This window comes from Acidobacterium sp. S8 (genome assembly GCF_009765985.1).
Classification (GTDB): Bacteria; Acidobacteriota; Terriglobia; order Terriglobales; family Acidobacteriaceae; genus Alloacidobacterium.
The window spans coordinates 1-115343 of the sequence record NZ_LMUM01000011.1 but is presented as its reverse complement, the minus strand read 5'-3'; the positions used below and the strand labels follow the sequence as shown (position 1 = coordinate 115343).

The following is a 115343-nucleotide window of genomic DNA, read 5'->3' as shown; positions in this document are numbered from 1 at the left end:
CCGCGCTGTTGGACTTGCATCTGCGATCGCAAGCACGCGGGAATCTTCTAGGCTGGCAAGATTCCTTACGATATTCGGCCCCCAGTAGCCGTAACCTATAACACCGAAGTTCACGATGATCTACCGTTCTTCCAAAATTTTTAAAACTGTTGAGTATCTACTACTCGAAATCAGATGGGCCCTTGAACGAATAACTATGTGTTCGCCAAAATGACTTAGTCCTTCTAGTAAGCCCCTTTTAGGACTGCACCAGGCGTGCGCACCAGAATTTTGATATCCAGCCAGGGGGACCATGCCTTGGCGTACTGCAGATCGAGGCGAACCATTTCATCAAACTTGATGCGGTTTCTGCCATTCACCTGCCACAGTCCTGTAATGCCGGGCTTTACTTCAAGCACGCGGCGGCGATGCCATGTCTGGTAGGAAGCAACTTCGTATGGAATTGCGGGGCGGGGACCGACCAGGGACATGTCACCTGCGAGTACATTCAGAAATTGTGGAAGCTCATCAAGGCTGCTTCTGCGCAGAAACTTTCCGACCGAGGTGATTCTCTTATCGTTCGTGATCTTGTATACCTTTTCCCCTTTTCCGTGTAGGGGTTCAGCCGCATCACCCACAATCATCTTCGTCATGTATTCCTTGTGCGCGGTGTGGTCATTGTTGATATACATCGAACGGAATTTTAGAAAGGTAAAGCATTTTCCGTGTTGACCAACACGTTGTTGCCGGAAGAACACGGGCCCTCTCGAAGAAAGCTTCACCGCAAGGGCAATGGCGAGTAACACCGGAAGGCACACGATCAAAGTCAGCAGGCTGCCCGCGATGTCCATCAGACGCTTTATATTCAGCAAAGCCCGCTTGCGCTGATCGTGCTGCGAAAGGTCGGGATACAAAGCGTCATTACTTGGCCTCCCAGACATATCCTCATCCCATTCTTCAGGGAAAAAATGGAAGGAAATGCTCACCTGGTTGAACTGCTCAAACGTCAGCTTATCCCTTAGCGCAATGCTTACCCGGGTGAGAATCGTATTGAGGATCGAGGCTTTGTCGTCGATCACCAGTCCTGTGAAGATAGCTCCCACAATGGTCTGGTCCTGATACCAACCGATCACATCGGTCTCTCGCGTAGCTGCCTGCAATGCTACCAGCATGGTATCGAGTGCCTTTTGCATGCGGGTGGATTCATGGCGGTTCCCACCATCCAGAAGCATCAGCAGGAAGGGTTTGCCGGAACGCTCCGTTCGCTTGCGCTCAATTGCGATCATGCGGCGAAATGCGTCCTGATTCAGAGCTGAGCGATCGATGGGCGGCTCAGCCGACGACGTGCGTGCTTTTGTTTCCTCGATTGAACTCAGTAATGTCACTGAACCTTCTCCTTGCCTCAGTTGTGATCGCCGAATAGGCCGGGGCCGGGCCTTAAACGGCTCGATGGCTATGAAAGAAGTGGCGGGGAGGAAAAACCGGCTACGTTGAATGGTCGAGAAATGTGTGGATCGGTGTTCTGTCGAACCCGAGTAGCTTGGATGGATTGACGCAGCCGTTGTCTAACTTTGGGAGGGGGTGATAAGAGCGGCGGAGATGTATGCTACCGGTGAGCAGACGCATCCACTGGCGGCGAGCCATATCCATAGTAGTAATCGCTGTGCGATGAGCTACGGGAAGAATTCAATAGCGTTCCGATAAGTTTATGTTGATCGAGTGCTTCGATCCCTTTTATGAGTTGCTTCTTTTGCGTGGTCCCTTGGCGTGTTACCAGAAGAACTCCATCCGCTATCCGCGACCACACACTCGTGTCCGCTAAAGGCAGGACCGGTGGCGAGTCGATGACAACCCAATCAAACATCGAATTTAGCCGCTCCATCAGAGCGGTAAGCTTGGATGATTGCAGCAACTCCAACGGGTTAGTAGAAGGTGTTCCCGCCGGCAGATACCACAAATCCAGTTTTTCCAGGTGGTAAATGTTTCCCAGAGAATTGTGCTCTTCCTGCAGCCACTCGCAGATTCCAGGTGTCGGCTTGGTCCCGAACAACTGCGCTAAAGAAGGACGCCGCAAATCCCCATCAATTAGTAGAACTTTCTGGTTCTTCTTCCGGGCGAGCATAAATGCCAGGTTGGCAGCGACCATGCTCTTGCCTTCATGGGGAACCGTGCTGGTGATCAAAACCTTCTTGAGCGTGCGCTCCCGCTGTAGATGCCGAAGCCGAACGCCGAGGAAACGAAATTTTTCCGCCGCGAGGCTTCCGTTGTCGGTGAGCGACACCAGCTGGCTCTGAGGAGTGATTGACACTTCAAGAGCCGGAAACTGCGAGAAGATATCAGGAGTCTCATCCAGCAGCGCTACGGCACTCCGCTCCTCAACAGCAATCGAGGGCTGCGTTTTCTTCTCCACTTCCCATGCTGAGACAGACTGGCGCTCGACGACCTGCAACAGGTCTGCGGCCGCAGACAGTGTGGACGCGCCGCTGCCAGCCCGCTCCATTTCCGATTTTTGTAGTGCGTCAAATATACGGCTCATTTTCGCTCGCTGGTACGTACTTCCGGTGTATTCGTATCTGATTCGTGTAACGTGTAAAGGTCCAGAAGAGCGTTGATAGCTCTCTGTATATCAACCTCGCTATGCCCGTCCGTCTTGTGACCGGCATTCGGCCGAACCACACCCAGGCACAGATCGGTGGCTACATCCTCAATGACGTCCGGGGAAATACTCCGCATTTCTCTCGCATACCCGGTAATCAGTGCATTCTCACAGATCGTGTTAATCAGTCGTGGAAAGCCACGCGAGTGATGGTAGATAGCAGTAATGGCTGTTGGCGAGAAGATCGTGCTGGCCTGGTCGTCGGCTCCCGCAATTCGCAGACGCCGTTCGATGTAACCTCTCGCTTCGCTTTCACTCAGAGGATCGAGCCGTGCCCGAATCGCAATTCTCTGCTTCAGCTGGCGTAATCCGGTGGAATCCAGTTTTTCGTCCAGCTCCGGCTGCCCTACCAGCACAATCTGCAGCAACTTATCTTCCGCTGTTTCCAGATTCGTCAGCAGTCGGACCTCTTCGAGTATTTCTGCGGAAAGATGATGCGCCTCATCCACAATCAGAACCGTGCTTAGCTTCTTCTGTCCGCGCGCAATCAAAAACTGGCTCAGATCAAACAGCATCTCACTCTTGTTTTTGCCTGAAGAAGGAAGTCCGAAATCAGCAAGGATGTACTGCAGGAATTCTGTTGGAGATAGAAGGCTATTGAACAGATACGCGTACGCTACATCTTTGCTTTGTTGCAGTAGCTGCAGCAGGCACCGAAGCAATAAAGTCTTTCCCGTGCCCACTTCGCCCGTTACAACCACAAAGCCTTTATGCCGGCGCACTCCATAATAGAGGGCTGCGAGCGCCTCATCATGTCGACGCGTGGAAAAGAGAAACCTCGGGTCGGGAGTCAGCTCGAACGGGTTTCGGGTCAGATTGAAAAAAGTTTTATACATTGGCAGAACACTACAGATCAGCTGTGAAGATAGTTAAATGCGGATCCGGCAAGAATCACCACGAAGACAAGCCCCGCCGTACCCCACCCTATTACCGCCCGCGTTTTGCTCTTCCGCTCATCGCCTGGACTGGCAATTTCCGGAATTTCAGATATGACCGCCGTGGGCAGCAGGTTCTTGATTTCTTTTTCGCTGTAGATGCGATCGTCAATAAATTCAAGGCCGCCTGCGACGATCAGCCCGAACATCATACCTGCGCCGACTCCCATTACGCAGAACTTCAGGCGGTTTGGGAAATCAGGCTTTAGCGGCAGACTCGGAGGATCGAGCACTCTGAAGCGCTCTCCTTGCTCGAGCTGCTCCATGCTGGTCGCCATCTGCGACTCATTCTTCTTTTTCAACAACTCGTCGTAGTTGGCTTTTGATTGGTCATATCCACGCGTCAGATCCGCCATTTGCTGCTCGCGAATCGGTTCTTGATTCAACCGAACCTGGTAGTCGCCTATCTTATTCTTCAGATCTACGACCGCCCTTTCACGGTTTCCAATTTCCATCTGGTTTGCGTGCAGTTGTCCCTGCATCTGGAGGAGTGCCGGGTTCTGCGTTGCGTCGGCCAAATCATGAGCTCCCGCTCCGCCATCTGCCTGAGGGGCCGTACTTTGCTTATGCAACTCAGCAATGAGATCAGCTCTGACCTTTTCCGTCTTTGCGATCTGCACTTTCAGGTTCCGAATATCCGGATACTGATCGGTATAGTGAGCACTCAGATCTGCAAGTTGGGCCCTCAGTCGATCGAGCTCAGCTTCGATAACTGGTAGCCTCGTCGGACTTCCATCTCCAGCCTTGCCTCCGCCTTGCAGCGTGCGGTATTGGCTGATCAGGCTCTGTAGATAAATGCGCTGCTGTTGAGCAGTGCCAAGCGCCTCCTGCTCATTTCCAAGCTGCGCCTGCAATCCGCTCAGAATCTGCAGATTTGCCGCCTGCTGGCCAGGTAATTCTCCTACATGCTGTCCTTTGTACTGTCGAATCTCTTCTTCCTGTTGTGCAAGAGCCACCCGGGCCTGGTCTAACTGGCTTTCCAGAAAATTTGTCGTGCCTTCCGATTCGTGCTGCCGAACTGCCAGGTTCGCGTTGATATACAGGTCGCTCAGCTCTCCCGTTACCTGCTGCGCGATTCTCCCATTGCGCGCCGTATAAGAAATCTTGAACGCCGTTATCTGGTTGTCCTGCGCGTCACGCACCAACTCGATATCAATATCCTTCCGCATCCGGTTAACCTTGTCATCCGGAGACATCTTCTTGCGGCCCGTGCTGTACAGGTCCAGTCGGTCGATGATCAGCAGCAGCCGCGTACGGCTCAAGATCTGTTGCGAGATACTCGCCAGCCGGTCCTGCAGATCTTCGCCCACATTCGGCTTCACATATTCCTTCGGCATCGTTGGTGGTTCCACCAGAATCAGCGTGCTCGACTTATATGTCGATGGCAAAACCCATCCGATGCACCACACCGCAAGCCATGCCATCAGCAGCGGCAGAAGGAAAAACATGTGGCGTCGACGCGCGATATCCACATATTTCTGCAGATCAAACGGTTGTGTTTTCGGCTCTTCGGAGACTTCCATGGTTATCTACCCAACGGCTTTGTGAATTGATAGGACAATGAAAAGTAAACGTGGCTTACATCAGGTGTGTTGGCGATATAAGCGATGCTGTCGTAGCTCTGATGCAGACGCGTGTACCCAAGTTCCATGCGGAACTTTTCACCAAGTGGATGTTGCGCGCTTATCGTGCCTGTAAGTGTATGCCCACTCGGATTCGAGCTCTCGACCGCTTTGCTTATATTGCTCGTATTCATGTAACTCCCGCTTGCGGCAAAAGTCCACGTCCGCGATAGCTGCCAGCGGGCCGCCAGATTTGCACTGTCTGCGTGGTAGGCTCCCATCAGCCCCCCGCCTGCAGTTGTCACGTGCGTATATCCTGCGGCTAGACTCGTATGGCGCGTCTGCCAGCCCAGGCTCGTCAATACGGCCGGCGACCAGGACTTCTCGTCAGGCAGCGGTGCTTGAGTGATATCTGAATGTTGCGGTCCACCCGAGACCGACAGCGAAACGCTCCGATTGAAGTACGTCGTAAAAAAGAACAGCATCGACTGCGTTTGTGTCGTGCCCTCCACTGTTGTATTAACGCCATTTAAAGAGACAGGTGAAGAAGCAACAATATTTGAATATTGATACGTCGCCCCGAGATATTGTCCCGTTGACAAACGGCGAGAATAAAAGGCCGACCCCGACTTCCAATCGGAATCAGAAAATCCCGGAAGCTGGCTTGAATCGCCATAGCGCAGAATTGAGAAGATTCCCGATCCGCCGAGCATCTCATTTCTCGAATACTGGTAAGTAAGCTGGGCGCTCGTCACATTTGTAAGCTGATCTCCAACCGGGGCCACAATGGCAGACTGTGGCGTTTGTGCCGAGCCCGAAACACCAGAAGGATCGATCCCGTAGCTGAAGGCGTTGGAGCTTTTCCTGAATTCCTCGTGCACACTGCCCGTGATGTGTGGACTGAACCGATACTGCATGTTCGCAGCGAGGTCTTGGTCCGCCTGGTTCAGTTCGCTTGTTTTGTTATAAAAAGTAAATCCGGGGCTGTAAGTAAATGCCTGGTGCAGCCGCGAAGTTGTTTGATCCAGCGAGATCGTAGGCCGAATCGAGGAGGCCATATCACCCACCGGTTTTTCGCTGGCGCCCACCGCTACGTTGCTGACATAACCGCTGGTTACAGTTAGCCCTGCGTTCAGATAATTAGAGCGTGTTTCCGCGCCAACTTCTGTCGGATAACTATCGTCGCTGACCGGAGGAGGAGTCTGCATGCTTGCGTCGCCTGCCGCAGCTCCCGTAGCGCTCGGCGCAACTTGAGATTGCACTGGAATCGCCGCGAGTAAAAACAGGCTTAAATAGATTCGTGAAAACATAAGCTCAACCCTCACGGCACGATAATGGTGTCACCCGCCTTCAGCTTCACGTTCTGCTCAAGATTCTTACCCTTGATCACATCGTTGTAGTTGAAAGCCAGATGCTCCTCACCAGAGCCACCCCCTTGGCGCAGAACGTAGACACCTTTTTTCTTGGCAAAGTCGCGGAAGCCGCCGGCCGTCGCAATCGCATCCAGAATCGTCGATCCATTTGTCAGCGGATATGCTCCCGGCTTTACTACCTGTCCCAGGATGTTGAACTTTTCGCTGTTGATCTGCTGCACCATGACGGTGACTTCGGGGACCGCAATGTAAGCTTTAAGCTTGCCGGCGATCTCAGTCTCCAGCTGCAGCGGGGTTCGGCCAGTAGCCTGCACCTCGCCTACAAGCGGCAGAGAAATCTTTCCATCCGAACGCACCGGAATGGAGCGCGAAATATCCGGCTCCTTCCACACGTTGATCGACAAAACGTCGTCGTTGCCGATGATGAAGGTGTTATCGTGCGGTTGATTCGCGGCCGACGCCATCGGCTGCGCAACTCCGGCAGCCGTTGCGTTCAACTGTTTATCGCTCTGATTCGGAGCTGGCGTCTGCGCCAGCAGCGCAGCAGCGAGAAGTATGAATCCGAAGCTGATTGCGATCGAACGGTGAAAAGCTCTGTTTCTCATAACGGAAATCCTGTCGATGATCCGGAAAGCGTGCCTGTATTTCCGTGACCCTGGTTATTCCTTCCTGTCATCGCCGCGGAATCCAAGCCCGATCCCCCTGCTGCTCCGGAGCCCTGGACGGCCCAGAAGTGTAGAGGAGTCGGTTGCTCGCATCTGGTACTGCTCGATCTTGTACAAGAGTGTCCGATAGCTAACCTTGAGTAGCCGGGCGGCGGCCTTTCGGTTCCATCCCGTCTTCTCCAGCGCTGCGGCGATTGCGTTTTTCTCGGCCTCGAGCTTGATGCCCTGAACCAGAGACTTCAATGAATCCGAACCGTTTCCGTTCTCGCGGAGGTGTGCATCCCGCGACGACGAATTCGTGTGGCCATTTGTACCGTTGTGGCTCTTTCCATTGCCATCGGCATGAAGATTTTCAAACGCCAGTTCCGTATCGCCCGCAACCATATAGCGCTTGACGAAATTCTCCAGTTCGCGGAGATTCCCGGGCCATGCATAGGTCTGGCAGGCATCAAGAATGGCTGGCGCAAAATCCCGCGGAGCCACTCCGTAGTGCCGGGCAAGATGATGCATAAAATGGCGAGACAACAGCGTAAGCTCGTCGCGCCGGTCGCGCAGCGGCGGCACATGAATCGTGTAAGCGCTCAGTCTGTAGTAAAGATCCTCACGGAGTCTCTTTTCGGAAATGGCGCGTTCGATATTTACCGTGCTTGAGGCCATGATGCGAATATCCACGTCGATTTGCGTGTGGCTTCCCGGCCGCGTAAACCGCTTCTGCGTCAGCACCTGTAACAGGTTTGCCTGCAACTCCATCGGCATTTCTGTAATTTCGTTCAGCAGAATCGCGCCCTTTTCGCAAAGCTCGAGCTTGCCCGTCTTGCTTACGCCGTCCCGCTGATATCCGAAAAGCTCGCGCTCCAGAAGTTCGCCGGGTAATGCTGCGCAATTTACCTTTGCAAATTCGAAGGCGGACCGTACTGATAGTTTATGGATCAGCCGGCCTGTCGTCTCTTTGCCGCTGCCGCTCTCACCCAGAATCAAAACCGGCACGTTCGCACCAGCCAGCAGAGCGGCCTGCGCGCGCAGCTTCCGCATCACCGGGCTGATTCCGATAAAGAAATTGTCTTCGCCCACGAGTTCTACATCATCGCTAGTGATATCGGGCTCGAAATCTTCACGCGATTGAGAAAGATGGTGCCAGATCGTCATTTCCAACTGTCGTTCATCGAAAGGGCGGATCAGATAGTCCCATGCGCCCATACGGATGGCTTCCTGTTTCCGGCTGTCGTCTTCCGGATGGCCGATCAGGATCACCGGCAGTTCCGGCCGTAGCCGTCGCAGCCAGCGCAGAATATGCAGTCCGTCTTCATCCCCGGGAGGCAAATCAAGCAGGAGCAGGTCGGGCGCTGTTGCCGATTGCACCCGCTCCATCGCTTCCCATACGCTCGCGGCATTTTCAAAATGCCAGCAGTTCGATTCGCCGAGAAGCCCGAGTGGACGTAGAACGGCCGAGTCGTGACTCACGACAAGAAGCCGTGCTGCGTCGATAGTTTTTTTCACAAATAGGCCCTGACTGTTAGAAGTAATCAATGGATTGAAAGAAGTTTTAGATTGGTTCGACGTCGTAACCGTCGATTTGGACGGCGAGGGATCTCTGCATCGCATCCACAGAAATGATCAGCTTGCGATCACCCTTGCGCGATACGAGTATGCCTTCCATGCCATTCAGGGCGCCGCTGTGGATACGCACACGCTGGCCCACTTCGAGATAAGGATGATCTGAATAAGGTACCTGCCCATTCACCACGATCCGAACAGCGTCAATCTGTTCGTCTGGAATCGGCGATCCTCCGATTGCATTCCCCACAAAACCTAATACGCTGTCCACCCGCAGCACCCGTTGGCGCTCTTCATTGCTGGGCATCAGCTTTACAAATAGATAACAACTGAATAAGGGAAGCTCTACGGCCTTCTTGCGGTCGCGCCATCGATGCACTTCAGTGACGGTCGGCAAAAAAGTATGTACACCCTTCTCTTCTAGCCGTTGGGCCACGACCTTCTCGTGTCGCGCTCGCGTCATCACCGCGTACCAGTTGTCGATATCTTTGCCGACTGCGGCAGCCGAATCTGGAAACCCCCACACCTGCTGATTGGTGCTCATCTGTTTTCCCTCTCTTGGCTGTTCCCAGTAAAAAATTTATCTACAACGAACAATGCGGCTTGCCAATGTCGGATCGCCGCCGATCTGTACTGTTTTCGATCAGCGCGGCTACATATGCGTAGCTTCGCCCTCTGAGTCACATCTTGATGACTCTTAACTTCAGCATTGCTTGATAGTGCGACCAGGACCCGTGTTCGTTGCTCGCCAGGGCTGACCTAAATTCGATCAGCAATCAGTACTTTCGGCGCAGACATACAGCTTCGCCCTCTGAGTCACATCTTCATGACCCTTATAACTTCGGCAAAACGACGCAATCCTGAATAGCTCAGTATGCGTGATTTTCGAATGCAGCCAGTGGACATACCATCGCCGCAACAGATCCAGCAAGAAGTACGGGGGAACTCGGGCAGGGGGTAGGCAGCTGTTTGCACAGCCAGTGCCCTAAGTGAGACCCAGCTTACAAGTGGGTGCAAAAGGCTGCAAGAGGCATATCATCTCAGTGGCCGCATGTCTCCACTTGAATAGAAACTTTTAGCTTGTCTCTGGAGGAATATGACTTAGAGACGATATTCTCATCAATCGCATCGCCGAAATCATTATCAACACGGCTGCCGCGAACCTATAGACGTATGAAAACAATGTTTTTCTACGCATCATGCTCAATTTTTCATACAATTTTACGTTCTGGAAATCCGTGTATTTGCCGCAAAATATATAGACTTACCTCTTGCCACATGTGATGATGAATGCATCATGCAGCTTTTTGACACATCCGCAATCATTCGTCTTGATTGCACGATCTGGTGGAGGGTGGAAACATTCGTCTCCCATGAGTTGTATGATGCAACCTCAGTTTGATCCCGGCATCACCCAACTCCCCCGCGAATCTGTCTGAAGTGGTATCGAGGTTTCATGAGTAGAATCACGTCCGCAAGGACTGCAGAGATATCGATCCGGGTTTTCGTAGCCGACGACACTCGGCTGCACACTCAGCTCCTCGCCGACGCGCTCAGACGCGACGGCGATCTGGAAGTGATCAGCACCGATGCGCAGGAACTTGTCTCGCGGATTGATTTACCGGGCGCCGATGTTCTCCTTGTCAGTTCCGACCTGAACGGCCAGCCCGACAGCGGTTTCGAGATTCTGAGGCAACTGCACTCCTCGCACCCGAATCTTCGCGCTGTCCTTTTGCTGGACACTTCCCGCTCCGAATCCGTCCTCGGCGCCTTTCGCGCTGGAGCTCGCGGCGTTCTCAGCCGGCAGGATTCGATCGAAACCCTCAGCAAATGCATCAGGCGAGTCCACCAGGGCCAGATATGGGCGAACAGCGAACAGATGGGCCTCGTCGTCGAAGCTCTGGCTACCTCTCCCAATCCCTCAGCCGCGCTCGCCCAGAGCATTGACCAGCTCTCGAAACGCGAGATGGAAGTTGTCACCTGTGTCGCCCAGGGCTTAACCAATCGCGAAATCGCAAAGCAGCTCACTCTAAGCGAACACACCGTCAAGAACTACCTCTTCCGCGTCTACGACAAGCTCGGCGTCTCCAGCCGCGTGGAACTGTTGTTTATGACGCTCAGCCGCACCAGTCCTTCTGAGCCTGCCCCCACAGACGCGGGTAAGGATCTGCAGAACGCCTCCATCCTCGTCGGATACGAACGCGCTGCCGAGCAGGGCGTGCCCGCCGCGCAGCTTGAGCTCGCCCGCTACTACTGGACCCGCCGCACTGACGCAAAAGACCTCATCCAGGCTTATAAGTGGTATCTCATCGCAGGCCATCAGATTTCCCGCACCAGCAAGAGCGTAGGCAAAGCGCTTACCATGGAGCAGCTCCTCGAAGCAGAGCAGCTGGCCACCGAATGGCTCAAGAAGAGCCAGAAGGCTGGCCCGACGCCGCTCCGAAGCCCGAGCCAGCGGCCAAATGGCACCACCTTGCGCGCCGCTTCCGAATAAATCCTCCCTCTATTTGAGCCTGTTGCTGTTACAAACCTATGCCTAAGGCACCAAACACAATTGCCATCATTGGCGGCGGAATCGTCGGACTCGCAACCGGCCTTGAACTCACGCGCCGCTTTCCCGGCATCGCCCTCAGCATCATCGAAAAGGAAGCAGCCGTAGCGCGTCATCAGACCAGCCACAACAGCGGTGTTATCCACTCCGGCATCTACTACAAGCCCGGCAGCCTCAAAGCCCTTCTCTGCGTCGAGGGCGCAAAGGCGATGATCAATTTTTGCCAGCAGAACGAAATCCCCTATGAAATCTGCGGTAAAGTCATTGTCGCGACCAGCGATGACGAGCTGCCCCGTCTCAAGGAGCTTTACCTCCGCGGCCAAGGCAATGGCCTCGAAGGCCTCCGTATGCTCCACGCCGGCGAGATTCGCGAGATAGAGCCGCATGCTGCCGGAATTCAGGGTATCCACGTTCCCAGCACCGGCATCGTCGATTACTCCCGCGTCGCACAGAAATACGCCGAACTCATTACCGCCGCCGGTGGGACAATCCGCCTCTCGCACGAAGTCACCGGCCTCAAACGAAACGGCAGCAGCACCATCGTCGAAACTACACAAGGCCCGGTCGAAGCCGATCTCGTCATCAACTGCGCCGGTCTGCACAGCGATCGCATCAGCCGCCTAGCAAATGCCAAGCTCGATCTCGCCATCATCCCGTTTCGCGGCGAATACTACGACCTCGCCCCGGAAAAGCATCACTACGTCAAGGGCCTCATCTACCCGGTACCCGATCCGCGATTTCCCTTCCTCGGCGTGCACTTCACCCGGCGCATCGGAGGCGGCGTAGAAGCAGGTCCCAACGCCGTCCTCGCCCTCAAGCGCGAAGGCTATTCGAAGACATCCTTCCGGCCGCGCGACTTATTTGAGAGTGTCACTTTCCCCGGATTCTGGATCATGGCCGCAAAATACTGGCGCACGTCTGTCGGGGAATACAATCGCTCCTGGAGCAAGGCCGCCTTCGTCCGCGCACTGCAGCGTCTCATGCCGGAACTAACCGGAGACGACCTGGTACCCGGCGGCTCAGGTGTCCGCGCTCAGGCTCTCGATATCGACGGCAAATTGGTTGATGATTTTCGCTTCGCCTACACCGATGGCATCGTTCATGTCTGCAATGTCCCTTCGCCAGCAGCCACTGCCTCCTTGGCCATTGGACGCCACATCGTCGACACCATCGTCAGCACTTACGCAATCGACTAATGCTCAGAGCGGATATTTTCCCGCATCGAGCGCAGTTCGAGCCAGTTCGCGGCCAATCGCGATCGTATCCGCCGGCTCATGTTTCACCAGCCGCCGCAGAATCGCCAGCTGCGTCCGCAGCATATCGCCCTCGGCTACCGCAGCCAGTACCCGTCGTGCCGCCGGTTCAAGAATCGTCATTGCATGCGCGGCGTAGTATTGTGTCGCCGCAATCGCCGCAGCATGGCTGCCCATCTTACGCGCCCGCAAAATCGCCGACTCCACCGCGTAAATCTCCATCAGCATATCCGCCAGATCGGCCATAATTTCCTGCTGGTCCGCAAGCGAGTTCATGTACTTCTGGCTTGCAGCTCCCGCAGCCAGAAGTGTCAGCTTCTTCGCGTTCACAAGCATCGCAGCTTCACGCCCAAGCGCGTCCTCCGCCGCATCATCAAAATTTGGCGAAGGCGGCGACATCACTTCATCCATTAGCTGCTTGATCGCGGCCAGCAGCGGCACCTGTCCCGTCATCGCCCGCTTCATCAGAAAACCGGTAATAATAAGCCGGTTGATCTCGTTCGTTCCTTCAAAAATTCGATTGATGCGCGAGTCCCTGTACGCCCGCTCTGCCGGATATTCCTCCACATAGCCGTACCCCGCGTAGATCTGGACAACATGATCCACCACCGCATCCAGCATCTCCGATCCCCACACCTTCAGAATCGAGCACTCCACCGCGTATTCCTCAATGCGCTTCTGTATCTCACGCGAGTTGTGCGCCTCACCCTCCGGGATCGAAGCCAACGCAGCATCGATCATGCCCACCGTCCGGTATGTCATCGCCTCGCCCACAAAAATGCGCGCCGTCGAATCTGCAAGCTTCTGCTGAATCAGCCCAAACTCGCCAATCGACTTCCCAAAAGCCTTGCGCTCTTTCGCATACTTGATGCCGTTAGCCAGAGAAGTCCGAGCGCCGCCCACGCAGGCCGCTCCCAGCTTGAAGCGTCCAATGTTGAGAATGTTGAACGCAATGTGATGTCCCTTCCCTGCTTCGCCCAGCAGGTTTTCGACAGGCACCGTGCAGTCAGACAGAATTAGCGGACAGGTCGACGACCCGCGTATCCCCAGCTTGTGCTCCTCCGCGCCCACCGTCAGCCCCGGCGTATTGCGCTCAATCAAAAACGCCGACATCTTCGCACTCTTCGATTCAGGATCGTTGGGATCGGCAATCTTTGCGAATACCGTGTAAAGATCGGCAAAGCCCGCGTTCGTAATCCACATCTTCTCGCCGTTCAGAACATGGTGCTTGCCGTCTTCCGAGAGCACAGCACGCGTCCGAATATTCATCGCATCGGAACCGGACGACGCCTCCGACAGCGCGTAAGCCGCGATCCACTCGCCGCTCGCCAGCTTCGGAAGATACTTCTCCTTCTGCGCGTCCGTCCCATACCAGACAATAGGCAGCGTACCGATGCCGACATGTGCACTGAAGGCAACTGAAAAGCTGGCCAGCACCGACATCCGGTCCGCAATAATCGCCGACGTCACCTTATCCATCGCCAGCCCACCATACTCTTCCGGAACATCGACCGCCATCAATCCCAGGTCACCGGCTTTTTTCAGCAGGCCACGCGTCACATCAAAATGTTTCGCTTCAATCTCATCTGCGGCGGGAAGGACTTCATTCGCCGCAAATTGCGCCGCGGTTTCGGCAATCTGTCTCTGTTCGTCAGAAAAATCTTCAGGCGTAAAAACATCGGCTGGCTGGCGTTCTTCAATGAGGAAACTGCCGCCTGTAACAGCTTTGGCGAGAACGGTGGTGGTAGCAGTGGCCATGTGAGGATGCTCCTGTTGTTTCTGTTAGGTCAACGGAACATCCTACGCCAGTTTGATGAAGATTGCGTTGCGTATCGGCCAATGCCCGCAACGTCTTGCCCTCTTATAGGCAGATCACAAAATGTCCGCAACTCACGCGCTCTTACGCAAGCGCTCCGGCAACGCGCCGCAGCGCAAACTGCGCCATCAACCGCGAAACGCCGCTGAGAATCAGGTTCACGCCGACAATCGTCGCAATTGCCCAGGCTGAGCTCGAAGGCCAATGAGCAAGGACAAGAGACGCCAGGATGAAGGTGATAATGCCGTCGAAAAGCAGCCACGACGAACCGCCTACGCTCCGCATCGGGAAGTAACTGATGATCGCAAACACGCTTTCGATCAGGAAGATGAGGCCGAGCACCAGCGTGAATGACACCAGTCCCAGAACCGGATGCATGAAAAGCCAGACGCCGCCGACGATGTAAGCAATCCCGACCAGCGTCCGCCAGAGATAACCACCCAGGCTTCCGGCTACTGCGGCAGTCGTCAAATGAATGACACCCGAAATCATAATCAGGATGGAAATGACGATGGCCACACTGATTCCAGCCATGATTGGCAATGCAAGAGAGATAATGCCGCAAAGAATCAGAACTAGGGCCCAGACAATCGCCAGCCCGGTTCCACGTTTGAGAGTGTTGCTGAGTGTTTCTGCTGACATGCGACCTCCGTTGAGAGTGTGATCACAACAAGCCACTGCAACAACCGTAACTGTTCCCGGGTTATCGAAACATCATACGATCCGTCTTCCGTCTGGCGAAGCAAAATTCAGGCAGCTAGTTTCCCTTCATCTTTTCCTTCACTGACTTTGCCAGCTTCTCAATTTCCTCTGCCTTCTTGATTACTGAGACTGACATCTCATTTTTATTGCTTTTATCCACCTCGGTCTTCAACTCCTGCGCCAGTGAAAATAGCTTATCGGTATCCTTCACGATATCCTGCTGTCGAAGCTCATTTCGTCTTTGCGCCTGTTGCACCATGGCGCGGTGCGCCATCGGGTCTTGATCGTTTTCATCGCTGGAATTGGGAGCCTGTGCAGGCGAGCCCGGAATGCGTGGCGCCGGAACGGGCTGTGGCTGGACCTGGGCCTGCGTTGAGGAAAGGGCGCCACCGAAAATTATCACCACGGCAAGCAATCGGAGCCAGTACAGACTCGCATCGAAACATCGCATCAGATCATTATAGAAACAGTGGTTATGGTCATTATGTATATGCATTTTGCACTCTCGTTTCCCGCTCCCGGTGGACCTCTCTCCCGGCTCGACGCCAAGTTCTTCAACGACGTATTGGACTTCGCCTACCGGGTACTCCCGAAAATCGCCGTCACCGCTGTCTTTGCCTGGATCATGGTCCGCGTCCTCAAAGCCATTACACACCGCATCGTACGCGTCACCGAACGCCATTCCGCCAGCGGCGCGCGGCTCGCGCAGGTGCGGACGCTCACGTCCGTCATTCGCGCCACCGGCATCGGTTTCATCGTCTTCCTCGCCGCTCTCGAAGTGCTGCCGCTGCTCGGTTTTAAACTTGAGCCACTACTCGCCAGCGCCGGAGTCGCCGGCGTTGCCATCGGCCTTGCTGCGCAGACAATAGTAAAAGATTGCCTCAACGGCGTCCTCATTCTTGTCGAAGACCAGTACAACGTCGGCGACAAGGTCCGTCTCGCCGGCCTCACTGGTATTGTCGAATCGCTCTCTCTGCGTAAAACTACCGTGCGCGACGGCGACGGAACACTGTACGTCATACCCAATTCCCAGATCACCACCGTCGCCAATCTTACTCGCGACTACTCCGTCGCCACGATTAATGTCTCGGTCGATTTTTCCGCCAGCCCCGACGAAGTGCTCGCTCTGCTCAAGGAAGTAGCACTGGGCGTCCGCAATGATCCTGCCTACAAAGACGTCTTCATTAGTGATCCGGTTCTGCTTGGCGTTGATAACATCAAAGGCTCGCAGGTCATCTATCCCGTACAGCTCAAGACCAAGGCTGACCAGCAATGGGCCGCCATGCGCGAAACCCAGCGACGCATCCGCATCGCCCTCGCCGAACACGGAATGCTCCCCGGCGATCCTCTCCGCGTCTATGGCTCAAAAGGCCCCACCAGCCTGCAAATTACCGAAGCCGGATCCAAAGTCGTGGCCATCGACCCCACCACCGCCAAACCAAACGAGATCAACCCCTTTACCGGCGAAGGCATGTAATACTCTCGCGATCATCCCGGGCACGCAACCCATTGCGCGCTCAAGAACCGTCATTCTGAGCGGAGTGCGAAGCACGAAGTCGAAGGACCCGCACGGACAAGTCCGTGCGAAGCCTTGCACAGCAAGGCCTGCTTCTTTCAGTCCTGCAAGCTAGTGAAATCCTTAGCGGTACCGTCATTCCAGAAGGAAGCCGAATAATATTCGTTACAACGACCAATGAAAAGAGCATTACGCTTCAATTTGCCATCCTGGATAGAGATGCAAAAAAACGCGACTATTTACTTAGCGGTTTACATGCACCGATGTAAACCGCTGAAAATAAACAATCTCCGTCCAAGCAGAAGAAGGCTCAGACCCCGCTGAGCTCCCGCAACAATTCCTCAGCATTCCGGGTAGGAGGCTGGCAGCTATTGCCTTGGCAGACAACCGCGAAACTTCCCTGCTCTCGCAACATAGGTAACGCGGGCAGCGTCTCGGCCAGCACCGGAGGAAGATTCTCGGCCAGCACCTGTTCACGTCGCAAGGCAATGACGCTCTTGTTCACCGCGTAACGCGCCGTAGCCATGGCTGCCAATTGCGGAGCATGCTCGTCGCTCCCGATCACCACAACCTGCACCGGAGCCAGCAGCAGTCGCGCCAGTGCCAGCCCATACGTCCCGGCATACAGGCCGAAGTGCTCAACAATGCCGCCAAAATGCTCCAGCGTATCCTCAGCCTTCTCGCGAAAATCCTCCCGCCCGCTCAGCGCCTCCAGCCGCAGTAGTGCAGCCGCAGCTGACGGATTACCCGCCGGAGTCGGAGTATCCTGCAGCGGCTTGCGGCGCGCAACCAGAGCGCCAAGCACCTCGCCGGTCGGAGTCTCGGTATCGAAGAATCCGCCGCCAGTAGCATCGTAGAAACGAGCCACCATCGCATCGCCAAGCTCCATCGCGACGTTGTAGTAACGCATCTCCCCGGTAGCCTGCCATGCATCCACGCAGGCATGCACCAGAAACGCGTAGTCGTCCAGAACGCCGGCCACCCGTTGTCGCGCCTGCTGCTGATCCGAATAAGCAATCACATGCGCCAGTCCTACCTCAGTGCTCCAGCCTTCGCGGAGAATGCGATCCAGCGTCTTCAGCGCAAAATCCCGCGGAGCAGCCAATTGCAACACCTGAGACGCCTCTAAGTAGGCAGAAACGGCGAGTGCGTTCCAGCTCGTATAGATGGTCTTATCCACAAACGGAGTCGTTCTCAGCAACCGCGCCGCATACAATTTTTTCTTTGCCGACTCCAGATCACGCCGTACTTCATCTACGCTACGTGAGAGCCGCTGCGCAACCTCATCCACCGTGTATTTCACATGCAGCACATTCTTCTTCGGATTGTGGTGCATGTCGCCCATCTCGCCGATATCGAAAAACAATCCGGCGACAGCCATCTCGTTCTCCGTCAAAACAGCCGCAGCTTCTTCAAGTGTCCAAGTAAAGTAGTCCCCATCGTCATCCAGAGAAACATCGGCATCCTGCGAAGCATAGAAGCCGCCCAGCTCCCGATCCGTAAGCCACTCATCCATCCAGCGCACGATGTCCTTGGCAACGCGCGCAAACTCCGGATCGACGAACGACTGAAAGGCATGCACATAGTTCTTCAGCAGCTCCGCATTGTCATAAAGCATCTTCTCGAAATGCGGCACCACCCAGCGGTCATCCACCGAGTAGCGATGGAACCCGCCGCCGAGATGATCGTAGATCCCACCGGCGGCCATCTTGCTCAGAGTCACAGCGGCAGCCTGCTTCGCCGCTTCATTGCCAGTGCGGGAAGCGAGATCGATCAACAGATCGAGTGCCGCCGGATGCGGAAATTTTGGCTGGGTGCCAAATCCGCCATTCCTCGGGTCGAACTGGTTCACCGCGCTCGCCGCCAGCTTGTCGATCAATTCCAGCCCGAGCGAGCCGCCGCGCCCAGAGAAGCTTTCACCATGCTCGATCGCCGCCAGCACACTGCCAGCAGTTTCAAGCGCATCGCCACGCTTGCTCTTCCACACATCGGCCAGCGTACGCAGCACGCGCTCAAAGCCTGGTCTGCCATACCGGTCGTCTCGCGGAAAATATGTGCCGCCGAAGAACGGCCTGCCATCAGGAGTGAGAATCGCCGTCAGCGGCCATCCTCCCTGCCCACTCATCGCCTGCACCGCCGCCTGGTAGCGGCTGTCCACATCTGGCCGCTCATCGCGATCCACTTTTACGGCGACAAAGTGCTCGTTGATAACCTCGGCCAGCGAGGCATCCTCATATGATTCGCGGTCCATGACATGACACCAATGGCACCACACCGCGCCGATATCGAGAAGCACAGGCTTGTCTTCCTCCGCGGCCAGCGCGAAAGCCTCCGTCGACCACTCATGCCACCGCACCGGCTGGTGCATCGCAGAGCGCAGATAAGAAGATGCCGCATGTTCGAGCGAATTGTATGAACTCATCTCTCAAAGTCTATCGCCTGCCGGCATGCGGACGAAAACCGCCCACACCGTCACTTAGGATGGCGGAGTCAGCCTGCGCAGATACCGATACACCGTCACACCGGGAAAGATGACGGCAAAGCATACCCCGGCCCAGTAATTCATAGTGCCGGCCCCAGCATGATCGAAAGACAGCCAAAGATGAGAGATGTAACAGGCAGCCAGAACCCCGGCAACAATCGCCGCGGCAATGACCCAGCACCGATGCCGCAGCAGCCACTCCCGGGAACATAGAAGTGCGATAGGAGAAACAACACAAAGCCAGACGACAAGAACGCCGGCGAGCGTGAGCACGAGCCACAAGAAAAGCCCAAAACCAAGCGCAGCCAGAATCAGCTGAAGATCATGCCCGCTACTGCGAATCACCTGGATCACCTGGATCGGCGATGTCAGCAGGAAAGCCACCGCCCAGCCCAGCATAGTGGCCCGCGTCGCTTTGCCCCACTGCCGCCAGCGCGTCATGGTGTCACCTCACCAGGCGAATCGCAACTTGCTCATAGAGATCAATCGCATCCCAAAGCTCCTGCTTGGCAAGCTTTTCATGCGGCGTATGCGCTACGTGAATCGATCCCGGGCCCAGCAGCACAGGCTCGCCCCAGTTTATAAGCGCAGGAACATCGCTGGTAAACGCAGCTACCATTTTCGGCAACCCATCGATCTGCCTCATCTGGATGAATGGAATCTCCAGGGTAAAGTCGACTTCGGCCAAACCTTCGGCGGCATCCAGAATCGCCTTACGCGTCTCCTCTGACGGACCAACTAAACGGATCAGCAACTGTGCCTCCGCGTGGTCGGCGATGACATTCGTCGCCCGCCCTCCTTCGAGCAAGCCGATATTCAATGTACTCGGGCCTATATCTTTCACAACCGGCAGCGGAATATTCAGCAACCGGTTCAGCACCTCGACTAACTTATGCGTCGCACTCTCGCCAAGTTCGGGATATGCCGAATGCGCCATCTTGCCCTTCGCCTGAATCATCACCCGTAACGCGCCCTTGGAGGCGATCGCGAGCCGATTGTCCGTCGGCTCTCCATTGATCAGAAATCGGCTGCCCTTTGGTTGCTCATTCGCAATCTTTGCGCCGGCGGAATCACGCTCTTCACCGACAACAAAGAGCAGGCCGACTTTAACGCCGGCATCTCGAAGACGCTCAGCCGCCGCCACCTGGGCCGCGATAATGCCCTTCGCGTCGCACGCGCCGCGTCCATAGATGTAAGTCTCATCCTCGCTGCTTGGAATGAAAGGGGGAACCGTATCCAGATGCGTCGAGAAAACAACATCCGGCGTCTCGCCTGGCGATCCGGCATACACGTTAAAACGCTCAGTCGTTGACCGGCTTTCGGCGTGCTGTTTTACCGGCGTGAGTTCTACAGCGAAACCGCGCCCGGCCAGAAACTCCGCGAGAAATGTACCTACCGCGCCTTCGTTGTACGTAATCGATTCGATATCGATCAGGCGCCGCGTCAGTTGAATCGGATCGAGCGTCATTGTGTCTCAGGATACCCCAGAGCCCACGGGAACAGAACCGCTACAATGTTTAAGAACGATGTCTACGATTTCTTCCGGTTCCGCCGTGCTCCGCACCATCGAAGATCTGTATGGACCTGCAGGCAGGCTCGAAGCGATTCTCAATGCTGGCGCTGCCAATGCACCCTATGCCGCACTCGTATGCCACCCGCATCCGCTTGGCGGCGGCACCATGCACAACAAAGTCGTCTATCACGCCATGAAGGTCTTCCAGTCGCTCGGCCTCCCGGTATTGCGATTCAATTTTCGCGGCACTGGATTAAGCGAGGGTTCACACGATGACGGACGCGGCGAGCAGGAGGATGTGCGCGCAGCGCTCGACTGGCTCACGCGGGAATTTCAGCTCCCCATCCTGTCGGCAGGATTTTCCTTCGGAGCAGCCATGAGCCTGCGTGCTTGCTGTGGCGATGATCGCGTCAAAGGAATGATCGCGCTCGGATTGCCAGTCCACGCCGAAGGCCGCGATTATCACTACAAATTTCTCGCTTCCTGCCGGCAGCCAAAGCTTTTCATTAGCGGCACAAACGATCAGTTTGGGCCAAAGAAACAGTTGCAGGAGGTCCTGCATACAGCTGCTGAGCCAAAAGAAGTGGTATGGGTCGATGATGCGGAGCACTTCTTCATAGGTAAACTGGATCGCGTACAGTCTTCGATGCGCAACTGGCTGCAAACCCACTTCCATGTCCTCTGACGCGGCGACACAACTCGAACAACTGCACACGGCAGCGCAGGACATCTTTCACCATGCGCTCGACGCCTGCGATATCGGCAAAGCCTTTGATCGCCACCTTCATTTCGATGGCACCACTCTGATCCGACATCCCTCCACTGCGCTGAAACCAGTTTCCATTCCACTGGACCGGTACAAGAAGATCTTTGTGATCTCTTTCGGTAAAGCAGGCATGAGCATGCTCAACGCATTGCTCGAGCGTTTACCGAAAAAGCTTCACATACGTGGCGTTTGTTCCGCACCCACATCGCCCAAAAAGCGCAACTGGCGCATACGCTACTTTACCGGCGGCCACCCCTTACCGAACGAGGATTCATTTGCCGCCGCGGAAGCTACGTTGAAGTTGTTGAAACGCGCGCGCAAAGATACCTTTGTATTTTTTCTCATCAGCGGAGGCGGCTCCGCCATGATGGAGCTGCCGCGTAATCCGAAGATTTCGCTCGATGACACCATCGCATTTCACGAAACGCTCATCGCCTCGGGCGCGACCATTACTGAAATCAATACGGTGCGCAAATACTTCTCCGCCGTCAAAGGCGGCAGGCTTGCTCTGGCAGCGCCCGACGCGGAAAAGCTATCGCTGCTCCTCGCTGACGTTCCGCTTAAAGACCTCGGCGCCGTCGCGTCCTCTCCCACCTTGCCCGATCAATCTACGACGATGGATTGCGCCGAGATTCTCCAGCGTTATCATCTGCTGGAAAAATTTCCAGCCGCCGTGCGCGACTACTTTGAATCACTGTCTCCCGAGATATCTGCAGAAACACACAGCACAGGAGCGGACGCGGCATTCGCGCACTCGCAGTTTGACACTCTGCTTTCAAACCACGATTTCGTAAATGCAGCGCGGGACCGCGCCCGAGAACTCAGCTTCCGCGTCGTTATCGACAATACCTGCGACGACTGGGACTACGCCGACGCCTCCCGTTATCTGCTCAAACGCTTTCACGAGTTGCGCGCCGAGCATCCGCGCCTCTGCCTTTTATCGAGCGGCGAAGTGACGGTGCAACTCGGACCTCAGCCCGGCTGCGGTGGTCGCAACCAGCAGTTCGTACTCGCGTCAGCCTTCGATCTGGCAAAGTATGAAAATCAGCCTCTCGCCGTTTTCAGCGCCGGTTCGGATGGAATCGACGGCAACAGCCCGGCTGCCGGCGCCACTGCTGATACCACCACAATCGCACGCGCGCGCGCATACCATTTCGACCCCGAGTCAAATCTCGCCCGCTTTGATAGCTGCCCACTCTTCAGCGCTCTGGGCGACACAATCGTCACCGGCCCCACCGAGAACAACCTTCGCGACCTGCGAATTCTTCTCGCCGTTCGCTGAAGTTCATTTCTGATTTTCAAAACAATATCCCGTGCGTGAAATCTGCTCAAATTGCGGCCGCCAGAAACGGACTCGACGCATTGGAGAGTCTTTTGATAGGCTCTTAACTTACTCGAAAATGCAATTTAACTCGCACTGCTAACGCAAGTTACACGGAGAAATGATGGCACTCTTGGCGATCGGCTCGTTTGCAACAATTTTTATCGTAGGAATTCTCTGGGCGACCCGGCCGAATAAGGCCGAAGATCATTCTCACTGAAACCTAATAACGCTGTACGAGCTTCGGTCCCGATGGTTGACCGCAGCGGTTGAGCTTGTGCAGGAATTCATTGATCGCATCCGCAAAGGTAAGCGGCGCTTCGTCGTGTGGCAGGTGACCTACCCCCGGCAGGATAACCATTTCTGCGCCCAGCTTCTTTTCGAGCACGCGACCGGATTCCAACGTGACCGCCCTGTCCCGGGTGCCCCAAAGCAGTAACGCGGGTACCTTCTGCATCCCGTCCAGTGCGGCCGCCAGCGTTTTCATGTTTTCGAACCAGCCGTCGATCATGTTCATCACATGCTGGACGGTACCGGGAACCCGCAGCGAGTTCATGTAACGCTGCAGCACGTCATGGCGAACCAGTTGACTATTCCCGTACATCCGGCCGAGCGCCAGTTCTTGCAATTTTTCGGGCAGATACGGAACCTGCTGCGCGAACCAATGTCCCAGAGGCGACCGGTAAAAGTGGACTAACGGGTCGGAAGCGGTCGAAAAAGGGTTCGCAGGGGCATGGAGAAGCAGACTGCGTACCCGATGCGGATACCGCGCAGCCATCATCATAGCCACTGCCCCGCCGTGCGAGGTGCCGACAAAATCCGCCTTTTCAATGCCTGCTTTGCGGAGAAACTTCTCTACGCGGTCCACATGCGCCGTGAGGCTCGCATCCAGATCAGGAACACGCTCCGACTTTCCGATGCCCAAAGCGTCCGGCGCGTAAACAGTCGAATTTTCTGCCAATTTCGGGATACAAGGATACCAAGCCTCGGCCGATCCGAGCAGACCATGCAGCAGGATAAGCGCAGGACCATTTCCCGCCCGGAGGTAATACATCCGGTGGTCATCCACCGGCAAAGCCAATTCCTCAATGGTCGGGCTTTCGGCCAGCATCCATGTCGCCAAAGCCATCGTTTATCCTCTCTTAAATGCGCTCAAAATTCGCCAAATTCACACAATATTAAACAATTTTTAAGAAGAAAAGCTGGCCTAAATAGATGCTTCGGCAATTAAAAAGGCGCAATGACAACGTTTCCAGCCAAGCCTGAATAATACAATTTTCCATAGAAAGATATTGAAAAATTCATCTGCGCAGCGCTAACTCTCGTTACATGTGTAATTTCTGCCCACACGAAATTCTGTATCCTGCGCCGAATCAAAGGTATACTGGTCGTACAAGCGGCATGTCCTTCAACTGCCATCTTGGCAATGGATTTGCTTAGAAACTCAACGTACCCGTCTCATCCTCGCTGAACACACATGGAAAGGTCGCTGCAAACCCGGATTACAGTTCTACTGCTGGCCTTTTTCACTGTAGCCGCGGGTATTTTTGCCACCTTCAATTACATCCAGGAAAATAATTATCCCCTGCCCACCGACGGCGTCTGGTGGACGGAAGCCGACGGCGGATTGCAGGCCCAGCGAGTGCTGTCGAACAGCCCTGCAGAACGCGCCGGAATTAAGGCCGGAGATCTGCTCGTTCAGGCCAATGACCGGCCTCTTGCACGCTCCGCTTCCCTGGCTCGGCAAATGCTTCTCACTGGCGCCTACGGCACTATCCACTACACTGTGATCCGTTCCGGGGTAAAGCTGCCGGAAGTACCGCTGATTCTTGCGCCGCTCGACCGGAGTAACAACCAGGGGTTCCGCCTCATTGCGTTGGTCTATCTGGGCATAGGACTCTATGTCCTTTTCCGACGCTGGACGGCGCAGCATGCGACTCACTTTTACATTTTCTGCCTTGCTTCTTTCGTTCTATATGCCTTCAAGTACACGGGCAAGCTGAACGCGCTCGATCAGGTCATTTTCTGGGGAAACATCATCGCAGGCGCACTACAACCTGCGCTGTTCCTACACTTTGCCGAAGTTTTTTCTGAGCGCCGCCGCGTTCACCGCTGGCTCATTGTCTTCACCTATCTGCCTGGCTGCCTGGTCATTGCCCTGCAGCTTTTTGCCATGCAGTTCTGGTCGGCAACTGCGCTCTTGCAGCACCGCCTCGACCAGATTACGGTCGGCTACCAGGCCCTCTATTACGTTCTTTCGGCCATCCTCTTCTTCGTCCGCTATCGCCAGGAAGACCAGCCGTTGCGCCGTCAGCAGTTGAAATGGCTTACCCGGGGCACGCTGCTGGCCGTCACTCCGTTTACTGTCCTGTCAGCCATTCCTTATATGGCGGACTGGCAGGTTCCAGACCTGCTCACCAAGGTCGCGGTTTTAGCATTGGTTTTTCTGCCGCTGACATTCAGTTGGGCCATCATCCGCTACCGGCTGATGGACACAGACCTGATCTTCAAACGCGGCGTCTCCTACACGCTTGCGACTGCCACACTTGTTGCCTTCTATTTCGGCCTCGTTGCCCTCGCCGGAGAGGTCGTCCGCAAGCAGTTGCCCAGCGCCGGAACCTGGGGCCTCATTATAGCCATCATTATCACCGCGCAGCTCTTCGATCCTTTGAAGCGCGGTATTCAGGACCGTGTGGATCGACTCTTCGACCGCAAGCGCTACGATTACCGCGAAACGCTGATCGAATTTGGTAGAGGACTCAGCTCACAGACCGATCTGAGCGCGCTGCTCCGCTCGATTGTGGAACGGCTGCCGCATACGCTGCTCGTCTCGCGTGTGGCCGTTTTTCTGGCAGAACCAAACGGAGCCTACCACCTCGCGGCGGGTCATGGATTGCAGCCATCTGTTCTGGAAGGGAAAGAGCCGCTCAATCTTCGTTTTTTTGATTTCGACCAGCCCGGTGCCGGTTCGCATATCTTCCTTGAAAATCCGCAGCAGGCGCTCCACCTTACCGATACTGAACGCGGCACGACCGCGGCACTCGACCTCAACTATTACCTGCCTTGTAGACTGCAGGACCGGACAATTGCCGTCATCGGCCTCGGCCGCACCACTGATGGGGATTTCCTTTCGAGCGAAGATATGGAGTTGCTCGAATCGCTGGCATCCTACATCGGTATCGCTATCCAGAATGCCCGCCTTTATCAAAGCCTCGAACAAAAAATCTCTGAATATGAGCGCCTGAAGGAATTCAACGAGAACATCGTCGAATCCATCAACGTCGGCATCCTGGCCATTGATCTCGAGGATCGTATCGAAAGCTGGAACGCGCAGATGGAAGTCTTCTGCGCTCTGCCACGCCGGGAAGCATTAGGAAAGCATCTTTCCGAGATCTTTCCGCCATCCTTCATGCAGGAGTTTCAGCGCGTCAAGGATGAGCCGGGTGTGCATAATTTCTATAAATTCCGGCTGGAAATGCGCGAAGGCGAAGCCCGCACCGCCAATATTGCGGTAGCGCCTCTGATCTCGCGCCATTTCGTCACCGTGGGCCGTATCATTCTTCTCGACGACATCACCGAGCGCACGGAACTGGAGTCGCAGCTGAGCCAGGCCGAGAAGCTATCCTCGATCGGGTTGCTCGCCGCCGGAGTGGCGCACGAAGTCAATACACCGCTCGCAGTCATCTCCTCCTACACCCAGATGCTGACTAAGCAGCTGCGGGGAGACGAGCGCCTTTCGCCTCTGCTCGAAAAGATCACCACGCAGACATTCCGCGCCTCAGAGATCGTCAATAGTTTGCTCAATTTCTCGCGCACCAGCAGCACCGAGTTCCGCGAGACAGACCTGAACGCCATCATTCGCGAAACATTGTCGCTGCTTGAGCACCAGTTCAAGACGGCGCAAGTCAGCGCCATGATGGAACTTGCCCCGAACCTCCCGCCCATTCTCGGCAATGCAGGTAAGCTGCAACAGGTGTTCCTCAATTTATTCCTGAACGCCAAGGACGCGATGACTGGTGGCGGAACGCTGCACATCGCCACGGAAAGCAACGGCCATATAGCAGTCTCGATTACTGACAGCGGTTCCGGCATTACACCCGAGAACCTGCAGCGAATTTACGATCCTTTTTTCACCACAAAGAGCGCTCCCAAACAAGGCGAACGCCGCGGCACCGGCCTGGGTCTAGCTGTCACCTACGGCATTATCCAGGAACATGCCGGAAAGATTCACGTCGAAAGCCAGGTTGGCACCGGCACGACGTTCCTGCTTGAATTCCCCATGTTAAGGAAACCTGCGCATGTCTGAAGGCACACTAACAGCCCCACACTCTCTCGCATCTTCCCATTCAGAACCTGCGCACCGCATCCTGATCATTGATGATGAAGCGGCGATCCGTGAATCGCTGGAAACATTGCTCACGCTCGAAGGCTACACCATAGAAACTGCGCCTGAAGGCGACGCAGGCCTCGATCGCATCGATCACGCCAGCTATGATCTCGTACTTCTCGATCTCGCGCTCCCCGGCAAGAACGGTCTCGAGATTCTGCAACTCATACGCGAGCGCCATCCGGAGCTGCCGGTCATCATGATCACCGCCTATGGAACCGTGGATAACGTCGTCGAGGCGATCCGCACCGGCGCGCAGAATTTTGTTCAGAAGCCTTGGGATAACGAAAAGCTTCTCGCTGACATCCGTTCGGCTATTGCCCGCTATCACGCGGAAGAAGAAAATGTTCAGCTCAAGCGAGCACTCAAGCAGCGTTACAACTTTGAAAACATCGTAGGCAAGAGCGATCCCATGCTGCGCATCTTCGATCTGGTCGCGCAGGTCGCGCCCAGCCGCTCTACCATCCTCATTCAAGGCGAGAGCGGCACCGGCAAAGAACTGATCGCCAAGGCGCTACATGCAAACTCGCCGCGTCGCGACAAGCCCTTCGTACCGGTTAACACTGGCGCCATGCCCTCGGAGCTGCTCGAATCGACGCTCTTCGGCCACATCAAAGGCTCTTTTACCTCGGCCATTGCCACAAAGAAGGGGCTCTTCGAGGTCGCCAACGGCGGAACGCTCTTTCTCGATGAAATTGCCACCATGGGCATGGACACGCAGGCGAAGATTCTGCGTGTGCTGCAGGACCGCCGCTTCATGCAACTTGGCGGCACACAGGAGATCCAGGTCGATGTGCGCATCATCACCGCGACCAATGTCGACCTGCGCCAGGCTGTGCGCGAAGGCAAGTTTCGCGAGGATCTCTACTATCGTCTCAATGTCATCACCGTCGACCTGCCGCCGTTGCGCAACCGCCGCGAAGACATTCCTCTGCTGGCGACGCACTTCCTCAAGCGCTATTCGGACGAGAACAATTTGCCGCTCCGCTCGCTTTCACCTGACGCCATCCGCTCCCTCATCGATTACGACTGGCCGGGCAATGTGCGTGAGCTTGAAAATGTCATCGAGCGCGGCGTTGTTTTGTCTTCGAATCAAACCATCCACTCTGATCTGCTGCCAGGGCACCTTACGGGACGCAGCTACTCTTCGAGCCTGCTCGAGCACAATCCGAATGCATCGCTCTTCGACATCATCGAAGACATCGAGAAGCGTATCATCGTCGATAAGCTGGAACGCTGCAACTGGAACCAGACCGAGGCGGCGGAGCAATTCCGCATTCCGCTTTCCACCCTCAATCAGAAAATCAAACGCCTGAATATTGAAATCAAGAAGCGGGTGAAGGAATAAGAGTGCGGAGGCTAGCCTAAGCCCCGTATGGTACCCTCACTCTGTGAGCCGCAAGCCGCGCCCGCACATTTAAGCGAATAAATTGAACATGGCCATAGCTACTCTGGATCGAGCCGCAAAAAAAGGTGTCACCGCAGTGCAGGAATATGCACTGATCTCAGGCCGCGCTCTCAGTAATCTCTTTCGGCGCCCTTTTTATGGCGCCGATATCTTCACACAGGCCGACATCATTGGCGTTGGATCGATTCCCATCGTCATCCTCACCGGCTTCTTTACCGGTGGCGTGCTGGCTCTTCAATCTGCCTCCACACTCGCGCAATTCGGAGCGGCGGCAGTCACGGGGCAGCTAGTCAGCTTTTCGATGATTAAAGAGCTGGGGCCCGTTCTCACCAGTCTCATGGTCTCGGGTCGCAACGCTTCGGGCATGGCCAGCGAACTCGGCTCTATGATGGTGACAGAACAAATTGATGCCATGCGCGCTCTAGGCACCGATCCGCTCAAGAAGCTGGTCATGCCGCGCATCGTCGCCACTGTCGTCATGCTTTTTTTCCTGACCATTATTTCTGACGCGATCGGCATACTTGGCGGCGCGGCTGTATCCGTCTTTTTGTTGGGACAAGACAGCTCTCAATACTTCCACAACGCCTATCAATCGCTGCGTTACGCCGATCTGGTACAGGGCATGGTCAAGCCGCTCATCTTCGGACTCATTATCGCAACCATTGGCTGCTACTACGGCATGACAACGCGCGGCGGCACGCAGGGCGTGGGCCGTTCGACGACACAGGCTGTCGTTGTCTCTTCCGTCCTCATCATTGCTTCCGATTTCGTTATCAGCCGTTTCATGATTGGAATCTTCGGAAGGTAAGACTGCATATGAGCCAGGCTGCCGTTGCTCCGGAAATCCCCCAGCGCACCGATGATGAACCTGCTGTCGTGTTTGAGCATGTCTCGATCGGCTTTGAAGGCAAATCGGTACTCGATGACATCTCGTTCACCGTTAAACCGGGCGAGACGCGCGTTTTGCTTGGACCAGCCGGCGTCGGTAAAAGCGTGCTGCTCAAGATGGCCGATGGACTGATGCGCCCCGACACAGGCCGCATTACCGTTTTCGGCGAAGAGATCAGCAGCATGCCGGAACAGCAGCTTTTCGCGCTGCGCGGGCGTATCGGTATCGTCTTTCAGGAAGGCGCGCTCTTTGACTCGCTCACCGTCCGGGATAATGTCGCTTATCGCCTGATAGAGGAGCGCATACCGGAAGAAGAAATCAATCAGCGCGTGGTCGAGGCACTTCGCTTTGTCGAACTGGAACATACGCTCGATAAGTTTCCTTCCGAGCTTTCAGGAGGCATGCGGCGTCGCGTTGCCATTGCGCGCGCTATCGTCAGCCGTCCCGATCTGCTTCTCTACGACTCGCCCACCGGCGGCCTTGACCCTATCACCTCCACCACCATCATTGAGCTGGTCATTAAGCAGCGTGATGTGTACCACACCAGTTCCCTGCTGGTCACACATCGTCTACAGGACGCCTTCGTTCTGGCATCGCATCGCTTCAATCGTGAAGCAAATAAAATGGAGCCTCTGCCAGAAGGACAATCCGATCCACAGACAAGTTTTCTGGTCCTGAACGAAGGAAAGCTGGTCTTTGATGGATCGACGCACGAACTCGTGCATTCTGACGATCCCTTCTTGAAGGAATATCTTTCTTAGCCTGGCCAAACGAGCTACATACCAAGAGCTTTCTTCACGAGCCCAGGAAGCAGCCGAGCTGCCTGATCAGCGCTGCCGCAGCTTTCGGCGAGAGCATCGAAAAACTCAAATGAACTCAAAGCATGCAGGACGGCGACTCTTTGTGCTGTTTGCTCCGCGAAGTTCTCCCCGGTCTTCGAACTCCGAACACTAAGAATCCGGGTTGCTGCGCTAAGGCGTCTCTGATTGCGCGCCAGAAGTACGCTGCCGAATTCCGGATCGATGGCGGCAATTCCATGAATACGACGGAAAAGTAGCCTGTTCTTCGTCCAAAATGCACTGAAAACGCCGATAAATCCGTCGAGCATGGTGTCAGGATCAGGCTGCTGCATCACGTTGCGCATCTGCTCCATGCCGCTGCTAAAGGCGATCTGATCAAACAGCGCTTCGAGTACCCCTGTCTTCGATCCAAAGAGATTGTGAACAGTTTGCCTCGTGACGCCGCTTTCGCCCGCCAAAATCTCTAAAGTAAGCGCCAGAAATCCGTCTTTTTCCAGTAGCAAACGCGCAGCCGCCAATATCCTGGCCTTTTTTTTATCGGACAATTCCAGCCGTTTGCCCAGCGAGTAGGGCCGCTTGCATGGCAGTACTTTTGCCTTCTTCACAATCTGAATATTAGCGTTAAAGATTTAACTTTACAATTTGTAAAATTAAATATTATTCTGCCTGCATCGAGGGATTTGTAAATGCACTCAGGCTCCATTTCAGAACCCAAAGTCGGTATCTTTCCGCAGGCGCGTAGTTTCCCCGCCGCTATGCGAATTGGGTTCTGGATCTGTATTTTCATCGCGGTGGCTGTGGTTCTACGGCGCGTGGTAGCGCTTCTTCATCCGTCGCAGTCCGGGCCGCCACAAATGGCCGGCCTCGATGCAGCTTTCGCCTCGCATACCGCATTGACTCTGGCGCATATTCTGCCGGCTCTGGCATTTGTTCTGTTGCTCGCGCTCTCTTATTTTCCGCGTTTTGCCCATGCGACGTGGCTTATGCGCCTGCTCTTTCCTCTCGGCGTCATCGTCGGCATCACCGCTTATGCAATGAGCACTTACTCTGTAGGCGGCTGGATCGAGCGCTCTGCTGTTTTGTTCTTCAACACTCTTTTCCTTTTTGCGCTTATCCGCGCCTGGCTTTATTGGAGACAGGGTGAAGCGATCCTAAGGCAGCAATGGATGACGCGAGCTGTTGCAATTCTGCTCGGCATCGCGACGACAAGGCCTGTCATGGGAATCTTTTTTGCAACCAGCTCCCTCACCCATCTCACTCCGCGACATTTCTTTGGCATTGCTTTCTGGATCGGGTTCTCCATCAACACCATTGCGATTGAGCTTTGGTTGCGTTCGACGAACGGTCGGCCTTCACTCGAAACGATGGCCCACAAATAACAGCCGCTTGCAGTGTTAAGCCCTTCGAGATCAACGAGCCGAGAGGCGGTTTTGCTCAGCGTCTTGCCGCTCTGCTAGTCTGAATTGTTTGAGCCTCAGAACGGAGCAATCAGTCACAATGGCATTTAAGTTCAAGGGAGTCGACTTTATCGGCTTCGACGCACTTCTCAACGAAGACGAGCGCCTCTCGCGCGACACCGCCCGCCAGTTCATTGAAGATAATCTCATTCCCATCATCGAGGAATGCAACCGCGAAGGCCGTTTCCCACGCGAACTGGTTCCCCAGATGGGCGAACTTGGCTTCTTCGGCGCGAATCTGCACGGCTACGGTTGCGCCGGCATGTCGAACGTGGAATACGGTTTGGTGATGCAGGAGTTTGAACGCGGAGATTCCGGTGTACGCAGCTTCGTTAGCGTGCAGTCGGCCCTGGTCATGTATCCGATCTTCACATTCGGCTCAGACGAGCAAAAAGATTATTGGCTTCCGCTGCTGGCAAAAGGCGAAAAGCTCGGATGCTTTGGATTGACCGAGCCTGACTTCGGGTCGAATCCCGGCGGCATGCGCACCCGCGCCCGCAAAGTCGGCGACGAGTATGTTCTGAACGGCGAAAAGATGTGGATCACCTCGGGCACAATTTCCGATGTAGCGGTCATCTGGGCGAAAGTAGAAGACGAAGACGATCGCGTGCGCGGCTTCCTGGTCGAGACCGACCGTCCCGGCTTCTCGGCCTATGACGTGCATGGAAAGTGGTCTCTGCGCGCGTCGGTGACATCAGGGCTCTCGCTGCAGGACGTGCATGTTCCAGCGAAAAATCTTATGCCCGGCACCGGCGGCCTTAAGTCGCCGCTCATGTGCCTGAACCAGGCACGCTACGGCATCAGCTGGGGAGCGATCGGGGCTGCGATGTCCTGTTACGACACCGCACTCCAATATTCGTTGCTGCGTAAGCAGTTCCGCGACCAGCCCATCGCCAGCCATCAACTCGTTCAGGAAAAGCTGACATGGATGATTTCGGAGATCAGCAAGGCGCAGCTGCTGTCTCTACAAGTAGGGCGCATGAAAGATGAAGGCAAGGTCAGTTTCGAGCATATCTCCATGGCCAAACGCAACAATGTTTGGATGGCGCTCGAATGTGCACGCATGGCCCGCGATATTCTCGGCGGCAATGGCATCACCGACGATTACCCGATCATGCGCCACATGATGAATCTTGAGTCGGTAAAGACCTACGAGGGCACTCACGATATTCACACCCTCATCATCGGTCAGAGTGTGACCGGTATCCCGGCTTATTAATAGATTCGACTGAAAATAAAAAGCCGTCATTCTGAGCGCAGCGAAGAATCTCGTACACAGCCAATCCAGCTGTGATTCTCAGAATGACGGCGCATTCCTTTTATGCAAGATGCCCCATCTTGCCGTCGTTATAATCGCGCACAGCCTGCATAATCTCGTCGTATTCATCACGAACGGACCATAACTAGAGACAGGCTCGTTGATCGGTTCGCCGCTCAACACCAGAATCGTCGAATCTTCCTTCGCCTCCAGCACAATCCGATCGCCTTCCGGGCTAAGTGTGGCAATGCGCGCTTCGCCTTTGATCGAGGTAGCGTCGTTCAGCGTCACATCGCCCTTCAAAACAAAAATGGCACTGTTGTGCCCGTCGGGAATCTGCAACTCCACTTTGGTGCCCGCTGTCAGGCGTAGATCAAAGAGGTTCAGTTGCGTGTAAGTTGTCGCAGCCCCCTGCACGCCGCGCATCTCACCGGCAATCACTCTCGCATAGGAACCGTTGCCGAGATCAACCGTAGAAATCTGCTCCTTCGTGATTCCCTGGTAGCGAGGTGCCGACATCTTGATCTCTTTCGGCAGGTTTACCCAGAGCTGAATCATCTCGAAGGTTCCGCCATTCTTCGCAAATTCCTTCTCGTGCATCTCCTCATGCACGACACCGGACGCAGCTGTCATCCACTGCACATCACCGGGAAAGATGATGCCGGAGCTCCCGGCCGAATCGCGATGCGACACCGCTCCCTGGTAGGCGATCGTCACCGTTTCGAATCCGCGATGCGGATGCTCGCCAACTCCGTGGGACTTCTTCGATGGCTCAAAATACGATGGACCCGCGTAATCCAGCATTAGAAACGGATTAATCTCGGCATTCAAACCATTCGACGGAAACATATTGCGAACGGGAAAACCATCGCCAACCCAGTGATTCGATCCCGGTCCATAAACATTCAGTACTTTCTTTAAATCAGTCATTGTCTTTTCCCCTTTTTACTTCTTTCTGCCGTTCTTCACGGCCACATTTTTGTCTGCGCTTTCGAGTTGTGCGACGGCATGCAAACCAATGCGCCGCAACAGATCGATTGCCACCCGACGGTCTTCCTCTCCAATGCCAGCCACTGCCTCTTCCATCGCCTGCTTGTGATCTTCAAAGCTTTCCCGAATCAGCGCAGCACCCGCTCTCGTCAGCTTGATTACACGTACCCGGCGATCTCCTTTATCCCCCGTGCGCTCGATCAGATCACGGCGCTCTAGCCGGTCCAGTGCTGCCGTCATGGAACCGCTGGTGAGCATCACCTTTGCTCCAAGCTCTTTCACGGTCTGCGGTCCCTTGTGCATCAGCACTTCCAGCACTCCGAAGTCGCTCAAACCCAGGCCGAACTCAGAGATATGGCGGTGGGCATGCGCTTCTACAGACCGGAAAGCCTTCCAAAGCACCAGCCAGAGGTGAATTCCATCCGAATTGCGTTTTTCATCTGTTTTCATAAACCTTGATATAAAGATTCTTTAGATCGAGAAAAAATTCATCGCCACTTTCGCGGCCATCAAGCGATCCTCCTTCCTCCGCGCAACCCATTCACCGGCATGGGGTTCTAATGAGAAGCACCCACAAATTGAGTACTCCGTGCTGAATGCGCATTTTCCCAAACCGCAGAGACGACCCGAGCTTGATGCGCTCCGAGGCCTGTTCCTCGTCTGGATGACGTTGACGCATCTTCCCACCCGTTTTAGCGATTTTGTGAACCAGCCGATCGGTTTTGTCTCTTCTGCGGAAGGTTTTGTCTTTCTTTCCGCATTGCTCGTCAGCCGCGTCTACATCAGGCAGGCTGAGTCAGATGGTCTGGCGGTGCGCGCAAAGCTCTGGAAGCGATCGCTGCGGGTTTATGCCTATCACCTGTTGATGCTGGCTCTGGCTTTTACTGTGGCTGCCGCGTATGCCGTGACCACCCATCGGGCGGCGATCAACAATCTGCTGGATTTCTATCTCGCGCACCCGGTTGTGGCGATTGTGGGCTCGGTGCTGCTGCTCTATTGCCCGCCGTTGCTCGACATTCTGCCGATGTACGTCATCTTCCTCTTTTTCACGCCGATCGTTTTATCTTCAGCGGCGCGGCGGGGGTGGGGCAGAATCCTGGGCGTCAGCGGTGTTTTCTGGCTATTTGCGCAATTCGGCCTGCGGGACCTGGTGCATAACATCATCGTCCGCGTCACACATCTGCCTATCCCTCTTCAGGAAACCGGCGCCTTCAATCTTTTCGCATGGCAGGCTGTCTGGATCGTGGGCCTGTGGCTAGGCGCGAAATCCGCTCAGGACGACGTTCCCCTCAAGCGCATTCCCGGCTACGTTGTGGCCATTTGTGCGATGATCTGCCTGTTTTTTATCGGGATACGCCATGAGTGGCTGGGACCACACCTGACCCAGCAGGCGCTTGGCATGAAACTCGACAAGTGGCAGATTGGCCCGCTGCGGGTCATCAACCTGGTGACATTCACCATTGTTTTCTACTGGTTGCGGCGATACATTCTGCCCGTCGTTAATATCGAGCCGTTCCGCACGCTCGGAAAAGCGTCTTTACACGTCTTTTGCGCGCATGTTTTCTTCGTTTTCGTGGGATTAGCGCTACTTTACAACGAAGTTCCGCAGTTGCACGGCTGGCCGGCGATCAGCTTATTGATCGCAACCTTTGCCGGACTGGTACTTGTGGCTGTACGGGAGGTACGCAAGCAGCGGGCAGAACGCGCCAAGGCGGCAGCCGAACGAAAGACGATGCCCCCTCAGGCCCCCTCATCGATCCAGCTGCTTGCTGAGCCTGAACCACTGGTTCCTTTGCAGAAGCAGCCGTCGGAAGCCTGTCAATAAAAACCGGCCGTTAGACTGCGACCGTAAACGTGTCTTCGGTCCGCGTTACCGTGCGATATAGCGTGTCGCGCTCAAACGGTTCGCGTCCGGCTTCGCGGATGAGTCGCATGAGATCCTGCCGCCGCATGCCTTGTGGCGTTGTCGCGCCCGCATCGTGGTAGATCTTTTCCTCGATCACCGTTCCATCGATATCGTCCGCGCCAAAACGTAGCGAAATCTGCGCAATCTTCGCCGTCATCATTTGCCAATAAGCCTTGATGTGTGGGAAGTTGTCGAGCAGCAGACGGCTCACGGCAATCTGTTTGATATCGGTGAGACCGGTCGTGCGCGGCAGGTGCTCCAGCGGCGTGTTGTCCGGATGAAATGCCAAAGGAATGAAGGTCTGGAAGCCATGCGTCTCATCCTGCAACGCGCGCAGGCGCAGCAGGTGGTCCACGCGGTCTTCCTCGTTTTCAATGTGGCCGTAAAGCATCGTGGCATTCGACTTCAACCCGATCTGATGCGCAATCCGCGCCGTATCGAGCCATTCATCGCCATCGATCTTGTGATCGCAGATGATGTGCCTCACGCGGTCTGCAAAGATCTCTGCTCCACCGCCCGGCATCGAGTCAACACCCGCATCCCGCAGCTTCTCCAGGGTCTCCTTGATAGAAAGCTTGGCACGGCGGGCAAAGAAGGCGATCTCGACCATTGTGAACGCCTTGATATGCACCTGCGGGAATCGCTCCTTCAATCCACTCACAAGGTCGATAAAGTATTCGAGCGGGAGATCGGGATGCAGGCCACCGACAATGTGAAATTCAGTGACAGCCTCGCTGTAACCGGAAGCAGCCGTTTCGTACGCCTGTTCGAGCGCCATGGTGTACGAGCCCGGCGCATCCTTCTTGCGGCCAAAGGCACACAGACGGCAGGCAGCCACGCATACATTCGTGGGATTGATATGTCGGTTGACGTTGAAATATGCTATGTTGCCGTGCAGCTTTTCGCGTACGGAATTTGCCAGCCAACCCACAGCCAGAATATCCGGCGAGCGATACAAAGCCACACCATCATCAAAGCTCAGCCTTTCGCCGGAGAATACTTTCTCGGCAATCGGCTGAAGTCTTGCATCGTCGGTGGCAAATGGCCGCCGCTCCATTGGAAACGCCGTCTCTGCAGTCATCACTCTTATGATAATCCAATGCTTGCGTCAGGAGTTGTGATCCCGTCACAGATGCCCCGGCTTGGCGCAGCTTCGCGCGCTTTCATCGCAATCAGGCCTTGTGCCGTGAGGAGCCGTCATAGAATGATTCGCATGACCGCGAACCGATCGCTGCCCATAGATACCGTGCTGCCTCACGTCATGTATGCAGATATCACCGCGGCTATCGCGTGGCTCACTCGCGTATTTGGATTCAGAGAGCACTACCGATACGGCGAGCCGGTAAGCGGTGCCCAAGTGTATGCGGGAAAGGCCTGCCTCATGCTCAAACAGGCTGACAGCCACGGCACTCCGAAACAGCTTGGTTGTGGAACGCAATCGCTCACCATCTTTGTGGACGACGTGGATACGCATTTCGCAAGAGTGCAATCCACAGGTGCGAAAATCGTAGAAGACCTGCATGAGACTATTTATGGAGAACGTCAATACGGCGTCGAGGATCTTGACGGCCATCACTGGCTTTTTTCGCAACATGTTCGCGATTTGAGTCCGACTGAATGGGGAGCGACCATCGCCTGACGAAGCGCTGAATTTTCAGCTAGTCACATCGGCTAAACTTTCTCAAGCGCGCAAGTTTGCCGCACTGATACTATGCCTCAAGAAGAACAGTTCATAATTCAGTAGATTAAGGTTTCCCGATTGCTCCAGCGCACCCGATTGCTTTTTCTCCTGGGTCTCTGCTTCTTTTTCCTGCCTTTTTCGCGCGCATCCCAGCAGAGAGATGCGTCAAGCACCCTATTGTTTCCAGATACCACCACAGAGAGCCTCGATAAAGTAAAAATAACTCTGCCCTCGGGATTTGAAGGCCAGGTAAATCTGCTTTTGATCTCGTTTGAGCCTGAACAGAGCAATCAAATAGAAAGCTGGATGCCTGAGGCGCAGGCTCTTCAGCATATGAATTTTCAGTTCCGCTATTACAAGATGCCTGTCTCAAACCAGGAAAACATGATCTTTCGCTGGTGGGACAATTCCTCACTTCGCAGCGTTGAAACCGATCCAGAAACCTGGCATTGGATCGTTCCTCTTTACGTCAACAAACAGCAGTTTCGCCAATCGTTAGAGATTCAAGGTGAAAAGCAGGCGGTTGCCGTCCTCGTTGATAAGGGTGGACAGGTTTTGTGGAAGGCGTCCGGCTCGATCACGGACGACAAAAAAACCGCGTTGATCGCGGCAGTAGCTGCCGCTACTCTCCACTAAACAACTTTTCCATCACGACTGCATCGAGCTTGCCGTTGTAATAGCCAGGTATTCGACCGATTCGCTCATATCCCATAGCGCTGTAAAATTTCTGCGCTGCCTCATTATCAGTGGCCACTTCCAGATGTATGGAATCGACAGCTTCTTTGCGAAAATGCTCCTCGACGGCGCAAAAGAGAAGGCGGCCCGTTCCCTGCCTGCGCGCCTCCGGCAGCACATCGATCGTGATAATGTGCCCCGCCCGAGTGCCATCCTTCAGATAGGATTGGCCCGTGCAGAAACCGGCAATCCCTTCGGGGCCTTCAGCAACCGCAGTGAAGGCCTTGGGATGCCAGAGGTAATAGCGCAATTCGCTTTTAGAATAAGCGATGCCCAGTGGGAAACAGACCTGGTCGATCCTGTACAGAGTCTCCAGGTCTGTTGATTGAAACGTTCTCAGTTTGATCACAGTTCGCGGATGCTTATGGCTGCGCACCTTTGCCGCTGGCCGCAGTCGTTGCTGCAGCTTCTTCTGTTTGAGGCTGCACGACAACTCCATTGTAGAGAGAAGCGGCTACAAGACGACCATTCAACGACCGGACTGAACGTACTGTCCAGCCAGTATTCCACCATTTCCATGTCTTACTGCTCTCATCTATGGCGAAAATCAGCGTGGAACGCCAGGAGGTAACTATGATGCGTCCCATCTCCTGGTTATAGTGCAGACCATTGATATCGGCCAGAGGAAGAGTCGACAGCTGTTGCCAGCTTTGCCCCTGATCTTCGCTGTAGAACAGGCCTTCGCGCCCTCCAGCCCAGAGACTGCCTTTCGGCGCCGTCGTCACTGCCTGCACATAGGAGAGCTTCGATGGAAGCGTGATCTCGTGCCACGTCACACCGCTGTCATTCGAAACCATCAACTGCCGATGATTGGCCGCGACCACTACATTATCCTTGGCTGAAACGTAACGATAGTTGTCGCCCTTCAACACTGGCCCGGTCCAGACTGCCCCCTGATTTTCGCTCCGATACACTCCATCCGAGGCAGCAGCAAACCAGACTGAGCTGGCGGTGTTGATATCGCTCACGCGCGAGTCGATAGGGCTTCCCGGGTGAGCAACGTGTGTGACCGACTTCGTTTTCTTTCCGCGAGTAACTTTGTATGTGGCCTTTTCCGTATAAGTAACCAGGTTGCCGTCCTGCGTCCACGCCGCTCCATTCCAACGAAAGATACCGTGGCTCGTTCCTGCCAGCAGCGTGCCGTCGTCGCTCTGGGCAAGAGCAAAGACGTCGCGGCCCTCTAGTCCCTGGCTGCGCTGTTGCCACGTCTTTCCACTATCTTCGGTGGCAAAAACCCCGCCATATACTTTGTCGTTCACTACACCCGCATAGATCGTACCCGCGTGTTTTGCATCGGCCAGAATTGAGGCAACCTGGCGCTGTGAGAAGCCTCCATTGGACGCGGTAAATGTCGTGCCTCCGTCGTTGCTTTGCAGGACGCCGCTGCGATCCGTGGCCAGCAGTACATGTTGTGGATCTTTAGGGTTGACGTAGATGTCGTTAATGATAACGTCGGGCCCGGTGATTCGGGACCAGTTCACACCGTCATCCAAGGTACGGTAGAGGCCTTCTGTCGTTCCAGCGTAGACTATTTTCCGGTTGGATGGGTCCTGCATCAGTACGCGCGTGCGGCGCGCCGTCGAAGGAATTCCTTGCACCTTGCGATAAAGTTCTCCCGCATTTTCACTGCGGTAGATACCGGAGCATGCGCTTGTATAAACCACAGTTGGCCGGGTCGGGTCGATAATGATCGAAAAAACATCGGAATCGTCGATCAGTCCCTGCTTGATGGTGTGCCAACTGGCCCCCCCATCGTTCGTCTTCCAGGGAAGATGCCAGGTGCCGGCATAGATCACTTCGGGATGGTATGGGTCGATCGCAATCGACTCGACTTCATGAATTTCAGCGTTCTCCGGAGGGCTTATCTCCTTCCAGTGCAGCCCCTTATCTTCGCTCCGGTATACGCCTTTGAGTGTTCCGGCAACCAGAATCTTTGGATTCGACGACGATTGTGCCAGCGCGCGTACAGATTGCCCATCCATATCATGGCTTGCAGCCCAGCTCGTTCCACCGTCATGGCTGATGTAAATACCGCCTGCAGGCTTGTCGACCTGCCAGACACCGGCAAAAAGTGTCTTTGAATCTGCTGAGTCAGACAGAAGACTATCGACGACCAGATCATCAGCGTCGCCGAGCTTTGAGAGCCGCTTCCAATTATTGCCGCCGTCTGTGGACTGATAGATCCAACTCGTTAAAGTGCCCATGTAAAGATGTTGCGAATCAGCCGGATCGACGGCAAAACTTCGCGCATCTCCGCCATTTGGTCCTACCGGTATCCAGTTAAGGTTTTCACCAAAGGTATTGAGACCAGAGAACCCGGCAAAAATGCAAATTCCAAAGAGACCAACCTGCCGTAGCTTGCTTTTCATAATGTCCTGCTAACAATCTATTCGCTCGAACGGTTATTTCGCCAGCGTTTATCTCCTGTATTCGATGCAGACTAGCCCGAAAAGTAAAGGCCAGCCGGTTTCCCGGCTGGCCTTTCTGGAATACCACGCTTTCGTACTTGGTTTACTTCTTCTTCGCGTGGTGTTTGGTACCAAGCGCCTTGCGGGGCTGGGCCTTCACTGTGGACTCATCGACTGCAGTCGTGCCCTGCACGTCTGTGTCGAAGGTTGCGCCGGCCGGGACGAGGTAGTTTTCCACTTCCTTCGCGCCTGCGGTGCCTGTACGGACCTGGATACGGCTGGCATCAATGCCCTTCTCCTTAACCAGGTAGTCCTTCGTGTTGACTGCACGCTGTGCCGCCAGGTTCTCTGGTGTCGCTGCATGCTTCTTCTTGCCCTTCGGCGGTGCCTGTTCCTCTGCCGTCGAGTTGCCAACTACCACGACCGAGGCATCGGATGAGCGCTGCGCGTTGAGCGCTACATCATCGAGGCAGGCCTTGGCTTCGTTGTCAACGCGAGCTGGACGACGCTTGTCACGATCAAAGTTGATCGAGCAGAGCGTCTGCGTCTTCGGTGCCGGAGCTGCCGGAGCATTGATCGTTACCGAGCAAGTGCCGGAAGCAGTCTGGCCCTTATCGTCAGAGACGTTGGCCGTCACTGTGATCGTGCCTGCAGGCGCACCCGCCGTAGACAGTGTCGCAGTGTTGCCGGTGCCGCTGATGGAACCAGTAGATGCCGTGTAGCTATAGGTTAGCGGACGGTTCTGAGGGCTGACGCCAGTTGCGGTGATGGTGGAGCTGTCTCCGGGGTTCACGCTCGATGGATTGACCGAGCAGCTAACCGTTGGCGGCTCATATTGCTTGACTGTGAAGTTCGCTGTGCAATCTGCGAACTGGCCGACCTTCTGACCTTCGCTTACATGGCCAGTAACGGTATAGCTACCAGGCTGCAGACCAGTAGAGTCCACATTGGCCGTGGCCGTATCGCCCTTGACCGTCACACCCTGTCCGGACCAGCTGTAAGTAGCCGTCTTTTTGGGATTCAGGTTGGTAGCAGTGCCAGTAATGGTGATTGGGTCGCCAGGATATACCGTAGCCGGGTTAGCCGAGCAGGTGTACTGGACCGGCGGAGGCGGAATGATATTGCCGAATTTCCAAACAATACCGGTGCTGAGCCGCGCGCTGTCGACGTTGGCGCGACCACCACTTGTAGGTTGCGGGCCAAAGTTAGCGTGCCAATATTCGTAATCAGCCTGGAAAAGACGCAGAGCCAAATGATGATTCCAGAATGGCAGGTTGTAATCTAAGCCGCCGCCAACCGTAAGGGCTGGACCCCAGGTGGTGACATGGTAGGCATAAGGTTCAGCATTTGGGCCGCCAAGCTTCACCGCACCCGCAAGCGCGTGAACAAATGGTGTAATGCCCTCCGAGGTGGGATAACGGAAGATCGGTCCACCCTGAATCGTGTACGCCGAATCATTTCGGCCATCAGGATGTGCGCCAAACTCTACCTGACCACCAAAATAGCGGTTGAAGTAGTATGCGACGCTGCCAATGGCACCGAGATCTACCGAGGAGTACCGGTCGCTGAAAGTCGTTCCATCCGGTTGCGGCGTATTCACTGTTCCGTGAGGAGCAATGTAGGAATAGCCCGTAAATACGTCGATGCGGGACACTGGTTGCTGAGCCGGGGCAGCCGGCGCTGGAGTCGAACTCTGCCCGAAAAGACTCGAAGCTCCGAGTCCCACGGCACAACCAACTAGCAGAATTCGGCTCACGGAACTTAACGGACGAGATTGCATGCGTCTATCCTCCGAAACCATACTTTTTAAAAAGTCACGCTGAACCAAAAATCAGGCCTGACAAGCGTCCCGGAAAATTCAGAACCGCAATGCCAGTGACGAAACTGCGACGGTATTAAAAATTACCACACGTTTGTAACGTTAGAGCACAAATTCTTCAACAAGTTGCCTGAAAATAGGCCCTCTGCCGTATAAGCACCTTTCCAGTTACTAGAAGAAACCGGAATGATTCTTGACAGTACAGCCACTTGGTAGACCTGTTCCACACAATGCGTAGAATGATCTGCTCTTAATGCTGCTCGTGCAAATCTAAATTATTGAATCTTTTCAGTTATTGCAAGTTCAAAACGCGTTTTAGACTACCCCGCTCCCGCTGAATCTTCTCTTGCAGAAGAGTGATTGCGTAGATCAACTGCTCTGGACGTGGCGGGCATCCGGGCACGTACACGTCGACAGGAATAACCTGATTGACGCCCTGAACAAGGGCATAGTTGTTAAAGACACCGCCGGAAGTTGCGCAAGCTCCCATCGAGATTACCCATTTCGGCTCTGGCATTTGCTCGTAGAGGCGCTGGATTACGGGCGCCATCTTCTGCGACACGCGGCCTGCAATCACCATCAGATCGGATTGCCGTGGTGAGGGGCGAAAGACCTCCGCGCCAAATCGGGCAACATCGAAGCGGGAAGCTCCCATTGACATCATCTCGATAGCGCAGCACGCCAGGCCAAAAGTCATCGGCCACACAGAACTCTTGCGGATCCAGTTAATCGCGGCATCCAGCGAAGTGAGAAAAACGCCATCCGGCTGATCGTATCCGTAGCTGACTTCCTGCAGTTTTTCGCGGTTCTTCGCGCTGCTTTCCAACGATCCGAACAGATACCGGTCACGCGCCAATTCACTCATGTCTACTACTATACCTCCGCTTTCTCTTATTTACAGGAAACGGAGCCACTTTTTACCGTCTTGCTCCCTACGACGGCGCGAAAACCGCTTCTTCACAATTCGTTAAAAAATGCAGTTTGCGATTTTCATGAAATATGTAAAAGTAACTGCAACACATTCAGAAAAATTTCGTGGCACAGCGCGCTATCCACGTGCCTCGCTTTTGCTTATCGTTCGCACACAAAGGTTCTAATCTCCCGGTGCAATATCGGCGGGAACTGGTCTATTTCAAACAAGCCGGATGGAGTGATATGTACTCTCGCATTGTGAAGCTGCTTTTGGTATTGGCTTTATGTAGTGGCAGTCTTTTCCCAGCCTTCTCGCAAACGCCCGCAGGCGCATCTACTGCCGACCAGCTCGCCAAACTCCAGACCCAGGTCACCGCTGCCCAGTCTTCTGCCGACAATGCCTGGATGCTCGTCAGCTCAGCTCTGGTGTTGATGATGACCGGTCCCGGCCTGGCCCTCTTTTACGGCGGTCTCGTGCGCAAGAAAAATGTGCTCGGAACCATGATGCAGAGCTTCGCCATGATGGCCATCATCACCATACTCTGGGCGCTCATCACCTACAGCCTGGCGTTCGACTCCGGCACCAGCTTCATCGGCGGCCTGCACCACATCTTTCTGCGCGGCGTCGGCCTCACCCCGGATTCGGATTACTCCGCAACCATCCCGATCCAGACCTTCATGATCTATCAGCTGATGTTTGCGATCATCACCCCCGCCCTCATTACCGGAGCCTTTGCCGAGCGCATGAAATTCAGCGCGATGGCCCTCTTTCTCATTCTCTGGTCGATCTTGGTGTACTCGCCTATGGCGCATATGGTCTGGGGCAAGGGCGGCCTGCTGAACGCCTCCCTGGGCGGTCGCTTTCCTACCCTTGATTTCGCAGGCGGCACGGTCGTTCACGTCACATCAGGCGTCTCGGCTCTGGTCTGCGCCCTTTATCTCGGAAAGCGTGTCGGCTACCCCAAAGAAGCTATGCCGCCGCACTCGGTTGTGCTCAGCTTCATCGGAGCCTGCCTTCTCTGGGTGGGCTGGTTCGGATTCAACGCAGGCAGCGCGCTCAGCTCTGGACCTCTGGCCACCAGCGCATTCGTGAATACGCACTTTGGAGCCGCGGGCGCCGCCCTCAGCTGGATGCTCGCCGAATGGATCCGCAACGGCAAGCCCAGCGCTCTGGGTGGCATCTCCGGAGCAGTCGCGGGACTCGTCGCCATCACTCCAGCAGCCGGCTTCGTGAAACCGATGTCGGCCATCGTCATCGGACTGCTCTCCGGCATCTTCTGCTACTTCATGGTCATCAAGGTCAAGAACTGGTTTGGATATGACGACTCGCTCGACGCCTTCGGCGTCCATGGTGCCGGCGGAACTCTTGGAGCTGTGCTCACCGGGGTCTTCGCCTCCAGTGCCATCAACCCCATCTTCAAAGACGCCCAGGGCAACGCGCTGCCATCCGGAGCCGTCGACGGTAACTGGCATCAGGTGCTCAATCAACTTGTCGGCATCGCACTTGCCTGGATCATCTCCATCGTCGGCACTTTGATCCTTTTAAAGCTTGTAGACCTTACGGTCGGCCTGCGTGTTTCGCGCGAGGATGAAGTCGAAGGACTCGATCTCACGCAGCACGGCGAAGAAGGTTATGATTTCGCCTCTTAACGTGGCATAACCTGTTACCCTGAAACACTTGAGACGACACTATGCAGAAGATTGAAGCAGTAATTCAGCCGTCGAAGCTCGATGCAGTCAAAGATGCCCTGCTCGAAGTTGGAATTGAAGGCATGACGATCCTGGAAGCACGTGGCCACGGTCGCCAGAAGGGTCACACCGAGTTCTATCGCGGGCGCGAATATACCGTTGACCTCTTGCCAAAAATCAAGATTGAAATGGTCGTTCCCGACGAACTGGTCGAAAAAGCTGTGCAGGCGATTCTTTCCTCGGCGCGCAGCGGCAAAATCGGCGACGGCAAAATTTTTCTCTCGAAAATCGATGAGGCAATCCGCATTCGCAATGACGAACGCGGCCCTTCGGCCCTGTAACACTCGGTACCCGTCCTTTCGCAGAATACGTAGACAGAAATCACGACAGTGATTTCGCAACCACGAACTACACTTTGAAGCCGCATGACGCCTGAGCCGCTATCTCTCCCGCGAATGCGGGACCTGTATCAAAAAGAATCAGCCGACCTGCGCCTTACCTTCGAGCGCTCCGGCGACGGCTCAGCGTCCATTCGTCGCCGCTCCACTCTGGTCGATAAAATTCTCCGTCAGTTGTGGACGGCGCTCCTGGAGGATCAATCGGAGGCGGCCAATATTGCTCTCATTGCGACGGGAGGCTTCGGACGCAAGGAGCTCTTTCCTCACTCCGACATCGACGTGCTTTTTGTATGCGCCACCGAGAGAGCAGAGCGGGATTGTCACGACCTCATTCGCACCTGCACGCAATCCATGTGGGACATCGGTCTGCGCGCGAGTCCGACGACCCGCATCTATAAAGAGATCGATCGCGTAGACCCTGACAATCTCGAATTTATCGTCTCGCTCCTCGACCGCCGCTATCTATGCGGCGACTATGCGCTCTACCGCCGTCTGGAAAATGAGCTGCTTCCCGCACTCGCCCTGCGCGAATGGAATACGATTGTGCAAAATCTGGCCGAAATGGCGCGTGCACGGCACTCAAAATATGGCAATACCATTTTTCACCTTGAACCAAATATCAAGGAATGTCCCGGCGGCCTGCGCGATTATCATCTCTCCCAGTGGCTCAACCTGCTGTTCTCTCTGCAGGCGCAGAAGACCTGGCCAAAAACCACGACCAATTCCTTCTTCACCGTTCATAACGACCTCGAAACAGCATTCGACTTTCTCGCCGCTGCACGATGTTTCCTCCACTACCGCTGCGGACGCGACGACAACACCCTCGATTGGCATGCGCAGGATGAAGCCGCCGAGCAGAGCATCGGCCTCGAGACCCGCGGCTCAGCCGATCCCGCGTACTGGATGCGTACCTATTACCGGCATGCACGCACCATCTTCCGCCGCACTTCCCTGCTGATGGACGATGTGCCGCCTGCGCGCCGCTCGTTTTATAAGCAGTTTCGACGTAAGCGCACGCCGGTTCCCGGTACAGATTTTTTCCTGGAACAGGGCCGCCTCGATCTCGATGAATCCTCCACCGTCAGCGATGCCGACAGCGTCCTGCGAATCTTCGGCATGGTCGCTGCCCACGGCTACAAGCTCAGCCAGAACGCCGAAGACCGCATCGCCGAAGCTCTGCCTGTACTCGCCGTGCAAATGCCCGAAGGCCCGTTCCTGTGGAATTGCCTGCGCGACATTCTTATCGGTCCGCATGCCGCACATGCACTGCGCACCATGCATGCTTTAGGCGTTCTCGAACTCGTCATTCCCGAATTCCACGGCATCGACGCACTCGTTATCCGCGACTCTTATCATCGCTACACGGTAGACGAGCACACCTTTCTGGTGATCGACAACGTACACGCATTGCGCCAGCCGGCACAGGAATGGGAGAAGCGTTTCGCCACACTACTGCCGGAGATCGACCGTCTCGATCTCTTCCTGCTGGCTTTGCTCATGCATGACACGGGTAAAGCGCGACGCGCCGGAGACCACTGCGCGCAGAGCGTCGAGTTGGCGGAAAGCCTCTTTGCCCGGCTCGAATTCGACCCCGAAGAGCGCGAGACCGTACGCCGCATCATTCGCAATCACCTGGAAATGTCAGCTGCACTGCGTCGCGATATTTTTGATCCTGAAAGCATACGCGCCTTCGGGGAAAAAGTAGGCAGCCACGCGCAGCTCAAGATGCTCTGTCTGCTGACGTATGCCGATATCAAAGCGGTTGCACCAGAGGCGCTTACACCGTGGAAAGCTGAGAACCTTTGGCAGCTTTACATCGCAACATCGAACTTCCTCGACCGTAGCGTTGATGAAGAGCGTTATCACGTTGAATCCGATACAGGTCTGTTGAACCGCATCGTCGCTCTCACGCCCGACCGCAGTGAAGAGCTGAAATCTTTCCTCGAAGGGCTGCCGCAACGTTACCTGCAGACGCGGCTGCCCGAGCAGATTCGCAATCACTTCAAGATGGCTCTCGATCTTTCCGTCGAGCCTGCTCAGCTCGCCTTCCGCACCGTGCGCCAGCTGAGCGAGATCACGCTCATCACGGCGGATCGTCCTATGCTCTTTGCCGATATGGCCGGAATTCTTTCCGCCTGGGGCATGAACATCGTCAAGGCCGACGCTTTCTCAAACGCCGCCGGCCTCATTCTCGACACCTTCCAGTTCACTGATCCGTTTCAGACTCTTGAGCTGAATCCCACCGAAGTTGATCGCTTCCTCAAGAACATTCGCGATGTCATTTCTCGACATGTTCCGATCGAGTCGCTCCTGCGCGCCCGCAGCCACGCCAACCGTCGCAATCATGCCAAAGTGCATGTGGAAACACGCATCGCTTTCGACAACACGTCTTCATCCCACAGCACGCTCGTGCAAGTCGTCGCGCAGGATACTCCCGGTCTTTTGCGCGAGCTTGCCCGTACCTTCGCCGAAGCCCAGTGCAACATCGAAGTTGCGTTGATCGATACCGAAGGTGAGGTTGCCATTGACGTTTTCTACCTCACATCCTCTGGTCGCAAACTGAGCGATACGCAGCAGGAAAACCTGTCAGTCACGCTCACGCAGGCCATAGAATCCCTGCGTCACTAGTTGAAGCGAGTCCGTTTCCACATACGCTAATCAACTAATCTATCGTTCGGCACCGTCATAGTATTCGGGAGGAGCCGCGCATGATCCTGCCACGTTTCCTGCTCTTCGCGTTCTTTCTCTATTCCGCTGCGTCCCCTGTTCCGCGACGCGTGTTCTCCTACCCGACAGGCAAAAGCCCAAAGTGCATTGCTATAGGAGACTTAAATCACGACGGCAGACCAGATATCGTCGTTGGGAATGAAGACGGCACCGTGACCGTGCTTCTTAACGACGGAAATGATAGTTTCCACCCCGCCCCCGGCTCGCCGTTTCAAGCCGGTCATCTGCCAAACGACATTGTGATCGCCGATATGAATCGAGACGGGAATCCGGATCTGGTCATCGTCAACACGCAATCGCCATATCTAACGATTCTCCTGGGTGACGGCAAGGGTGCATTTCATCCCGCTTCAGGTTCGCCGGTCAATGTCCACTCCAATCCGCACCCGCACGGGATCGCGGTGGCTGACTTCAATGGAGACGGCATTCCCGATGTCGTCACTGATAGTTGGGCGGATAATCAGATCGAGCTTCTTCTTGGCGATGGCAGCGGGAGCCTTCGCACGCCCGGTAAATTCTTTGCTGTCGGCCGGCGGCCTTATGAGCGTTTACGTTCCGCCGACTTTAATCATGACGGCAATCCCGACGTCGTCACCACGAATCTGGACGACGATACCGTTTCCATTCTTTTGGGAGACGGAAAAGGGGGACTTCATCCTGCCGCGGGTTCGCCCTTCCCCGCAGGAGCAAAGCCCTGGCAGGTCACTATCGACGACATCAACCATGACGGCAATCCCGATCTCATCGTCATTCCCTATGACCGCGACGTGGCCAACGATGCGCAGATCGCCGTCACGGTCCTGCTCGGCGATGGAAAGGGCGGTTTTCGGCCCATGCCGACCTCACCTCTCCACCTGACAGGTTGCCGAGGCGCAGCCAGCGTCGCCGCTGGCGATCTCGAAGGAAATGGACTTCACGATATCGCGGTTCTATGCGCATCCAGCAGGAATTTGCTCACATTTGAGAATCAGGATCGCGGACAATTTGCCGAGACTTCTCAGGCGGCACCGAGCGGCTGGGGGTCGGTGGTCATCGCCGATCTGATTGGAAAGGGCAAAAACGATCTAATCACGGCAGACAACGAGGCTGGCAGCATCACAATTTATCGGATACCTCAAGCCATCACCCCGCTTAAGCGTACCCATTAACAAGTCCGCTTCAACTCGACCGCAATCTGGAAAAATCCGCGTGATTATGTTCACTTCAAATAGGCCCGGATCAGATCGATCAGATCCTCGGCCAGCTCCGTAGGCGGATGCGCACTCTTTTCCGTCAGCATGTGCAGGCGAATATGGTCCTCCATCACCTCTCCCATCAGGCTGTTGATACCGCCGCGCACATTCGCCAGCAGCATCAGTACATCCGCGCAATCATCACCGTTTGTCAGCGATCGCTCGATCGCATCGACTTGTCCACGAATGCGTCTTATGCGGGCTACAAGCTTCTGCTTCTCCCGATCCACCCGGTCAACAGCGCACATGATTTTTCCTCAGCATATCCTAGGGGGGTATGATACAACATCCTAAGAGCCGTTGTACGCATCTTTTCTGTAACGCTCCTGCAACAGTCGCAGGTCAAAATTTAGCTCTGATACCTTTCATCCATTCCTTCAGCTGGAGAAGTTTTGCGCAAGTTGACAGCCATCCTTTGCCTGACGCTCTGCTCGCCTTACGCGAGCGCGCAATCTCCTGCGCTCCTTCCTTCGGCGCCCACGCCACAACTCGTTCTGCCCATTTCCGGAGCCGACGCAGCGGCGCGCCAGAATGCAGAAGCACAAAAGGAACCCGATAATACGGTCTTTCCGCACAGCGATACGACGCAATGGTGGATATCCGGTCAGAGCAACATCATTTTTCAGGCTCATCCTTCATTTCATTCGCCCTATCAGGGCCAGAACAGCTTCCACGGGGCTGGCGAATACAAGACATCGCTCGTCGGTACACTTTTTCTCGGCTACCAGCCTCATCGCAACACGCGCTACAACACGGATTTTATTGTCGATGTGGAGAGTACGGGCGGACGCGGGCTCAGCCAGGCGCTTGGTCTGGCCGGCTTCACCAATCTCGATGTCGTACGCAATCCGAACCTCGGCTCTACACCGTATCTGGCTCGCGGCGAGATTCACCAGACCATCGGCTTCACCGACGAGACCACGGATTCCGATCGCAGCTTCCTATCCCTTGCCAGCAAGGTTCCAGTGCGCCGGTTGGAGTTCCGCATCGGCAAGATGAGCATGCCTGATGTCTTCGACATCAATTCCATCGGCAGTGACAGTCACCTGCAATTCACCAACTGGACCATCGACAATAATGGCGCATGGGACTATGCCGCAGACACCCGCGGCTATACCGTCGCGGCAACAGCGGAATACGACGACCGGAACTGGAGCGCCCGCTATGGTCTTGCCGCCATGCCAACCGTCGCCAACGGTATCGACCTCGACTGGGCATTTTCGCGAGCCAGCGGCCAAAACATGGAGTTCGAGCTTCGGCACTCGCTTCTTCCCGGCCGCAAAGGCACCACCCGCATTCTGAGTTACGTGAATCACGCCCATATGGGAACGTACCGGGAAGCAGTCGATGCCTATCTTGACGGCACAGACGCCACTCCAGAGATCACAAAACACGAGCATTTTGGCGCCGTAAAGTACGGTTTTGGGTGGAATAACGAGCAGGAAATCACACAAAATTTGCGTATTTTCAGCCGCTTTGGCTGGAACGAAGGCCAGCACGAATCCTTTGCCTACACCGAGGTCGATCAGAGTGTAACCGTAGGCGGAGACCTTCGCGGCACGGACTGGCATCGGCAGAACGACAAAATCGGCGTCGCATTCGTGTCCAACGCGATCAAGCAGGACCATCAGAACTATCTGAAATATGGGGGTTTAGGCTTCCTGCTGGGCGATGGCCGACTTGACTACGGACGGGAAAACATTGTCGAGAGCTACTACAACTGGCATGTGAAAAGCGGCCTCTTCTTCGCCCTTGGGCTGAGTCATATCGACAATCCCGGGTATAACCGCGATCGTGGCCCGGTTTGGGTGCCAAGCGTGCGAATGCACGTCGATTATTGAGCAAAAAATCGCCCTTAAACACGCAAAAACCGCGCCAAATTGGCGCGGTTTTTTAACAAAAATTGGCCTTTTAGTTGAAGGGGAGGGCTGCTGCCGGACGTTGATCGTCCAGTTTTTCCTTACAGACATGCTGCGCTTCCAACAGTCGGGTCTCGGCCGGAGTCTTTGCGCGTCCGATAACCTGGAAGCAATGGACGCAAATCGTCAACCGGTTACGCGAGATCTGAATCCGGGCAGGAAGTAACTTCTGCGGTATAGCGTGCGTGGTCGTTACTGCGAAAGCCATAGCTCACTCCAGTGTCTAGAGGGTTTACTGGGAGCATTTTCCTAAGATACCCGCGAGTTCCGTAATTCTCACGTGGCTCTCTGGATTACGCCTTGCTATTGATTGTTTTTAGTATACGCCCGTTAGGCTTTTCCGATTGTACGTATGCGCGTAGTTTTTACCTGTTTTGGGAAAATTGCAACAACTTTTTTTGATTTCGAGAAAATTTTTGCGAATTTGATCCGATCCTCACCCTAAATAAATTCCGCGAATCCCCGATAACGTATGAGGGAGCGTCTTTCAATGCCCGTGTTGCTGGAAAAACCCATAACTATTCTGCTGGCAGACGCTCACCCGGCGACGGCCTCGTCCTTGCGCGTCCTGCTGGAGCGGTGGAATTACAAGGTAGAAGTGTTAGGCGATGGCGTGGCCGCATTCAAACGTCTGAACGGCCCGGATGCCCCGGCGATGGCGATTCTTGACTATGATTTGCCGTCGATGAAGGGCTTCGAGGTCATCTCCGAGACGCGGCGACGGGCACGGCAGGATGCGCTTTGGCTGATGCTGATGAGCGGCACTCCCGACCCGGACAAGATCGAGATGGCGACCGGCGCCGGGGTGGATGACTTTCTGCTGAAACCTATCAACGAAACAGAGCTGCTGATTCGCCTGCGTGCCGCAGAAAGAGTCCGTCATCTTTACCACGAACTCCAGTCGCAAATGGACGCGGTGCGCTTTTATGCTTCCCATGACACTCTGACCGGCTTGCTGAACCGGGAAGCGATGATGCGCCTTCTTTTCCAGGAAACGGACCGTGTCCAGCGTATGCGCACACCGCTGACGCTGATGATGATCGATCTCGATAAGTTCTCTGAGATCAATATCGAATTCGGCTACGGTACGGGAGATGCCGTTTTGCGTGAATTTTCCCAACGGCTAAAGCGATATTTGCGGAGTTACGACATTCTGGGACGGTGCGGCGAGGACGAATTTCTCATCGGATTACCAGGTTGCACAGCTGAACAGGCGGAAGCCATGGCAGAGAGGCTGCAGGGCTGGATTCTGGAAAAGCCGTACCACATTCACCGTGATGTTTTCAGTGTGACCGCAAGTATCGGCATCGCCAGCAGCCGAGGACGTTCGCCATTGATCGTCCTTCGCGAGGCTGAACGCGCATTAGCCAATGCCAAGGTCGCCGGACGCAACTGCGCTCACATTTTCAACTCCCGGCAACCTATCCCCTCCGTATCTGACGGGTCATCCGACACCGATTACACCGGAATGGCCTGAGGCTCCTGTCACTACCCCAGGCTCACCAATCAGTTGTCTAATCCCTGAATTTATCCACTTCGCCCGCAGTCCTGTCTCCGTGCACCGTTAAGCCTTAGTCGTCGTCATCATCTTTGTGCGACCCATGAGGATGCAACACCATCCAGGGAACGGGCTTATCGCCCATGGCTTCGCGCCATAAAATGACGTTCAGCTTACGCGCATCGGCGCGATCTTCGTGCGTGAAATCCATCTTGCTCGATTCCTTTGCGCCCGGAGATTTCGGCGTATTGGCGGTATAAATTAACCCGTTGTCTCGATTGGTGTAGTCCGCGTCATACACCGGCTGATCGCCACTTCCGGCGAAAAGCGAAGCGATGAGTGGAGAGAAAGCGTCATTGTTATTCATCGGAGGAAGGCCGAGCAGGTCTTCCATGGTGTGCAGAAAGCTAACGGTCGTACAGAAGGTCGAGTCCACTGTCGGCTGGGCTGACTTCGGCGAATACTTGCTGACGACCAGAGCGATGCTGCGATGCGCATCCACGTGATCGGCGCCGTCCTGCGCGTCATCTTCAAGAATAAAGAAGGCAGTGTCATCCCAGAATTTACTATGCGAGATGGCTTCGACTGCTCGACCTACGGCGAGATCATTATCCGAGACGGAAGCCTGCGGGGTTGGGGAGCCGGGTGTGGTGCCGGCTGTGTGGTCGTTTGCTAATCGCAGCATAACGAACTGCGGCATGGTGTCGTGGCCTTGCTGGCGATCAGCCTCCCAACTGCGAAAATGCGTAAGGAATTCCTCCACTCGAAGCTGGTCGGGGAATTTCAGGTTGAAGTCCGGGAACAACGGATCGAAGTGCCCTTTCAATTCAGGCTTGGTCGCTACATTTTCGGAGATGAGAGGAATTGCCCAGGGATAGGGGCTGACTCCGCCGCCGTAATTGGTGGGAATCGGCTGTCCTTTTTGGATGGCAGCTACTTTGCAATGCTTCGGCGCTGGCTCAGGAGTGCCTGCAAGAGGTGACTTTTCGATCGGAGCTTCAGCGGCTTCGCCACAAAACGTGGTCGCTATGTACTCGCCAAAGTGGTAGAGGGTCTTGCCGTGACGTGCGAGATTTGTCCAGATGTAACTGCTGGCTGGCTCGTTGATGTCGGGAATGCCTTCCGTCAGCGGATATCCGTGCTCGACGACACCTTCAAAATCGTAGACGCGCGCATTTCCCCGATACGATTGCTGCCAGGTCTTTTCTGTGTAATCGCTGCTGATGGCGGCATTCGACCAGACATGACCGTCACCTGAAACCTCGCCCGAGTCATAAAAGTTATCGAGCACTCCGAATTGCAGCGCCAGTTTATGCAGGTTTGGCGTAATGCTGCGCCCATACATGGTGAGGGACGGATCGCCGTTACCAGCGCCGAGGTCACCAAATATCTGATCGTAGGTGCGATTCTCTTTGATGATGTAGATCACATGATGGATGGGGTTCGCACCGCTCTGAAACTGGATATGCTGAGCCGCGGCCTGCATCATGTTGCTTGCCACTACTTCTGAAGTGAGTTGCGGCAGCTCACGCTGCGCTGTTGCCAGATCAACAGTGGCCAGCGAGCCATGCAACAGCGTGCCTATATAAGTGTGCGGACGACGCATGCGCTGCGATTGGTTCGCCGAAGGATTTGCGGGTTGCGGTTGCGGATCGGCATTGGGGCCGGTGCCCTTGCCTTTAGCAGTAGCTACGTAAAGGGTGTTTCCCTTCATTGCCAGCGCTGTCGGATACCACTCGGTGGGAATGAAGCCGGTGGGCTGCGCTGCGGATTTGGGCTTTAGGTTGTGTGTCGAAAAGACAGCGACCGCATCGGAACCGGAGTTGGCGGCATAAAGAGTGCTGTCATCTGCTGAGAGCGCAACCGCATCCGGCATGGCGCCAAAGTAGCGCTGGCCGGGCAGCTGGGCGTTGAAGATTCCAGCCAACTGCATGCGCGCACCATTCAGATGGACAGCAGCGACGGCATCGCGATTCGCCAGCGGGACGTAAAGCATCTTCTCATCATGGCTGAAGACGAACGCTGTTGGATGCGAGCCTGGCGAGGTTGGAAGGTCGGGCGGCAAAAGTGGTAAGGTCTGCGCGACTTTGCCTGATGAGAGATCGAGCTCGGCTACGGCTGAGCCATTCCACAGTGCAACGAAGGCGCGGCGATTGTCGCGACTGACGGTTACGGCGATTGGATACTGCGAGGGCACTGTGGGATTTGTAGCCAGATCGAAACGCGTGATTGTCTTGCCGGTGGAAGCATCGATCAGCAACACATCGTCGGAGAATTCATCAGCGACCAATATCTGATCGTTACCGCCTTTACCAGCAATGATGGCCAGCCCGGCCGGTGCCGTAATCGCCATGCCGTCAGGGACGGCCTTGTTGAGATGGTTCTGCGTATGGCCAGCCGCGAGCTTTTGCAGCGGGATGGGGATAAGGCGCTCGGGCGAAAGCGCGCTGCCAGTGAATCGATAAACGACAATGGCATTGCCGGTATGTCGCTCATCGCCGCCTTCCGGCTGCGAAAGCGAATCCATGCTGGCATACACATGGGACCCGTCAGAACTGAAGGCCACTCCGTTGTAGAGCGTCTGGGGCGCGCCTACATCGGTTCGCGCGTCGGGAAAATCGGCAAGGTTTCCCGTCTGCGTATCGAGAATGGCGAGGGATTGCTGGTACTTCGACTCGACCGTGCCGAAACCGGCATTTACGAGCGCCAAATAGCGATGATCCGGCGACCAGGCCATCGCCATGGGCAGGCTGTTTAATCGCTGCGGCGAACCAGGTACAGGCTCAATGATTTTTTTACTGGTCGGCAGCGGGAGGGTCTGCGAAACGGCCGTGGCGCCCGAGGAAAAGATCGAGATGACCAAAGGAGTGAGAGCGAATATGCGGTTCATGTCGATAAGCCGAAACTTTATCATTTCAACATTACAAAAGTCTTACAGGCGGCCATTCAGGGCACTGGTACGGTTGAAACAGGAACATTTTTCCGAGAAGGATACTCCATCCCAATGCCCGTTGAATTGCTGGAAGAACCGCTCCAAGCCGAGGCCGGGAAAGCCCCTCAGCGTTATGTCCCGAAGCCCGACGTCCCTACACTAGGCCGTGCAGCGCAGGGCGGCAAGACGAGCTGGATTACCGCCGTCTTCATGGTGGCCTTCCACATCGGCGCGATAGCCGCGCTCTTCTTTTTCTCATGGGGCGCTTTTCTGACTGCCGTGGTTCTCTACATCTTCGCCATCAACATGGGCATTGGCATGGGATACCACCGGCTGCTGACGCATCGCGGCTACAAAACGCCGAAATGGATCGAGTATTTTCTGGCCGTATGCGGCACGCTTTCGCTTGAGGGCGGCCCGATATTCTGGGTGGCAACGCACCGTGTTCATCATCAACTCAGCGACAAGACTGGCGACCCGCACACTCCGACTGAAGGCGGATGGTGGGCACATCTGGGTTGGATTCTTAGCGGCGAATCGCTGCATGCGCAGACGGTGATGTTGGGGCGTTATGCTCCTGATCTTACGAAAGATCGTTTCCATGTCTGGCTTAGCAAATACCACTGGGTTCCACTGACTCTGGTGGGTCTCGGGTTGCTCGCAATAGGCGGTTGGAAGTGGGTTTTATGGGGCATCTTCCTGCGCGTTACGCTCGGGTTACATTCCACCTGGCTGGTAAACTCAGCGACGCACATGTGGGGATCGCGACGCTTTCCTACCCGCGATGAGTCGCGCAACAACTGGTGGGTAGCGCTATTGACCGGCGGAGAAGGCTGGCACAATAACCATCACGCGCATCCGGTATCGGCGCGGCATGGACTGAAGTGGTATGAGTTCGATCCCAACTACTACGGTATCTGGGTATTGAAACAGCTTGGCCTTGCGCGCGACATCAAGATCGCCCAGTACGATCCCCAGGATCCCCGGCCTGCCGGCGCAGCATAAAATAGAGTTCAAACCTGAAATTTGCCCGCTCTCAATAGTCTGAGCGGGCATTTCACTTTATCGTCATGCGCATTACGCAACGCAGACCGGCCATGATCCTCTTCGTCACACTTGGCGTGTGCATGGTGGGTGTTGCCATTACGCTCAACGTTGGGTGGATCATTCTGAACTGGCGGCGTGTGTGGCCGATGGTGGTCGGCATTCCCTTCTTCATGCTGCTGATCGCGGGGCTGGTGCTGAACACGATCTTTCTGGTGCGCGAGGTGCGCCGCAACGAGCGTCACGACAGTTTTCTGAATGCCGTTACACACGAACTGAAGACGCCGATTGCCTCGATCCGCCTTTACCTAGAAACACTTCAGCGTCGAGCCCTAAGCGAAGAACAGCGGCAGCAGTTTTATGAAATTATGCTGGCCGATAGTGACCGGCTGATCGCGACTGTCGAACAGGTGCTGAAGGCAGGTGAGGTTGGCCAAAGCGCGCGCAACCGAATCCAGACTGAAGTCGACATGCGCCTGCTGGTGCGGCAATGTATCGAAACGACCCGGCTGCGACACCATCTGGCGCCGGAGACCATTCAACTTGAGGACGATTCCGGTGCGGCACCGCTGCTGGTGCGTGGTAATCCTGATGATTTGCAGACAGCGATAGAAAATATTCTGGGCAATGCCGTGAAGTATTCTCCAGACGGCCTGCAAGTGCGTATTTCTCTTAAGATCGACAGCGATGCGTGGATTGTGTTGAGTGTTTCCGACGAAGGCATCGGGATACCTCCCGCACACTTGAAGCGAATCTTCAAACGCTTTTATCGCGTACCGCACCGCAACGTGCTGAAGACCAAGGGAACAGGCCTGGGGCTCTTTCTTGTTCGCACCATTGCGCGCCAACATGGTGGCGACGCCATTGCACAGAGCGCCGGAGAAGGCCGGGGCACTACGATTCGCTTACAGTTGCCGCGCCTTCTTACGAAAACAGCGCAGACACAGCTGAACTGAGGATCCATGTCATCAAAGTCAACCCGCATTCTTATAGTCGAAGATGAGACTCATCTAGCGCAGGGACTATTTTTCAATCTGCAGGCCGAAGGCTTTGATGTTGAGATTGCAGGCGACGGAGAGAGCGCTCTTTCTGCTTTATCGGCAAATGGGGCAGCGTTTGACGCTGTATTGCTGGATGTGATGCTTCCGGGAAAAGACGGCTTTGCGGTTGCAACTGAGTTACGTGAACAGCAAAATTTTGTTCCGATTCTCATGTTGACGGCGCGTGGGCGACCTGAAGATGTACTGAAAGGCTTTGCTGCGGGCGCGGATGACTATCTGGCGAAGCCCTTCGATCTCTCTATTCTTATGGCGAGGCTGCATGGATTGCTGCGACGGATGGCATGGCACGCGCCTGTCGCGCCAACTGAGCAGAGACCTGATGAGGTTTCGAAATTTGAATTTGGCGGGCGCTGTATTGATTTCGAATCGCTCGAATTGACTGGGCCGGAAAAACGCGTGCACCTCACGCTGATGGAGGCTGACTTTCTTCGTTACCTGGTACGAAACCAGGGGCGCATCATCTCCCGCAAAGAGCTGTTGGAGCAGGTTTGGCGCGTACGCGAGGACACGGATACCCGCGCAATCGACAACTTCGTCGTCCGGCTGCGGCGCTATATTGAAGATGATCCTACCAACCCTACGTATCTGAAGACTGTTCGCGGCGTGGGTTACCGTTTTGTCCCGTAGATCATAATCTGCCCCGCAAAATTGCATCTTTTATTGCAGTAGGCGCATAATAGGGGTAGGGGGTATATCCATGAGCGCAATTACGCTGAGAATTGATGGGATGCACTGTGGAGCGTGCGTGCGCCGTGTCACGCAGGCGCTGCAGAGAGTAGAGGGTGCCGAGGTACAGGAAGTCCGTATCGGCGCGGCGCGCATGGAAGTTCTCGATGCCGGATCCACGCCAGCGCTCCTTGTTTCGATCGCCAAAGCTGGCTTCTCCGCACACGTGGAGGAATAAATGGCCAACGACTCCAAAACAATCACGCTGCCGGTAACGGGGATGAGTTGTGCCGCGTGCCAGGTCCATGTGGAGCGTGCATTACGAGAAACTCCGGGTGTAAGCGCTGCTCAAGTAAATCTCATGAATCACCGGGCGCGCATTACGTTCGATCCCGCAATCGCGCAGCCTGAAGAGCTCATTGACGCGGTGCGAGAAGCGGGATATGACGCTGCTTTGCCAGCCGAAGATGCCGCTCCCATGCATGATCACAACGATGCCAGCGATGCAGGCACGTTGAAGACAAGGGCCTTTGCGACTGTCGCTGGCGGAGGGGTGGCAATGCTTTTATCGATGCCCCTTATGCATGGCCGCGGCAGCGCGTTCGACCGCGTGATGATGAGCATTTTTCCGTGGCTCTACCAGATTCCACACTTCGTACTTGCTTACACGCTGCTTTTGATGACGCTCATCGGCATGTTCTGGGCGGGGTGGCCGATCTACCGTGGTGCGTTTAAAGCAGCAAGGCATGGAACAAGCAACATGAACACGCTGGTTTCCCTGGGTACGATCTCGGCTTTTCTCTATTCCGCCGCCGCGACGATCGATCCGCAGGTGTTCACACGGCATGGTCTGCGGCCAGAGCTCTACTACGAATCGATTTTGCTGATTCTCGGCTTCCTGCTCCTGGGCAAATGGCTGGAGGCGCGCGCAAAACACAGGACGCTCGATGCGCTTGAGGCTTTTGCAAAGATGCAGCCGGAGACTGCGCGTGTTCTGCGAGATAGCAGCGAAGTCGAGATTCCGCTCGCCTCCGTCCAGTCGGGCGATACCGTTCTGGTGCGTCCCGGCGAGCGTATTCCCGTAGACGGCGTGGTCGTAACGGGCACAAGCAGCGTCGATGAATCTCTGGTGACGGGGGAAGCGAGGCCGGTGCCGAGAAATCCAGGTGACAGACTCATTGGCGGATCGGTGAATTACGATGGCGCGCTCACGTACCGGGCAACATCCATTGGCGCGGACAGTGTATTAGGACAGATGCTGCGCCTTATGGAAGACGCACAGAGTGCGAAGGCTCCGATGCAGCAATTGGCGGATCGAGTGAGCGCCATTTTCGTGCCGATCGTACTAGCGCTGGCAGTGCTGACATTTGTTTTGTGGGTATGGCTCGATCCGGCAGAGGGCGTCAGTCGAGCTTTTGCCGTGGCTGTCACCGTGCTGGTCATTGCGTGCCCATGCGCAATGGGACTCGCTGTCCCGGCGGCTCTCACTGTCGCCATCGGACGCGGAGCGCGGATGGGCATTCTCTTCAAAGGCGGCGAAAGTGTTGAGTGTTTAGCGCATGTGGATACAGTCGTTCTGGACAAAACAGGTACGCTCACTACCGGCAAGCCTCAGATTACGACCGTAGTGCCCGCCAGCGAGTGGAGTGCCACAGAGGTGCTTTCCATCGCCGCATCTCTGGAGCGCCAGTCGGAACACCCTTTGGCTCATGCCGTGTTGCAGAAGGCACTGAGTGATGGCATCGCTCTCTCCACGGCAAGCGAACTGCGTGCGATACCCGGCAAAGGCATTACCGGTGTGGTCGATCGGCATTCGGTTGCAGCTGGAAATGCGGCCTTGATGCTCGATTTGGGCATCGCGCTGCCTTCTACGATCAATTCAAATGCGACGGCCACAATTCTGCATATTGCCGTGGACGGTAAATATTGCGGCCATCTGGAAGCCGAGGATGCTCTACGTTCCGGCGCAAAAGAAGCGATGCATGAGCTTCACGCTCTTGGCGTGAAGACGATGATACTTACCGGCGACAATATGCAGGCTGCACAACACATTGCTCAGGCAGCGGGAATCGATCAAGTGAAAGCGGAATTGCTACCCGAAGCAAAGCTTGCTGCAATTCGTGAGTTGCAGTCGGAAGGCCGGAAGGTGGCAATGGTCGGGGACGGCATCAACGATGCGGCGGCGCTTGCGCAGGCCGATGCGGGACTGGCTATCGGCACAGGCACGGATCTCGCACGGGAAGCTGGTGACGCGATCCTGCTGCGCGGCGAGCCGCAGCAAATCGTGGACGCGATTCGGCTTGCGCGTCAGACGGTGCACGTGATGCGTCAAAATCTGGGCTGGGCACTCGGCTATAACGTTGTCGGGATTCCTGTAGCTGCGGGAGCCTTATATCCGGTGCTTGGAATCTTCTTGAGTCCGGTGATCGCCAGCGCCGCGATGGCCTTAAGTTCAGTTAGCGTGCTGAGTAATAGCCTGAGACTGCGGAGTTCGAAAATATGAGCGCAAAAAAAATGACAGCGGTGAACTGTGCCTGCGGAGATGAACGCAAGGCTGCCAGTGTCGATCCGGAGATCAAAGCGGCCACGCTGCGGCGGCTGGCGCGGATTGCCGGGCAGATTCGCGGGCTGGAGAAAATGGTAGAGCAGGAGCGCTATTGTGCCGACATCCTGGTCCAGATTTCCTCGGTGCAGGAAGCTCTGCGAGGCACCAGCCGCCACCTGATGCGCAATCATCTGCAGCACTGTGCCACCGATGCCATCAAGAAGGGCTCCGAGAGCGCCGAGGCTATGTACGACGAACTGCTCGATCTTGTTTACAAGCATTCCCGCTAGAGCCTGTAAACTGGTAGCGGGACGTTATTTGTGCGCATTTTGACCCGCTACATTCTGAAAGAAGTGCTCACGCACGCACTATTGGGCGGCGCGCTCTTTACCTTTGTCCTTTTCATGAAAGAACTGGGACCGCTGTTGGAGATTGCGGTTCGGAACAGCACGTCAAGCAGCGCTGTAGCAGAAATTTTTCTGCTGATGTTGCCGAACATGTTCACCGTCGTCATACCGATGGCTGTGCTCGTCGGGATTCTGCTTGGATTGAGCCGGCTGGCGGCGGACAGCGAAATTACGGCCATGCGCGCCTCTGGAATGGGTGTCTGGCGGTTTGTTGGGATTGTGTCGATTTTCGTAATCATGGCTCTGAGTGCCGGCATTGCGAATACCCTGTATTTTGCGCCCAGGGCGTCTGCTGAACTTCTCAGAATTAAAGACCAGCTTCAGAATACGCAGGCAACTTATGAAATACAGCCGCGCGTCTTCTACGAAGACCTGAAGAACGTCGTGCTCTATGTGGAGAACGTTCGTGCCGGAACGGGCGCGGCGCGCTGGCAGGATGTTTTCCTGGCCGACCTGACCGATCCAGTATCGCCAAAGGTGACGACAGCTGAAGGAGCTACCGTCGCCAGCACAGATAACCAGACGCTCATCATGCGGCTGCGAAATGGGACGCAGCACCAGACTGCTTCTGATCAGCCGGACCAGTACGATGTATCAACCTTTGCACAGACGGATCTCCCGCTGGAGACGACATCTACGTCTGATACACGTTTGGGCCACAGCGATGCGCCTATCCAGGCGATGTCGAATAAAGAGCTTCTGGGGCGCGCGCACGGACCAGGCGGCAGATGGTTTCTAATCGAGCTACACCGCCGCTATGCGTATCCGGCTGCATGCGTCGTGCTCATGCTGGTAGGCGTCCCGCTAGGGATATCATCCAAGCGCGGCGGCAAGGGCGCGGGTTTTGTCCTTACCATTCTGCTCGTCTTCCTCTACTACTTCATTTCCAACATGGGTGTGGCGCTCGCCCGGCAGGATAAGCTGCCCGTGTTTGCCGGTGTATGGATGGCGAACATTCTCTTCAGCATCTGCGGCGTCTTTTTTCTCCGTCAAATGTCCACAGGCGGCGCGGCCCTGGCTGCTGTTACTTCGGTGAGCTCGTGGTTTCGGTGGAAGAAAAGTTCCAGCACATTGGAGACTGCTGCAACGGTGGAACGTAACGTCTCCAAGAGATACGTTCGCAGCAGGTTTCCGCTCATCCTTGATGAGTATGTCATTCGCCAATTTCTTTCGACTCTGGTTCTTGTGCTGACGGCATTTGTCATGCTCATGCTCGTCTTCACGTTTTTTGAGCTTCTGGGCGACATCATCCGCAATCAGACTCCGCTCACCGTCGTCGGCGAATATCTTTTTAACCTTACACCAGGCATGATCTATGCGATTACGCCGCTAGGCGTATTGATTGCGGTTTTGGTCGTATTTGGCGGGTTGAACCGCACGAACGAGCTGACCGCGATGAAGGCTACCGGCATCAGCCTTTATCGCATCATCGTCCCAATTTTTGTGATTGCGTCTGTTCTTTCCGTTTCTCTCTTCGTCTTCGACGAGATTTATCTACCTTCCGCAAATCGCAAACAGGAAGCGCTGCATAACGTCATTAAGGGAAGGCCAGCGCAGACTTATCTGCGGCCGGATCGGAAATGGATGTTCGGGATGCAGCAGCAGGGCAAGCCCGGACGCATCTTTTATTACGAATTTTTCGATCCGGACAATGATCGCTTCGCCAACATCACTGTCTTCGAATTTGATCCGGTAACCTTTTCACTCTCAAAACGTATCTTCGCCGCCGGAGCGCATTGGGATCCTCAGATTCATCGCTGGATATTCGATCATGGATGGGAGCGAACCTTCAGCGGAACCGAGATTACAAGTTACCGAAATTTTGAAGTCAGCACCTTTCCCGAGATCGTAGAAGCGCCGCAGTATTTCAAGAAGGAGATACGCCCGTCCCAGGAAATGAGCTTCAATGAACTGCAGCGGTATATCCGCGATATGCGGCAGAGCGGCTTCGATACCATGGGCTTGCGTGTTCAACTTAATCGCAAAATTGCATATCCACTCATCACGCTCGTCATGGCGGTGTTGGCGGTTCCCTTCGCTCTTTCCATGGGCAGGCGCGGGTCGCTGACCGGCATTGCCATCGCTATCGGGATGGCGATTGCGTACCTGTTTGTGGATGGCATGTTCGAAGCAATGGGAAACGTGAACATGCTCCCCGCATTTCTTGCAGCCTGGTCGCCGGATGTGCTTTTCGGACTTGCGGGCAGTTATCTGCTGCTGCGCACTCCAACTTGATGCGACTTTCGATGCGTGAAGGAATCAGATAGAAGAGATAAACACATGTTCAAACGACTGCAGCCACTCTACCCCTACATGCGCCGCTATCGGCGCAGCTTTTTCTGGGGAGGCGTGTCGGTTGTCCTCAGTAACCTGATCTGGATCTTTTTTCCGCAGGTGATTCGTATCGCCATCGACGACCTGAACCAGGGTGTCACGGAACGAAAGATCTGGATGTATGCAGGTCTACTTGTCATCGTCTCTCTGGCCAAAGGCGTTTTTCTCTTTCTCACGCGCTGGATCATCATCGGCATTTCCCGCGAGATTGAATTCGATCTTCGCAATGACCTCTTTCTGCAGCTCGAAAAGCAGGCTGCTGCGTACTATCAGCAGCATCGCACCGGCGACATTATGGCTCGCATGACGAACGACCTCAATGCCGTTCGGATGCTGCTGGGTCCGGCGATTATGTATAGCGCCAACACGATTCTTTTCTCTGTTGGTGCGCTGTTCTTTCTGTTGAAGATCAGCCCTTTCCTGACATTAGTGGCGCTTGTGCCTCTCCCGCTTGCGAGCGTTCTGGTGCAGGCTATGGGGCGCAAGATTCATGAGCGCTTCGAGCGCATCCAGGCGATGTTTTCTGATATCTCGGCGCAGGCGCAGGAAAACTTTTCCGGAGCGCGCCTGGTACGTGCCTTTGCGCAGGAAGAAGCCCAGATCGCAGCATTTGAAAAGTCGAACAAGGAATATATTCGCCGAGCCTTGCGTCTGGTCCAGCTGATGGGCATGTTGTGGCCGACGCTCGAATTTATTCTTGGGTTGGCGATGGCCATCACGTTGCTCGTGGGCGGTCATGAGGTGCTTTCGCATCGTATCAGCGTGGGCGATTTCGTCGCCTTCAGCACCTACATGATGATGCTTACCTGGCCGGTGATCGCGTTGGGATGGGTCGTAAATATCTTCCAGCGCGGAACTGCGTCCGTAACGCGCATCGACGAATTACTGAAGGCTGAGCCGTCCATCGACGATCGGGATGCCGATTCATCCATCCCTGCGGATATCAAACTGCGCGGAGAAATCGAATTTCGTAATCTCAACTTTGCTTATGAGCAGCATGAAGTTCTGCATCATGTCTCGTTGAAGATTCCAGCAGGCAGCAGCCTCGCGGTCGTAGGTCCGACCGGCTCCGGCAAATCGACGCTGGTTAGTCTCATAGCTCGCATCTACGATGCGCCGTCGGGAAGCATCCTGCTCGATTGCCGTCCTCTTCCCGACTATCCGCTCGATGTGCTTCGCGCCAACATCGGCTTCGTGCCGCAGGAAACATTTCTCTTCAGCGAAACTATCCGCGGTAACATCGCCTTCGGCTGCCGGAACGCTACGGAAGACGAGGTAAAACGCGCTGCGGAGATTGCGCATATCCGTAAGGAATTTGAAGAATTCCCTCACGGCTTCGAAACAGTTGTGGGTGAACGCGGTTTGACGCTATCCGGAGGGCAGAAGCAGCGCTCGGCATTGGCCAGAGCGGTGCTTCGCGATCCTCGTATTCTTATTCTCGATGATTCGCTCGCCAGCGTGGATACCTACACGGAGGAGCGCATTCTCGAAGAGTTGCAGAATGTCATGCAGGGACGCACCACGATCCTCATCTCACACCGTATTTCGACTGTGCGACATGCTGATCAAATTGCGGTGTTGATTGATGGCCGTATCTCCGAACTGGGTACGCACGACGAATTACTCGAGCGCAATGGCCACTATGCCAACCTCTTCCAGAAACAACTGCTTGAAGAAGAGCTCTCTGTAGCGGGCTAAGCCGTCCAGGTGGACGATTCCGTTGCTACAATCCCACGCGCAGCCTGCTTTGGAGCCGGGGGAAGCACTGGCTGCACCGTCAGTTCAGACTCCCGCGCCACCTGTTGCCATGCTTCACGTACGTTCAAGATGCATCGGATAGCCTCGCGGAACCGGTCGGCTGAAGCAAGCCGCGATCCCTCCAGGCACAAGGCGAATACTGCGGCATAGAACTCCGCCAGAGTCTTCGCCGGGCCCCCCACATCCATTCGCAGCCGCGACTGCAGGTGCATCAGAATATCGAGCACGCGCTTCACGGCAATACGACGCTCATGCACATCGCCAGCCTCTGTAGCTTCGATGGCGCGGTTCAGAAAACGTACCATGCCATCGTAAAGAGCCACGATTAGTTCCACGCTGTTTTTCCCGGCTATCGATTGCTGCTGGTAATTTTTATTCTGCATGCGCTAGCCGTTTTGACCTTCGTTGTAGCCGGTAATGGCACTGTACATCTCGTTGATCTGCTCCAGCTGCTGAGGAATCTCAGTCAGTGTGTAATTGGCCTGGGTAAGCTCAGTCGTCAACTGCGCTTTCTGCGCGGTGATAATGGTTTCTTCATTGCTGATATTTGTGTTGAGCTGCGTCTCTACCTGGGAATCTTCCTGGAGGGCAAGATAAATGGCCCCGCTGGGAGCGCTGCTGCCAAGATTGTCCAGAATATTGGTAAAGTTTCCGCCAAACGATGTGTAGTTTCCGCTGGGCTGGAGAAAATTGACCACACCCTGATAATTGCTGTTCAGCAGACTGTCCAGCGCATCGGTGTCAAGCGTAAGCGTGCCGTCATTGTTCACCGATACTCCAAGTTGCGTGATGGATGTGACGGTATTCGACTGCGCCGACCCAAACGTGACAGCGTTGCCGGTAGAAGTATCCGTCAAACCACTCGCGTCCACGCTGATCGCGCCGGAAGAACCGCTCGTTGCATTTGTCAGGCTCAAAATTGCGTTATTACCCGATGTGATAATTGCAGCGGTCACGCCGATATTGGCGCTGTTGATGGCGGCGGCCACATCAGCCATGCTCGAGTTATCAGGAATGTCAATCTCCTCCTGCGAGCCGCCTCCCACACCGATGAGTATCTTGCCAGACAATGCATCCGATGAGCCGACTGAGGAACTGGAAGCTACTGTGTTGGAGGGCTGCACAAACGTCAAAGCCGACTGGAGAGATTGCTGCAACAGCGCGATCGTCGGGTTTCCGAACAATGGCTCCGGATTACCATTCGAATCGCTCCCTTCCTGCGTGTTCAGGTCCTGCAGGACTTTGTTGTAGTCGGTGACAAAAGTATTCAGCGCGGTTTCTACGTCGGTGTTGTCGTTTGTGATTTCCACCTGAATGCTTTCATCCTTATTTGCGCTGAGCAGCTGAAAAGTCACCCCCTGAATCGCATTCGTCACCGTATTGGAGGAGCTCGCGACCAAGACGCCATCGACTGTCAGTTGTGCGTCCGCACCTGGTTGCGTCTGCGAAAAATTAACCGAGGATGATGTGCTGGTGTCGCTCAGATTGCTGGTGACGGAGATGGCTCCGCTTGCGCCGCTGGTTTGGCTCACCAGAGAGAGCCGCGTACCGGACGAATCGGTGATAACGTTTGCCGTCAGGCCATAGCTGCCGGAATTGATCGTGCTGGCCAAGGAAGAAAACGTGTTGTTCGAGGAGTCGATGGTAATGGTCTTTCCATTGATCTCCAGGTTGCCACTAAGTGTATCGCCCGCATTGGCAATCGTGCCGCTTACATAAGAGGACGTTGTCGCCAGTGACTGCACCACCACGGTATGAGTTCCGGCAATCGCCGATGTAGATGCGGAGGTCAGCTGCAGGAGGCTGGTATCGGAACTTGAACCTTGCTTTTCCGCCAAAACACCTTCGAAATTGGTCAGCGATTGCATCGCTGTCGAAAGCGAACTGAGGTCTGTGCCGATACCGGTCAGTGCCGAATCCTGCGATTGCAGTGTGGTGAGCTGACTCTTCCATGGAGTTTCTATGGCTTGCATGTTCGATACGATCTGATTGACCGTCGAAGTCACATCGAAGCCTGCGCCACCTGTCGGCGATCCAAATGAAAGTCCTACCGTTCCCATAATGCCGTTATCGTCCCTTCCTGGCTAAACTTGAACTTACTAGAGCAATGTCATCATCAGCGTGCAATCGACAGGCCCTTTGCCGGCTGACGCATTAATCTGCTCTCAGAAAACAACAGGGAGCCTGAGAGGCTCCCTGTTGTTTTCTAATTCGCTTTTCGGTACTACTGAAGCAGCTTGGTTACCAACTGCTCCGTGCTATTCGCCTGTGCGAGCGCGCTGATGCCGGTCTGGCTCAGGATCTCGTACTTAGACATATCCGAGGTTGCCGAAGCGTAGTCCGTTGCCTGAACGGCGTTTTGTGCTGAGGTTACGTTCTCCTGCTGGGTGGTTTCCACATTGGAGATTGCATTCAGCGTGTTGATCTGCGAACCGATGTAACCGCGCTGTGCAGCCACGGCCGAGGTCGCACTGTTGATGCTGGTCAAGGCCGCCTGAGCACCGGTTGTCAGATTGGTGGTTGACAGGTTCACCGAGGTGCCGGCTGTATAGGTGATACCGCTGGTCCCCGCAGTTGGGGCAGCGAATGCCAGCGCCGTTGCAGTACCCGCAGCTACCGCAGCATCGTTGGCACCGGCAGCGGTGAAGCTCTGCAGATTGGCCCCGTTTTCTTTGACTTCAAGATAATATTTGCCATCGCTCGAGCCATCGCTGACCACGCTGGCCGAGACTCCACTGATATTGGCCTGGTTAATTTTCGTGGCAATCTGAGAAATCGTGTCTCCAGCCGTATCGAGGCTCACCGTTACTGGTGTGCCCGTCGCGCCTTCCTGGAAGACAAGAGAGCCGGTATAAGTACCTGTCGGATCCTGCGCTGCACTCTTATACACGTTGCCGCCAGCGGCGGTATATTGAACGGTACCGCCGGTATCTCCCACCGAGTTGCTCGACAATGCAGCGACGTTCAGGGTATCCGTCGAAGAACCGTTCGTTGTGGAGTCGCCGGTGAAGATCTGCACTCCGCCACCGCCAAAGACCTGTTGGCCGTTGTATGTGGTCGTTGCGCCGATGCTGTTAATTTCGGCCAGGATGGAGTCATATTCCTGGTTTGCAGCCTGCAGCTGCGCCGAGTTCAACGTGCCGTTTGACGATTCCGTTGCCAGTGTCACAGCACGGTTGAGCAGGCTGGTCACCTGGGAAAGCGCGCCGTCAGCAACCTGCAGCAGGCCTACGCCTTCACTGGCATTTGTAGCAGACTGCGCGAGCGCTGTGGAGTTTGCCTGCAAGCCGTTCGCAAGCGAGAGACCGTCGGCATCATCTGCGCCGGAGTTGATGCGCGAACCGGACGAAAGCTGCGTCAACACATTCTGCAAGCTTGACTGCGTCTGGTTCAGGTTATTCTCCGCGTAGATGGCGGAGATGTTATTCAGGACACCCAGTGACATATCGTTGTGCTCCTCTGTGCATTGAAATGGGTTGCCCGTTTCGGGTGCCTGATCGGTTAGAAGAACGCGATGTTCAGAACCGGGTCACCGTTTCCACAGGAACCACGTTACCCACAGCCTTCATCGGCGCGGGGAAAATGCACTTTACGCAAGCAGCCGGTTGATCGAGGGATTTGGCATGCAACGTGCGTACATTCGCCGGGACCGTGCAGCCCAAGTCAATGTTTCCGGTGTTCTGCCGATAAGTTCACCAGATTGCTGGAGGCTTTGCGGCCATGATTGAACTTACGCGGCTGAATGGACAAAGGATGGTCGTTAATTCCGACCTCATCAAATATGTGGAATCGTCCCCGGATACGACACTGACGCTGATTCACGGAGAAAAGATTGTTGTGCTGGAACCATGCGAGGAGGTGGTGCGCCGGGTCTCCTCGTATCGCGCCGCTCTTCTTGTGCACGTGATGAGACAGGCCGCAGATAGCAGTCTGACCGAGCTCGGAAGCATCGCCTCCGGGGCCTCCGCTCTACGTGCCTTTGTTGCCGAGCAGGCAGAATTGCCCGATGGATCCGCAGAAGCGCTGCAGCTGCGCAGGCGCAGGAGCGAGTCGTAAAAAGCAGGATAAGTTCTCAGAACGGAAGAGACATCATGGACAAAAGCAGCTTTGGTGGAGTGATTGTTACGCTGGCTGGAATTTTGGCCGGCCTTTTGATCGAAGGCGGGCATGTAGGGCAGGTTCTGCAGCCTACGGCAGCGATGATCGTTCTTGGCGGAACGCTGGGAGCGGTGATGCTGCAGTTTCCACTGGCAACGGTGGGAGCCGCATTCAAGCGGCTGGCGAGCGTATTTTTTTCGAAGAAAATCGACAGCGACGCGACCATCAAACTGCTGTTGAGCTTCGCCAATAAGGCGCGTCGCAGCGGTATCGTTTCTCTCGACCAGGACCTGCCGACCATATCCGATCCTTTTCTGAAACAAGCGCTCACGCTCGCCGTAGACGGCACCGAACCGGCTGAGCTGCGCAAGATCATGGAACTGCAGATTGATAACCATGCGCAGCGCGAAGAGGCAATTCCATCGGTCTTCGAATCGGCCGGTGGCTTCGCTCCGACGATCGGCATCATCGGCGCAGTCCTCGGACTGATCCAGGTCATGCAGCACCTTGATCATATCGACGAAGTAGGACGCGGCATCGCGGTAGCCTTTGTCGCCACTATCTACGGGGTTGGCACGGCGAACATCCTGTTCCTTCCTTCTGCAGGCAAGCTGCGCTTCCGTCTGAACGAAGAGCAGCGCATTAAAGAGATGACGCTCGAAGGCGTCGTCTCCATCCTCGAAGGAATGAATCCCCGCATGATCGAAGTCAAGCTGCAGAGCTTTCTCGAAGCATCGCAGCAGCAACAACCGAAGAAGGCTGAAGGACAGACGGCATGAGACGGCGCAAGGAGAAACAACATGCAAACCATGAGCGCTGGCTCGTATCCTATGCCGACTTCATTACGTTGCTCTTTGCTTTTTTCGTTGTGATGTATGCCACGTCAAAGGCCGACCAGAAAAAACAGGCCCAGGCAGCTGCTTCAATCAATTCCGCATTCAAGGCGCTGGGATTGTTTCAGTCTCCAAGCACGATAAAGGAAAGCAAGCCGTCGCAGAATGATACGGGCTCGCCGGCGTCATCAGAGGATACCGTCGCAACTCCGCTCAATGTCGTACTTGGCGACCAGATGCTCGCATCCCCGGAAGTGCAGCAGGATTTCGAGAAGATCAAGAAACACCTGGAGGGCTTGCTTTCGAATCAGATCGCCCGACATACGGTCGCGCTGCGGATTGGCCGTGATGGCCTCATCATCTCCCTGAGAGAAGCAGGCTTTTACGAGAGCGGCTCTGATACACCGCATCCGGGTTCGATCGCGACTTTAGGTGAGATTGCCGAGGCTTTACGCGCCACGCCTTACGACATAAGGATTGAAGGACACACAGACAACGTTCCCATTCACACCGAGCAATTCGATTCCAACTGGGAGCTTTCGACTTCGCGGGCCACGCACATGGCAAAGCTTTTTATCATCGGGCATCGCTTCTCGCCCGGGCGGCTTTCCGCCTCCGGCTATGCTGAGTTTCATCCAACAACGACTAACTCGACAGCCGATGGCCGCGCGCAAAACCGCCGGGTTGACATCATTGTTCTACCGCATGTCACAACCACTCCGCGCCCGGTTATCCATCTTCCGGCAGCCCGTCCTGAAGCCGTCACCGCGGCGATTCCCGCCGCAGCCATGGCGGAACGCGCAGCGGCTACGCCACCCCCAGCAGTTTCACGATAACCCGCTTGCGGCGCTGACCATCGAACTCGGCATAAAAGATTTGCTGCCACGTGCCGAGATCGAGACGACCCTCGGTAACGGGCAGCGTGACCTCGTGATGCAGCAGCAATGCCTTGAGGTGAGCGTCGGCGTTATCTTCTCCTGTCCGGTGATGCCGATAATCAGGTCGTGCAGGCGCCAGCTTCTCCAGCCACTCTTCGATGTCCGCAATCAGGCCATTCTCCAGATCATTGACGTAGATAGCTGCCGTAATGTGCATGGCTGAGACAAAACAGAAGCCATCGCGAATACCGCTGCGCCCAACGATTTCTTCGAGTTGTGCCGTGATAGGGACAATCTCCCGGCGCTTTTTCGTATGAAAGAAGAGATATTCCGTATGTGCTTTGGCTATCCCTGTAATGCCTGTCATCTTTGCTCCTTGCGCTCTGAATGAGAGATATCATGGATATAGCAATCATGCTCTCTGCCGAAGACAAGTATTACGATGCGATTGAGAAAGTTGCCGATGGTGATTTGAACGGCGCCATTGCTGCTTTTCGTTCGTGCCTCGCTGACGATCCCTCCATGCTTGACGCCATGCATGGCTTAATCCGCGCACTCAAGGATGCCGGCGAACTGGACGAGGCGATTCGTGTCGCGCACCGCTTGTCTGAGATCGATCCCGAAGATGTGCTGGCGCACACCAGTCTCTCCATCCTTTATCAGAATAAGGGCATGATTCCTGAAGCAGAAGGGGAGGCACTGAAGGCCAAATTGCTTGGCTGGAAGCTCCAGCTACAAAATCCAGGCCCAGAATGAGTCGCTCCTCTTCCCTGCTCGGCCAGATGTACGCGACCCTTGCCGACACATATGGCCCTCAGCATTGGTGGCCCGGCGAAACTCCACTCGAAGTCGTGGTCGGCGCGTATCTCACTCAGAACACCTCCTGGCGAGGGGTGGAGCTGTCTATCAAAAATCTAAAGGCTGAAAACCTTCTTCACCTCGAAGGCCTGCGGGGTGTTTCCGAAGAAGAGCTGCGGATTCTGATCCGGCCCTCAGGATTTATGCTGCGTAAAGCCGCAGCCATCAAAACCTTCATCGCTTTTCTTGACCGGGAACACGATGGATCGCTCGCGCAGCTCGCCGCAAATCCCACAGAGTCAGTCCGCAACCAGCTACTTGCTTTGCCAGGTGTCGGCCCGGAGACTGCTGACGCCATTTTGCTCTATGCGCTCGATCATCCAGTGATGGTCGTAGACGAGTATTTGCGCCGATTGGTCACTCGCCATGGGTTGCTCCATGAAAAGGCGCGCTACGCAGAAATACAGCAGATCGCATTGAACGCATTTGTCGAAGACGACGCCAATACCCGCGCACAACATTACAACGAATTCCACGCGCTGATCGTTGAACTCGGCAAGCGCCACTGCAAAGGGAAAGCTCGCTGCGAAACCTGCCCCTTATCGGCCTCTATTTTTCATCCGCCACTGCTTCCGATTGCAGACGATTTGCACCTTGACGCTTCAGAAGTTCGCCGAGCGCAGACGAAGCGGCTCGAAGCTCCTCGTCTCGCGTCAGACAATCGGGACAAAGGCGCAGCCAATCCCCGCGAGCGTCGGCAATAACGCCGCGCTCGGCGAGTTTTGCAGCAATATCTGCAGCGCCCTCCAGAGGAATTGCAAGAAACGCGCCGTGATCGTCATCGCCACCGATCGCTTTTACTCCTGCATCCCGCAGATACTCTTTCAGTCTCGATAGCAGCTCACGCCCATACACGCGCAATCGATCTACGCCGACGGATAACGTAAATTGCTGGCCGCTTCTCGCCTGGTAATAGGTCAGCACGGGCGGCGTTGCTTCCAGAAATGCATCTCCCCCTGCACGTAGCAGCGGCGGATCATGCCGTTCGTAGCCAAAGGTATTCTCGCGGGCAAACCATCCGGTATCAAGCGGCCTCAGATCACTGTTCAGGACATCCGGCGAAAGATACAGGAAGCAAGCCCCCGGACCACCGCGCAGGTATTTATAGCTGCCTCCAATCACGAAATCAGCGCGCATCTCCGCCACATCGACCGGGATTACACCGATGGCATGATATGCATCGACCAAGAGCTTAGCGCCGGCTGCGTGGCAAGCATCCGCGAGAGTTGCGAGATGATGAATGATCTGGCCGTCCATAAACATCACCTGCGAAATCACAACCAGATCAATACCCGTTCGCAACTGCTCGATGAGCTGACCTACATGAAATGTGCCGGTCGCATCTGCCTCAACCCACCGCATCTCGATCCGCCCAAGCGAAGCATAGTGCTTTAAAAGCAGATCAATGGAGTCGAACTCGCCCCGTGTGCTCAAGACGCGGGGTCGTCCCGGAAGCGCATTTAGGACGGTACGCAACCCCTGGCCGGCAGAAGTTTTCGGAACAATGCAATCGACGCGCGGAGCTCTTATAAGTGTTGCCAGACGCGCCCGAAATGCTTCCTGTTCAGCCAGCCATTCGTCCCAGGCATCCCCAAGTTTCGATTCCCACAGAGCCGTCGCCTCGCGAACATCGTCCGCCATTTGATCGAGCGGCCTTCCAAGCGAGTGGTTCGCCAGGTAAATTCGGTCTTTTGCCCGCACGCGGGAAAAGAGCGGCGCGATGTGTTGCTGCACGTTTTGCTCGTCGAGCGGCGTCCCAGCAAGCTTGTGGATGGCTTCCTCGATCGATGTGTTCACCGCTGCTTCAGCCCCGTACGCACGGCAAACAGCTCCGGGAAAAATGTCAGCTCCAGCGCCTGCCTCAAAAATCCCACGCCTGAAGAGCCCCCCGTTCCAGTGCGAAAGCCGATGATTCGCTCAACCGTCTTCATGTGACGAAACCGCCAGAGCTGGAAATACTCCTCCACATCCACCAGCTTTTCACACATTTCGTAGGCATCCCATTGCTCGCGCGGTCGCTCGTAGATCTCTCGCAACACGCTAACCAGCGCTTCGTTCTTCTGGTAGGGCTCAGCCCAGTCCCTTTCAACGCACTCATTTGGCACAGCGAGGCCCCGCCGCTTCAGATGCCGAAGGAACTCGTCGTAAAGACTCGGCACCTCCAGCACTGCGAGTAAATCGTCGTGTATCGCCGGAAAATCCGCGAAAACCTTAATCGCATCACGGTTCTTATTCCCCAGCAGGAATTCCAGCTTGCGGTACTGATATGACTGGAACCCGGAAGCGTGGCCCAGCACGCTGCGAAACTCCATATATTCAGAAGGCGTGAGCGTCTCAAGCACCGCCCATTGGTCGAATAGCTGCATCTGAATCAGCTTCGCGCGCGACAATATTTTGAAGCAGGGATCGAGCTGGTCATGCTGCACGTGGTGGATAGCCGCAGTCAGCTCATGAATGAGCTGTTTGATCCAAAGCTCCGAAACCTGATGCTGAATAATGAACAGCATTTCGTCATGATGTTGAGGATTGGATAATGGCTTTTGTTGGGCGAGCAGGCCATCCAGGCATAAATATCCCGCGTAGCTCATGCGATCATGGAAGTCCGTGACAATACCTGCTTCCAGCGGCCTTTGGTTCTTTTCGCTCGATGCCATCACTCGAAATTATAGGAGTCTGGCGCCCGCAGGTAAAAAGAGGGCCTGGCAGCACGGAGCTACCAGGCCAGGGAGGCATACAACTATTGAGAAAACGAGTCAGGATGCGCGTGCTCTATAGGGTTTGTCAACCTTTCTGTTACAAATTTTGCTACGGTGCGCCAGTGGAGCAGTGTCCCCTCGTCCACGGAGTGACGGAATCGGCGTTCGGAGCACTATGAATAAGAGCTTTCAGATATTTGTATAATCGGCTGCAGAACAGATGGAGCGTCCCTGTTGGTCTCATTGTCCCTCGCTCCGCTGCACAGGACCGGATAGCGGGACATGGAATCAAATTCTTTTACTTCATACGTCCTAACGGACGGCACCCAACAGACGAGCGGCGCCATTCATCACTCGCCCTTTACGATTGGACGGCTGCCTGATCGAGACCTCGTGCTTGAGAATGTCTTCGTTTCCCGTCAGCATGCGGAAATTCTTCATGAAAATGGAGAGTATTTCGTTCTCGACAAAGGCAGTCGGCATGGCACCTTTGTGAACGGGATGCGGGTACAACGGCACCGTCTGGCACCGCAGGATGTGGTGCATTTTGGCTCGCTCGAAGGCCCAAAATTGCAGTTTGACCCGAAAGATAAAGTCTCTACCTCGACCATTCGCCAGCTTCTGGTACATCTTCCGTCGCCATCGGCCGCCGGAAGCGATCTGGAGAAGCTGCGCTGGTTTCTGGAGGCAGCACGCCGATTAAACACAGTAGGCGCGGTCGACGAAATTCTTGCCTGCCTGGTTGAGACGACACTCGATCTTACGAAGGCGGAGCGCGGATATTTTTTCCTCGGCGACTCAGAGGGGAAATTAAAGCTTACAACCGGGCGCAGCAACAAGGGTGAGCCGTTAACCGATGATTCAACGCTTTCCCATAGCGCCATTCAACAGGCATTGCAGGCCACCGGCGAGTTCATCATTACCGACACGCTAAAGGCGGATATCGCAGCCCGCTCGAAGAGCATGATCGCGCAGAACATTCGATCTATCGTCTGCATTCCCCTGCGTAGCCGTCGCAAACAACCAGGCACAGAACAGGCAAAAAATGACATCCTAGGCGTGCTCTATCTCGACAGCCGGATTCAGGCAGGCAGCCTGACTCAGGTGGATAATGAGCTTCTGCGAACGATAGCGTCGGAAGCAGCGGCGCTGATTGACAACGCCCAGTTGGCGATTGCGGAGGAACATGCGAGGCGGTACCGTGAGGAACTGAATATCGCCGGGAGCATCCAGCAGAGCCTGATGGCAGTTCAGATGCCCGATCTTCCTTACCTCAGTATTTCAGCGCAGTCGGTTCCCTGCAAAGAGATCGGGGGCGATTTCTACGATGTGATCGTCGATGAGGGGCATACGTACTTTGTCATCGCTGACGTTTCCGGAAAAGGTGTTTCAGCTGCCATTCTGGCCTCCACTCTTCAGGGACTCATTTATTCTCAGCTCAAGGCGGGGCAGTCTCTGGAGTCTGTCGCATTTGCTGTGAATCAATACCTTTGCGCCAAGAGCGTCGGCAAATACGCGACGATGTGTATCGTGAAACTGAGCGAAACGGGCAGGCTGGACTACATCAATTGTGGGCATCCCCGTCCCCTGCTATGCGGAAACACTGTCGAGCAATTGCCGGAATCAGACATGCCGGTGGGCCTGATCGACTGGGCGACCTTTCATGCGGGCACAGCCCAGGTGGAACGAGGCATGCGCATCTTTCTCGTGACGGATGGAGTGACCGAAGCGGAAGATGCGACAGGCGAATTTTTTGGTGAGGCGCGACTGGAGAAAGCATTCGAGACGAAACGCAACCTCGAAGGTGTTGTCCAGTCCCTGCAGACCTTCTGCGGATCAACACCGGCAAACGATGATTGCACGATGCTGGAAGTACTTTTCCGCTGAGTGATAATTTGGTGTTCATGCGTAAATCGGCCTGCTTCTTTCTGATGGGAATTCTCTCCTCTGGCACAATTTGCTCCGCGCAAACGCAGCAAACCAACTCCGCATCCTCTGACGATCCCGCGGCTCAAGCTGTTCTCAGCCTTGAACACTGGCGCGAAAGCCGCATTCCGACATTCATGAGTGACTTCGGGGAGTTGAATCGTTACCGCGCAGCGAACGATCAACTCAAGTCCGCGGCTCCGCAAGCAAATCGCGTAATCTTTTTCGGCGACTCCATCACAGACGCCTGGAAGCTGGATCGCTATTTTCCTGACAAGGGCTACATCAACCGCGGCATTGGTGGCCAAACCACCCCGCAGATGCTGATTCGATTCCGGCAGGATGTGATTGACCTTGCGCCGAAAGTCGTTGTCATTCTTGCTGGCACTAACGACATCGCCGGTAACACAGGACCGATGACTGTAGAGGAGACGGAAGCGAATTTGACCTCACTGGCGGAGCTGGCCCGCGCCCACTCCATTCGGGTTGTCTTGGCTTCCGTCACGCCGATTCACAATTATTTTCCCGAGCGGTTGAATATGTTCCTGCAACGGTCTCCGGAAAAGATTCGCCAAGTCAATCAGTGGATGCAGAACTATTGTGCACAGAACAACCTCGTCTACCTGGACTATTTCGGCGCCATGGTAGATGACCACGGCATGATGAAACAGGAACTGGCCGACGACGGCCTGCATCCGAACGATTCTGGCTATCACGTGATGGCGCCCCTCGCGGAGAAAGCAATCGCAAAAGCGCTGGCACAATAGCATACGGCGCGGAAAGAACGTCAATTCATGCCGCAACGCCGCGATTTGTTACCCTGAAAGTACCATGAGTTTACGCTTCAATCCTGGCCAGACGCTGCTCCTTGATGCGGATGACACCTTATGGGAAAACAACGTCTACTTTGAACGTGCCATAGCGTCTTTCATCTCCTATCTCGATCATCACGCTTACACGCGCGAAGAAGTCCGCGCCATGCTGAATGAAGTAGAGCGTGAAACAGTCCGGGAACGGGGCTATGGCGTATCGAGCTTCCAGCACTCGCTGGTGACATGTTTTGAACGGTTAAGCACCGAACCGATTACGCCTGAAAAACATCAGCGCATCGTGAGTTTTTCTCAGTCCATCCGCGAGCAGGAAATTGAACTACTTCCCGGCGTCGCTGCCATATTGCCTTTGCTGGCCTCACGCCATCGGTTGATCCTGATGACAAAAGGCAATGAGCTTGAACAGGCTGACAAGTTCGCGCGTTCCGGCCTTGCGCAGCACTTCACCTCCGTCGAAATTCCTAGGGAGAAAAATCCCGACGCCTATTATTCCGTGTGCCGTAAATACGAACTGCAGCCGCACTCCACCTGGATGATTGGCAATAGCCCAAAATCGGACATTAATCCCGCCCTCGCAGCTGGTTTGCATGCCATCTACATCCGCCACCCCCACACCTGGGTACTCGAACACGAAACCGTAGATGAAGCGAAATACGGACAACATTTTCTTGAACTGACGACTTTTGCAGAACTGCAAGTTCACTTCTAGACGCGGTTTTTCATAACCCGTCCGCTTTGCTATACTTTTAAGAGGACATCGTTTCATCGAGTGCGGAAGTGGTGAAATTGGCAGACACACCATCTTGAGGGGGTGGCGCCGAGAGGCATGGGGGTTCAAGTCCCCCCTTCCGCACCAAAAAAACATCCTACCTATTTGTGAGGTTTCTGAAGAAAGCCGCCCATGTTTTATCTAATTCTAGTTCTCCACGTCATCGTCTGTGTCTTCCTCGTCATCGTCGTACTCCTGCAGCAGGGCAAAAGCGCCGATCTTGCTGGAGCATTCGGCGGGCAGGGTTCGCAGACAGCCTTCGGACCGCGGGGAGCAGCCAATTTGCTGACGCGGCTCACAACGTGGTGCGCAATCCTCTTCATGCTTACCTCCATCGGCCTCACCATCCTTATGCAGAAGCGCAGTGGCGGTCACTCCGTCCTTGAAGGCACTCCCGCGACGCAATCCGTTCCAGCAAAGAAATAGTTTCATCTTGTGTTGAAAAAAGGCAGGCCTCGAGCCTGCCTTTTCTATTTCCTCCCACCCGCTCTGTTACCATCCGATCAAATATTCATTCAAGGACTTTTCCGTGCGCTTTGATCCTCGTCTGCGTCGTCTGCCTGTTCTTTGTCTCTTTGCCTGTCTTACTGCGCAGGCGCAACCAAATTCGTCAAAGGAGATCGCCGTACACGCAGGCCGCCTCATTGATGTACGCAGCGGCCAGGTAACCAAAGACGCTTACGTCGTGATCGAAGGCGAGCGCATCAAAGCCGTCGTGACCAGCGCGCCTAAAGGTGACGCAGTCATCGACATGAGCCAATACACGATTGTCCCCGGCCTGATCGATTGCCACGCCCATATCCTCTCCAATCCCACGACGCAAGCCGCAGGCTCATATCTAATGACCTCGGCACCCCAAGCCACAGTGCGCGGCGTAGCTAATCTGCAGATCTGGCTTTCGCATGGATTCACTGCCGTCCGCGATGCAGGCGAAGAATACCCCTCCTACCCGCAGTTCGCGCTTCGTGAGGGAGTGGCGAAGGGTCTGATCACCGGACCCCGCATCGTCGCAGCGGGTAGCTTTGTTTCCGTCACCGGCGGCCACGGAGACGCCGACCTGCTCTCGCCCGATAAACCAGGCCTCGGGCAGCCCAACACTGTCGACACCGTCGACGATGTAAGCCGCATCGTGCGCCGCGATATCAAATATGGCGCCGACTGGATCAAGCTCATGGCCACCGGTGGCGTGATGGACCCGATCAGCGACTATCGCGTGCAGGAGCTGAGCGAGGACCAGATGGCTCGAGCTGTCGAAGTAGCCCATCGCGCCGGACGAAAGGTTATGGCGCACGCTGAAGGTACAGTCGGCATCAAGGCCGCAGTACGTGCCGGAGTCGACTCGATCGAACACGGCACGCTTCTCGACGACGAGGGTGCTCAGATGATGTCTCAGCGCGGAACATGGCTTGTACCCACGCTTTACTGTTTTCAGCACGATATTGAAACCGGTCTTTCCAAAGGACGCGATCCGCGAAGCATGGACAAAGGCATCGAAATCGTGAAACAACAAGGACCAGCCTTCAAACTGGCGCTCAAGTATCACCTGAAGATCGCATACGGCGTGGATGACGCCGACGTAGACGAGTCGGTATCAAAGGAGTTTGGTGCACTTGTCCGTGGCGGCATGACGCCGCTCGAAGCGTTGCAGGCGGCCACAATCAATAGCGCCACGCTGCTTTCACTCGACAAGGACATGGGCACAATCGAGCCGGGTAAGTATGCCGACCTGGTCGCTGTCTCCGGTGATCCGCTTTCTGACATCACCGTCATGGAGCATGTCTCCTGGGTAATGAAAGGGGGCACAGTCGTAAAGCCTCTTGCAAAATAAAAAGTGTGTAGTTTGCCGGTGTATCCTGTTGTTCCAATGCAGCGTCAGGAGCGAACATGGATTCCTTGCATCCGCAGAAGCACATCACTCAAGCATCAGCCACAACTCCAGCTGCAATTTCCCGTCGTAGGTTCCTCGGAACAGCAGCAGCGAGTCTGGTTGCTGCCGCCTCATTCAATTTCTTGCCAGCCCCTGCGCTCTACGCACAAAGCGCGCTCACTCCAGACGAAGCGCTGAAAGCATTGATGGACGGCAACGAACGCTTCGTCGCCGGGCGGATGACCAGCTTTGAAAACGACCTCAAAATCCTCAAAGAACACAATGCGGAAAAGCAAGAGCCCTTCGCCGCCGTTCTTGCTTGCGCCGATTCCCGCGTGCCCGTCGAACTGATTTTCGATCAGACCATCGGCCACATCTTTGTGGCTCGCGTCGCTGGCAACGTCATCACACCAGAAATTATCGCCAGCCTCGAATATGGCGCGGCTGTATTGGGAACCGAGGTGATCCTCGTTTTGGGACATTCAGGCTGCGGCGCAGTAAAGGCTGCCATTCAAGGCAAGGACGTTCCGGGCCAGATTAGCGGCCTGTTTCCTCATATTCAGCCCGCAATCGACCAGGCAGGCCCGGACCTGGCTGCGGTGACAAGGGCCAACGCCGAAATTCAGGCGAGGCTTCTGAGGGAAGCCTCACCCGTCATCGCGCCGTTGGTGAAAGAAAATAAATTGAAAGTAGTCGCTGGAGTTTATGACATTACAACCGGTAAAGTCACCCTCGCATAGCCTATAGCTTTTCCGGCGCAGGCCCATACTGTTTCAGAAGCTGATCGGCATTGTCGGCCTTCTTTGACCGCCATGTCTCCTCGCACCATCGCTTCATTTCCGGTGAATCTTCCGCTTGCAGTTCCTGATACACAAAGCTCACCACCCGGTCGGTCGGCTCCTCGACCCATGTGTTGCCCTCTCCGTGTACCCGCGAGGCGCCGCGCTCCCAGCCGCGTGGCGTCAAATGCCATTCCGTCCATTCTTTGCGAATTGCCATAGCGACTTATTGTGACGCATTTTGCGCTTTTTGGGCAGCTTCGCTGACAATCAATTTATGATCCTCGAAACATTTCCCGTCGGGCCGCTCCAATGCAACTGCACCATTCTGGCGGACGAGACAACCCACGAAGCCATGGTCATCGATCCCGGCGACAATATTCCACAGATCAGCGCCCGTCTGAATAAGCATGGACTAAAACTGAAACAGATCGTGGTCACGCACGCACACATCGACCATGTGGGCGGTGCTCTCAAGCTCAAGCAACAGACCGGAGCACCTATTCTGCTCAACCAGAACGATTTGCCTTTGCTGCAGATGATGGAGATGCAGGCAGGATGGCTTGGTATCGAGACGCCTGAAGTTGCCCCACCCGATGCCAGCGCCGAAGACCAGCTCATCATCGGTCTTGAAAACTATCCTGCGCAGGTTTTACACACCCCCGGCCACACACCCGGAAGTATCTGTCTGCATTTCGCTCCGCTGAATCTGCTCATCGCCGGGGACACACTTTTTGCCGGCTCCATAGGTCGCACCGATCTTCCCGGCGGAGACTTCAAGCAAATCATCCGGTCACTCCACGACCGAGTACTCACGCTGCCAGATGAGACGCACGTCATTCCCGGCCACGGTGCAACTACAACTATCGGCGAGGAGCGCGAATCCAATCCCTTCCTGCAAAATTAATAGCCGTTTTCTTTGCGCTCAATTTCCAATCATTTAGATCTCAACGCCATTGCTAACGCGAAGAATTGCCTCCATGCCATCCTGAAATTCCTGCTCAGGCGGAAGCAAACTTACTACCAGCCATACTTCTCCGGAGAATCCGAAGAAGTATCCCGGCTGCACGGAAACGCCATGTTTACGAATTAATTCAATGGCCAGTTCTTCATCACTTTGCACCGCTGGAACCCGCAGCACGGCATACCATCCGGCTTCTGTCACCAGGCGGGTCACCATACTCTGCCCCGAGAGCAATTCATCAAGCAATGTTAGATTCCCAGCAACTCGCTTCTGAATCTGCTGCTGTATGGAGCCGCGATGCTGAAGCCAATAAGGCAGTGCGCTCTGCACCGGAGCATTCATAGAGAGAAACGTGTCTGCGATTAATTCCAACCGGGCCGATGCTTCTCTCAATTCAGAATCAGGGCCGAGGGCAGCAATCCAAGCCGCCTTCATCTGTGGCAGTCCGGCAATCTTGCTCATTCCGCTCAACACGAATGTGAGCACCGGGTGCGGACCTCTGGCAAAACTCCGCTCACTTTCCATCAGCGGATAATCGAGAAAAACCTCATCGACAATCAGCGCCAGCCCATGCTCACGGCATAGCTCTTCTAAATGACGACGCTCAGACAATTTTGTGAAATGCCCGGTGGGATTGTTTGGATGCACGAGAGCAATGGCTCGCGTCCGCGAAGTAATGCGCTGCCGTACTGCCTCTAAATCAAGGTGCCAGCCGTGATCGTAAAAAAGTGAATACGGCGCGAGTTTCACATCGTCGAGCACAGCCAGAAAGTCGAAGAGAGGATAACTCGGCTGCGCGATCAGTACTTCATCGCCGGCATCGCAAAGCAGGCGAAAAAGAAAGCTGTACGCCTCACTCGTGCTGGTGGTGAGAAAGAGCTGCGCAGGATCGACAATAGCGCCGTGATCGCGGTAGTAGCCGCACACAGCCTCACGCGCGCTTAAGATGCCCTGCGGATTCGGATCATAGCCTAGAGTCCCACCAGTAACCAGGGGCGACAGTATCGCTTCTGTATCATAGGCAAAGCCACAGCGCGTCGGATTTGAAGCGGTGAGATCGGAAATCGGCAGTCCCGCTTCTCTACGCTCCCGTAATGCGCGTGACAATTCCGTCTCGGCTGTCTCCCATCCTGTACGCGTGGAAAAACGCTGTCGAGCACTCATGCCCATATCTTTTCACAGGCATCGTGAGCACACTTACGGGCCATTCCCTCATAATGAATGGAAAGGAGTGTGCATGCAGATTCGTGCTGTCATTTTCGATTACGGAATGGTGTTAAGCCATCCACAGGATCCAACCGCGCTTAACAACCTACTCACCATCACCGGACTCGACCGCAGCACATTCGACAGCCATTACTGGACCCACCGGCATGCCTACGACATGGGCAAGCTCAATGGCCGCACGTACTGGCAGCAATTTGGTTCTGACGCCGCCGTTGAATTGACAGCCACAGATATCGAACGCCTCATTGAAAATGATGTCCTCATGTGGTGCACCATCAACGAGCCTATGCTCGCGTGGGCCAAAGCACTCGCCGAATCAGGAATGCGGATCGGCATCCTCTCTAATATGGGCGAAGAAACTCTCAGCTACATGCGGCAGGAGTTCGCCTGGCTCGGCGATTTCCATCATCACACGTGGTCCTGCGAGCTGGGCATCGCCAAGCCCGACCCCGCCATTTATCTCTACACTTGCGAGAAACTCGGCATCCCTCCGGCGGAAGCTCTTTTCCTCGATGACAAGCTCGAGAACATTGAGGGCGCACGCCAGGTGGGTCTTAACGCCATCCAATTCCAAAACATTCAACAGTTACAATCCGAGCTCTCCTCCACCAAGCTGCTGAATGGGTTTCCCATGCCCGGATCAAAAGACACCGCGAACGTCTAATTTTCATATGAGTTTGCAATTTTCGAAGAAAGGTTGACTTCGCGATTGATACTGTTTTACTCTATGCCTGTTCGAGCATAGTCTATGACTCCACGAAAAACTTCCGACCCTCGTGATCTCTTCCCCGGTGCGCTGGAGATGATGATTCTCCAATCCGTGCGCCGCCAGCCTATGCATGGCTACGCGCTCGTACAGCACATCAAACAGCGCTCGAATGACCTGCTACAAGTCGAAGAAGGCTCGCTCTATCCGGCATTACAGCGTCTTTTGAAAGCCGGCCTGCTAAAAGCGGACTGGCAAACGTCCGCTACGAATCGCCGCGTGCGGGTCTACAAGATCACGCCAGCCGGAGTAAAGCACCTGGAACACGAAGTTTCAAGATTTGAGCAGATGCTCGAAGGCATCAGTCTTGTTCTGACGCCGGCCGAGTCATAATGCAGAGAAGGAGAGCTGACATGCCTTGGTTCCAAAAACTCTTTTCCCGTCGCCGTATTTACAACGATCTGTCGGAAGAAATTCGTCAGCATCTAGATGAAAAAGTAGAGTTCCTCGTCGCCGAAGGAATGAGTCGCTCGGACGCAGAACACCAGGCACGAAGAGAATTTGGTAACGTAACGCTTCTCGAAGAGCACGGACGCGAAGCGTGGCAGTGGCCAGCCATGAACTCCCTGTGGGCAGACGTCAGGTTCGGCCTGCGTCAGATCGGACGCTATCGCGCATTTACGATCATGGCAGTCACCACTTTGGCTCTTGGCATCGGCGCCAACACCGCCATCTTTACGCTCATAGATTCGATCATGCTGCGGCCATTGCCCTTCCCGCAGCAGGAGCGCTTGATGCGCATCTCCGGCGTCTTTCCTAAGGGATGGATTCGTGAGTTGCAGAACCGCGCTGAGTCCTTCACTTCTATCACCGGATACGGACCGCATGCAGAATCCAATATCGAAGACAAAGATGCGGCAGAACGCGTTTTTGGATCGTCTGTCATGGTCAATGCGTTTGACACGCTGGATATTCATCCCGCACTCGGCAGCTTTTTTTCTCCTGACAACGCAATCGCCGGCCAGAATCTGGTAACTGTCCTGAATTACGGATACTGGCAGCAGCGTTTCGCAGGTAATCCACAGGTGATCGGCCAAACTATCCGTATCGATGGCATCTCGCGAAAGATCATCGGCGTTATGCCAGCCGGAATCAATTTTCCATACACAGATACACAGTTTGTCATCCCTATTTCCTTCAAGGGTGGAGACACCTTTGATCCGTGGAAGGATTTCGGCAACCGCTCAATTGGCCGTCTCAGAGATGGAGTTACTCCCGCAGCGGCTCAGGCCGAACTTCGTCGCCTCCATCCTCATTTGTTGCCGCTCTTTCCGTGGGTCATGCCCGACAGCTGGGAAGCAGACACCACCGTAACTCCTTTGCTTGATTCCGTCATCGGCGATACAGGTCCGCGACTTTTACTCTTGTTCGGCGCTGTCGGACTCATCCTGCTCATTGCCTGTGCGAACGTCGCCAACCTTATGCTGGCCCGCGCCGTGTCGCGCGAGCGCGAGATGGCAATTCGCGGCGCACTGGGCGCCTCCGGATGGCGCATTGTTCGACAGCTTTTAGTGGAAAGCATTCTCCTCGGTATCCTCGCTGGCATCGCAGGTCTTTCCGCAGCATCCTTGAGCCTTCGAGTGCTCACCAGGCTTCTTCCCGCCGACACGCCCCGCGTCGCCGATATCGCTATGCACTGGGACGTCTTTCTGTTTGCCGCAATTGCATCTGTATTGACAGGTGTCATCTTCGGCCTCGTCCCGGCAATCAAGATGGCGTCTCCGCATCTGCAAAGCGCACTGCGTTCTGGCGGCATCAGCGTGGCAGGTAAAGGATCGCAGTACAAGCTCTCCATGTTGCTGGTTGTTGGACAGATTGGCTTATCCGTTGTCGTCATCACCGCAGCCGGATTGATGCTTCACAGTCTCTACAGCCTGTCGCGTGTAAATCCTGGCTTTCGCACAGAGCAGATTCTCACCGCGGAGGTATCGCTCGATTCCTCCGCCTGCAAACAGTCAGGCTATTGTCACAGCTTCTTCCAGCAACTTGAGCAGAAGGCGCACACCATCGCTAGAACAGAAGATGTCGCCCTTGTAGACAAATTGCCTATGACAGGCTCAGACCTGAATTATGTCTACGACTCCGAAGGCAATCCGCGTAGCCCCAGGCAGATTGCCGGACAAGCTGCAGGCCGTATCATTTCGACGAATTATTTTCAGACGATCGGTCTCCGGCTTCTTCGCGGTCGCCTGCTGACAGATTCCGATCAGTCCGGGGCAAGCCGCGCTATAGTCATTAATCAAAAAATGGCTCGGTCTCTCTGGCCAAATCAGGATCCCATCGGAAAGCACATTATCGAGGTCGCCGATGAACCAACACCGGCGACACTCGATCTCAACGCCGCTTCTATCGTCGTCGGCGTCGTCAGCAACACGCATCACGATAGCCTGGCCAGCAATTTCGATGAAGAAGTTTATCTGCCTATGACGAGAAGCAATGAGCAACCACAGATGACGATCCTGCTGCGCTCTCATCTTCCAGCAACACAATTGACCAGTGGATTACGCAGAGCTGCCGCAGAGTTGGATCCTCTCGTGCCGGTTACTCATGTCCGTTCGCTGGGCGAAGTCGTCGCTGCCTCTGCTTCAACTCCTCGCTCTCTCGCCATTCTTCTTCTCGGCTTCGGCGCGCTGGCTGTAGGCGTAGGATCAGTCGGCGTCTACAGTCTCATCGCCTACGTAGTCAGCTGGCGTCGTCGTGAGATCGGCATACGCATTGCGCTTGGCGCGCCGCGCTGGCAAATCGTGCAAGCTGTAGTGAAACAGAGCCTGCTACTCTCCATTGCCGGATCCATCACCGGCCTCGCCGGAGCAATCGTGTCGGCCAGCCTTCTGCGGAATTTCCTCTTCCAGGTAAGCCCCTTCGATCCACTTACATTTTGCGCGGTTCCGCTGCTGATGATCATCCTTGCACTCATCGCCGCCTGGGCTCCTGCCCGGCGAGCTGCCTCCATTGATCCCATGCTCACCTTGAGAGGCGAATAATGGGGTGGCTGCGACAACTATTCTCGCGCCGGCACATCTATGCCGATCTTTCAGAAGAAATTCGTCATCACCTCGATGAAACAGTGGAAGCGCTCATTCATGAAGGCATGAATCGCAAAGACGCGGAGCACGCGGCGAAAAAGAAGTTCGGCAATGCAACCCTGATCGAAGAGCGCAGCCACGAGCTGTGGCAATGGCGGCGGCTGGAATCTTTTTGGGCCGACTTGAAATACGGGCTGCGGCAACTCGCAAAAGCTCCCGGCTTTTCGGTCACCGTAATCATTACGATTGCTCTCGGCATCGGAGCCAATGCTGCGATCTTTAACCTCATGCGGGCCGTGGTCTTCCCAACACTGTCCGTTCCAAATGCCAAAGAGATGTACCAGCTGCGCTCGATCAGCACACCCAACGATGCAGCATGGCTCTACTCCGGCCCAGCTTTTGACCGCCTGAGATCCGCATCCATCAGACAAGCCGACATCGCTGCGCACACCTCCGTAGCGGAGTGTAATGTCTTTTCGAACGGCAGCAGCGGGATCGATACGGCGAGGATGCAGTTGGTCTCAACCAATTTCTTTTCTACGCTTGAAGTTCTCCCCACTCGCGGACGATTTCTCCTGAACAGCGACTCAGCTCCAACTGGCGGCGCATGGCACGCGGTTCTGCGCTTTGGATTCTGGCAACAGCATTTCGCCTCTGATCCTGCGATCATCGGCAAGTCCCTGCTTATCAATGGAGCACCCGTCGTGATCATCGGCGTCGCGCCAAAGCAATTCAGCGGCGTGATCCCCGGTGAAGTGCCTGATCTCTGGCTGCCGCTCGAAGCACAAAAGGACGTGCGCTATGCCGCACCCTTCGATTCGCTTGGCTACGGCAGCGGTGTAAGCCTGTCCGCGCCTTATCGGCACCAGGAAGCACTTTTCTGGCTCACGCTCATTGCGCGAGTACCTCGTGGCTTGGAATCGTCGGCAATAGCGGCGTGGACGCATGCCTTCCAGCCTGATCTTGATCTCGCCGCTCGCTTCGCGCCCGAAGAAAAGCGCGCAGCTAACAAGGCAGTTCCCTTCACGCTGCATCCGCTCGCTCAAAGTGAGAGCGTAGTGTTCGATCGTTATTCACAGCCTGTCACCGTTCTTATGATGATGGTTGCCGCTGTATTGCTCATCGCCTGCATCAATCTTGCAAATCTGCAGCGCTCGCGGCTCATCGCACATACACATGAATTCGGAGTGCGAGCATCGCTCGGTGCAGGTCGCGGCCGAATCCTACAACAACTTCTGGTGGAAAGCGGGCTGCTCACCTTCATCGGCGGTGTGACGGCGGTGATCATAGCCGTCATAACAGGACCCATTCTGCTGCGCTGGGCGTCGCCGGGAGCCGAGCCGATTCCGCTGGACCTGAATCTTTCAGCCGATGTCTACAGCTTCATCGCTGCGCTGCTGGCTCTTACATTCTTCGCCTTCGCGTTTATCCCGTCTTTTGCAATCACGCGTATGGACCTCGCGAGCGCCGCACGAAGCCATCGAACACTGACGCAATCTCCAAGCGGAGCATTCTCGAACATCCTGCTTTCTTCTCAGGTTGCGTTGTCGTTGCTTCTGCTTGCGCTCGCCTCCATGTTTGCTCGAACACTGGTCAACCTTAATCACGTAGATACCGGTTTTGACCGCCAGCACATTCTCACGGTGCGATTCGCCTTCCATCGCGCTGGATACACACAACCGCGTGTGCGTGCCCTCGCCACAAATACTTGAGAGCGTGCAATCGATTCCTGGCGTGCGGTCAGCCGCGCTCGATATGTGTCTTCCGCCTGGGTGCCTCTGGAACAGCGTCATCCACGTCGCCGGGCATCCCGAACTAAGCGAAAGCGCCATGCAGTCTCATCAGGACAACGTAGGCAGTGGATATTTTCGTACGCTTGGCATTCCAGTTGTGAAGGGTCGGGAGTTTGATAATGGCGATCGAGCCAGTTCGCTATCCGTTGCGCTCGTGAATCAATCACTGGCGAAGAAACTCTTCGGAGACACGAATCCACTGGGGCAGAAAGTCGGCTTTGGACCGCCTCCAGCAGACGCGCAATTCACCATCATCGGAGTTGTGAGCGATGCCCGCGTCGATGATCTCCGCTCTACGCCACCGCCGATTTTCTATCAGCCCATAGCTCAGACCGATTACAACGTAAACAGTATTGCAATCCGAACCAGCGGGGAACCGCTTCCAGTAGCAAGCTCGGTGCACCGCGCGCTCCTCGCAATCGATCCGCAAATGCCTATAACGGAAATCCACTCGCTCGCGACCGCTTATGACAGAACCGTCACCACCGAGCATCTTCTCGTCAGGCTGACATCCATCTTCGGCGCTCTCGCATTGGCGCTGGCTGCTGTCGGAATCTACGGTGTCCTGTCCTTCCGCGTAACACGCAGCACCAGCGAGATCGGCGTCCGCATGGCTCTGGGCGCTACCCGCACAAACATTATTCGCATGGTTATGGCACAGGCGGTGCGCGTACTTCTTTTCGGTGGAATTCCCGGGATCGCGCTCTCTATGATCGCTGGTCGCATGATCCGAACTCTGCTCTTCGGTGTACGCGGCACAGATGTCTTCTCAATGCTTACCGCAATTGCCGTTCTCAGCGCGACAGCAGCGCTCGCCAGCTTCTGGCCTGCGCTGCGTGCCGCATCGGTCGATCCTATGCAATCGCTGCGAGCGGAATAATCTCTTAGTTGCTTTCCAGCGCTGCGATTTCAGCTTCGGGAATCGCCACCTGTTCCACGATCTCCACATCGAAACCCTGCAACGCAGGAACATGCGTCGGCGTATTCGACAGTAACCTCACCTTGTGAATGCCGAGGTCAGCCAGAATCTGGCCTCCGAGTCCAACCTGGCGAAGCGTCCGTTGATGGCGATCATCGTGCCCTTCACGCGATCGAGATTCCCGGTGCAGGATGATGCGATGCGGCGCGATGGAGCGATCGATATCAAAGCCGCGGCTGGTGTTGTGCAAATAGATCAGCGCACCGCGTCCCGCATCTGCTATCGCTTTGAGCGAGCGCTGCATAATGCCGTGACAGTCGCACGATGTGGCCCCGAAAACATCTCCCGCAAGGCAGTGCGAATGTACGCGCACCAATACCGGTTTATCGCCTCTGCTCACATCACCCTTCACCAACGCGATGTGACTCTCGCCGCCATTCACTTCGCTCTCATACGCAATCATGCGGAAGTCGCCATAAGGCGTCGGCATTTCGCTCTCAGCAACGCGAACAATGTATCGCTCATTCTGCAACCGGTAGCGAATCAATTCCGCAACCGTCAGTATTTTCATTCCGTGCTGCTCGCAGAAGTCGACCAGATCCGGCACACGTGCCATCGTGCCATCATCTTTCATGATTTCGCATATCACGCCCGCAGGAATAAGCCCGGCCATGCGAGCAAGATCGACTGAAGCCTCCGTCTGCCCGGCGCGCACCAGCACGCCGCCTTTCCGCGCGCGCAATGGAAAGATATGTCCAGGCCGTGCAAGATCATTCGCCGTCGAAGCCGGATTGATCGCAACCTTAATCGTATGCGCCCGGTCATGAGCCGAGATGCCGGTGGTGACACCTTCCCGTGCCTCGATCGTCTCGGTAAACGCCGTACCAAAGCGCGATGAGTTCTGCTGCGTCATCGGCCCCAGGCGCAGATAATCGGCGCGATCCTCGGTCAGTGTCAGGCAAATCAGGCCTCGACCATGCTTCGCCATGAAGTTAATCGCTTCCGGCGTAACGAACTCGGCGGCGAGAGTCAGATCACCTTCATTCTCGCGGTCCTCATCATCGACAACCACGATCATGCGGCCAGCCTTGATCTCTTCAATCGCGCCCGGAACATCGGTAAAAAGAGCTTTTGCAGCCATACATCTATTGTCCGCCACCCTGCTCTTATTCGCCAGTGGTAACTGCCTACTTGCTCTTCCGGCCCGTATGAAAGATGCTGGCTGCATACTTATTACCCCATCACAGAGGTTGCGAAGCTGGTTATGCGAGCCAAGTTCATCTGCCTGCTCTTTCTCATCGTTCTTTTCAGTGCTACCACTCACGCGCAGGGCACCGTGCCGTTCTTCCAATACACTGGCAGCGGAAATTCCTATACGCTTTTCGGCCAGGACCCGTCAGCCGGAAAAAGTACTACCGTCCCCACCGTGCTTGTTCCGGTCAAGCTCGCCTTCGAATCAAGAAAAATCGACGGCAAGCCTTTCACCATGGACGCGACGTCAGACGTAGCCAGCATCCTCCATTCGCCGATTTACTCTGACTTTCCTTTCGCCGCCGCGGGCAAAACGCAATATGCCGATGCCATACTGCGCACCACCTTCCCAGCTGCCAAAAACTGGCATACCCTCCTCGGCAAGCCCGAAGTAAAAGCCGTCGAAATCACCATCCCTACCGGCTACGGCTACATTCTCTCTTCGAAGAAGACCGGCACGCACGTCGCTGTCGTCGACCTGGAGTTCCTTCAGCGCGAGCTCTTCAAACAGATTCCAAAGCAGGACGGCAAGCTCGTCATAGCAGTAACGCATAACACCACCTACTACGCCTTAGGAGATGCCACCGTCTGCTGCTCGTGGGGAACCCATGGTGTCGACCCGGCTACTGGAAATTCGTTTGTTCTTAGCTCTTATATTCACGACGCGCCTGCTGTTGTCACGGACAGAGATGTGCAGCCGCTCACGCAACAGCTTGCCGAGTTTATTCATGATCCGCTGTACGACCCGTTCATTGAGAGCGAAGGTCACGACGCAAAATCGCAAGGGAATATTTTTCCACGCTGGCTGCGTCCCGCCTCGATGCATCCGGGAGATGGCGGGAGTTGCGGCGGCACCAGCGTCGCTTCCAGATACTTTCTACTGGAACCAACCAACACAAATCTGAAAAACAATTTTCCCTCATCGAAACCGTTCGCAATCAGTGCCGGAAAAATGAGCTACCACCTGCAGAATGTCGCTCTGCTCCCCTGGTATCTTGGCAACGGATCAAACCTGGGCAACACATATAGTTTCCCCGACCCGCATGCACTCACTGCGGCTGCGCAACCCTGTCCCGCACGCCGTCCACGCTCTGAAGAGTCCGCGCCCTTTACGCCTTCAGTCTCGGCCATTCCATCCAAGGGCTCTCCAAACGGTCATGAGCTCATCGGATACTGGGAGGGCTACGGTCGAGCTGATTTTCCGCCTCGCGAGATCTCCCCGCAATGGGATGTCGTTATCGTCGCCTTCGCAACGCCGGATCACAACGCTCCCGAAGGCACTCTGCAATTCCACACCCCCGCCGGCCTCGAGCCAGCTGAGTTCAAGGCCGACATCGCGAGCCTCAAGAGCCAGGGCAGAAAAGTCATCATCTCGCTCGGCGGCGGCGGTCAGAACTTTACTCTTGCCGATCCAGCGCGTGTTCCCAACTTCGTCTCTTCTGTCACCAGCATCGTCAGCGAGTACGGCTTCGACGGCATCGATATCGACTTTGAAAGCCCTTCGCTTTCCATCGCACCCGGAGACGCCGACTTTCGCCATCCCACCACCCCTTCCATCGTCAACCTGATCTCGGCACTGCGTCAGCTGCACGATCACTTCGGTCCCGGTTTCATGATCAGTCTCGTCCCCGAAGGCACGCAGATTCCATCCGGCTATCCTAGCTACGGCGGTCAGTTCGGCTCTTATCTGCCGATCGTCTACGCTCTTCATGACATTCTTTCCTTTGTAGACGTGCAGGACTACAACACCCCGCCACTCCAGGGTCTCGATGGCGAAATCTACCAGCCGGGGTCCGTCGATTACCACGCCGCCATGACTGAGCTTCTCCTGCACGGATTCCCCGCAGGAGGCGATCCAAACCAAGTCTTTCCTCCGCTGCCAGCCAACAAAGTAGCTGTGGGATTTCTCACCGGTGACGTCATGCCGGCCACCGTCAGCCAGGCAATGGACTACATCATTACCGGCAAAGCTCCTGCCGGAACCAGATACAAACTCCTGCAGCCGAAAGGCTATCCCGGCATGATCGGAGCCATGTTCTGGACCATTGATGACGACCGCAGGGAGAACTATAGATTCTCCAACGTTGTCGGTCCGCAGTTGCATCGTTACGCGGCTGCGCCACAGAAATAGAGCGAATTCCTCTGAGGTAATCCAGACCAAAAGCCGTCATTCTGAACCGAAGGCGACGAATCTCTAACCAGCGTGGCTTGGGATTCCTACTTCCTGCGGTTGTCGGAATGACGGAGGTTTGTTATTGAAAAATGCTACGGAGGATTGATTTCAAAACTGAAGTTTTGACTGGCGGCGCGTTAGGAAACGGCGGATGGAAGGATCGCGTTCGAGGCCGATGGCGACCTCGTAGGCGTGATGGGCGTCGCAATGCGCGCCAGTTCTAGCCAGCAGTTCGGCGCGCGCCGCCCAGTATGGCTGATATTCAGCGAGGCGCTCATCCTCAGCCACATCCTGCAGAGCTTTGAGGCCAGCTTCCGCTCCTTGTGCTTCCGCGATCGCAAGAGCACGATTGATGGCGACGACGGGAGAGTGCATGAGCGAAAAGAGCGTATCGTACAGCTGCAGGATCGCTTCCCAGTTCGTACCGCCCATCGCACGCCGCTCGACATGGGCTGACTGGATGGCGGCTTCCAGCTGATAGCGCCCGATGACGCCCATAGTGCTGGCGCGCATAAGCATCTCCTCGGCTTCGCCAATCATCTCGAGGTCCCAGAGAATCGGGTCCTGCGCGGTGAGCGGAATGTATTCATCGCACCCGCTGCGCCGTGCCAGGCGGCGGGCCTGGGCATAAAGCATAAGAGCGAGCAGGCCCAGCGCTTCCGGCTCGGATGGCAGTAGCTCGATGACCATGCGGCAGAGGAAGATAGCTTCTTCCGCAAGATCGCGGCGCGCGGCATCGGTACCCGCAGCGTCGCTCCATCCTTCGGCGAAAGCGGCATAGATGGCTTCGAGCACGGTATCCAAACGATCAGGAAGCTCTTCCCTTTCAGGAATGCGAAATGGGATTCCGGCTTCGCGGATTTTACTCTTGGCGCGGACGAGCCGTTTACTCATGGCCGTAGGCGACATGAGAAAAGCGGAGGCAATGGCTGCGGCGTCGAGTCCGAGCAGAACCTGCAGGATGAGTGGCGCGCGAACGGCGGCGTCAATGGCAGGGTGCGCGCATGCGAAGATCAGCGCGAGACGGCGGTCGGGGATTTCGCTGTCTGCGGGGATGTCTGCGAGTATCTCGCCAATCTGTTGGAGGTAAAGATCGACTGCATCCTTGCTGTGCTGCCGCCGCGTCATGTCGATGAATTTGCGGCGGGCCACCGTCAGAAGCCATGCTTCCGGGTTTGCCGGACAGCCGTTCCGCGACCAATCGGCCAGGGCTGATGCAAAAGCTTCCGAGAGCGCATCCTCCGCAGCCGCTACATCGTGCGTGCGTGCCGCCAGAAAAGCGACCAGCTTGCCATAACTCCGGCGCGCAACTGCTTCTGCGGTGCTATGGGCGTTGGCAGGCTCTTGCCGGATTTGAGGCTCATCGGTACGAAACATTCGCAATTTTCCCAGAGAGCGATGACGGCACGCTGTCCCAATTCTCTTTCGTGCAGCCTAATTTGAAATATGGCAAATCAGGGCCCGGCATTTCTAATACCGTGCCCCCTTTTGCCGCAAGAGTGCGTTAGACGTACTGCGCGGCCGACATTTCCCATACCGGCCGAACTTCAATCGTGCCATGGCCTGCACCGGGGCAACGGGCTGCCCAGGCGAGCGCTGCGTCGAGATCCGCTGCTTGGATCAGATAGTAGCCGCCAAGTTGCTCTTTCGAATCCACATAGGGCCCGTCGAGCACCTGTGATTTCCCGTCCCCGGTTCGGACGGTGGTTGCTGTTGAGACCGGTTGCAGGCGATTACTGCCAATATAAGCACCTGCGCTCTTCAGGGCTTCGGTATACGACATATAAGCCGCGTACCCCTGCTGCTGTTGGGCTGGGGTCAGTGCTTCCGGCTTCGTTTGAGTAGAGGAGTAACAGATATTGCATGGAGAAACCTCCGCGTTGAATTGTAGCTACTACCATGACGCGCGGAGATTGGGGATTTGGACAGCCGGCGTATTTTTTTAGAAGCGCAGCGAATTCCACGCAAATCGGCCAACTCATACTGAAAAACTGGCTGAAAAATCTCCTGAACGCAGGAACGCCGCCCATTCGGGCGGCGTTTCTGTTTACTCATTCAAGCCTGGCTTACAAGGTCGATTCGATCTCAAAGCCCCATGCTTCCAGCAGCGCCTCAGGAATATATTTCGAGTTGCGATTACGCCGCGCCCATTCACGCAGCCGGGTGGAGCGCACATACTGATCCGGGGTCAGCTTATATTCCTTCACGACCTGTTCGAAGGAAGTTACAGTGGGTACGACCGGACCTATAGGCTCCGGTTTACCCCAATTGGGATTGCCACGACGTTTTGCCATATTTTTTTGATTACCCCTAGCAAGTTAGGTGACGTACAGAAACTCCGGCGAAGACGGGGATACCAGCAACCTGCAGACTCGCCGAGAAGTCACAAACTCTTTTATTTTAGGTATATTTTCTCCAAAAATCAATAGAAAAATAGCGCTATTACGAAACGAAATAGCCTCTAAAACCACTATCTTTGAATGGATTTTCGGCAGATTACCTGTCTACACAATCATTAGATGGGGTGATGACCAGTAAGGTTTCGTACTTTATGTAATATTGCCTTAACATATGAGCGTGATTGACTCATATTTCATAGAGGCGACTTGACAAACGTCTCCTGACTTCCCTACATTAGCAATCAAAGAGTGAAAGTGCTAAAGCCCCGAAATGAGTCGTTTTGGCACTTAAAGCTCCTCAATTTCGCAGTAAAACATCCTGATTTCAGCATTCAAAAACCGCGAGAGATTCTCGCGCGAAGGAGAAACACCGCAATGGCAACTGCAACTGTAGCCACTACCTTTACTCCGCTGCACGACCGCATCTTGGTTCGCCGAGTGGACGAGGGCGAGACCGTTCGTGGCGGAATCATCATTCCGGACACTGCCAAAGAAAAGCCGCAGGAAGGCGAAGTGATCGCCGTCGGCAAGGGTAAGTCCAACGACGAAGGCAAGGTTTTCCCGCTCGATGTAAAGTCTGGCGACCGCGTCCTCTTCGGCAAGTATTCCGGCACCGAAATCAAGATCGATGGCGAAGAATTCCTCATCATGCGTGAGGAAGAAGTCCTCGGCATCTTGAAGAAGTAACTTCCACCCAGGTTAGATTCGCGAACCTGGGATACCCGGATTCGTGAATTTCATACGGAGCCACAGGCTCCGCGATGTAAGGAGAATTGGAAATGGCAAAGCAAATTCTGCACGGAGAAGATTCCCGCCAGGCGATTCTGCGCGGCGTGAACACTCTGGCTGACGCTGTCAAGGTGACGCTCGGTCCCAAGGGCCGCAACGTCGTCATTGAAAAGAAATTCGGTTCGCCCACCATCACCAAGGACGGCGTAACCGTAGCCAAGGAAATCGAGCTGAGGGATTCGCTCGAAAACATGGGCGCACAGATGGTGCGCGAAGTTGCATCGAAGACCTCGGACGTTGCCGGTGACGGAACCACCACCGCAACCGTGCTTGCACAGGCCATCTATCGCGAAGGCGTGAAGACGGTTGCCGCGGGTGCAAACCCGATGGCGCTGAAGCGCGGCATCGACAAGGCTGTCGAAGCGATCAACGGCAAGCGAGATGAGAACGGTGTCGTCACAGGCGGCGCTCTCTCGAAGCTCTCGAAGCCGGTTTCGGGCGAAATGATTGCCCAGGTCGGCACCATCTCTGCCAATTCTGACTCGACCATCGGTAACATCATTGCCGAAGCGATGAAGAAGGTCGGCAAGGACGGCGTCATCACCGTTGAAGAGTCGAAGACCCTCGAAACGCTGCTCGATGTCGTCGAAGGTATGCAGTTCGATCGCGGCTACCTGAGCCCCTACTTCGTCACCGATCCGGACCGCATGGAAGCAGTGCTCGAAGATCCCTACATCCTGATCTACGAGAAGAAGATCAGCTCGATGAAGGACCTTCTGCCTCTGCTCGAGCAGGTTGCCCGTCAGGGTAAGCCGCTCGTCATCATCGCAGAAGACGTGGATGGCGAAGCGCTGGCGACGCTCGTGGTCAACAAGCTGCGCGGCACGCTGAACGTGGCTGCCGTCAAGGCTCCCGGCTTTGGCGACCGTCGCAAGGCCATGCTGGGAGATATCGCTATCCTGACCGGCGGCAACGCGATCACCGAAGACCTCGGCTTGAAGCTTGAGAACCTCAAGATCGAAGACCTGGGCAAGGCGAAGCGCGTCACCATCGACAAGGACAACACCACCATCATCGAAGGCCGCGGCGAGTCCAAGGCCATCGAAGGCCGCGTGAAGGAAATCCGCAACCAGGTCGAAAAGACCACTTCCGACTACGACCGCGAGAAGCTCCAGGAGCGTCTTGCGAAGCTGGTCGGCGGCGTCGCCGTCATCAAGGTCGGTGCGGCTACCGAAACCGAGATGAAGGAGAAGAAGGCCCGCGTGGAAGACGCGATGCACGCAACCCGCGCTGCCGTGGAAGAAGGCATTGTCCCGGGTGGTGGTGTGGCCCTGGTTCGCTCCGCGAAGGATGTGGACGAGCTTGTGAAGACGCTGCAAGGTGACGAGAAGATCGGTGCACAGATCGTCCGTCGCGCCATCGAAGAGCCGCTGCGCCAGATCGTCGCCAATGCCGGCGAAGAGGGTGCCGTGGTTGTGGGCAAGATCCACGAATCCAAGGAATCCAACTATGGCTACAACGCTGGAACCGGGGAGTACGAAGACCTGGTGAAGGCTGGCGTCATCGACCCGACGAAGGTAACGCGCACTGCCCTGCAGAACGCGGCCTCCATTGCCGGCCTGATGCTGACCACCGAAGCTATGGTCTCGGAGATCCCCGAGCCTAAGTCTGCTGCTCCGGCAGGCGGCCACGGCGGCGGCATGGAAGGCATGTACTAAGAACTTGCTGTCCAAGGAAAGGCGCTGTTACGGCGCAGGAAGGCCCCGCAAAAATGCGGGGCCTTCCTCGTTTGAGGAAAGAAGCGGATGGGAACTAATTTCTGTGAGATCCGGCTTGGATTTAGAGTTGCCTCGAGGTAAGATCAGCCTTCTAGCTCAAAGGGCTCTGATTGTTGAGGACGCATGCGCATGTCGGCAAAAGCTCTCTTTTGTATTTCCTTCCTGCTGACGCTCTCTCTCTCCAGCGGATGGTCCCAGTCGACCGAGAAGGCGACACTGTCTCCCACCGTAAAGACTAAAATCGCCAGTCAGTTGAAGGAGTCCGGCACTGGCTCCCTGTTCGCCTTCACCGATACTGGAGAGAAAACAGCAGCGATCCCTATAAATACTACAGAAAAAATTCGATTTCATTCGCTCGAGGACTACCTCGCATCCGCGCAGGACGCGATGAAAAAAACGAACGACACAAACGAAGCTACCGCTGTTGCAAAACCAATTGCCTCCTGCAAAGATCCCAAAGCGCTCGAACCGCCTCCATCATGCGTGGTTTGCAAAGACGGCACTATTCTCTGCTCGAACGCTAAATTCGGCATGAGAGTCACGATGGATGAACAGCATCCACAGGCAGTTCATCCACAGGACTAACGAATGAACACCACCTCCGGAGGCGGTATGGGCACCCCGCCTGCAGGATCGCCGCCTCCTACTGGCACCGTCACTGTGTCGCCTGTCTCCCTGCCGTCCAACATTCCAGCAACATGGCTGGATGAGATCAAAGATGCCGTCAAATCGGATCGCCCATCCATGGTCGGCATGTTGCTCGGCAGTTCCCTTGTATCGGCTCTGATCGCTGCGGGGACAGCCTTTGGTACAGCCTATTTCACCATCAAGGCAAACGGTGATCTGGAGATGAAAAAGGCAGACTTAGCGACGCGACAAGCCGAATTGAAGGACACACTGAGCGCTTATGACCAGCTGGATCAACGACTTAGTCAGCTTCTGATGCAGCTAAAAGGCGTCGCCCAGCTGATACAAATTTCACAGAGCTATCACACTACTCCAGGCAATCTAAAGGCAGAGTTACAGGGTCTGGGAGTGAGCGAAGGCACAATCCTCGCTATGAAAGCAGATTCACATATCTCTCCCCGGGCATGGCAGGCGGTCGATAAACCTCTCGGGGAGCTTGCCTCCGCAATTAACCAAGCCAACTTGAAGGCCGATAACTTTCCGTCTGCAGAAACGATGATCGAAACCGATCTGAACAACGCCATCGAAGAAGTACGCAAAGAAAAAACTGACTTGAAAACCGAATATTTCAGGTGATTTTTTATCCCGCAGCGAACTTTACCTTCTTTTTCTTCCCATAAATAAAAATCCATCAGATCGACAGAATGTTAGGTAATCCCCAAAAGTAACCAGGATTTTGTTACCCGTCTGGTTAGTTTCGGCTATTCTTAAATCCGAACCACACCGATATCTCCCTTAAAGCGTTGAGGTACCAGGATGAAGTGCTTATTGCCGTTCATCATCCTGCTATGTGTATGTTGCGGAGCAAGTTGCCGATCTGCACAAGCAGAAGATGACAACCTGCCGTCTGCTCCGTCGCCAAACGTGGCCGAAAATACACCAAACAAGCCCGTTCCGCACAATTACCGTCCGGCGATGCCGGTCACGACCATTACCTGGGGTATGAAGCTCAGATACGCCGTACGCAGCACCGGCTCCTTCCGCAATTTTCTGGAGGCCGGGTTTGTTGCTGGGATTCCCAATCTGCCTTCTGCGCCGGAGCAGCCCCAGCCACCGGCGACTATCACCATCGATGGCGTGCAGAATTATGCCAATGCGATGGATGCTTACGGGGATGCCATGGACACATGGCGGCGCTCCAGCGAAGACGAGTTACGCTATCGCGGACGCCGCTTTGCGGTGGGATTGACGACGGCAGAAACCCGCCAGTTGCTCAGCAATTTTGTCCTTCCTGTAGCGCTGCGACAGGATCCTCGCTACGTTTCCGCCTACATAGACGGCAGCTTCAGCCAGAGAATGTGGCATGCGGTAAGCGCAATCGTCGTGACCCGCAGCGACAACGGCAGACTGGCTCCCAATTACTCCAAGATTGGCGGCACAATCGCTGCGGCCTATCTCGGCAAATCTGTTTACGCAAAAGAATTTGACGTGCCCCAATTGCAGACCGGGCAATTTGTCTGGCGCTATACCGGCTACAGCCTCGCCGGAGACCTGGCGACGAATGTAGGCCGGGAGCTCGTCCGTTCAGCCATCAAGCCCGATATCGAGATGTACACCTCTCAGGGCGAGGCAACCGAAGATTCTTATTATCCACTCTCGGTTGGCGGCAAATTTTTCTATTGGGTTCGCAGCACATGGGGATTGCGCAACTTTATTCAGGGCGCCCTGATCGCAGGCATGCCCGACATTCCCGATCAGCCCGCCCAGCCGCCTGTGCCAAACATCACGACCGAAGAAGAGGCGTTGGCCTTCGACGCGATCTTTGTACAGTATGGAAAAGATGTCCAGGCATGGCGTGACAATCTGGAAGGCGATGTCCGCTACCACGAGCGCAGATTTATTGGCGGTTTCAGCGAATCTGAGACGCAGCAGTTTCTCGCCAATTTCGCGCTTCCTGCAACCTTCGGAATGGATCCACGCTATATACCGCTTGGTTCCGGACATTCAGGTAGCACCCGCATGGGGAACGCCTTTACCAGTCTCGTAGTGGGCCACACGGACTCAGGGCGTAAGTTTGTCAATATTCCGCTGCTGGCGGGAACCGTGGGCGCAGCTTTTATGGCCAAGGAAATGTACTATCCCAAACTCGGCGTACCGGAACTGGAGCGTAACGACGTCATGGCGAAAACCATCGGCTTCAATCTAGGCGCCGATGGCCTGTTGAATCTTTTCGGAGAGTTTTTCATCCGTAAGGGCTTCTGAGATCACTCCGAGAGCTGCTTAAAGACTTTCTGCCAGCGAAGCTTTACAGTGAGAGCACGAGCAGACATTGAGCAGTTTATTTTGGAGGAAAGATGAGCCAGAGATTTGCGGGCAAAGTGGTTCTCGTCAGCGGTGGAACGGGCGGTCTGGGACGTGCTGTCACTTTGGCATTTTTGAAGGAAGGTGCCGACGTCGTTGTTACTTATCAAAAGCAGAGCGAGCTCGATGCACTGAAAGACGCTGCACAAGAACATTCTTCCAGGCTTGATGGGCACAAGGTAGACGTGACCGACGAAGTGGCAGTTAGCGCGTTGGTGGATGATACGCTGCAAAAACACGGCAAACTGGATGCATTGGCGAATACCGTCGGTGGTTACGCTGGCGGTCTGAAGCTTTGGGAGATGGATGCAAAGGTCTTCGACCAGATGTTGCAACTGAACCTACGGTCAGGCTTTGCACTTTCGCGTGCCGTTGTTCCGGCGATGCTGAAACAAGGGCATGGGAGCTATCGTGAATGTCGCTGCGAAAGCGGCTATCGATCACGCTGCAGGAGCATCGGCCTATGCGTCATCGAAAGCAGCCGCTGTGGCGCTCATGGACTGTCTGGCCGCTGATCTTATGGGAACGGGTGTTCGCGTCAATTCAATTCTTCCGAGCATTATCGATACCCCAGCGAACCGCGCAGCCATGCCGGATGCCGACTTCAGCTCCTGGCCGAAGCCTGAAGAACTCGCCCGCGTCATTCTCTTTCTTTGCAGTGACGACAGCTCGGCAGTTCACGGTGCCGCCGTGCCTGTTTATGGCAGCCGCTGAATTGTTGCCAATCCGCATATAGAAAAGCCCCGCAAGTTGCGGGGCTTCGTGATTAACATGACAACTATTTCAAGCGATTCATGATCTCATCGAGCGCCTGCTTCGAGGGGCGCGTGCGCTCCTGCGGAAGGGTTGCAAGTGGCTCATCGACGAGATTGAGCAGGCTAGTGAAGCTTGGCTTCTCGGTGTCGATGTAGAAGACACCTGTAAGAACCTCGCCCTTCTCGTGCGCTTCCATCAGTGCCTTCACTGCGGTCACGCGGCTGGTCGGGTCATAGTCTTCCTGCAGCTTACGCAAACGCAGGTGCGAACCATCGTGCATTTTCACGTCGTAGGTCGAGCCTTCGTCGTAGTCGATGGCAATGTCTTCGAAGTGCGGCACAAAACCAACTTCGGTGATGGCCTCTTCGTGTTCCTGCATGTACTTGTAGCTCTTGGTCGAGCCTTCGTGGTCGTTGAAGGTGACGCAGGGTGAGATGACATCGAGCATCACCGTGCCTTTGTGCGCGAGTGCTGCCTTCAACATGGCGAGGAGCTGCTTCTTATCACCGGAGAAGGAGCGACCCACAAAGGTTGCGCCAAGCTGGATGGCGAGCGTGCAGGTATCGATGGCGGGAAGATCGTTCACGACGCCGGTCTTGAGCTTCGAGCCAATGTCGGCGGTAGCCGAGAACTGGCCCTTGGTCAAACCGTACACGCCATTGTCTTCAATGATGTAGATCAGCGGCAGGTTGCGGCGCATGAGGTGGACGAACTGCCCCATGCCGATCGAAGCCGTATCACCGTCACCAGAAACGCCAAGCGCCGTCATGGTTTTGTTGGCCAGCAGCGCGCCGGTGGCGACTGCGGGCATGCGGCCATGAACGCTGTTGAAGCTGTGGGCGCGCGACAGGAAGTAGGCCGGGCTCTTGGAAGAACAACCGATCCCGGAAAGCTTCATGACGCGTTCAGGCTGAACGCCCATCTCATAAAGCGCGTCGATGATGCGCTCGGAGATGGCATTGTGTCCACAGCCAGCGCAGAGCGTGGTCTTGCCGCCGCGATAATCGAGGATCGGCAAACCGAGGCGGTTCACCTTCGGTGCTGGTGGCGGGGCGGGAGTTGCTGTCGTTGTTGCCATGATTAAATTCCCTCCTGCAGCACGAACTCATCGGTGACGGAACGCGCGTCGATTGGCAGGCCGTTGAAGTGACGGATGGAACGCAGCTTCACCGCGTCTTCCGCAGGCAGATCGAGCTTCAACAGGCTCTGCAGCTGTGCGTCGCGGTTCTGCTCGACGATGTAGATGCGATCGTGCGAAGTGACGAACTCATGCACTTCCTTCGTGAAGGGGAAGGCGCGGATGCGGAGGTAATCCGTCTCGACGCCGTATTCCTTCTTGAGCTGGTCGCGGCTTTCGAGCACTGCGAAGTCGGAAGTACCGAAGGCAATGATGCCAACCTTCGACTTCCCTGTTTGCACAACGACGGGGTGCGGAACAAGCGTGCGCGCTGTCTCAAACTTGCGGTTCAGGCGCTCCATCAGGTTCTGGTAATCATCTGGACGCTCGGTGTACTGCGCCTTCTCATTGTGTCCGCTGCCACGCGTGAAGTAGGCGGCCTTGGGGTGGTCGGTGCCGGGGAGCGTACGATACGGAATCGCATCGCCATCGACATCCTTATAGCGGGCAAACTCGCCGAGACGCTTCAGATCTTCAGCGGTGAGCACCTTGCCGCGGTCGAGCGGCTTCTCCGGATAGTCGAATGGTTCGGACATCCAGTTGTTCATGCCGAGATCGAGATCGCTGACAACGAAGACGGGAGTCTGCAGGCGCTCTGCTAAATCGAAGGCTGCAGTACCGAATTCAAAGCACTCCTTCACGTTGCCGGGAAGCAGCATGACGTGCTTGGTGTCGCCGTGCGAAAGATAGGCGATGGAGAGTATATCGGCCTGCGCGGTGCGCGTAGGTAGACCTGTGGAGGGGCCGACACGCTGAATGTCAAAGATGACTCCAGGCAACTCGGTGAAATAGCCGAGACCTGCGAATTCCGCCATGAGCGAAATTCCGGGACCGGAGGTTGCGGTCATGGAACGGGCGCCTGCCCAACCAGCGCCAAGCACCATACCGACGGCAGCGAGTTCATCCTCCGCCTGCACGACGGCGAAGGTGGCTTTGCCATCAGGTTCGATACGGTATTTCTTCAAGTAATCGATGAGCTGTTCGACGACGGACGAAGACGGCGTGATCGGATACCAAGTCACGACAGTGACGCCCGCGAAAAGTGCGCCTAAAGCAGCAGCCGCGTTGCCGTCGATGATGATCTTGCCATCGGTGGCATGCATGCGCTCGAGGACGTAAGGATCGTGCTTCGTCAGCGATTCGCTTGCATAGTTGTAGCCAGCCTGCACGGCGGCCCAGTTCAGATCAGCAGCCTTCTGCTTCTTGGCGAACTGGCGACGCAGGGCAGCTTCGACTGCCGTCATATCGAACGACAGCAGCCTGGCGGCGACGCCGACGTAAATCATGTTCTTGACCAGCTTACGCAGACGCGCTTCCGGACAGACTGCGGCGGTCAACTTATCAAAAGGAACTGGATACCAGATGACATCGTTGCGATACTGTGCGAGGTTCGCTGCGTCTTCATAAATCGCGACAGCGCCTGCGGGCAGCGAAAGGATATCGTCCTTCGCTGTCTCCGGATTCATCGCAATCAGAACATCGATTTCTTTCTTACGGGCAACGTAGCCATTTTTGCTGGCGCGAATGGTGTACCAGGTGGGCAGGCCGGCGATATTCGACGGAAAGAGGTTCTTACCGCTGACCGGAATTCCCATGCCAAAGATGCTCTTGAGCAGAATAATGTTGGCGGACTGCGAGCCTGAGCCGTTGACTGTGGCTACCTGGATGCTGAAATCATTAACAACACGTTTGGAAGCGTCGTGTACGCTTGCGCCTGCAGCCTGATGGCCTAGCGCAACGTCTCCTGTCGCCATTGGGCGATGTTCCCTTCGAGTGGAGGTGGAAAGATGCGATCTTTCACCCTTTATTATAGCGAGTCAGGAGCGGAATTCTGCGCCTCACGTACCTCAATGGGAAATATCGCCACTGAGTGGCGAGTATCCACATTTGAATGGTATCTCGCTGGAATAAAAAGAAGTTATCAGCGAATTCTAGTGGCGCACATCGGCTAATAATTGCGTGACATAAATCTGCTCTTCCCCACTGAGAGGAAGTAATGGAATGCGCGGACGACCGCCGTAATAACCATTCAGATCGCAGGCGAACTTCACACCCGAGATGCCATATTGATTCACCACAGACTGCGATGCTTCAACAATGCGCTGCTGCTTATCCGCAGCCAGCTTAGGATCATTCTCCTTCCAGGCCGTGTAGATTTCCTGACACGCCTGGGGAGCAAATGCAGCGAAAGCAAGAACTCCGCCGGTAGCTCCGGAGTCGAGCGACTCTTTTAGCTGATTCGCAGCACCGCTCAGCACCTGGAAGCCGACTTCTTTCGTACGGGTGGCAATTTTCGGCCTGGGCGGTGGAACAGCAACCGCCGTGGCACTTGTGCCAAGAGTATCTGCAGAGATAAAGGTAGATGCCTCCAATGGCTGGTCGAGCAACATGCGACTTGTAAATGCAGTGAAGACATTCGTTACGGCAGTTGTACGCTTTGGCGCAGAGCGTGTGACCTCGACGATCTTCGCAAGATGCGCAACGTTGCCGCTTGAATCCTTGAGGCCAATAATGTTCGGATGCTGCGCGAGTTCGGCAATCACTTCAATCTGCAAATCGTAGTGCGTGAACTTCGGAATGTTGTACAAAACCACCGGCAGCGGCGAGCGATCGGCGATGACGCGGAAGTAGGTAAGCATTTCAAGCGTGCGCATCTGCGGGCTATAGTAGTTCGGCGTGCGCACCAGCACCGCATCGTAGTTCTGCTCTGCAGCAAACTCGGCCAGCTTCAACGTTTCGAGCGCGCTTTCGCGTGATACTCCAGCGAGCAGAACTTTCTCCGCGGATCCCGATTCTCGCGCCGTGCGCAGCACTTCACGCGTCTCTTCATCTCCGAGCATCACTGCTTCGCCTGTGGACCCAAGCACCACAAGCCCCGCAATAGGAGTACGCGAATAACGGCCAATATTATGTTCAAGCTTACGGAGATAGAGACGTCCATCCGGATAGAACGGTGTGGTTACAGCAGAGAAAATGCCTTCGAGCAGCATACGTTTATTTTAAGGCATGCGAGATCGTGGATCGGGAGATCTGAATTCCAGAAATACGACGGATATTCCGACCGCGCAGAACGCCGAGTCTTCTAAACGTTCGCGGTGGCCGAAAGCCGATCCTTATTGTGTCTCTCCTGGAAATGGCGCGGTCTGGGCATTCAAAATTTGCAATACCTGTGCTTTCACCGAATCATAGGCTGGCTTGCCGGAAAACATGCGGTAATCCACATGCGCATCAGTCCCTTCACCGACCATTTGAAACTGCCGCTCACCGGCAGTCGCTTGTTGAGCATGCGCCTGCTCCCATGATTTTTCATCGAAGTCGTTACTCTCATCGCTGATGGTCCATACACGCCTGCCATCCCGGTTGCGAATCAAGAATCGATAGTAGATATGGAATTTCCCCATCGGCTGAAAGTATTCAACCGCTTCGACACGATATTGCTTCACGGGAAACATGTCGATAAGGAAGCCGTTCGACTGCATGGCATCCTGCGCCTTCGGATCTGCGTGAAACTTGCGCAGCACTTCGCGTTCAGCATCGCGCTCGGAAACGCGGCCTGCGATCGCATAGGCAACAACCAGAGTCGTGTGAACCTTCCAGTTATTCGTGTCGAGCTGGCGAGCCTTTTCCGCGTACTGCACGGCCAGTTGCCCCTGATACAAATCAAGTGCGGCTCCGGCAGCATATAAGTTCAGGGCTACGTCGTTAGGATTCGCCTGTAAAAGCTGCTGAAATGTGGCCAATGCCTGCTGCGGCTGGCGATTTTTTAATTGCTCCAATCCCTGCGCGGCCGTAACGGGCGGAGCTGCAGCGTTCTGCGCGAAGGTGGGAAAACAAATTGCTGCAGCGAAGACAAGACCGTACCACTTCATGCGAATGCTATGACTCCCGATGCTCACCTTAGCATACGAATAAAAGAAAAGCCCGGTCGCGCGACCGGGCTTGAAGTGTTCTGATGGCTTATAGCCTGTTTGCAGCTTCCTGTTGAGCATGCAGATGCTGCAAAGCATTCACCGTAGTAGTGTGCTTCTGCAATGCCTGGATACCCTCCGCAGCCGCGCGGGCTGCGGCGATCGTCGTGATCGTCGGGATGCGCTGCAGAACGGCGGCGCGGCGGATCGCCTTTTCGTCAAAGAAAGGATCCTGTCCATGCGGTGTATTCAGGATCAGCTGAATGCGCTCCCCCTTGATGAAGTCCACGACATTCGGACGCCCTTCCTTCACCTTATAGACGCGATCGACAATCATGCCTGCCTGTTCAATAACGTTGGCGGTACCTTCCGTAGCGACGAGATGAAAGCCCAACTCGACATACTGGCGCGCCAGCTCGACAACGCCCTGCTTATCGCGGTCATTGACGCTGAGAAAGACCGTACCCTTCAACGGAAGATGCAGGCCTGCCGAAAGTTGCGCCTTGGCGAAAGCTTCGCCGAAGTTGTCAGCCACACCCATCACTTCGCCTGTCGATTTCATCTCCGGCCCAAGCACGGTATCGACGCCAGGAAACTTATTCCAGGGAAATACCGGCGATTTCACAAAGTAATGTGTACCGGTTTCGAGATCCTTCCCGCTCTTCACCTGCTCCGGCAACAGTTCACGCAGCTTGCGGCCAGTCATCAAGCGTGACGCAATCTTTGCCAACGGTACGCCTGTCGCCTTTGAAACATAAGGAACAGTGCGTGAAGCACGCGGATTGACTTCGATAACGAAAACCTTATCGCGCTGGATAGCAAATTGCAGGTTGACGAGTCCGATTACGTTCAGCGCCCGTGCTAGTTTCCGCGTATACGTTCGGATAGTGTCGAGGACAGCAGGAGAGAGATCGACGGCAGGAAGTACGCAGGATGAATCGCCGGAGTGGATACCGGCTTCTTCAATGTGCTGCATGATGCCGGCGATGATCACGTCGTCCCCGTCGCAAAGCGCATCCACATCCACTTCGACCGCATCTTCCAGGAAGTGGTCGATCAGTACCGGACGCTCCTGGGAATACTCAACCGCCTCGTGCATGTAGTGAGAAACGGCAGCGCTGTCATAGGCAATCACCATGGCACGTCCGCCGAGCACATACGAAGGCCGCACAAGTACGGGATAGCCGATGCGCTCTGCACCAGCAATCGCTTCCTCGACGCTGGTCGCCATGGCGCCCGGCGGCTGTGGGACATCGAGATCCTCAAGCAGCTTGCCGAAGCTCTTGCGATCTTCTGCCAGATCGATCGATTCCGGCGATGTTCCGAGAATCGGTACACCTGCGGCTTTCAACCGCAGCGCAAGATTCAACGGCGTCTGGCCGCCAAACTGGACAATCATGCCTACTTCCGCGCCGCCCGAAGACTCATGCTCGTAGATGGCAAGCACATCTTCGAGCGTTAACGGCTCGAAGTAAAGGCGATCGCTGGTGTCATAGTCGGTCGAGACGGTCTCGGGATTGCAGTTCACCATGATCGTCTCGTAATCGTCTTCCTTCAGTGCGAAGGCAGCATGGCAGCAGCAGTAATCGAATTCAATACCCTGCCCGATACGGTTGGGCCCGCTGCCAAGGATGATGACTTTGCGCTTCGCAGTAGGCGCGGCTTCATCTTCCTCGTCGTAACTTGAGTAGAGATACGGCGTCATGCTCTCGAACTCTGCGGCACAGGTATCGACGAGCTTGAAGATCGGTTTGACTCCATGACGATGCCGCAACTCGCGAACCTGCGCGATACCTTCATGCCCCGGCAGGCCCCACACATCAGCGATGCGTTCGTCAGAAACACCCTGGCGCTTCGCCTTCCGCAGCTGCTCGGGTGATACATTTTCAGCGCTCACCTCTGCCAGCGCGGCAATCGTGTCGGTCACTTCCTTAATGTGGTAGAGGAACCAGGGATCCATCGATGTCATACGCGCTACTTCGCGCACGCTCATGCCGCGGCGAAAAGCAAAACGGATGTAATCGAGACGGCCCGGTTTCGGCGTCACAAGCATCTGCGTCAGACGACGCGGATCGAGAACCTCAGAACCAGTTTTCTTACCTGTTTCGAGCGAACGCACCGCCTTCATCAGCGATTCCTTGAAGGTACGGCCGATTGCCATCACCTCGCCGACCGACTTCATCTGAGGGCCAAGGTTTTCGTCGGCGCCCGCGAATTTTTCGAACTGCCATTTCGGGATTTTGGTGACGACGTAATCGATGGTCGGCTCAAAGCATGCCGGGGTCATCTTGGTGATGTCGTTCGGAATTTCGTCGAGCGTGTAGCCTACCGCAAGCTTTGCCGCGATCTTCGCGATAGGAAAACCGGTCGCTTTGGACGCAAGCGCTGAAGACCGCGAGACACGCGGATTCATCTCGATCACGGTCATGCGACCAGTTGCAGGGTGCACAGCGAACTGTACGTTCGAGCCGCCTGTTTCAACGCCGATCTCGCGGATGACGGCGATCGCCGCAGTACGCATCCTCTGGTATTCGCGATCCGTGAGCGTCTGTGCAGGCGCCACAGTAATCGAATCGCCAGTGTGAACACCCATCGGGTCCATGTTTTCGATGGAGCAGATGATGATGACGTTATCTGCGAGGTCGCGCACGACCTCAAGCTCGTACTCTTTCCAGCCAAGCACTGACTCTTCAATGAGGCACTCATGGACCGGAGAAAGATCAAGGCCTCGCGCAAGAATTTCCATCAACTCTTCGCGGTTGTAGGCGATGCCGCCACCTGAGCCGCCAAGCGTGAAGGAAGGGCGGATAATAACTGGGAAACCGATCTTCGTGGCAAACTCCAGGCCATCGCGGATGTTGTTTACCAGTGCGGACTTCGGCAGATCGAGCCCGATCCTCGTCATCGCGTCTTTGAAGAGAAGGCGATCTTCCGCCTTCTTAATGGCCTCCAGCTTCGCGCCGATCAGCTCGACGCCGTATTTATCAAGAATGCCCGCGTCAGCGAGATCGACAGCGAGATTGAGAGCCGTCTGTCCGCCTACAGTCGGCAGCAGAGCGAACTTTCCGGTGCGCCCCTCGTCTTTGAGCATCTGAAGCTCAATGCGGATAATTTCTTCGATGTACTCTTTCGTAAGCGGCTCGATGTATGTGCGATCAGCGAGTTCCGGATCGGTCATGATGGTGGCCGGGTTCGAGTTCACCAGCACCACTTCATAACCCTCCTGCTTTAGCGCCTTACACGCCTGCGTGCCGGAGTAGTCGAACTCGGCGGACTGGCCGATGACGATCGGCCCCGAGCCGATCACGAGAATCTTGGTGATGTCATTCCTGCGTGGCATCTATTTATTTCCTAATCTTTTGTCTTACGGCGCGGTTGAAGCCGTGCCCTTCAAAACATCCCTATTGTCTTCCTAGTTCAGAAAAACTGACCATTAGAGATGAATCCATCCCTTTCGTGATATTCACGAAAAGTCGACGTCCGCAAACTGTTGTCTTAACTGGCCTAATCAAGGTAAGTGGATACACATCCTGCGTCGTCAAGCCTGGTATCGCTAACCAATAATTGCCGGCCTGAATTTTCCAGAAAGCAAATGAGCCATCGCTACTGGATATTGCGTCTGCAATAGCTGTTCCCTGTGGCTCTTTACGAAGCTCAAGATGTCGATTGGCAACCACGACTTGCCCGCAAATCTGCCTTACTTTAAGGGGTTTCGGATAAACCGTTTCAGAAAAAAGAACATCCCGAGAAAGAAAGGCTATGGAAAAAAGAAGTAAAGCCCACCGCTTCACTTCTTAAATTCCTCCATCATCTTCCTGAAATCGCGAAAGAGATAGTGTGAATCGTGTGGACCGGGACTCGCTTCCGGGTGATACTGCACGCTGAAAAGAGGCAGCGACTTGTGGCGCAGCCCTTCGACGGTATTGTCGTTCAGATTCACGTGCGTCAGCTCTACTTCTTCCTGATTGATGGAAGCTGCATCGACGGCATAGTTGTGGTTCTGGCTCGTGATCTCTACTTTGCCGTTTTCGGTCTGCTGCACCGGATGATTGCCGCCGTGATGCCCGAATTTCAGCTTGAAAGTCTTGCCTCCAAGCGCCAGGCCAATTAGCTGATGGCCCAGGCAGATACCGAAGATCGGCTTCTTCCCCGCTAACTCCTTGATCGTATCCTGCGCGTAGCCCAGAGGTTCAGGATCGCCGGGACCGTTTGAGAGAAAGATGCCGTCGGGATTCATTGCAAGCACGTCTTCTGCGGAAGTCTGCGCGGGAACCACGGTCACGCGGCAGCCCTCTTTCGAGAGCATGCGCAGAATATTTTTCTTGATTCCGTAATCGTAGGCAACAACATGCAGATCAGCAGGTACGGGTTTTTCTTCCGGATTGAGCGGATCGATCTCCGGCTCCCACTCGTAGCGCGTCTTGGTAGTGACTACACTGGCAAGATCCGTGCCATCCATCTTGCGAATCGAGCGTGCCTTCTGCACCAGCAGGTCTGAATTTGTCTCAATCGACGAGATAACGCCACGCATCACGCCATGCGTACGTAAATGCCGTACCAGTGCGCGGGTGTCGATCTCCGAGATTACCGGAATATTGAAGCGCTCAAGATATTCGTCAGCTACCAGTTGCGAACGCCAGTTGGAGCTGATGGGCGAAAACTCGCGTGTAACCAGGCCTTCGATATAGGGTTTATTGGCTTCGTTATCAGCGGCGTTAGTGCCGTAGTTACCAATCTGTGGATTCGTTAAAACGACAATCTGGCCAGCATAGGAAGGATCGGTGAAAATTTCCTGATAGCCAGTTAACGATGTATTGAAAACAACTTCGCCGTAGCATTCGCCTTTGGCGCCGTAGCCCTCGCCGCGGAAGATGCGCCCGTCTTCGAGCGCAAGGATCGCCTGCATCGCTTCTCCATGGAGTGGATTCAATAGATTTTAGCAGGTTTTGAAGCGGTTTTCCTGGCTATACCGCGATATTCTTGCGGCCAGGAGATTTTATGCCGTTCAGGCTGAAAAGCTTCTTCACATGCATGATATTTGCGTTTGTGTCTGTCGCGCCAGCTCAAACGAAAGATCCACAACAGTCGCGCTATGCTGCTGAGACAAAGTCCATGCATGTGTTCGGAACATGGCAGGGTACGACCCCATGTGCCGACTGTAGCGGCATTATCACCACGCTCACGCTTTATCAAAAATCGGCAAATGACTTTACCCACGCGATTTATCGGCAGCACTTGAAATATATTGATCGCGGAAGCTTTACCAGCTACGGAATATGGACGGTTCTGCGCGGGAGGCCGGACCATCCGGATGCAACCGTCTATCAGCTCGATCCCGACAAACCCGAAAGCACACAATATTATCTGCGCGTTGATGACGATACGTTGCAACAGCTCGATCATGAGATGAAGCCCATCGATTCGAAGCAGAATTTTACGCTCAAGCTCATCGGCACGCCGCCAACAGCTGGCCTGCAAAATCCGGCATCGGTGAATTGCACAAAACAAGGCGGAACGCTCAAAATTGAAACCGCAAAAGACGGCGGTGGCCAGATCGGTATCTGCACATTTCCCAACGGCAAGCAGTGCGAAGAATGGGCATTGATGCGCAAAGAATGCAGCGCTTCAAAATAAAGCTCGTTTTGCTAATGCACCACGCCCATATTGTCCGCAGGCCAATATATAAAAGCCGCCTTGCCGTAGATCAGTTTCCGGGTCACCGGTCCAAAGTCACGGCTGTCGCTGGAAATAGAGCGGTGATCTCCCATCACAAAGTACTCGCCCTGCGGCACGACCATGTCTGCCATGGAGCGGGTATCGCGAAATTGACTGGGCACGTAATCCTCATCCACTCGATGGCTATTCACATACACTCGGCCATCCTCAATGCGGATGTTGTCTCCCGGCAGCGCAATCACGCGTTTGATATAGCTCTTCGTCGTATCTCGCGGATAGTAAAAAACAACCACATCGTCGCGCGAGATTTTCTCGAAATTGTAGGCGAATTTATTGACGAAAAGACGATCCTGGTCGCGCAGTTCCGGCTGCATGCTGGTGCCTTCGACCTTCACCGGCTGATAGAGGAAGGTAATAATGAAGAACGACGCCACTACGGAAATGACGAAGTCGCGTATCCATAACTGCAAATGTGAGCGCTTATTGCTCTTTATCTCTGTCTGACTGCTATCTTCGTTCATCAACACTTTTTATGAACATCCCAGGCCGCCAAGCGGGCATAAAATGTTCGTCTTTGGTTTGGCCATCGGCCGTTGAGCCGATGGTACAACAGCTGTCTGTCCAGCAACATCCGGACCTGCAAGGTTCGCTTGCGTAAGCGTCAGGGGTCGCTGCAATACCATCTCTACAGTCTGTCCAGTGGTCAGGACCACATCGTCACCACGGGTAAAAAGCGTGTAGATCAGCCCTGCCGCTCCTCCCGCAAGAGCGCCATATCCTGCACCAGCACCCGGATGACCAGAAACCCCTCCGGCAACCGAACCGATGGTTGCGCCACTGATAGCTCCGCCAGCCACCGTTCCCAGGTCCTTGCCCTTATTGGATGGCTGTTGAATCTCGCCTTCGTCTTTGACTTTCGCCCCATCCGAGCCGGGTACGCTGTTCACTATCCCAGGAATATCCACCACCGACCCATTAGGAAAGATCATGGAGGTGAAATGCATACGGACGGAAGCACGCCCCTTTACGCGGCCGGGACGCGTCACCTGATCGATGACGCCCTGCACGTAAACTCCGGCAGGGATTGCAACCCTTCCATTGGCCACCACAGGGAAGCTCGATAAAAGATAGACGCTGTCTCCGGGATTCGCTGTCTTGGTATTGACTCCCGATTTCAGCGCGAGAAGAACTTTAGTGCCTTCGGGAACTTCTACCGCACTTGCCGTGGAAGGTGCCGAAGTGGCTGCATTGGCTGGCTGACTCGATGGTTGAATCGGCTGCTGCGCAATCGCAGTGCAAGCCAGCAGTCCAGCCGCCATTACCCACCCATGCCTATATTTGAGCATGCTCCGCCTATTGCTCCGCGAAGATACGATCTTCCGGAAAACCTTTTATTATTTTAGACGTAACCGTCTGCCAAGTGGTGAGTTATTCCCAACGGTCCACAATCGTGTGAGCGAGCTTCGCCATCAATACTTCGGCCTGATTATCCGGAGTCCAGCTTTCATCCTCATTTTCATAGGTGAACATTGAGATAATGACCGGACCATTCTTTGCAAAAACTACGCCAACATCATTGCGAACCTTATCCAACGCGCCTGTTTTGTTGGCTATCTTCGATTCGCCTTCGGTCGAGTCCAGAGTTTCCAGATATCTCGGAATGCTGTTCCGATAGAACTGATTCTTAAGCATATGCATGGCCGCATCGCACAACTTCTCGTCGTCCGCTGTAGGTTTCGCGACGTTTCCCGGTGCATTCAGGTTGCAGGTCGCAAACCGTTCCATCACCTCAGCCATTTCACGCGCAGTCGTTTTTCCTAAGCCGAACTGTTTTTGATCAGCAGGCATAGGACCGACCGGGGGAAGCGACACTTTCTTGTATAGCCACGTATTTTTTAGGCCCAGCCATTGAATGCGGTCGTCGATATTTTTCAATCCCAGGTGATCAATTGCCAGATTCGTAGCGGTGTTGTCGCTCACGATTACCATCATGGTCAGCACATCTTTCAGAGTGAAAGTCTGTGGAGTATCAAAAAACATAAACACTCCCGAGCCTTCCACCTGGTTCTCCTTCGTCAAGGTCAACCTGTCGTCGAAGTGGGCTTTACCTTCCTGAATCTGCTTGAGCGCTTCAAACAGCACAGTAAGCTTGATGACGGAGGCCGTGGGCGCCGGCGTATCGGCGTTCATTGCAGCGGTTTTCCCGCTTTTCAGGTCGTGCGCAAATAGCGTCACGTGTCCATGGTGTGTCTGCGCGATTGCCTGTAGTTGTGCTTCGAGCGTCGTATCTTCCTGCGCATACAGCATATGAGAAAAGATGATTGCCGCAAAGATTGCTGTCAGTGCCCGCATTCTTGTCATAATTTCGCTTACTATAACTGCACTCGGACCGCATGGCTATGACTTTGCAGCTCTCTAACGCCAATCAACGCGACCGCTTTGCTGCGGCGCATGCCATTCTCAAGCAGGCAGTTGTCGATCACGCCTTTCCCGGTGCAGCTTACGGCGTTCTGATGCAGGGTCAGGTTTTAGCGCTCGATGCTGTCGGTCATTTCACATACGAAAACGATTCGCCCGCGGTCGCAACAGAAACACTCTTCGACCTCGCAAGCGTCACCAAGGTATTTGCCACAACCTCGGCTGCCATGCTGCTTTTTGATCGCGGCATCCTCGATCTCGATATGCCGCTCGGCGAAATTCTTCCCGGCTTTATCATCGGCAGCGAACACGGCAGCGGCAAAGAGCACGTGACCATGCGGATGCTTCTGGCTCATT

At 55.2% G+C, this 115343-nt stretch carries 102 protein-coding genes, 1 tRNA gene and 1 pseudogene (1 of these 104 running past the window's edge); 56 read left to right on the top strand and 48 right to left on the bottom strand.

Annotation, left to right across the window (positions count from 1 at the left end):
• From GSQ86_RS03070 to GSQ86_RS03030, 9 genes are all read right to left on the bottom strand, one after another.
• On the bottom strand, window positions 1–114 hold the 5' portion of the coding sequence (locus GSQ86_RS03070) for a Gfo/Idh/MocA family protein (protein ID WP_216840987.1). 885 nt of this gene lie to the left of the window's left edge; the window shows 114 of its 999 coding nt (coding positions 1–114); the start codon lies at window positions 112–114; the stop codon falls past the left edge of the window.
• A gap of 110 nt (window positions 115–224) precedes the next feature.
• Window positions 225–1364: a sugar transferase gene (locus GSQ86_RS03065; protein WP_158748492.1), complete on the bottom strand. Its 1140-nt coding sequence runs from the start codon at window positions 1362–1364 to the stop codon at window positions 225–227.
• Between the two features lie 221 nt (window positions 1365–1585).
• Complete coding sequence (locus tag GSQ86_RS03060) at window positions 1586–2515, bottom strand: CpsD/CapB family tyrosine-protein kinase (RefSeq protein WP_158748491.1); 930 nt, start codon at window positions 2513–2515, stop codon at window positions 1586–1588.
• Window positions 2512–3471, bottom strand: coding sequence for an ExeA family protein (locus GSQ86_RS03055; protein ID WP_158748490.1), 960 nt, complete (start codon window positions 3469–3471; stop codon window positions 2512–2514). The genes GSQ86_RS03060 and GSQ86_RS03055 overlap by 4 nt, the downstream gene beginning before the upstream one ends.
• A gap of 17 nt (window positions 3472–3488) precedes the next feature.
• Window positions 3489–5093 carry a hypothetical protein gene (locus GSQ86_RS03050; protein ID WP_158748489.1) on the bottom strand — a complete coding sequence of 535 codons (1605 nt, stop codon included), beginning with the start codon at window positions 5091–5093 and terminating at the stop codon, window positions 3489–3491.
• A 2-nt stretch (window positions 5094–5095) separates the two neighbouring features.
• Window positions 5096–6442, bottom strand: coding sequence for a hypothetical protein (locus GSQ86_RS03045; protein WP_158748488.1), 1347 nt, complete (start codon window positions 6440–6442; stop codon window positions 5096–5098).
• An 11-nt stretch (window positions 6443–6453) separates the two neighbouring features.
• Window positions 6454–7110, bottom strand: coding sequence for a polysaccharide biosynthesis/export family protein (locus GSQ86_RS03040; RefSeq protein ID WP_158748487.1), 657 nt, complete (start codon window positions 7108–7110; stop codon window positions 6454–6456).
• A gap of 54 nt (window positions 7111–7164) precedes the next feature.
• Window positions 7165–8667 carry a sigma-54 dependent transcriptional regulator gene (locus GSQ86_RS03035; RefSeq protein ID WP_158748486.1) on the bottom strand — a complete coding sequence of 501 codons (1503 nt, stop codon included), beginning with the start codon at window positions 8665–8667 and terminating at the stop codon, window positions 7165–7167.
• A 46-nt stretch (window positions 8668–8713) separates the two neighbouring features.
• The gene (locus GSQ86_RS03030; protein WP_158748485.1) at window positions 8714–9268 is read right to left on the bottom strand and encodes a UpxY family transcription antiterminator; all 555 of its coding nucleotides are present in this window, start codon (window positions 9266–9268) and stop codon (window positions 8714–8716) included.
• A gap of 912 nt (window positions 9269–10180) precedes the next feature.
• Between GSQ86_RS03030 and GSQ86_RS03025 the strand changes: the two genes are divergently transcribed.
• Both GSQ86_RS03025 and lhgO read left to right on the top strand, forming a co-directional pair.
• Window positions 10181–11218: a LuxR C-terminal-related transcriptional regulator gene (locus GSQ86_RS03025; RefSeq protein WP_158748484.1), complete on the top strand. Its 1038-nt coding sequence runs from the start codon at window positions 10181–10183 to the stop codon at window positions 11216–11218.
• A 38-nt stretch (window positions 11219–11256) separates the two neighbouring features.
• Window positions 11257–12471 carry an L-2-hydroxyglutarate oxidase gene (gene lhgO / locus GSQ86_RS03020; protein ID WP_158748483.1) on the top strand — a complete coding sequence of 405 codons (1215 nt, stop codon included), beginning with the start codon at window positions 11257–11259 and terminating at the stop codon, window positions 12469–12471.
• A gap of 3 nt (window positions 12472–12474) precedes the next feature.
• On the opposite strand, the gene GSQ86_RS03015 is transcribed toward lhgO, so the two are convergent.
• From GSQ86_RS03015 to GSQ86_RS03005, 3 genes are all read right to left on the bottom strand, one after another.
• Window positions 12475–14286, bottom strand: coding sequence for an acyl-CoA dehydrogenase family protein (locus GSQ86_RS03015; RefSeq protein ID WP_158748482.1), 1812 nt, complete (start codon window positions 14284–14286; stop codon window positions 12475–12477).
• 142 nt (window positions 14287–14428) lie between these two features.
• The gene (locus tag GSQ86_RS03010) at window positions 14429–14986 is read right to left on the bottom strand and encodes an HdeD family acid-resistance protein (RefSeq protein WP_158748481.1); all 558 of its coding nucleotides are present in this window, start codon (window positions 14984–14986) and stop codon (window positions 14429–14431) included.
• Window positions 14987–15101: 115 nt separating this feature from the next.
• The gene (locus GSQ86_RS03005) at window positions 15102–15497 is read right to left on the bottom strand and encodes a hypothetical protein (RefSeq protein WP_158748480.1); all 396 of its coding nucleotides are present in this window, start codon (window positions 15495–15497) and stop codon (window positions 15102–15104) included.
• A gap of 33 nt (window positions 15498–15530) precedes the next feature.
• Here GSQ86_RS03005 and GSQ86_RS03000 point away from each other — a divergent pair, with 33 nt between their 5' ends.
• Window positions 15531–16523 carry a mechanosensitive ion channel family protein gene (locus GSQ86_RS03000; protein WP_158748526.1) on the top strand — a complete coding sequence of 331 codons (993 nt, stop codon included), beginning with the start codon at window positions 15531–15533 and terminating at the stop codon, window positions 16521–16523.
• A 349-nt stretch (window positions 16524–16872) separates the two neighbouring features.
• Here GSQ86_RS03000 and GSQ86_RS02995 read toward each other — a convergent pair whose 3' ends face one another.
• Genes GSQ86_RS02995 through GSQ86_RS02985 form a run of 3 tightly spaced genes read right to left on the bottom strand, consistent with a single transcriptional unit; the run spans window position 16873 to window position 20512 of the window.
• A complete protein-coding gene (locus GSQ86_RS02995; RefSeq protein ID WP_158748479.1) occupies window positions 16873–18984 on the bottom strand; it encodes a thioredoxin domain-containing protein in 2112 nt (703 codons plus the stop codon).
• A gap of 54 nt (window positions 18985–19038) precedes the next feature.
• Window positions 19039–19485 carry a hypothetical protein gene (locus GSQ86_RS02990; RefSeq protein ID WP_158748478.1) on the bottom strand — a complete coding sequence of 149 codons (447 nt, stop codon included), beginning with the start codon at window positions 19483–19485 and terminating at the stop codon, window positions 19039–19041.
• A gap of 4 nt (window positions 19486–19489) precedes the next feature.
• Window positions 19490–20512, bottom strand: a complete 1023-nt coding sequence (locus tag GSQ86_RS02985; RefSeq protein WP_158748477.1) for a M20/M25/M40 family metallo-hydrolase — start codon at window positions 20510–20512, stop codon at window positions 19490–19492.
• A gap of 58 nt (window positions 20513–20570) precedes the next feature.
• Between GSQ86_RS02985 and GSQ86_RS02980 the strand changes: the two genes are divergently transcribed.
• Entirely contained in the window at window positions 20571–21242 is a 672-nt protein-coding gene (locus GSQ86_RS02980) for an alpha/beta hydrolase (protein WP_158748476.1), read from the top strand.
• Window positions 21232–22605, top strand: coding sequence for a glycerate kinase (locus GSQ86_RS02975; protein ID WP_158748475.1), 1374 nt, complete (start codon window positions 21232–21234; stop codon window positions 22603–22605). The genes GSQ86_RS02980 and GSQ86_RS02975 overlap by 11 nt, the downstream gene beginning before the upstream one ends.
• A 262-nt stretch (window positions 22606–22867) precedes the next feature.
• Here the strand turns inward: GSQ86_RS02975 and GSQ86_RS02970 are convergent, their stop codons facing one another.
• Window positions 22868–23773, bottom strand: coding sequence for an alpha/beta fold hydrolase (locus GSQ86_RS02970; protein WP_158748474.1), 906 nt, complete (start codon window positions 23771–23773; stop codon window positions 22868–22870).
• 348 nt (window positions 23774–24121) lie between these two features.
• Between GSQ86_RS02970 and GSQ86_RS02965 the strand changes: the two genes are divergently transcribed.
• The 4 genes from GSQ86_RS02965 (at window position 24122) to GSQ86_RS02950 (ending at window position 30089) form a co-directional block, all read left to right on the top strand.
• Window positions 24122–26950, top strand: a complete 2829-nt coding sequence (locus tag GSQ86_RS02965) for an ATP-binding protein (RefSeq protein WP_158748473.1) — start codon at window positions 24122–24124, stop codon at window positions 26948–26950.
• Window positions 26943–28379: a sigma-54 dependent transcriptional regulator gene (locus tag GSQ86_RS02960; RefSeq protein WP_158748472.1), complete on the top strand. Its 1437-nt coding sequence runs from the start codon at window positions 26943–26945 to the stop codon at window positions 28377–28379. The genes GSQ86_RS02965 and GSQ86_RS02960 overlap by 8 nt, the downstream gene beginning before the upstream one ends.
• An 88-nt stretch (window positions 28380–28467) precedes the next feature.
• The gene (locus GSQ86_RS02955) at window positions 28468–29247 is read left to right on the top strand and encodes an ABC transporter permease (RefSeq protein WP_158748471.1); all 780 of its coding nucleotides are present in this window, start codon (window positions 28468–28470) and stop codon (window positions 29245–29247) included.
• An 8-nt stretch (window positions 29248–29255) separates the two neighbouring features.
• Entirely contained in the window at window positions 29256–30089 is an 834-nt protein-coding gene (locus GSQ86_RS02950) for an ABC transporter ATP-binding protein (RefSeq protein ID WP_158748470.1), read from the top strand.
• A gap of 14 nt (window positions 30090–30103) precedes the next feature.
• On the opposite strand, the gene GSQ86_RS02945 is transcribed toward GSQ86_RS02950, so the two are convergent.
• On the bottom strand, window positions 30104–30733 hold the full coding sequence (locus GSQ86_RS02945; RefSeq protein ID WP_158748469.1) for a TetR/AcrR family transcriptional regulator: 630 nt from the start codon (window positions 30731–30733) through the stop codon (window positions 30104–30106).
• An 81-nt stretch (window positions 30734–30814) separates the two neighbouring features.
• Between GSQ86_RS02945 and GSQ86_RS02940 the strand changes: the two genes are divergently transcribed.
• Entirely contained in the window at window positions 30815–31507 is a 693-nt protein-coding gene (locus tag GSQ86_RS02940; protein WP_254062100.1) for a DUF2306 domain-containing protein, read from the top strand.
• A gap of 118 nt (window positions 31508–31625) precedes the next feature.
• Window positions 31626–32804: an acyl-CoA dehydrogenase family protein gene (locus tag GSQ86_RS02935; protein ID WP_158748468.1), complete on the top strand. Its 1179-nt coding sequence runs from the start codon at window positions 31626–31628 to the stop codon at window positions 32802–32804.
• A gap of 78 nt (window positions 32805–32882) precedes the next feature.
• Here GSQ86_RS02935 and GSQ86_RS02930 read toward each other — a convergent pair whose 3' ends face one another.
• Window positions 32883–33773 (bottom strand): pirin family protein, encoded by an 891-nt coding sequence (locus tag GSQ86_RS02930; protein WP_216840986.1) that lies wholly within the window; start codon window positions 33771–33773, stop codon window positions 32883–32885.
• 15 nt (window positions 33774–33788) lie between these two features.
• Window positions 33789–34283, bottom strand: a complete 495-nt coding sequence (locus GSQ86_RS02925; RefSeq protein WP_158748467.1) for a MarR family winged helix-turn-helix transcriptional regulator — start codon at window positions 34281–34283, stop codon at window positions 33789–33791.
• 139 nt (window positions 34284–34422) lie between these two features.
• Here GSQ86_RS02925 and opgC point away from each other — a divergent pair, with 139 nt between their 5' ends.
• Window positions 34423–35658 carry an OpgC domain-containing protein gene (opgC, locus tag GSQ86_RS02920; RefSeq protein WP_158748466.1) on the top strand — a complete coding sequence of 412 codons (1236 nt, stop codon included), beginning with the start codon at window positions 34423–34425 and terminating at the stop codon, window positions 35656–35658.
• A gap of 10 nt (window positions 35659–35668) precedes the next feature.
• Here the strand turns inward: opgC and mqnE are convergent, their stop codons facing one another.
• Window positions 35669–36820 carry an aminofutalosine synthase MqnE gene (mqnE, locus tag GSQ86_RS02915; RefSeq protein ID WP_158748465.1) on the bottom strand — a complete coding sequence of 384 codons (1152 nt, stop codon included), beginning with the start codon at window positions 36818–36820 and terminating at the stop codon, window positions 35669–35671.
• Window positions 36821–36952: 132 nt separating this feature from the next.
• On the opposite strand from mqnE, the gene GSQ86_RS02910 reads away from it, so the two are divergent.
• Complete coding sequence (locus GSQ86_RS02910) at window positions 36953–37378, top strand: glyoxalase/bleomycin resistance/extradiol dioxygenase family protein (protein ID WP_216840985.1); 426 nt, start codon at window positions 36953–36955, stop codon at window positions 37376–37378.
• Window positions 37379–37597: 219 nt separating this feature from the next.
• Window positions 37598–38056: a hypothetical protein gene (locus GSQ86_RS02905; protein ID WP_158748463.1), complete on the top strand. Its 459-nt coding sequence runs from the start codon at window positions 37598–37600 to the stop codon at window positions 38054–38056.
• Here GSQ86_RS02905 and GSQ86_RS02900 read toward each other — a convergent pair.
• The 4 genes from GSQ86_RS02900 to GSQ86_RS02885 all read right to left on the bottom strand — a co-directional run bounded on the left by GSQ86_RS02900 (window position 38043) and on the right by GSQ86_RS02885 (window position 43178).
• Complete coding sequence (locus tag GSQ86_RS02900) at window positions 38043–38504, bottom strand: N-acetyltransferase (RefSeq protein WP_158748462.1); 462 nt, start codon at window positions 38502–38504, stop codon at window positions 38043–38045. The two genes, GSQ86_RS02905 and GSQ86_RS02900, sit on opposite strands and share 14 nt — an antisense overlap.
• Before the next feature lie 13 nt (window positions 38505–38517).
• On the bottom strand, window positions 38518–40524 hold the full coding sequence (locus GSQ86_RS02895) for a transcriptional regulator (protein ID WP_254062099.1): 2007 nt from the start codon (window positions 40522–40524) through the stop codon (window positions 38518–38520).
• 142 nt (window positions 40525–40666) lie between these two features.
• On the bottom strand, window positions 40667–42343 hold the full coding sequence (locus GSQ86_RS02890; protein WP_158748461.1) for a hypothetical protein: 1677 nt from the start codon (window positions 42341–42343) through the stop codon (window positions 40667–40669).
• 331 nt (window positions 42344–42674) lie between these two features.
• Window positions 42675–43178: an NADH-quinone oxidoreductase subunit B gene (locus GSQ86_RS02885; protein ID WP_371720066.1), complete on the bottom strand. Its 504-nt coding sequence runs from the start codon at window positions 43176–43178 to the stop codon at window positions 42675–42677.
• A 359-nt stretch (window positions 43179–43537) separates the two neighbouring features.
• Between GSQ86_RS02885 and GSQ86_RS02880 the strand changes: the two genes are divergently transcribed.
• The 4 genes from GSQ86_RS02880 (at window position 43538) to GSQ86_RS02865 (ending at window position 49256) form a co-directional block, all read left to right on the top strand.
• Window positions 43538–44944 (top strand): ammonium transporter, encoded by a 1407-nt coding sequence (locus tag GSQ86_RS02880; protein ID WP_158748459.1) that lies wholly within the window; start codon window positions 43538–43540, stop codon window positions 44942–44944.
• Between the two features lie 41 nt (window positions 44945–44985).
• Window positions 44986–45324 carry a P-II family nitrogen regulator gene (locus GSQ86_RS02875; RefSeq protein WP_158748458.1) on the top strand — a complete coding sequence of 113 codons (339 nt, stop codon included), beginning with the start codon at window positions 44986–44988 and terminating at the stop codon, window positions 45322–45324.
• Between the two features lie 84 nt (window positions 45325–45408).
• Complete coding sequence (locus GSQ86_RS02870) at window positions 45409–48009, top strand: ACT domain-containing protein (RefSeq protein ID WP_158748457.1); 2601 nt, start codon at window positions 45409–45411, stop codon at window positions 48007–48009.
• Window positions 48010–48089: 80 nt separating this feature from the next.
• The gene (locus GSQ86_RS02865) at window positions 48090–49256 is read left to right on the top strand and encodes a VCBS repeat-containing protein (protein WP_158748456.1); all 1167 of its coding nucleotides are present in this window, start codon (window positions 48090–48092) and stop codon (window positions 49254–49256) included.
• A gap of 50 nt (window positions 49257–49306) precedes the next feature.
• On the opposite strand, the gene GSQ86_RS02860 is transcribed toward GSQ86_RS02865, so the two are convergent.
• Window positions 49307–49588: a metal/formaldehyde-sensitive transcriptional repressor gene (locus GSQ86_RS02860; RefSeq protein ID WP_158748455.1), complete on the bottom strand. Its 282-nt coding sequence runs from the start codon at window positions 49586–49588 to the stop codon at window positions 49307–49309.
• 144 nt (window positions 49589–49732) lie between these two features.
• On the opposite strand from GSQ86_RS02860, the gene GSQ86_RS02855 reads away from it, so the two are divergent.
• Window positions 49733–51181: a carbohydrate porin gene (locus GSQ86_RS02855; RefSeq protein WP_158748454.1), complete on the top strand. Its 1449-nt coding sequence runs from the start codon at window positions 49733–49735 to the stop codon at window positions 51179–51181.
• A 70-nt stretch (window positions 51182–51251) separates the two neighbouring features.
• Here GSQ86_RS02855 and GSQ86_RS02850 read toward each other — a convergent pair whose 3' ends face one another.
• Complete coding sequence (locus tag GSQ86_RS02850) at window positions 51252–51467, bottom strand: hypothetical protein (protein ID WP_158748453.1); 216 nt, start codon at window positions 51465–51467, stop codon at window positions 51252–51254.
• A gap of 282 nt (window positions 51468–51749) precedes the next feature.
• On the opposite strand from GSQ86_RS02850, the gene GSQ86_RS02845 reads away from it, so the two are divergent.
• On the top strand, window positions 51750–52736 hold the full coding sequence (locus GSQ86_RS02845) for a diguanylate cyclase domain-containing protein (RefSeq protein WP_158748452.1): 987 nt from the start codon (window positions 51750–51752) through the stop codon (window positions 52734–52736).
• 94 nt (window positions 52737–52830) lie between these two features.
• Here GSQ86_RS02845 and GSQ86_RS02840 read toward each other — a convergent pair whose 3' ends face one another.
• On the bottom strand, window positions 52831–55671 hold the full coding sequence (locus tag GSQ86_RS02840; RefSeq protein ID WP_254062098.1) for a bifunctional YncE family protein/alkaline phosphatase family protein: 2841 nt from the start codon (window positions 55669–55671) through the stop codon (window positions 52831–52833).
• Window positions 55672–55899: 228 nt separating this feature from the next.
• On the opposite strand from GSQ86_RS02840, the gene GSQ86_RS02835 reads away from it, so the two are divergent.
• The 8 genes from GSQ86_RS02835 (at window position 55900) to GSQ86_RS02800 (ending at window position 65444) form a co-directional block, all read left to right on the top strand.
• Window positions 55900–56694: a fatty acid desaturase gene (locus GSQ86_RS02835; protein WP_254062101.1), complete on the top strand. Its 795-nt coding sequence runs from the start codon at window positions 55900–55902 to the stop codon at window positions 56692–56694.
• Window positions 56695–56786: 92 nt separating this feature from the next.
• Window positions 56787–57689, top strand: a complete 903-nt coding sequence (locus GSQ86_RS02830) for a cell wall metabolism sensor histidine kinase WalK (protein ID WP_254062097.1) — start codon at window positions 56787–56789, stop codon at window positions 57687–57689.
• A gap of 6 nt (window positions 57690–57695) precedes the next feature.
• On the top strand, window positions 57696–58421 hold the full coding sequence (locus GSQ86_RS02825; RefSeq protein ID WP_158748448.1) for a response regulator transcription factor: 726 nt from the start codon (window positions 57696–57698) through the stop codon (window positions 58419–58421).
• Window positions 58422–58491: 70 nt separating this feature from the next.
• Complete coding sequence (locus GSQ86_RS02820) at window positions 58492–58698, top strand: heavy-metal-associated domain-containing protein (protein WP_158748447.1); 207 nt, start codon at window positions 58492–58494, stop codon at window positions 58696–58698.
• Window positions 58699–60963 (top strand): cation-translocating P-type ATPase, encoded by a 2265-nt coding sequence (locus tag GSQ86_RS02815; RefSeq protein ID WP_158748446.1) that lies wholly within the window; start codon window positions 58699–58701, stop codon window positions 60961–60963. It begins immediately after the preceding gene.
• Entirely contained in the window at window positions 60960–61295 is a 336-nt protein-coding gene (locus tag GSQ86_RS02810; protein WP_158748445.1) for a metal-sensitive transcriptional regulator, read from the top strand. The genes GSQ86_RS02815 and GSQ86_RS02810 overlap by 4 nt, the downstream gene beginning before the upstream one ends.
• Window positions 61296–61325: 30 nt before the next feature.
• Window positions 61326–63647 (top strand): LptF/LptG family permease, encoded by a 2322-nt coding sequence (locus GSQ86_RS02805; protein ID WP_158748444.1) that lies wholly within the window; start codon window positions 61326–61328, stop codon window positions 63645–63647.
• A 45-nt stretch (window positions 63648–63692) separates the two neighbouring features.
• The gene (locus tag GSQ86_RS02800) at window positions 63693–65444 is read left to right on the top strand and encodes an ABC transporter ATP-binding protein (RefSeq protein ID WP_158748443.1); all 1752 of its coding nucleotides are present in this window, start codon (window positions 63693–63695) and stop codon (window positions 65442–65444) included.
• Here GSQ86_RS02800 and fliS read toward each other — a convergent pair.
• From fliS to GSQ86_RS02785, 3 genes are all read right to left on the bottom strand, one after another.
• A complete protein-coding gene (fliS, locus tag GSQ86_RS02795) occupies window positions 65441–65887 on the bottom strand; it encodes a flagellar export chaperone FliS (RefSeq protein ID WP_158748442.1) in 447 nt (148 codons plus the stop codon). The two genes, GSQ86_RS02800 and fliS, sit on opposite strands and share 4 nt — an antisense overlap.
• A 3-nt stretch (window positions 65888–65890) precedes the next feature.
• The gene (gene fliD, locus GSQ86_RS02790; RefSeq protein WP_158748441.1) at window positions 65891–67564 is read right to left on the bottom strand and encodes a flagellar filament capping protein FliD; all 1674 of its coding nucleotides are present in this window, start codon (window positions 67562–67564) and stop codon (window positions 65891–65893) included.
• 164 nt (window positions 67565–67728) lie between these two features.
• The gene (locus tag GSQ86_RS02785; protein ID WP_158748440.1) at window positions 67729–68949 is read right to left on the bottom strand and encodes a flagellin; all 1221 of its coding nucleotides are present in this window, start codon (window positions 68947–68949) and stop codon (window positions 67729–67731) included.
• 275 nt (window positions 68950–69224) lie between these two features.
• On the opposite strand from GSQ86_RS02785, the gene GSQ86_RS02780 reads away from it, so the two are divergent.
• The 3 genes from GSQ86_RS02780 to GSQ86_RS02770 are packed head-to-tail and all read left to right on the top strand — an operon-like array spanning window position 69225 to window position 71271.
• Window positions 69225–69560 carry a flagellar FlbD family protein gene (locus GSQ86_RS02780; RefSeq protein ID WP_158748439.1) on the top strand — a complete coding sequence of 112 codons (336 nt, stop codon included), beginning with the start codon at window positions 69225–69227 and terminating at the stop codon, window positions 69558–69560.
• Window positions 69561–69595: 35 nt separating this feature from the next.
• Window positions 69596–70381, top strand: a complete 786-nt coding sequence (locus tag GSQ86_RS02775) for a flagellar motor protein (RefSeq protein ID WP_158748438.1) — start codon at window positions 69596–69598, stop codon at window positions 70379–70381.
• A complete protein-coding gene (locus tag GSQ86_RS02770; RefSeq protein ID WP_158748437.1) occupies window positions 70378–71271 on the top strand; it encodes a flagellar motor protein MotB in 894 nt (297 codons plus the stop codon). Before GSQ86_RS02775 ends, GSQ86_RS02770 begins: the two co-directional genes overlap by 4 nt.
• Here GSQ86_RS02770 and GSQ86_RS02765 read toward each other — a convergent pair.
• A complete protein-coding gene (locus GSQ86_RS02765) occupies window positions 71243–71680 on the bottom strand; it encodes a secondary thiamine-phosphate synthase enzyme YjbQ (protein WP_158748436.1) in 438 nt (145 codons plus the stop codon). The two genes, GSQ86_RS02770 and GSQ86_RS02765, sit on opposite strands and share 29 nt — an antisense overlap.
• 47 nt (window positions 71681–71727) lie before the next feature.
• Here GSQ86_RS02765 and GSQ86_RS02760 point away from each other — a divergent pair, with 47 nt between their 5' ends.
• A complete protein-coding gene (locus GSQ86_RS02760; protein WP_158748435.1) occupies window positions 71728–72069 on the top strand; it encodes a tetratricopeptide repeat protein in 342 nt (113 codons plus the stop codon).
• A pseudogene (locus GSQ86_RS23275) lies at window positions 72066–72575 on the top strand (endonuclease III domain-containing protein); the annotation flags it as partial. The gene GSQ86_RS02760 and the pseudogene GSQ86_RS23275, both read left to right, overlap by 4 nt.
• A gap of 145 nt (window positions 72576–72720) precedes the next feature.
• Here GSQ86_RS23275 and GSQ86_RS02750 read toward each other — a convergent pair.
• Both GSQ86_RS02750 and GSQ86_RS02745 read right to left on the bottom strand, forming a co-directional pair.
• Window positions 72721–73968 carry an aminotransferase class V-fold PLP-dependent enzyme gene (locus GSQ86_RS02750; RefSeq protein WP_158748433.1) on the bottom strand — a complete coding sequence of 416 codons (1248 nt, stop codon included), beginning with the start codon at window positions 73966–73968 and terminating at the stop codon, window positions 72721–72723.
• Window positions 73965–74825, bottom strand: a complete 861-nt coding sequence (locus GSQ86_RS02745; RefSeq protein ID WP_158748432.1) for a tryptophan 2,3-dioxygenase — start codon at window positions 74823–74825, stop codon at window positions 73965–73967. The genes GSQ86_RS02750 and GSQ86_RS02745 overlap by 4 nt, the downstream gene beginning before the upstream one ends.
• A 324-nt stretch (window positions 74826–75149) precedes the next feature.
• On the opposite strand from GSQ86_RS02745, the gene GSQ86_RS02740 reads away from it, so the two are divergent.
• From GSQ86_RS02740 to GSQ86_RS02710, 7 genes are all read left to right on the top strand, one after another.
• Entirely contained in the window at window positions 75150–76754 is a 1605-nt protein-coding gene (locus GSQ86_RS02740; protein ID WP_158748431.1) for a SpoIIE family protein phosphatase, read from the top strand.
• Between the two features lie 17 nt (window positions 76755–76771).
• On the top strand, window positions 76772–77560 hold the full coding sequence (locus GSQ86_RS02735) for an SGNH/GDSL hydrolase family protein (RefSeq protein ID WP_254062096.1): 789 nt from the start codon (window positions 76772–76774) through the stop codon (window positions 77558–77560).
• A 64-nt stretch (window positions 77561–77624) separates the two neighbouring features.
• Window positions 77625–78332: an HAD family hydrolase gene (locus tag GSQ86_RS02730; RefSeq protein ID WP_158748430.1), complete on the top strand. Its 708-nt coding sequence runs from the start codon at window positions 77625–77627 to the stop codon at window positions 78330–78332.
• Window positions 78333–78394: 62 nt separating this feature from the next.
• A tRNA-Leu gene (locus GSQ86_RS02725) sits at window positions 78395–78479 on the top strand.
• A gap of 45 nt (window positions 78480–78524) precedes the next feature.
• Window positions 78525–78818, top strand: a complete 294-nt coding sequence (secG, locus tag GSQ86_RS02720; protein ID WP_158748429.1) for a preprotein translocase subunit SecG — start codon at window positions 78525–78527, stop codon at window positions 78816–78818.
• 103 nt (window positions 78819–78921) lie between these two features.
• Window positions 78922–80220: an amidohydrolase family protein gene (locus tag GSQ86_RS02715; protein ID WP_158748428.1), complete on the top strand. Its 1299-nt coding sequence runs from the start codon at window positions 78922–78924 to the stop codon at window positions 80218–80220.
• A gap of 56 nt (window positions 80221–80276) precedes the next feature.
• Window positions 80277–80999 (top strand): carbonic anhydrase, encoded by a 723-nt coding sequence (locus GSQ86_RS02710; protein ID WP_158748427.1) that lies wholly within the window; start codon window positions 80277–80279, stop codon window positions 80997–80999.
• Between the two features lies 1 nt (window position 81000).
• Here GSQ86_RS02710 and GSQ86_RS02705 read toward each other — a convergent pair whose 3' ends face one another.
• On the bottom strand, window positions 81001–81258 hold the full coding sequence (locus GSQ86_RS02705; RefSeq protein WP_158748426.1) for a hypothetical protein: 258 nt from the start codon (window positions 81256–81258) through the stop codon (window positions 81001–81003).
• 57 nt (window positions 81259–81315) lie between these two features.
• Here GSQ86_RS02705 and GSQ86_RS02700 point away from each other — a divergent pair, with 57 nt between their 5' ends.
• On the top strand, window positions 81316–81945 hold the full coding sequence (locus GSQ86_RS02700) for an MBL fold metallo-hydrolase (protein ID WP_158748425.1): 630 nt from the start codon (window positions 81316–81318) through the stop codon (window positions 81943–81945).
• Between the two features lie 33 nt (window positions 81946–81978).
• On the opposite strand, the gene GSQ86_RS02695 is transcribed toward GSQ86_RS02700, so the two are convergent.
• Entirely contained in the window at window positions 81979–83166 is a 1188-nt protein-coding gene (locus GSQ86_RS02695; RefSeq protein WP_158748424.1) for a pyridoxal phosphate-dependent aminotransferase, read from the bottom strand.
• Window positions 83167–83239: 73 nt separating this feature from the next.
• On the opposite strand from GSQ86_RS02695, the gene GSQ86_RS02690 reads away from it, so the two are divergent.
• The 5 genes from GSQ86_RS02690 (at window position 83240) to GSQ86_RS02670 (ending at window position 89694) form a co-directional block, all read left to right on the top strand.
• Complete coding sequence (locus tag GSQ86_RS02690) at window positions 83240–83893, top strand: HAD family phosphatase (RefSeq protein ID WP_158748423.1); 654 nt, start codon at window positions 83240–83242, stop codon at window positions 83891–83893.
• Between the two features lie 84 nt (window positions 83894–83977).
• Window positions 83978–84328 (top strand): PadR family transcriptional regulator, encoded by a 351-nt coding sequence (locus GSQ86_RS02685; protein ID WP_158748422.1) that lies wholly within the window; start codon window positions 83978–83980, stop codon window positions 84326–84328.
• Between the two features lie 20 nt (window positions 84329–84348).
• On the top strand, window positions 84349–86979 hold the full coding sequence (locus GSQ86_RS02680) for an ABC transporter permease (protein ID WP_254062095.1): 2631 nt from the start codon (window positions 84349–84351) through the stop codon (window positions 86977–86979).
• A complete protein-coding gene (locus tag GSQ86_RS02675; RefSeq protein WP_158748421.1) occupies window positions 86979–88733 on the top strand; it encodes an ABC transporter permease in 1755 nt (584 codons plus the stop codon). Before GSQ86_RS02680 ends, GSQ86_RS02675 begins: the two co-directional genes overlap by 1 nt.
• A gap of 4 nt (window positions 88734–88737) precedes the next feature.
• Complete coding sequence (locus tag GSQ86_RS02670; protein WP_158748420.1) at window positions 88738–89694, top strand: FtsX-like permease family protein; 957 nt, start codon at window positions 88738–88740, stop codon at window positions 89692–89694.
• Window positions 89695–89698: 4 nt separating this feature from the next.
• Here GSQ86_RS02670 and ribB read toward each other — a convergent pair whose 3' ends face one another.
• A complete protein-coding gene (gene ribB, locus GSQ86_RS02665) occupies window positions 89699–90874 on the bottom strand; it encodes a 3,4-dihydroxy-2-butanone-4-phosphate synthase (protein WP_158748419.1) in 1176 nt (391 codons plus the stop codon).
• 123 nt (window positions 90875–90997) lie between these two features.
• Here ribB and GSQ86_RS02660 point away from each other — a divergent pair, with 123 nt between their 5' ends.
• Window positions 90998–93115 carry a chitinase gene (locus tag GSQ86_RS02660; RefSeq protein ID WP_158748418.1) on the top strand — a complete coding sequence of 706 codons (2118 nt, stop codon included), beginning with the start codon at window positions 90998–91000 and terminating at the stop codon, window positions 93113–93115.
• 150 nt (window positions 93116–93265) lie between these two features.
• Here GSQ86_RS02660 and GSQ86_RS02655 read toward each other — a convergent pair whose 3' ends face one another.
• The 3 genes from GSQ86_RS02655 to GSQ86_RS02645 all read right to left on the bottom strand — a co-directional run bounded on the left by GSQ86_RS02655 (window position 93266) and on the right by GSQ86_RS02645 (window position 95451).
• Window positions 93266–94534: an RNA polymerase sigma factor gene (locus GSQ86_RS02655; RefSeq protein WP_158748417.1), complete on the bottom strand. Its 1269-nt coding sequence runs from the start codon at window positions 94532–94534 to the stop codon at window positions 93266–93268.
• Window positions 94535–94661: 127 nt separating this feature from the next.
• A complete protein-coding gene (locus GSQ86_RS02650; RefSeq protein ID WP_254062094.1) occupies window positions 94662–94940 on the bottom strand; it encodes a YciI family protein in 279 nt (92 codons plus the stop codon).
• Between the two features lie 283 nt (window positions 94941–95223).
• Complete coding sequence (locus GSQ86_RS02645; protein WP_117298310.1) at window positions 95224–95451, bottom strand: hypothetical protein; 228 nt, start codon at window positions 95449–95451, stop codon at window positions 95224–95226.
• 480 nt (window positions 95452–95931) lie between these two features.
• On the opposite strand from GSQ86_RS02645, the gene groES reads away from it, so the two are divergent.
• The 7 genes from groES to GSQ86_RS23270 all read left to right on the top strand — a co-directional run bounded on the left by groES (window position 95932) and on the right by GSQ86_RS23270 (window position 101765).
• Entirely contained in the window at window positions 95932–96243 is a 312-nt protein-coding gene (gene groES, locus GSQ86_RS02640; protein ID WP_158748416.1) for a co-chaperone GroES, read from the top strand.
• Window positions 96244–96335: 92 nt separating this feature from the next.
• Entirely contained in the window at window positions 96336–98003 is a 1668-nt protein-coding gene (gene groL / locus GSQ86_RS02635) for a chaperonin GroEL (RefSeq protein ID WP_158748415.1), read from the top strand.
• Between the two features lie 189 nt (window positions 98004–98192).
• Window positions 98193–98648, top strand: a complete 456-nt coding sequence (locus GSQ86_RS02630; protein WP_158748414.1) for a hypothetical protein — start codon at window positions 98193–98195, stop codon at window positions 98646–98648.
• A gap of 3 nt (window positions 98649–98651) precedes the next feature.
• Window positions 98652–99326, top strand: a complete 675-nt coding sequence (locus GSQ86_RS02625; RefSeq protein ID WP_158748413.1) for a hypothetical protein — start codon at window positions 98652–98654, stop codon at window positions 99324–99326.
• Between the two features lie 180 nt (window positions 99327–99506).
• Window positions 99507–100952 carry a hypothetical protein gene (locus tag GSQ86_RS02620; protein WP_158748412.1) on the top strand — a complete coding sequence of 482 codons (1446 nt, stop codon included), beginning with the start codon at window positions 99507–99509 and terminating at the stop codon, window positions 100950–100952.
• 92 nt (window positions 100953–101044) lie between these two features.
• Window positions 101045–101566, top strand: a complete 522-nt coding sequence (locus GSQ86_RS02615) for an SDR family NAD(P)-dependent oxidoreductase (RefSeq protein WP_254062093.1) — start codon at window positions 101045–101047, stop codon at window positions 101564–101566.
• Window positions 101451–101765: an SDR family oxidoreductase gene (locus GSQ86_RS23270; protein ID WP_254062092.1), complete on the top strand. Its 315-nt coding sequence runs from the start codon at window positions 101451–101453 to the stop codon at window positions 101763–101765. The genes GSQ86_RS02615 and GSQ86_RS23270 overlap by 116 nt, the downstream gene beginning before the upstream one ends.
• A gap of 64 nt (window positions 101766–101829) precedes the next feature.
• Here GSQ86_RS23270 and GSQ86_RS02610 read toward each other — a convergent pair whose 3' ends face one another.
• The 6 genes from GSQ86_RS02610 to carA all read right to left on the bottom strand — a co-directional run bounded on the left by GSQ86_RS02610 (window position 101830) and on the right by carA (window position 111798).
• Window positions 101830–102885 (bottom strand): 2-oxoacid:ferredoxin oxidoreductase subunit beta, encoded by a 1056-nt coding sequence (locus GSQ86_RS02610; RefSeq protein ID WP_158748411.1) that lies wholly within the window; start codon window positions 102883–102885, stop codon window positions 101830–101832.
• A gap of 2 nt (window positions 102886–102887) precedes the next feature.
• The gene (locus GSQ86_RS02605) at window positions 102888–104738 is read right to left on the bottom strand and encodes a 2-oxoacid:acceptor oxidoreductase subunit alpha (protein WP_158748410.1); all 1851 of its coding nucleotides are present in this window, start codon (window positions 104736–104738) and stop codon (window positions 102888–102890) included.
• A gap of 177 nt (window positions 104739–104915) precedes the next feature.
• On the bottom strand, window positions 104916–105974 hold the full coding sequence (locus tag GSQ86_RS02600) for a dihydrodipicolinate synthase family protein (protein WP_158748409.1): 1059 nt from the start codon (window positions 105972–105974) through the stop codon (window positions 104916–104918).
• 123 nt (window positions 105975–106097) lie between these two features.
• Window positions 106098–106973 (bottom strand): hypothetical protein, encoded by an 876-nt coding sequence (locus GSQ86_RS02595; protein ID WP_158748408.1) that lies wholly within the window; start codon window positions 106971–106973, stop codon window positions 106098–106100.
• Window positions 106942–110232, bottom strand: coding sequence for a carbamoyl-phosphate synthase large subunit (gene carB / locus GSQ86_RS02590; RefSeq protein WP_158748407.1), 3291 nt, complete (start codon window positions 110230–110232; stop codon window positions 106942–106944). The genes GSQ86_RS02595 and carB overlap by 32 nt, the downstream gene beginning before the upstream one ends.
• Before the next feature lie 447 nt (window positions 110233–110679).
• A complete protein-coding gene (gene carA, locus GSQ86_RS02585) occupies window positions 110680–111798 on the bottom strand; it encodes a glutamine-hydrolyzing carbamoyl-phosphate synthase small subunit (RefSeq protein WP_158748406.1) in 1119 nt (372 codons plus the stop codon).
• Window positions 111799–111890: 92 nt separating this feature from the next.
• Between carA and GSQ86_RS02580 the strand changes: the two genes are divergently transcribed.
• Window positions 111891–112526: a DUF333 domain-containing protein gene (locus tag GSQ86_RS02580; RefSeq protein WP_158748405.1), complete on the top strand. Its 636-nt coding sequence runs from the start codon at window positions 111891–111893 to the stop codon at window positions 112524–112526.
• An 11-nt stretch (window positions 112527–112537) separates the two neighbouring features.
• On the opposite strand, the gene lepB is transcribed toward GSQ86_RS02580, so the two are convergent.
• The 3 genes from lepB to GSQ86_RS02565 form a co-directional block, all read right to left on the bottom strand.
• Complete coding sequence (gene lepB / locus GSQ86_RS02575) at window positions 112538–113089, bottom strand: signal peptidase I (RefSeq protein ID WP_158748404.1); 552 nt, start codon at window positions 113087–113089, stop codon at window positions 112538–112540.
• A gap of 9 nt (window positions 113090–113098) precedes the next feature.
• Window positions 113099–113914: a hypothetical protein gene (locus tag GSQ86_RS02570; protein ID WP_158748403.1), complete on the bottom strand. Its 816-nt coding sequence runs from the start codon at window positions 113912–113914 to the stop codon at window positions 113099–113101.
• An 82-nt stretch (window positions 113915–113996) separates the two neighbouring features.
• Window positions 113997–114929: a serine hydrolase gene (locus GSQ86_RS02565; protein WP_254062091.1), complete on the bottom strand. Its 933-nt coding sequence runs from the start codon at window positions 114927–114929 to the stop codon at window positions 113997–113999.
• 32 nt (window positions 114930–114961) lie between these two features.
• Here GSQ86_RS02565 and GSQ86_RS02560 point away from each other — a divergent pair.
• The coding region (locus tag GSQ86_RS02560; protein ID WP_158748402.1) for a serine hydrolase at window positions 114962–115343 on the top strand (382 nt) is incomplete at its 3' end.

What these genes read in the sequence shown, in the direction of transcription:
- GSQ86_RS02785 (WP_158748440.1), bottom strand. Translation starts at nt 68,949, where the DNA reads ATGTCACTGGGTGTCCTGAATAACATCTCCGCCATCTACGCGGAGAAT.
- GSQ86_RS02890 (WP_158748461.1), bottom strand. Translation starts at nt 42,343, where the DNA reads ATGCAATCTCGTCCGTTAAGTTCCGTGAGCCGAATTCTGCTAGTTGGT.
- GSQ86_RS02735 (WP_254062096.1), top strand. Translation starts at nt 76,772, where the DNA reads ATGCGTAAATCGGCCTGCTTCTTTCTGATGGGAATTCTCTCCTCTGGC.
- GSQ86_RS02850 (WP_158748453.1), bottom strand. Translation starts at nt 51,467, where the DNA reads ATGGCTTTCGCAGTAACGACCACGCACGCTATACCGCAGAAGTTACTT.
- GSQ86_RS02940 (WP_254062100.1), top strand. Translation starts at nt 30,815, where the DNA reads ATGCACTCAGGCTCCATTTCAGAACCCAAAGTCGGTATCTTTCCGCAG.
- GSQ86_RS02880 (WP_158748459.1), top strand. Translation starts at nt 43,538, where the DNA reads ATGTACTCTCGCATTGTGAAGCTGCTTTTGGTATTGGCTTTATGTAGT.
- GSQ86_RS02835 (WP_254062101.1), top strand. Translation starts at nt 55,900, where the DNA reads ATGGTGGCCTTCCACATCGGCGCGATAGCCGCGCTCTTCTTTTTCTCA.
- GSQ86_RS02685 (WP_158748422.1), top strand. Translation starts at nt 83,978, where the DNA reads ATGACTCCACGAAAAACTTCCGACCCTCGTGATCTCTTCCCCGGTGCG.
- GSQ86_RS03045 (WP_158748488.1), bottom strand. Translation starts at nt 6,442, where the DNA reads ATGTTTTCACGAATCTATTTAAGCCTGTTTTTACTCGCGGCGATTCCA.
- carA (WP_158748406.1), bottom strand. Translation starts at nt 111,798, where the DNA reads ATGCAGGCGATCCTTGCGCTCGAAGACGGGCGCATCTTCCGCGGCGAG.
- GSQ86_RS02780 (WP_158748439.1), top strand. Translation starts at nt 69,225, where the DNA reads ATGATTGAACTTACGCGGCTGAATGGACAAAGGATGGTCGTTAATTCC.
- GSQ86_RS02930 (WP_216840986.1), bottom strand. Translation starts at nt 33,773, where the DNA reads ATGACTGATTTAAAGAAAGTACTGAATGTTTATGGACCGGGATCGAAT.
- GSQ86_RS02680 (WP_254062095.1), top strand. Translation starts at nt 84,349, where the DNA reads ATGCCTTGGTTCCAAAAACTCTTTTCCCGTCGCCGTATTTACAACGAT.
- groL (WP_158748415.1), top strand. Translation starts at nt 96,336, where the DNA reads ATGGCAAAGCAAATTCTGCACGGAGAAGATTCCCGCCAGGCGATTCTG.
- GSQ86_RS02695 (WP_158748424.1), bottom strand. Translation starts at nt 83,166, where the DNA reads ATGAGTGCTCGACAGCGTTTTTCCACGCGTACAGGATGGGAGACAGCC.
- GSQ86_RS02845 (WP_158748452.1), top strand. Translation starts at nt 51,750, where the DNA reads ATGCCCGTGTTGCTGGAAAAACCCATAACTATTCTGCTGGCAGACGCT.
- GSQ86_RS02810 (WP_158748445.1), top strand. Translation starts at nt 60,960, where the DNA reads ATGAGCGCAAAAAAAATGACAGCGGTGAACTGTGCCTGCGGAGATGAA.
- GSQ86_RS02865 (WP_158748456.1), top strand. Translation starts at nt 48,090, where the DNA reads ATGATCCTGCCACGTTTCCTGCTCTTCGCGTTCTTTCTCTATTCCGCT.
- GSQ86_RS02830 (WP_254062097.1), top strand. Translation starts at nt 56,787, where the DNA reads ATGATCCTCTTCGTCACACTTGGCGTGTGCATGGTGGGTGTTGCCATT.
- GSQ86_RS03030 (WP_158748485.1), bottom strand. Translation starts at nt 9,268, where the DNA reads ATGAGCACCAATCAGCAGGTGTGGGGGTTTCCAGATTCGGCTGCCGCA.
- GSQ86_RS03025 (WP_158748484.1), top strand. Translation starts at nt 10,181, where the DNA reads ATGAGTAGAATCACGTCCGCAAGGACTGCAGAGATATCGATCCGGGTT.
- GSQ86_RS03010 (WP_158748481.1), bottom strand. Translation starts at nt 14,986, where the DNA reads ATGTCAGCAGAAACACTCAGCAACACTCTCAAACGTGGAACCGGGCTG.
- GSQ86_RS02860 (WP_158748455.1), bottom strand. Translation starts at nt 49,588, where the DNA reads ATGTGCGCTGTTGACCGGGTGGATCGGGAGAAGCAGAAGCTTGTAGCC.
- GSQ86_RS02990 (WP_158748478.1), bottom strand. Translation starts at nt 19,485, where the DNA reads ATGACGCGCTGGCGGCAGTGGGGCAAAGCGACGCGGGCCACTATGCTG.
- GSQ86_RS02745 (WP_158748432.1), bottom strand. Translation starts at nt 74,825, where the DNA reads ATGGCATCGAGCGAAAAGAACCAAAGGCCGCTGGAAGCAGGTATTGTC.
- GSQ86_RS02760 (WP_158748435.1), top strand. Translation starts at nt 71,728, where the DNA reads ATGCTCTCTGCCGAAGACAAGTATTACGATGCGATTGAGAAAGTTGCC.
- ribB (WP_158748419.1), bottom strand. Translation starts at nt 90,874, where the DNA reads ATGGCTGCAAAAGCTCTTTTTACCGATGTTCCGGGCGCGATTGAAGAG.
- GSQ86_RS02765 (WP_158748436.1), bottom strand. Translation starts at nt 71,680, where the DNA reads ATGACAGGCATTACAGGGATAGCCAAAGCACATACGGAATATCTCTTC.
- GSQ86_RS02565 (WP_254062091.1), bottom strand. Translation starts at nt 114,929, where the DNA reads ATGACAAGAATGCGGGCACTGACAGCAATCTTTGCGGCAATCATCTTT.
- GSQ86_RS02970 (WP_158748474.1), bottom strand. Translation starts at nt 23,773, where the DNA reads ATGGCTTTGGCGACATGGATGCTGGCCGAAAGCCCGACCATTGAGGAA.
- GSQ86_RS02960 (WP_158748472.1), top strand. Translation starts at nt 26,943, where the DNA reads ATGTCTGAAGGCACACTAACAGCCCCACACTCTCTCGCATCTTCCCAT.
- GSQ86_RS02800 (WP_158748443.1), top strand. Translation starts at nt 63,693, where the DNA reads ATGTTCAAACGACTGCAGCCACTCTACCCCTACATGCGCCGCTATCGG.
- GSQ86_RS02605 (WP_158748410.1), bottom strand. Translation starts at nt 104,738, where the DNA reads ATGGCGACAGGAGACGTTGCGCTAGGCCATCAGGCTGCAGGCGCAAGC.
- GSQ86_RS02985 (WP_158748477.1), bottom strand. Translation starts at nt 20,512, where the DNA reads ATGACGCTCGATCCGATTCAACTGACGCGGCGCCTGATCGATATCGAA.
- GSQ86_RS03040 (WP_158748487.1), bottom strand. Translation starts at nt 7,110, where the DNA reads ATGAGAAACAGAGCTTTTCACCGTTCGATCGCAATCAGCTTCGGATTC.
- GSQ86_RS02705 (WP_158748426.1), bottom strand. Translation starts at nt 81,258, where the DNA reads ATGGCAATTCGCAAAGAATGGACGGAATGGCATTTGACGCCACGCGGC.
- GSQ86_RS02630 (WP_158748414.1), top strand. Translation starts at nt 98,193, where the DNA reads ATGTCGGCAAAAGCTCTCTTTTGTATTTCCTTCCTGCTGACGCTCTCT.
- secG (WP_158748429.1), top strand. Translation starts at nt 78,525, where the DNA reads ATGTTTTATCTAATTCTAGTTCTCCACGTCATCGTCTGTGTCTTCCTC.
- GSQ86_RS02620 (WP_158748412.1), top strand. Translation starts at nt 99,507, where the DNA reads ATGAAGTGCTTATTGCCGTTCATCATCCTGCTATGTGTATGTTGCGGA.
- groES (WP_158748416.1), top strand. Translation starts at nt 95,932, where the DNA reads ATGGCAACTGCAACTGTAGCCACTACCTTTACTCCGCTGCACGACCGC.
- GSQ86_RS02980 (WP_158748476.1), top strand. Translation starts at nt 20,571, where the DNA reads ATGTCTACGATTTCTTCCGGTTCCGCCGTGCTCCGCACCATCGAAGAT.
- GSQ86_RS02825 (WP_158748448.1), top strand. Translation starts at nt 57,696, where the DNA reads ATGTCATCAAAGTCAACCCGCATTCTTATAGTCGAAGATGAGACTCAT.
- GSQ86_RS02580 (WP_158748405.1), top strand. Translation starts at nt 111,891, where the DNA reads ATGCCGTTCAGGCTGAAAAGCTTCTTCACATGCATGATATTTGCGTTT.
- GSQ86_RS02740 (WP_158748431.1), top strand. Translation starts at nt 75,150, where the DNA reads ATGGAATCAAATTCTTTTACTTCATACGTCCTAACGGACGGCACCCAA.
- GSQ86_RS02925 (WP_158748467.1), bottom strand. Translation starts at nt 34,283, where the DNA reads ATGAAAACAGATGAAAAACGCAATTCGGATGGAATTCACCTCTGGCTG.
- GSQ86_RS02595 (WP_158748408.1), bottom strand. Translation starts at nt 106,973, where the DNA reads ATGCTCAACAGGAAGCTGCAAACAGGCTATAAGCCATCAGAACACTTC.
- GSQ86_RS02660 (WP_158748418.1), top strand. Translation starts at nt 90,998, where the DNA reads ATGCGAGCCAAGTTCATCTGCCTGCTCTTTCTCATCGTTCTTTTCAGT.
- GSQ86_RS02645 (WP_117298310.1), bottom strand. Translation starts at nt 95,451, where the DNA reads ATGGCAAAACGTCGTGGCAATCCCAATTGGGGTAAACCGGAGCCTATA.
- GSQ86_RS02655 (WP_158748417.1), bottom strand. Translation starts at nt 94,534, where the DNA reads ATGTTTCGTACCGATGAGCCTCAAATCCGGCAAGAGCCTGCCAACGCC.
- GSQ86_RS03055 (WP_158748490.1), bottom strand. Translation starts at nt 3,471, where the DNA reads ATGTATAAAACTTTTTTCAATCTGACCCGAAACCCGTTCGAGCTGACT.
- GSQ86_RS02730 (WP_158748430.1), top strand. Translation starts at nt 77,625, where the DNA reads ATGAGTTTACGCTTCAATCCTGGCCAGACGCTGCTCCTTGATGCGGAT.
- GSQ86_RS23270 (WP_254062092.1), top strand. Translation starts at nt 101,451, where the DNA reads ATGGGAGCTATCGTGAATGTCGCTGCGAAAGCGGCTATCGATCACGCT.
- GSQ86_RS02870 (WP_158748457.1), top strand. Translation starts at nt 45,409, where the DNA reads ATGACGCCTGAGCCGCTATCTCTCCCGCGAATGCGGGACCTGTATCAA.
- GSQ86_RS02895 (WP_254062099.1), bottom strand. Translation starts at nt 40,524, where the DNA reads ATGAAAAGCAAGCTACGGCAGGTTGGTCTCTTTGGAATTTGCATTTTT.
- GSQ86_RS02820 (WP_158748447.1), top strand. Translation starts at nt 58,492, where the DNA reads ATGAGCGCAATTACGCTGAGAATTGATGGGATGCACTGTGGAGCGTGC.
- GSQ86_RS02770 (WP_158748437.1), top strand. Translation starts at nt 70,378, where the DNA reads ATGAGACGGCGCAAGGAGAAACAACATGCAAACCATGAGCGCTGGCTC.
- GSQ86_RS02955 (WP_158748471.1), top strand. Translation starts at nt 28,468, where the DNA reads ATGGCCATAGCTACTCTGGATCGAGCCGCAAAAAAAGGTGTCACCGCA.
- carB (WP_158748407.1), bottom strand. Translation starts at nt 110,232, where the DNA reads ATGCCACGCAGGAATGACATCACCAAGATTCTCGTGATCGGCTCGGGG.
- GSQ86_RS02875 (WP_158748458.1), top strand. Translation starts at nt 44,986, where the DNA reads ATGCAGAAGATTGAAGCAGTAATTCAGCCGTCGAAGCTCGATGCAGTC.
- GSQ86_RS02775 (WP_158748438.1), top strand. Translation starts at nt 69,596, where the DNA reads ATGGACAAAAGCAGCTTTGGTGGAGTGATTGTTACGCTGGCTGGAATT.
- mqnE (WP_158748465.1), bottom strand. Translation starts at nt 36,820, where the DNA reads ATGACTGCAGAGACGGCGTTTCCAATGGAGCGGCGGCCATTTGCCACC.
- GSQ86_RS02625 (WP_158748413.1), top strand. Translation starts at nt 98,652, where the DNA reads ATGAACACCACCTCCGGAGGCGGTATGGGCACCCCGCCTGCAGGATCG.
- lepB (WP_158748404.1), bottom strand. Translation starts at nt 113,089, where the DNA reads ATGAACGAAGATAGCAGTCAGACAGAGATAAAGAGCAATAAGCGCTCA.
- lhgO (WP_158748483.1), top strand. Translation starts at nt 11,257, where the DNA reads ATGCCTAAGGCACCAAACACAATTGCCATCATTGGCGGCGGAATCGTC.
- GSQ86_RS03060 (WP_158748491.1), bottom strand. Translation starts at nt 2,515, where the DNA reads ATGAGCCGTATATTTGACGCACTACAAAAATCGGAAATGGAGCGGGCT.
- GSQ86_RS02675 (WP_158748421.1), top strand. Translation starts at nt 86,979, where the DNA reads ATGGGGTGGCTGCGACAACTATTCTCGCGCCGGCACATCTATGCCGAT.
- GSQ86_RS02995 (WP_158748479.1), bottom strand. Translation starts at nt 18,984, where the DNA reads ATGAGTTCATACAATTCGCTCGAACATGCGGCATCTTCTTATCTGCGC.
- GSQ86_RS02910 (WP_216840985.1), top strand. Translation starts at nt 36,953, where the DNA reads ATGACCGCGAACCGATCGCTGCCCATAGATACCGTGCTGCCTCACGTC.
- GSQ86_RS02615 (WP_254062093.1), top strand. Translation starts at nt 101,045, where the DNA reads ATGAGCCAGAGATTTGCGGGCAAAGTGGTTCTCGTCAGCGGTGGAACG.
- GSQ86_RS03015 (WP_158748482.1), bottom strand. Translation starts at nt 14,286, where the DNA reads ATGGCCACTGCTACCACCACCGTTCTCGCCAAAGCTGTTACAGGCGGC.
- GSQ86_RS03000 (WP_158748526.1), top strand. Translation starts at nt 15,531, where the DNA reads ATGTATATGCATTTTGCACTCTCGTTTCCCGCTCCCGGTGGACCTCTC.
- GSQ86_RS02935 (WP_158748468.1), top strand. Translation starts at nt 31,626, where the DNA reads ATGGCATTTAAGTTCAAGGGAGTCGACTTTATCGGCTTCGACGCACTT.
- GSQ86_RS02600 (WP_158748409.1), bottom strand. Translation starts at nt 105,974, where the DNA reads ATGCTGCTCGAAGGCATTTTCTCTGCTGTAACCACACCGTTCTATCCG.
- GSQ86_RS02965 (WP_158748473.1), top strand. Translation starts at nt 24,122, where the DNA reads ATGGAAAGGTCGCTGCAAACCCGGATTACAGTTCTACTGCTGGCCTTT.
- GSQ86_RS02570 (WP_158748403.1), bottom strand. Translation starts at nt 113,914, where the DNA reads ATGCTCAAATATAGGCATGGGTGGGTAATGGCGGCTGGACTGCTGGCT.
- GSQ86_RS02815 (WP_158748446.1), top strand. Translation starts at nt 58,699, where the DNA reads ATGGCCAACGACTCCAAAACAATCACGCTGCCGGTAACGGGGATGAGT.
- GSQ86_RS02950 (WP_158748470.1), top strand. Translation starts at nt 29,256, where the DNA reads ATGAGCCAGGCTGCCGTTGCTCCGGAAATCCCCCAGCGCACCGATGAT.
- GSQ86_RS02650 (WP_254062094.1), bottom strand. Translation starts at nt 94,940, where the DNA reads ATGTCGTATACCGAAGCCCTGAAGAGCGCAGGTGCTTATATTGGCAGT.
- GSQ86_RS02710 (WP_158748427.1), top strand. Translation starts at nt 80,277, where the DNA reads ATGGATTCCTTGCATCCGCAGAAGCACATCACTCAAGCATCAGCCACA.
- fliS (WP_158748442.1), bottom strand. Translation starts at nt 65,887, where the DNA reads ATGCAGAATAAAAATTACCAGCAGCAATCGATAGCCGGGAAAAACAGC.
- GSQ86_RS02610 (WP_158748411.1), bottom strand. Translation starts at nt 102,885, where the DNA reads ATGGCAACAACGACAGCAACTCCCGCCCCGCCACCAGCACCGAAGGTG.
- GSQ86_RS02700 (WP_158748425.1), top strand. Translation starts at nt 81,316, where the DNA reads ATGATCCTCGAAACATTTCCCGTCGGGCCGCTCCAATGCAACTGCACC.
- fliD (WP_158748441.1), bottom strand. Translation starts at nt 67,564, where the DNA reads ATGGGAACGGTAGGACTTTCATTTGGATCGCCGACAGGTGGCGCAGGC.
- GSQ86_RS03005 (WP_158748480.1), bottom strand. Translation starts at nt 15,497, where the DNA reads ATGCGATGTTTCGATGCGAGTCTGTACTGGCTCCGATTGCTTGCCGTG.
- GSQ86_RS02690 (WP_158748423.1), top strand. Translation starts at nt 83,240, where the DNA reads ATGCAGATTCGTGCTGTCATTTTCGATTACGGAATGGTGTTAAGCCAT.
- GSQ86_RS02840 (WP_254062098.1), bottom strand. Translation starts at nt 55,671, where the DNA reads ATGATAAAGTTTCGGCTTATCGACATGAACCGCATATTCGCTCTCACT.
- GSQ86_RS02975 (WP_158748475.1), top strand. Translation starts at nt 21,232, where the DNA reads ATGTCCTCTGACGCGGCGACACAACTCGAACAACTGCACACGGCAGCG.
- GSQ86_RS03050 (WP_158748489.1), bottom strand. Translation starts at nt 5,093, where the DNA reads ATGGAAGTCTCCGAAGAGCCGAAAACACAACCGTTTGATCTGCAGAAA.